85 protein-coding genes, 1 tRNA gene and 1 pseudogene (1 of these 87 only partly in view) are annotated in these 88,214 nt (G+C 67.7%); 49 read left to right on the top strand and 38 right to left on the bottom strand.

Going from position 1 to position 88,214, the window contains the following annotated elements:
- A partial coding sequence (locus tag ACZY0Y_RS05565) for a DUF222 domain-containing protein (RefSeq protein ID WP_463957040.1) occupies window positions 1-836 on the bottom strand: 836 nt, incomplete at its 3' end.
- 152 nt (window positions 837-988) lie between these two features.
- Here ACZY0Y_RS05565 and ACZY0Y_RS05560 point away from each other — a divergent pair.
- The 11 genes from ACZY0Y_RS05560 to ACZY0Y_RS05510 all read left to right on the top strand — a co-directional run bounded on the left by ACZY0Y_RS05560 (window position 989) and on the right by ACZY0Y_RS05510 (window position 11,417).
- Window positions 989-1,207, top strand: a complete 219-nt coding sequence (locus ACZY0Y_RS05560; protein WP_463881239.1) for a dihydrofolate reductase family protein — start codon at window positions 989-991, stop codon at window positions 1,205-1,207.
- A gap of 72 nt (window positions 1,208-1,279) precedes the next feature.
- Window positions 1,280-3,307 (top strand): excinuclease ABC subunit UvrC, encoded by a 2,028-nt coding sequence (uvrC, locus tag ACZY0Y_RS05555; RefSeq protein ID WP_463957039.1) that lies wholly within the window; start codon window positions 1,280-1,282, stop codon window positions 3,305-3,307.
- Between the two features lie 115 nt (window positions 3,308-3,422).
- Window positions 3,423-4,346 (top strand): RNase adapter RapZ, encoded by a 924-nt coding sequence (gene rapZ / locus ACZY0Y_RS05550; protein ID WP_463881234.1) that lies wholly within the window; start codon window positions 3,423-3,425, stop codon window positions 4,344-4,346.
- Window positions 4,346-5,365 carry a gluconeogenesis factor YvcK family protein gene (locus ACZY0Y_RS05545; RefSeq protein WP_463881231.1) on the top strand — a complete coding sequence of 340 codons (1,020 nt, stop codon included), beginning with the start codon at window positions 4,346-4,348 and terminating at the stop codon, window positions 5,363-5,365. Before rapZ ends, ACZY0Y_RS05545 begins: the two co-directional genes overlap by 1 nt.
- Window positions 5,366-5,375: 10 nt before the next feature.
- Complete coding sequence (gene whiA / locus ACZY0Y_RS05540; RefSeq protein ID WP_463881228.1) at window positions 5,376-6,356, top strand: DNA-binding protein WhiA; 981 nt, start codon at window positions 5,376-5,378, stop codon at window positions 6,354-6,356.
- A gap of 172 nt (window positions 6,357-6,528) precedes the next feature.
- Window positions 6,529-7,152, top strand: coding sequence for a superoxide dismutase (locus tag ACZY0Y_RS05535; RefSeq protein WP_160665995.1), 624 nt, complete (start codon window positions 6,529-6,531; stop codon window positions 7,150-7,152).
- A 282-nt stretch (window positions 7,153-7,434) separates the two neighbouring features.
- A complete protein-coding gene (gap, locus tag ACZY0Y_RS05530) occupies window positions 7,435-8,445 on the top strand; it encodes a type I glyceraldehyde-3-phosphate dehydrogenase (RefSeq protein WP_463881225.1) in 1,011 nt (336 codons plus the stop codon).
- Between the two features lie 10 nt (window positions 8,446-8,455).
- Window positions 8,456-9,682, top strand: coding sequence for a phosphoglycerate kinase (locus ACZY0Y_RS05525; RefSeq protein WP_463881224.1), 1,227 nt, complete (start codon window positions 8,456-8,458; stop codon window positions 9,680-9,682).
- A gap of 81 nt (window positions 9,683-9,763) precedes the next feature.
- Window positions 9,764-10,579 carry a triose-phosphate isomerase gene (gene tpiA, locus ACZY0Y_RS05520; protein ID WP_463957038.1) on the top strand — a complete coding sequence of 272 codons (816 nt, stop codon included), beginning with the start codon at window positions 9,764-9,766 and terminating at the stop codon, window positions 10,577-10,579.
- Window positions 10,580-10,628: 49 nt separating this feature from the next.
- On the top strand, window positions 10,629-10,886 hold the full coding sequence (gene secG / locus ACZY0Y_RS05515) for a preprotein translocase subunit SecG (protein WP_463881218.1): 258 nt from the start codon (window positions 10,629-10,631) through the stop codon (window positions 10,884-10,886).
- 150 nt (window positions 10,887-11,036) lie between these two features.
- A complete protein-coding gene (locus ACZY0Y_RS05510) occupies window positions 11,037-11,417 on the top strand; it encodes an RNA polymerase-binding protein RbpA (protein ID WP_463881216.1) in 381 nt (126 codons plus the stop codon).
- A 48-nt stretch (window positions 11,418-11,465) separates the two neighbouring features.
- On the opposite strand, the gene pgl is transcribed toward ACZY0Y_RS05510, so the two are convergent.
- The 6 genes from pgl to tkt form a co-directional block, all read right to left on the bottom strand.
- Window positions 11,466-12,272: a 6-phosphogluconolactonase gene (pgl, locus tag ACZY0Y_RS05505; RefSeq protein WP_463881214.1), complete on the bottom strand. Its 807-nt coding sequence runs from the start codon at window positions 12,270-12,272 to the stop codon at window positions 11,466-11,468.
- Entirely contained in the window at window positions 12,262-13,203 is a 942-nt protein-coding gene (locus ACZY0Y_RS05500) for a glucose-6-phosphate dehydrogenase assembly protein OpcA (RefSeq protein ID WP_463881212.1), read from the bottom strand. Before ACZY0Y_RS05500 ends, pgl begins: the two co-directional genes overlap by 11 nt.
- The gene (zwf, locus tag ACZY0Y_RS05495) at window positions 13,200-14,774 is read right to left on the bottom strand and encodes a glucose-6-phosphate dehydrogenase (RefSeq protein ID WP_463881210.1); all 1,575 of its coding nucleotides are present in this window, start codon (window positions 14,772-14,774) and stop codon (window positions 13,200-13,202) included. The genes ACZY0Y_RS05500 and zwf overlap by 4 nt, the downstream gene beginning before the upstream one ends.
- Window positions 14,775-14,789: 15 nt before the next feature.
- Window positions 14,790-16,424 (bottom strand): phosphoglucose isomerase-related protein, encoded by a 1,635-nt coding sequence (locus ACZY0Y_RS05490; protein WP_463957037.1) that lies wholly within the window; start codon window positions 16,422-16,424, stop codon window positions 14,790-14,792.
- A gap of 4 nt (window positions 16,425-16,428) precedes the next feature.
- On the bottom strand, window positions 16,429-17,547 hold the full coding sequence (tal, locus tag ACZY0Y_RS05485; RefSeq protein ID WP_463957036.1) for a transaldolase: 1,119 nt from the start codon (window positions 17,545-17,547) through the stop codon (window positions 16,429-16,431).
- Window positions 17,548-17,615: 68 nt separating this feature from the next.
- A complete protein-coding gene (gene tkt / locus ACZY0Y_RS05480; RefSeq protein WP_463881201.1) occupies window positions 17,616-19,733 on the bottom strand; it encodes a transketolase in 2,118 nt (705 codons plus the stop codon).
- 515 nt (window positions 19,734-20,248) lie between these two features.
- Here tkt and ACZY0Y_RS05475 point away from each other — a divergent pair.
- Window positions 20,249-21,211 (top strand): heme o synthase, encoded by a 963-nt coding sequence (locus ACZY0Y_RS05475; protein ID WP_463957035.1) that lies wholly within the window; start codon window positions 20,249-20,251, stop codon window positions 21,209-21,211.
- 131 nt (window positions 21,212-21,342) lie between these two features.
- On the opposite strand, the gene ACZY0Y_RS05470 is transcribed toward ACZY0Y_RS05475, so the two are convergent.
- The 3 genes from ACZY0Y_RS05470 to ACZY0Y_RS05460 are packed head-to-tail and all read right to left on the bottom strand — an operon-like array spanning window position 21,343 to window position 24,069.
- On the bottom strand, window positions 21,343-22,287 hold the full coding sequence (locus ACZY0Y_RS05470) for a COX15/CtaA family protein (protein ID WP_463957034.1): 945 nt from the start codon (window positions 22,285-22,287) through the stop codon (window positions 21,343-21,345).
- Between the two features lie 7 nt (window positions 22,288-22,294).
- Complete coding sequence (locus ACZY0Y_RS05465) at window positions 22,295-23,104, bottom strand: ABC transporter permease (protein WP_463957033.1); 810 nt, start codon at window positions 23,102-23,104, stop codon at window positions 22,295-22,297.
- Window positions 23,101-24,069: an ABC transporter ATP-binding protein gene (locus ACZY0Y_RS05460; RefSeq protein ID WP_160665967.1), complete on the bottom strand. Its 969-nt coding sequence runs from the start codon at window positions 24,067-24,069 to the stop codon at window positions 23,101-23,103. Before ACZY0Y_RS05460 ends, ACZY0Y_RS05465 begins: the two co-directional genes overlap by 4 nt.
- A gap of 147 nt (window positions 24,070-24,216) precedes the next feature.
- On the opposite strand from ACZY0Y_RS05460, the gene ACZY0Y_RS05455 reads away from it, so the two are divergent.
- From ACZY0Y_RS05455 to ACZY0Y_RS05430, 6 genes are all read left to right on the top strand, one after another.
- A complete protein-coding gene (locus ACZY0Y_RS05455) occupies window positions 24,217-25,086 on the top strand; it encodes a helix-turn-helix transcriptional regulator (RefSeq protein ID WP_463881193.1) in 870 nt (289 codons plus the stop codon).
- Complete coding sequence (gene sufB, locus ACZY0Y_RS05450) at window positions 25,086-26,549, top strand: Fe-S cluster assembly protein SufB (RefSeq protein ID WP_354241294.1); 1,464 nt, start codon at window positions 25,086-25,088, stop codon at window positions 26,547-26,549. Before ACZY0Y_RS05455 ends, sufB begins: the two co-directional genes overlap by 1 nt.
- Window positions 26,549-27,835, top strand: a complete 1,287-nt coding sequence (gene sufD / locus ACZY0Y_RS05445) for a Fe-S cluster assembly protein SufD (protein ID WP_463957032.1) — start codon at window positions 26,549-26,551, stop codon at window positions 27,833-27,835. The genes sufB and sufD overlap by 1 nt, the downstream gene beginning before the upstream one ends.
- A 50-nt stretch (window positions 27,836-27,885) precedes the next feature.
- Window positions 27,886-28,245, top strand: a complete 360-nt coding sequence (locus tag ACZY0Y_RS05440; RefSeq protein ID WP_463881187.1) for a non-heme iron oxygenase ferredoxin subunit — start codon at window positions 27,886-27,888, stop codon at window positions 28,243-28,245.
- Between the two features lie 100 nt (window positions 28,246-28,345).
- Window positions 28,346-29,143, top strand: coding sequence for a Fe-S cluster assembly ATPase SufC (gene sufC, locus ACZY0Y_RS05435; protein WP_463881184.1), 798 nt, complete (start codon window positions 28,346-28,348; stop codon window positions 29,141-29,143).
- A 10-nt stretch (window positions 29,144-29,153) separates the two neighbouring features.
- A complete protein-coding gene (locus ACZY0Y_RS05430) occupies window positions 29,154-29,486 on the top strand; it encodes a metal-sulfur cluster assembly factor (protein ID WP_056434018.1) in 333 nt (110 codons plus the stop codon).
- Between the two features lie 150 nt (window positions 29,487-29,636).
- Here the strand turns inward: ACZY0Y_RS05430 and ypfJ are convergent, their stop codons facing one another.
- Window positions 29,637-30,524 carry a KPN_02809 family neutral zinc metallopeptidase gene (gene ypfJ, locus ACZY0Y_RS05425; RefSeq protein ID WP_463881181.1) on the bottom strand — a complete coding sequence of 296 codons (888 nt, stop codon included), beginning with the start codon at window positions 30,522-30,524 and terminating at the stop codon, window positions 29,637-29,639.
- Window positions 30,525-30,582: 58 nt separating this feature from the next.
- Between ypfJ and ACZY0Y_RS05420 the strand changes: the two genes are divergently transcribed.
- Window positions 30,583-32,001, top strand: a complete 1,419-nt coding sequence (locus ACZY0Y_RS05420; protein ID WP_463957031.1) for an AMP-binding protein — start codon at window positions 30,583-30,585, stop codon at window positions 31,999-32,001.
- A 13-nt stretch (window positions 32,002-32,014) separates the two neighbouring features.
- Window positions 32,015-33,202, top strand: a complete 1,188-nt coding sequence (locus tag ACZY0Y_RS05415; RefSeq protein WP_463881176.1) for a thiolase family protein — start codon at window positions 32,015-32,017, stop codon at window positions 33,200-33,202.
- A 117-nt stretch (window positions 33,203-33,319) separates the two neighbouring features.
- Here ACZY0Y_RS05415 and ACZY0Y_RS05410 read toward each other — a convergent pair whose 3' ends face one another.
- From ACZY0Y_RS05410 to ACZY0Y_RS05400, 3 genes and pseudogenes are all read right to left on the bottom strand, one after another.
- The gene (locus ACZY0Y_RS05410; protein WP_463881174.1) at window positions 33,320-33,949 is read right to left on the bottom strand and encodes an energy-coupling factor transporter transmembrane component T family protein; all 630 of its coding nucleotides are present in this window, start codon (window positions 33,947-33,949) and stop codon (window positions 33,320-33,322) included.
- Window positions 33,946-34,671: pseudogene (locus tag ACZY0Y_RS05405) on the bottom strand (energy-coupling factor ABC transporter ATP-binding protein); the annotation flags it as partial. The pseudogene ACZY0Y_RS05405 and the gene ACZY0Y_RS05410, both read right to left, overlap by 4 nt.
- Window positions 34,672-34,769: 98 nt before the next feature.
- On the bottom strand, window positions 34,770-35,402 hold the full coding sequence (locus tag ACZY0Y_RS05400) for a biotin transporter BioY (protein ID WP_463957030.1): 633 nt from the start codon (window positions 35,400-35,402) through the stop codon (window positions 34,770-34,772).
- Between the two features lie 321 nt (window positions 35,403-35,723).
- Between ACZY0Y_RS05400 and ACZY0Y_RS05395 the strand changes: the two genes are divergently transcribed.
- Window positions 35,724-37,322 (top strand): ABC-F family ATP-binding cassette domain-containing protein, encoded by a 1,599-nt coding sequence (locus tag ACZY0Y_RS05395; RefSeq protein ID WP_160665947.1) that lies wholly within the window; start codon window positions 35,724-35,726, stop codon window positions 37,320-37,322.
- Between the two features lie 70 nt (window positions 37,323-37,392).
- Here the strand turns inward: ACZY0Y_RS05395 and ACZY0Y_RS05390 are convergent, their stop codons facing one another.
- The 4 genes from ACZY0Y_RS05390 to ACZY0Y_RS05375 are packed head-to-tail and all read right to left on the bottom strand — an operon-like array spanning window position 37,393 to window position 39,506.
- Window positions 37,393-37,845 carry a YbaK/EbsC family protein gene (locus tag ACZY0Y_RS05390; RefSeq protein ID WP_463957043.1) on the bottom strand — a complete coding sequence of 151 codons (453 nt, stop codon included), beginning with the start codon at window positions 37,843-37,845 and terminating at the stop codon, window positions 37,393-37,395.
- Window positions 37,846-37,872: 27 nt separating this feature from the next.
- The gene (locus tag ACZY0Y_RS05385; RefSeq protein WP_463881167.1) at window positions 37,873-38,757 is read right to left on the bottom strand and encodes an SURF1 family cytochrome oxidase biogenesis protein; all 885 of its coding nucleotides are present in this window, start codon (window positions 38,755-38,757) and stop codon (window positions 37,873-37,875) included.
- Window positions 38,758-39,006, bottom strand: a complete 249-nt coding sequence (locus tag ACZY0Y_RS05380) for a hypothetical protein (protein WP_463957029.1) — start codon at window positions 39,004-39,006, stop codon at window positions 38,758-38,760.
- Window positions 39,003-39,506, bottom strand: a complete 504-nt coding sequence (locus tag ACZY0Y_RS05375; protein ID WP_463957028.1) for a DUF3099 domain-containing protein — start codon at window positions 39,504-39,506, stop codon at window positions 39,003-39,005. The genes ACZY0Y_RS05380 and ACZY0Y_RS05375 overlap by 4 nt, the downstream gene beginning before the upstream one ends.
- Window positions 39,507-39,657: 151 nt before the next feature.
- Here ACZY0Y_RS05375 and ACZY0Y_RS05370 point away from each other — a divergent pair, with 151 nt between their 5' ends.
- Both ACZY0Y_RS05370 and ACZY0Y_RS05365 read left to right on the top strand, forming a co-directional pair.
- Window positions 39,658-40,383, top strand: coding sequence for a beta-ketoacyl-ACP reductase (locus ACZY0Y_RS05370; protein ID WP_463881161.1), 726 nt, complete (start codon window positions 39,658-39,660; stop codon window positions 40,381-40,383).
- 181 nt (window positions 40,384-40,564) lie between these two features.
- Window positions 40,565-40,984, top strand: a complete 420-nt coding sequence (locus ACZY0Y_RS05365) for an Hsp20/alpha crystallin family protein (protein WP_272927714.1) — start codon at window positions 40,565-40,567, stop codon at window positions 40,982-40,984.
- 99 nt (window positions 40,985-41,083) lie between these two features.
- On the opposite strand, the gene ACZY0Y_RS05360 is transcribed toward ACZY0Y_RS05365, so the two are convergent.
- Entirely contained in the window at window positions 41,084-41,461 is a 378-nt protein-coding gene (locus tag ACZY0Y_RS05360; protein WP_463957027.1) for a DUF5655 domain-containing protein, read from the bottom strand.
- Between the two features lie 195 nt (window positions 41,462-41,656).
- Between ACZY0Y_RS05360 and ACZY0Y_RS05355 the strand changes: the two genes are divergently transcribed.
- Complete coding sequence (locus ACZY0Y_RS05355) at window positions 41,657-42,409, top strand: SDR family oxidoreductase (protein ID WP_463881155.1); 753 nt, start codon at window positions 41,657-41,659, stop codon at window positions 42,407-42,409.
- 97 nt (window positions 42,410-42,506) lie between these two features.
- Here the strand turns inward: ACZY0Y_RS05355 and serB are convergent, their stop codons facing one another.
- Window positions 42,507-43,415: a phosphoserine phosphatase SerB gene (gene serB / locus ACZY0Y_RS05350; RefSeq protein WP_463957026.1), complete on the bottom strand. Its 909-nt coding sequence runs from the start codon at window positions 43,413-43,415 to the stop codon at window positions 42,507-42,509.
- A 144-nt stretch (window positions 43,416-43,559) separates the two neighbouring features.
- Here serB and ACZY0Y_RS05345 point away from each other — a divergent pair, with 144 nt between their 5' ends.
- The 5 genes from ACZY0Y_RS05345 (at window position 43,560) to lplAB (ending at window position 47,615) form a co-directional block, all read left to right on the top strand.
- Complete coding sequence (locus tag ACZY0Y_RS05345; RefSeq protein WP_463881150.1) at window positions 43,560-44,345, top strand: ABC transporter ATP-binding protein; 786 nt, start codon at window positions 43,560-43,562, stop codon at window positions 44,343-44,345.
- A gap of 18 nt (window positions 44,346-44,363) precedes the next feature.
- Complete coding sequence (locus ACZY0Y_RS05340; RefSeq protein ID WP_463881148.1) at window positions 44,364-45,149, top strand: sulfite exporter TauE/SafE family protein; 786 nt, start codon at window positions 44,364-44,366, stop codon at window positions 45,147-45,149.
- A 7-nt stretch (window positions 45,150-45,156) separates the two neighbouring features.
- Window positions 45,157-45,966, top strand: coding sequence for a TrmH family RNA methyltransferase (locus tag ACZY0Y_RS05335; protein WP_463881145.1), 810 nt, complete (start codon window positions 45,157-45,159; stop codon window positions 45,964-45,966).
- Between the two features lie 190 nt (window positions 45,967-46,156).
- Window positions 46,157-46,414, top strand: coding sequence for a type B 50S ribosomal protein L31 (locus tag ACZY0Y_RS05330; RefSeq protein ID WP_024365679.1), 258 nt, complete (start codon window positions 46,157-46,159; stop codon window positions 46,412-46,414).
- A 94-nt stretch (window positions 46,415-46,508) separates the two neighbouring features.
- A complete protein-coding gene (gene lplAB / locus ACZY0Y_RS05325) occupies window positions 46,509-47,615 on the top strand; it encodes a lipoate-protein ligase LplAB (RefSeq protein ID WP_463881142.1) in 1,107 nt (368 codons plus the stop codon).
- A 72-nt stretch (window positions 47,616-47,687) separates the two neighbouring features.
- Here the strand turns inward: lplAB and pepN are convergent, their stop codons facing one another.
- Both pepN and ACZY0Y_RS05315 read right to left on the bottom strand, forming a co-directional pair.
- Window positions 47,688-50,315: an aminopeptidase N gene (gene pepN, locus ACZY0Y_RS05320; protein ID WP_463957025.1), complete on the bottom strand. Its 2,628-nt coding sequence runs from the start codon at window positions 50,313-50,315 to the stop codon at window positions 47,688-47,690.
- A gap of 4 nt (window positions 50,316-50,319) precedes the next feature.
- On the bottom strand, window positions 50,320-51,351 hold the full coding sequence (locus tag ACZY0Y_RS05315; RefSeq protein WP_463881136.1) for a YeiH family protein: 1,032 nt from the start codon (window positions 51,349-51,351) through the stop codon (window positions 50,320-50,322).
- Window positions 51,352-51,515: 164 nt separating this feature from the next.
- Here ACZY0Y_RS05315 and ACZY0Y_RS05310 point away from each other — a divergent pair, with 164 nt between their 5' ends.
- From ACZY0Y_RS05310 to ACZY0Y_RS05300, 3 genes are all read left to right on the top strand, one after another.
- Entirely contained in the window at window positions 51,516-53,072 is a 1,557-nt protein-coding gene (locus ACZY0Y_RS05310; protein ID WP_463881133.1) for a circularly permuted type 2 ATP-grasp protein, read from the top strand.
- 75 nt (window positions 53,073-53,147) lie between these two features.
- Window positions 53,148-54,074, top strand: coding sequence for an alpha-E domain-containing protein (locus ACZY0Y_RS05305; protein ID WP_226762129.1), 927 nt, complete (start codon window positions 53,148-53,150; stop codon window positions 54,072-54,074).
- Window positions 54,071-54,922 (top strand): transglutaminase family protein, encoded by an 852-nt coding sequence (locus tag ACZY0Y_RS05300; protein ID WP_463881130.1) that lies wholly within the window; start codon window positions 54,071-54,073, stop codon window positions 54,920-54,922. The genes ACZY0Y_RS05305 and ACZY0Y_RS05300 overlap by 4 nt, the downstream gene beginning before the upstream one ends.
- A gap of 92 nt (window positions 54,923-55,014) precedes the next feature.
- Here the strand turns inward: ACZY0Y_RS05300 and ACZY0Y_RS05295 are convergent, their stop codons facing one another.
- The gene (locus ACZY0Y_RS05295; RefSeq protein ID WP_160665912.1) at window positions 55,015-55,503 is read right to left on the bottom strand and encodes a pyridoxamine 5'-phosphate oxidase family protein; all 489 of its coding nucleotides are present in this window, start codon (window positions 55,501-55,503) and stop codon (window positions 55,015-55,017) included.
- A 171-nt stretch (window positions 55,504-55,674) separates the two neighbouring features.
- On the opposite strand from ACZY0Y_RS05295, the gene ACZY0Y_RS05290 reads away from it, so the two are divergent.
- Window positions 55,675-57,375 carry a GAF domain-containing sensor histidine kinase gene (locus ACZY0Y_RS05290; RefSeq protein WP_463881353.1) on the top strand — a complete coding sequence of 567 codons (1,701 nt, stop codon included), beginning with the start codon at window positions 55,675-55,677 and terminating at the stop codon, window positions 57,373-57,375.
- A 12-nt stretch (window positions 57,376-57,387) separates the two neighbouring features.
- Here ACZY0Y_RS05290 and ACZY0Y_RS05285 read toward each other — a convergent pair whose 3' ends face one another.
- Complete coding sequence (locus ACZY0Y_RS05285) at window positions 57,388-58,116, bottom strand: response regulator (protein ID WP_463881127.1); 729 nt, start codon at window positions 58,114-58,116, stop codon at window positions 57,388-57,390.
- Between the two features lie 322 nt (window positions 58,117-58,438).
- Between ACZY0Y_RS05285 and ACZY0Y_RS05280 the strand changes: the two genes are divergently transcribed.
- Window positions 58,439-58,891, top strand: coding sequence for a universal stress protein (locus ACZY0Y_RS05280; RefSeq protein ID WP_463881124.1), 453 nt, complete (start codon window positions 58,439-58,441; stop codon window positions 58,889-58,891).
- Between the two features lie 13 nt (window positions 58,892-58,904).
- On the opposite strand, the gene ACZY0Y_RS05275 is transcribed toward ACZY0Y_RS05280, so the two are convergent.
- The 3 genes from ACZY0Y_RS05275 to glgC form a co-directional block, all read right to left on the bottom strand.
- Window positions 58,905-59,375, bottom strand: coding sequence for a pyridoxamine 5'-phosphate oxidase family protein (locus ACZY0Y_RS05275; RefSeq protein ID WP_463881121.1), 471 nt, complete (start codon window positions 59,373-59,375; stop codon window positions 58,905-58,907).
- 88 nt (window positions 59,376-59,463) lie between these two features.
- Complete coding sequence (locus tag ACZY0Y_RS05270; RefSeq protein WP_463881119.1) at window positions 59,464-60,927, bottom strand: SDR family NAD(P)-dependent oxidoreductase; 1,464 nt, start codon at window positions 60,925-60,927, stop codon at window positions 59,464-59,466.
- Window positions 60,928-60,999: 72 nt separating this feature from the next.
- The gene (glgC, locus tag ACZY0Y_RS05265) at window positions 61,000-62,409 is read right to left on the bottom strand and encodes a glucose-1-phosphate adenylyltransferase (RefSeq protein WP_463881116.1); all 1,410 of its coding nucleotides are present in this window, start codon (window positions 62,407-62,409) and stop codon (window positions 61,000-61,002) included.
- Between the two features lie 101 nt (window positions 62,410-62,510).
- On the opposite strand from glgC, the gene glgA reads away from it, so the two are divergent.
- On the top strand, window positions 62,511-63,716 hold the full coding sequence (glgA, locus tag ACZY0Y_RS05260) for a glycogen synthase (protein ID WP_463957024.1): 1,206 nt from the start codon (window positions 62,511-62,513) through the stop codon (window positions 63,714-63,716).
- A gap of 109 nt (window positions 63,717-63,825) precedes the next feature.
- Here glgA and ACZY0Y_RS05255 read toward each other — a convergent pair whose 3' ends face one another.
- Both ACZY0Y_RS05255 and ACZY0Y_RS05250 read right to left on the bottom strand, forming a co-directional pair.
- A complete protein-coding gene (locus ACZY0Y_RS05255) occupies window positions 63,826-65,961 on the bottom strand; it encodes an acyl-CoA dehydrogenase family protein (RefSeq protein WP_463881111.1) in 2,136 nt (711 codons plus the stop codon).
- Window positions 65,958-66,764: a TetR/AcrR family transcriptional regulator gene (locus tag ACZY0Y_RS05250; RefSeq protein ID WP_463957023.1), complete on the bottom strand. Its 807-nt coding sequence runs from the start codon at window positions 66,762-66,764 to the stop codon at window positions 65,958-65,960. The genes ACZY0Y_RS05255 and ACZY0Y_RS05250 overlap by 4 nt, the downstream gene beginning before the upstream one ends.
- A gap of 61 nt (window positions 66,765-66,825) precedes the next feature.
- Between ACZY0Y_RS05250 and ACZY0Y_RS05245 the strand changes: the two genes are divergently transcribed.
- Genes ACZY0Y_RS05245 through ACZY0Y_RS05235 form a run of 3 tightly spaced genes read left to right on the top strand, consistent with a single transcriptional unit; the run spans window position 66,826 to window position 70,520 of the window.
- Window positions 66,826-68,244: an acetyl-CoA C-acetyltransferase gene (locus tag ACZY0Y_RS05245; RefSeq protein WP_463881105.1), complete on the top strand. Its 1,419-nt coding sequence runs from the start codon at window positions 66,826-66,828 to the stop codon at window positions 68,242-68,244.
- Window positions 68,245-68,253: 9 nt separating this feature from the next.
- The gene (locus ACZY0Y_RS05240; RefSeq protein WP_463957022.1) at window positions 68,254-69,609 is read left to right on the top strand and encodes a 3-oxoacyl-ACP reductase; all 1,356 of its coding nucleotides are present in this window, start codon (window positions 68,254-68,256) and stop codon (window positions 69,607-69,609) included.
- A complete protein-coding gene (locus tag ACZY0Y_RS05235) occupies window positions 69,606-70,520 on the top strand; it encodes a MaoC family dehydratase (RefSeq protein WP_463957021.1) in 915 nt (304 codons plus the stop codon). The genes ACZY0Y_RS05240 and ACZY0Y_RS05235 overlap by 4 nt, the downstream gene beginning before the upstream one ends.
- A gap of 91 nt (window positions 70,521-70,611) precedes the next feature.
- On the opposite strand, the gene ACZY0Y_RS05230 is transcribed toward ACZY0Y_RS05235, so the two are convergent.
- From ACZY0Y_RS05230 to ACZY0Y_RS05215, 4 genes are all read right to left on the bottom strand, one after another.
- Window positions 70,612-71,742: an FUSC family protein gene (locus ACZY0Y_RS05230; RefSeq protein ID WP_463957020.1), complete on the bottom strand. Its 1,131-nt coding sequence runs from the start codon at window positions 71,740-71,742 to the stop codon at window positions 70,612-70,614.
- A 69-nt stretch (window positions 71,743-71,811) separates the two neighbouring features.
- Window positions 71,812-72,876 (bottom strand): glutathione S-transferase family protein, encoded by a 1,065-nt coding sequence (locus ACZY0Y_RS05225; protein ID WP_463881093.1) that lies wholly within the window; start codon window positions 72,874-72,876, stop codon window positions 71,812-71,814.
- A 9-nt stretch (window positions 72,877-72,885) separates the two neighbouring features.
- Window positions 72,886-73,665, bottom strand: coding sequence for a M50 family metallopeptidase (locus tag ACZY0Y_RS05220; RefSeq protein WP_463957019.1), 780 nt, complete (start codon window positions 73,663-73,665; stop codon window positions 72,886-72,888).
- The gene (locus ACZY0Y_RS05215; RefSeq protein WP_463881088.1) at window positions 73,662-74,057 is read right to left on the bottom strand and encodes a TraR/DksA family transcriptional regulator; all 396 of its coding nucleotides are present in this window, start codon (window positions 74,055-74,057) and stop codon (window positions 73,662-73,664) included. The genes ACZY0Y_RS05220 and ACZY0Y_RS05215 overlap by 4 nt, the downstream gene beginning before the upstream one ends.
- Before the next feature lie 194 nt (window positions 74,058-74,251).
- Between ACZY0Y_RS05215 and ACZY0Y_RS05210 the strand changes: the two genes are divergently transcribed.
- From ACZY0Y_RS05210 to ACZY0Y_RS05200, 3 genes are read left to right on the top strand one after another with little or no spacing between them, the layout of a single operon-like run.
- On the top strand, window positions 74,252-74,785 hold the full coding sequence (locus tag ACZY0Y_RS05210) for a hemerythrin domain-containing protein (protein ID WP_463957018.1): 534 nt from the start codon (window positions 74,252-74,254) through the stop codon (window positions 74,783-74,785).
- Between the two features lie 9 nt (window positions 74,786-74,794).
- Window positions 74,795-76,951 carry a 4-alpha-glucanotransferase gene (malQ, locus tag ACZY0Y_RS05205; RefSeq protein WP_463957017.1) on the top strand — a complete coding sequence of 719 codons (2,157 nt, stop codon included), beginning with the start codon at window positions 74,795-74,797 and terminating at the stop codon, window positions 76,949-76,951.
- A 16-nt stretch (window positions 76,952-76,967) separates the two neighbouring features.
- A complete protein-coding gene (locus ACZY0Y_RS05200; RefSeq protein WP_463957016.1) occupies window positions 76,968-77,960 on the top strand; it encodes an alkaline phosphatase family protein in 993 nt (330 codons plus the stop codon).
- 52 nt (window positions 77,961-78,012) lie between these two features.
- Here the strand turns inward: ACZY0Y_RS05200 and ACZY0Y_RS05195 are convergent, their stop codons facing one another.
- Window positions 78,013-78,681 carry a neutral zinc metallopeptidase gene (locus ACZY0Y_RS05195; RefSeq protein ID WP_463957015.1) on the bottom strand — a complete coding sequence of 223 codons (669 nt, stop codon included), beginning with the start codon at window positions 78,679-78,681 and terminating at the stop codon, window positions 78,013-78,015.
- Window positions 78,682-79,008: 327 nt separating this feature from the next.
- Here ACZY0Y_RS05195 and ACZY0Y_RS05190 point away from each other — a divergent pair, with 327 nt between their 5' ends.
- On the top strand, window positions 79,009-79,410 hold the full coding sequence (locus ACZY0Y_RS05190) for a hypothetical protein (protein ID WP_463885039.1): 402 nt from the start codon (window positions 79,009-79,011) through the stop codon (window positions 79,408-79,410).
- Window positions 79,411-79,780: 370 nt separating this feature from the next.
- On the opposite strand, the gene ACZY0Y_RS05185 is transcribed toward ACZY0Y_RS05190, so the two are convergent.
- Window positions 79,781-79,863, bottom strand: a tRNA-Leu gene (locus ACZY0Y_RS05185).
- 162 nt (window positions 79,864-80,025) lie between these two features.
- Here ACZY0Y_RS05185 and ACZY0Y_RS05180 point away from each other — a divergent pair.
- Both ACZY0Y_RS05180 and ACZY0Y_RS05175 read left to right on the top strand, forming a co-directional pair.
- Window positions 80,026-81,330 (top strand): M20/M25/M40 family metallo-hydrolase, encoded by a 1,305-nt coding sequence (locus tag ACZY0Y_RS05180; protein ID WP_463957014.1) that lies wholly within the window; start codon window positions 80,026-80,028, stop codon window positions 81,328-81,330.
- 19 nt (window positions 81,331-81,349) lie between these two features.
- Entirely contained in the window at window positions 81,350-82,513 is a 1,164-nt protein-coding gene (locus ACZY0Y_RS05175; protein ID WP_463885049.1) for an acyl-CoA dehydrogenase family protein, read from the top strand.
- Window positions 82,514-82,536: 23 nt separating this feature from the next.
- On the opposite strand, the gene ACZY0Y_RS05170 is transcribed toward ACZY0Y_RS05175, so the two are convergent.
- Window positions 82,537-82,770 carry a DUF5703 family protein gene (locus tag ACZY0Y_RS05170; RefSeq protein ID WP_463885037.1) on the bottom strand — a complete coding sequence of 78 codons (234 nt, stop codon included), beginning with the start codon at window positions 82,768-82,770 and terminating at the stop codon, window positions 82,537-82,539.
- A gap of 39 nt (window positions 82,771-82,809) precedes the next feature.
- Here ACZY0Y_RS05170 and ACZY0Y_RS05165 point away from each other — a divergent pair, with 39 nt between their 5' ends.
- Window positions 82,810-83,076, top strand: a complete 267-nt coding sequence (locus ACZY0Y_RS05165) for a hypothetical protein (RefSeq protein WP_160665871.1) — start codon at window positions 82,810-82,812, stop codon at window positions 83,074-83,076.
- Window positions 83,077-83,112: 36 nt separating this feature from the next.
- Here ACZY0Y_RS05165 and ACZY0Y_RS05160 read toward each other — a convergent pair whose 3' ends face one another.
- On the bottom strand, window positions 83,113-84,048 hold the full coding sequence (locus ACZY0Y_RS05160) for an aldo/keto reductase (RefSeq protein WP_463885035.1): 936 nt from the start codon (window positions 84,046-84,048) through the stop codon (window positions 83,113-83,115).
- A 52-nt stretch (window positions 84,049-84,100) separates the two neighbouring features.
- Here ACZY0Y_RS05160 and ACZY0Y_RS05155 point away from each other — a divergent pair, with 52 nt between their 5' ends.
- The gene (locus ACZY0Y_RS05155) at window positions 84,101-84,934 is read left to right on the top strand and encodes an undecaprenyl-diphosphate phosphatase (protein ID WP_463885033.1); all 834 of its coding nucleotides are present in this window, start codon (window positions 84,101-84,103) and stop codon (window positions 84,932-84,934) included.
- A 15-nt stretch (window positions 84,935-84,949) separates the two neighbouring features.
- Window positions 84,950-86,230, top strand: coding sequence for a cysteine--1-D-myo-inosityl 2-amino-2-deoxy-alpha-D-glucopyranoside ligase (gene mshC, locus ACZY0Y_RS05150; RefSeq protein ID WP_463885031.1), 1,281 nt, complete (start codon window positions 84,950-84,952; stop codon window positions 86,228-86,230).
- 132 nt (window positions 86,231-86,362) lie between these two features.
- On the opposite strand, the gene ACZY0Y_RS05145 is transcribed toward mshC, so the two are convergent.
- The gene (locus ACZY0Y_RS05145) at window positions 86,363-87,268 is read right to left on the bottom strand and encodes a PAC2 family protein (protein WP_160665863.1); all 906 of its coding nucleotides are present in this window, start codon (window positions 87,266-87,268) and stop codon (window positions 86,363-86,365) included.
- Between the two features lie 130 nt (window positions 87,269-87,398).
- Here ACZY0Y_RS05145 and ACZY0Y_RS05140 point away from each other — a divergent pair, with 130 nt between their 5' ends.
- Both ACZY0Y_RS05140 and ACZY0Y_RS05135 read left to right on the top strand, forming a co-directional pair.
- Window positions 87,399-88,148, top strand: a complete 750-nt coding sequence (locus tag ACZY0Y_RS05140; RefSeq protein WP_463957013.1) for an HAD family hydrolase — start codon at window positions 87,399-87,401, stop codon at window positions 88,146-88,148.
- Window positions 88,141-88,214: the 5' end (the start) of a site-2 protease family protein gene (locus ACZY0Y_RS05135; RefSeq protein ID WP_463885027.1), read on the top strand. The gene runs 1,135 nt beyond the window's last position; 74 of the gene's 1,209 nt are visible here — the first part of the coding sequence; the start codon lies at window positions 88,141-88,143; the stop codon falls past the right edge of the window. The genes ACZY0Y_RS05140 and ACZY0Y_RS05135 overlap by 8 nt, the downstream gene beginning before the upstream one ends.

Below are 88,214 nucleotides of genomic sequence, written 5' to 3'. Positions count from 1 at the left end.
TCGACGCGGAGTTGGGTCAGGTTCCTGGCCTCTCCCGGTCCTTGGAGGGCCCGGGCGGCGGCCGTGGTCCGGGCCCAGATCCCCGCGGCCGTATCGGCCGGGAGGTACGCGGAGAACCAGGCCATCCCGTCGGAGTCCGGGCGGTACTCGACCCGCCGGTCCGCAGCGCTCTTGGTGTGCCGTGTCTCGATGCTGTCCCGGTGGTGGCGTTCGCGCCAGGTGCGGGCCTTGGCCCGGAACCGGGACGGAACGAGCTCCCCGGCCGGGCAGCCCCGGGCCGGGTCGGGCGCGTCAGGGTCCAGGAAGTGCGCCTCCAGCGCCGCCGTCCCGGCCGGGTCCAGGCTGCTGGTTTCGTCCACCATGACCCTCGCGTGCGCCCACGAAATTCTCCCGGCCGCCAGTGCCGCGAGGGTCAGCGGCAAACCCCGCGTCAGCGCCACGCACTCGGACAGGAAGGCTCCCGCGGTCCGCTCGCTCACGGTCAGGACACAGGCGACCTCCGCCGTCACCGCCATCTCCTGGCACTTAGCGTCATGCGGTGCCGCCGCCGGGGCCGCCATGGCATCGGTGGCCCGCAGATAGGCCGCGCCCAGCCTGACTTTCAACGCCGCAGTCCTGGCCTCCAGCCGGGCGACCTCGGCCAGGCCGTCCAGGCAATCATCCGCCAGCTCCCGCAACGGATCGTCCCCCAACGGACCAGCCTCCCGGCCGACACCGGCCACGGACGGACCACCGCCGTCAGCGCCGGCCCCGGCGACGGGATCCAGCGCCGCAGTCAACACCGCGACAGCCGCCACAGCCGCCCTGCCATCGGCACTCCAGTCCGTGCTTTCCATACACCCAGACTATTGGGAGGCACTGACAAGAAAGGGGGCCGTAGCGGATTTGCGTCGGATACATGATGTCCTGTTCCGCCCGATCCCTCAGTGCTTCACTGGAACGTACGACGGCGGGCACCCCGCCCACAGTCGCCACCGGGGGTCCTCAAGTGCGCAAGGGCGACATCGCCCTAAGCGGCGCCACTTTGGCCTCCACTTTCATCCGGCACAACCTGATCGACGAATTTCGAAGTCTCGTCCATCCCGTCGTTCCGGGGCAGGGCCGGCCGCTGTTCGAGCCCCATGGTGTCCGGATGGACCTCAGGCTCGAGGGGACGCGGACGTTCGGCAACGGCGTGGTCCTGCTCCACTACTCGAACCGCACCTGAAAGACGGACCGGCCCGCGCCCCACCAGCCCGCACCGTCCCGGGCACGGCTGCAGGCTCAGTAGACTTGAACCGTGGCAGATCCAGCGAGTTACCGACCCCAGACGGGTGAGATTCCGACCAATCCGGGCGTGTACCGCTTCCGCGACCCGCACGGCCGGGTCATCTATGTCGGCAAGGCCAAGAACCTCCGGTCCAGGCTGAACTCGTACTTCGCCAACCCGGCAGGGCTGCTGCCCAAAACGTATGCCATGGTCCATACGGCCAGCAGCGTCGAGTGGACCGTGGTCGGCAGCGAGCTCGAGTCGCTGCAGCTCGAATACACCTGGATCAAGGAATTCAAGCCCCGGTTCAATGTGATGTTCCGGGACGACAAAAGCTACCCGTACCTCGCCGTCTCGATGGGGGAGAAGTACCCGCGCGTCCAGGTCCTGCGCGGCGAGCGGCGCAAGGGCACCCGCTACTTCGGCCCCTACACCGCCGGGGCCATCCGGGACACCATGGACACCCTGCTGCGCGTTTTTCCGGTCCGCAGCTGCAGCGCCGGGGTCCTGAAGCGGGCCGAAGCCAGCGGCAGGCCCTGCCTGCTCGGCTACATCGACAAATGCGCGGCACCGTGCGTCGGCCGCATCTCCGCCGAGGACCACCGCGCCCTGGCCGAGGACTTCTGCACGTTCATGGGCGGCGAGGCCAAGCCTTTCGTCACCCGGCTGGAGAAGGACATGGCCGCCGCCGTGGCGGAACTGGACTACGAGCGGGCCGCGCGGATCCGAGACGACATCGTCGCGCTCAAGAAGGTGTTCGAACGGAACGCCGTCGTCCTGGCCGAGGGCACCGATGCCGACGTCTTTGCCCTGCACGAGGATGAGCTCGAGGCCGCCGTGCAGGTCTTCCACGTCCGCGGCGGCCGGATCCGGGGCCAGCGCGGCTGGGTGGTCGAAAAGGTCGAGGACTCCACCACCCCGGACCTCGTCGAGCATCTGCTCCAGCAGGTCTACGGCGAGGAGGCCGGACTGCAGGGCCGGCTGCCCCGCGAGGTCCTCGTCCCGACGGAGCCGAGCAATGCGGCCGAGCTGGCGCAATGGCTCAGCGGTCTGCGCGGGGCAAGGGTCGACATCCGGGTGCCGCAGCGCGGCGACAAGGCCGCACTGCTCTCCACTGTCCGGGACAACGCCGAACATGCCCTCAAGCTGCATAAATCCCGGCGTGCAGGCGACCTGACCATGCGGTCCCAGGCGCTGCAGGAACTGCAGGAGGCCCTCGAGCTACCCGTCGCGCTGATGCGGATCGAATGCTACGACATCTCCCACGTCCAGGGCACCAACGTCGTCGGCTCCATGGTGGTGGTCGAGGACGGCCTGCCGAAGAAGTCCGACTACCGGAAGTTCTCCGTCACCGGCGCCGCCGCGACGGACGACACGGCGGCCATGCATGACGTCCTGACCCGGCGCTTCCGGAACTACCTGCAGGAGACGTCGGTCCAGGCCGACGCCGCCCGGCAGCCGGGCCACCAGGCCATGCTCAACGCCGCGGCGGACGCCGCCGTCGCGCCGTCGTCCTCCATTGCCGTCGCCGACACCACCACCCCGGCGCCGCGGACAAAATTCGCCTACCCGCCCAATCTTGTGGTGGTCGACGGCGGCAAGCCCCAGGTCAACGCGGCCGCCCGCGCCCTGGCCGGGCTGGGCATCGACGATGTGTTCGTCGTCGGGCTCGCCAAACGGCTCGAAGAGGTCTGGCTGCCGGACAGCGACTTCCCGGTGATCCTGCCGAGGGCGTCCGCCGGGCTGTACCTGCTGCAGCGCATCCGCGACGAGGCCCACCGCTTCGCGATCTCCTTCCACCGGCAGAAGCGCGGGAAGGCGATGACCGTCTCCGCGCTCGACGGTGTGCCCGGCCTTGGCGAGTCCAAGCGCAAGGCCCTGCTCGCCCAGTTCGGCTCGGTCAAAAGCATTAAGGCGGCCAGCGCCGAGGAACTCACCGGCGCCAGGGGGATCGGCCCGTCCCTGGCGGAGGCGATCGTCCGGCACTTCACTGACGACGCCGGCTCCGCCACCGTCCCCGCCATCAACATGACCACCGGCGAAATCCTGGAGACTTAGCTAGCACCGGGAAACTTAGCTAGGGTAAGGACTTGGGAATCGGCACGCGCGGTGATTCATCACACCGCGGACGCTTCCTTGCAGAACTAGAGCACAGCAGAATGGGGCTTCACTGATGGCAGAGTCGACGGCAGGATCCGGGACGGAGACGGACGGCATGACGCCGGTCAAACCCGTTGAGGCGGAACTGCTCGTAGTGACCGGCATGTCGGGAGCCGGCCGGAGTACTGCGTCGGACGCACTGGAGGACCACGGCTGGTACGTCGTGGAAAACCTTCCCCCGCAGATGCTCGGCACACTCGCGGAAATCGTGTCCCACGCCCCGGGTTCCATCTCGAAGCTCGCCGTCGTGATGGACGTCCGCAGCAAGGAACTGTTCGCGGACATCCGCACCGCCCTGCGCAACCTGGAAAGCAGTGGCATCGGATTCCGGGTGCTCTTCCTGGACGCGAACGACGACGTCCTGGTCCGCCGGTTCGAGCAGGGCCGGCGCCCCCACCCCCTGCAGGGCGGCGGCAGGATCCTCGACGGCATCGCCGCCGAACGCGAGCTGCTGCACGAACTCCGCACCTCCGCCGACATTGTGCTGGACACCTCCGCGCTGAACGTCCACGGACTCGCCACCGCGATCACCGAACTGTTCAGCGAAACGGGCCCCGTGGCCCTACGACTCAACGTGATGAGCTTCGGGTTCAAATACGGGCTGCCGGTAGACGCCAACTTCGTCGCCGACGCACGGTTCATCCCCAACCCGCACTGGGTGCCGGCACTTCGTCCGCACACCGGGCTGGACAAGGACGTCAGCGACTACGTGCTGGCGGCACAAGGCGTCAGTAACTTCGTGGAACGCTATGTGCTGGCCCTCGAGCCTGTCCTGGACGGCTACCGCCGCGAGAACAAGCACTACGCCACCATTGCCGTGGGCTGCACCGGCGGCAAGCACCGCTCCGTTGCTGTCGCCGTCGAGCTGTCCCGCCGGCTCGCGCAGTACCCGCGCGTCACCGTGACCACCACCCACCGGGACCTGGGCCGCGAATAATGGCGCTGCTCACCGGGCCGTTGCCCCTCGTCCCGGCGGCCAGCGCCGCCTTCGGCAGCCAGCAGGACAAGGGCCCCTCTGTCGTTGCGCTCGGCGGCGGCCACGGCCTCTCCGCCTCGCTGTCCGCGCTGCGCCTGCTCACGTCCGAGCTGACCGCCGTCGTCACGGTAGCGGACGACGGCGGATCCTCGGGGCGGCTGCGCGAGGAGTACGGCGTCCTGCCGCCCGGAGACCTCCGGATGGCCCTCTCCGCGCTCTGTGACGACACCGACTGGGGCCGCACCTGGCGCGACGTGATGCAGCACCGCTTCGCGCCCGGCAAAGGCCGCGGCGGCTCCCTCGACGAGCACGCCATGGGCAACCTGCTGATCGTGACGCTCTGGGAGCTCCTGGGCGACACCGTGGCGGGCCTCAAATGGGCCGGCGCGCTGCTGGGCGCCCGCGGGGAGGTCCTGCCGATGTCCAGCGTCCCGCTGACCATCGAGGGCCAGGTCCGCGTCTCCGCCCCGGACGGCAGCTCGGCGCTGCAGACCTTGACCGGCCAGGCGAAGTGCGCAGTGGCCGGCTCACTGGAACGCGTCCGGCTGCTGCCCGAGGACGCCCCCGCCTGCATCGAGGCGCTCACCGCGATCGAACTGGCCGACTGGGTCATCCTCGGCCCGGGCTCCTGGTACACGTCCGTGCTGCCGCACCTGCTACTGCCGGAGATGCGCGAGGCGCTCTGCAACACGGCCGCCCGCCGGTGCCTCACCATGAACCTCGCCACGGACACCAAAGAAACCCTCGGAATGTCCGCCGCCGACCATCTGCGGGTCCTCCGGGAGTACGCGCCGGACTTCACGATCGACGTCGTCCTGGCCGATCCGGCGTCCGTAACCGACCTCGCCGACTTCGAACAGGCGGCCGGGATGCTCGGCGCCGAGGTGGTGTTGGGTAAAGTGGGGGCGTCGAGCCGCCGGCCGATCCACGACCCGCTGCGTCTGGCAACGGCGTACCACGACATTTTCGGGAACAGGTAGGAAAGGTGCCATGGCACTGACAGCATCAGTCAAGGAAGAACTTTCCCGGCTGGACATCAAGAAGTCCTCGGTCCGCAAGGCTGAAGTGTCCGCCATGCTTCGCTTCGCCGGCGGACTCCACATCATCTCCGGCCGGATCGTGATCGAGGCCGAAGTAGACCTCGCCTCGACCGCGCGGCGGCTCCGTGCCGCCATCGCCGAGGTCTATGGGCACCAGAGCGAAATCATCGTCGTGTCCGGCGGCGGCCTGCGCCGCGGCAGCCGCTACGTCGTCCGGGTGGTGCGCGACGGCGAAGCCCTCGCCCGCCAGACCGGACTGCTGGATACCCGGGGACGGCCGGTCCGCGGGCTGCCGTCCGTGGTGGTAAACGGATCCGCCGCAGATGCCGAGGCGGTCTGGCGCGGCGCCTTCCTGGCCCATGGCTCCCTGACGGAACCCGGACGTTCCTCCGCCATGGAGGTCACCTGCCCCGGTCCCGAGTCAGCCCTGGCCCTCGTCGGCGCTGCCCGCCGGCTCGGCATCCAGGCCAAGGCCCGGGAGGTCAGGGGAGTGGACCGCGTGGTCATCCGCGACGGCGACACGATCGCCGCACTGCTGACCCGGATGGGCGCCCACGATGCGCTGATGGTCTGGGAGGAACGGCGGATGCGCAAGGAAGTCCGTGCCACCGCCAACCGGCTGGCCAACTTCGACGACGCCAACCTGCGGCGGTCGGCGCAGGCTGCCGTCGCCGCCGGGGCCCGCGTGGACCGTGCCCTGGAAATCCTCGGCGACGACGTCCCGGACCACCTCAAATACGCCGGCGAACTGCGTGTCGCGCACAAACAGGCCAGCCTGGATGAGCTCGGGCGTCTAGCGGACCCCGTCATGACCAAGGACGCCATCGCCGGCCGGATCCGCCGCCTCCTGGCGATGGCGGACAAACGCGCCCAGGACCTCGGCATCCCCGGCACGGAAGCCAATGTGACGCCGGAAATGCTGGACGAGTAGCCTCTCCCCAGAAACAACTGCAGAATCGGATCGGGCCTGCGGGAATACCTCAGGGGGACCGGAGGCTATGCCCACTGGATTCCGATCCAGAGACTTCCGGGTGCCAACACATCCGGATGCACAATCCGAGAGTTACCAAACGGACAACCAGTCCACGACATTGGAGGATTTTGTGACCGAGTACGTACTGCCCGAACTGGACTACGACTACGCAGCGTTGGAGCCCCACATCTCCGCGAAGATCATGGAGCTGCACCACAGCAAGCACCACGCCACCTACGTTGCCGGCGCCAACAACGCCCTGGCCCAGCTGGCCGAGGCACGCGACAAGGGCGACTTCGCCAACATCAACCGCCTTTCCAAGGACCTCGCGTTCCACACCGGCGGCCACATCAACCACTCCGTGTTCTGGAAGAACCTCTCCCCGGACGGCGGCGACAAGCCCGAAGGTGAGCTCGCGGCCGCCATCGATGACGCCTTTGGCTCCTTCGATGCCTTCCGCGCCCAGTTCACCGCCGCGGCCCTCGGCCTGCAGGGCTCCGGCTGGGGCTTCCTCGCCTACGAGCCGATCGGCGGCAACCTGGTCATCGAGCAGCTCTACGATCAGCAGGGCAACGTCGCGCTCGGCACCACCCCGCTGCTGATGCTGGACATGTGGGAGCACGCGTTCTACCTGGACTACGTCAATGTCAAGGCCGACTACGTCAAGGCGTTCTGGAACATCGTGAACTGGGCCGACGTCGCCAAGCGCTTTGACGCTGCCCGCAAGAACGCCACCGGCCTCATCACGCTCTAAGTGAGCAGCCGCTTTTCCTGCGTGACGCAGTTCACGCGACTGTAACAAAGTTCACAACTCGTGCCGTTCGGCTCAAATCGTGGACGGTCTGCCCCCACACTTGCGGGGGCAGACCAAGTTAAACGTAAGATGGGTCACGGAAGGCGGTTAGCCTTCAGCAATGTGGCTGGTCGCCCTCCGATCTGGTAATCATCTCTGCCCAATGGCGTGCGGGATCTGTTAGTTGGCTTGAGCGCCTTCTCAACTAGTCGTGCTTGCAAGAGCACCAAGGAGACTGAAAACGTGACCACCCGTATTGGTATCAACGGCTTTGGCCGTATTGGCCGCAACTACTTCCGCGCCGCCCTTGCCCAGGGGGCGGACCTCGAGATCGTGGCCGTGAACGACCTCACCAGCCCGGAAGCACTGGCCCACCTCTTCAAGTACGACTCCGTGGGCGGACGCCTGAAGGAGAGCATCGAGGTCAAGGACGGCAACATCGTCGTCGACGGCAAGACCGTCAAGGTCCTCGCCGAGCGCGATCCGGCCAAGCTGCCCTGGGGCGAGCTCGGCGTTGACATCGTGATCGAGTCCACTGGCTTCTTCACCAAGGCCGCCGACGCGCAGAAGCACATCGATGCCGGCGCCAGGAAGGTCCTGATCTCCGCCCCCGCCAAGGGCGAGGACATCACGATCGTGATGGGCGTCAACGAAGGGCTGTACGACCCCGCCGCGCACCACATCATCTCCAACGCCTCCTGCACCACCAACTGCCTCGGCCCGCTGGTCAAGGTTGTTAACGACGCTTTTGGCATCGAGCACGGCCTGATGACCACCATCCACGCCTACACCGCTGACCAGAACCTGCAGGACGGCCCGCACCGGGACCTCCGCCGTGCGCGTGCCGCCGCCATCAACATGGTCCCCACCTCCACTGGCGCGGCCAAGGCGATCGGCCTGGTCCTCCCGGAACTCAAGGGTAAGCTCGACGGCTACGCCATCCGCGTGCCCGTCCCCACCGGCTCCGCAACGGACCTGACCGTCGTCGTTTCCCGCGAAACCACCGTCGAGGAAGTCAACGCGGTCCTCAAGGCCGCCTCCGAATCCGCAGAGCTCAAGGGCCTGCTGACCTACACCGACGAGCCGATCGTCTCCTCGGACATCGTGGGCGACCCGGCATCCTCGATCTTCGACTCCGGCCTGACCAAGGTGATCGGCAACCAGGTCAAGGTTGTTGCCTGGTATGACAACGAATGGGGCTACTCCAACCGCCTCGTGGACCTCACGGAGCTTGTCGCAGCCAAGCTGGGCTAGGGTAAGACCCATGACATTCCACACCCTCAACGAACTGATCGCTGATGGTGTCCGCGGGCGGTACGTTCTGGTCAGAAGTGACCTGAACGTGCCGCTCGACGGCTCAACAGTGACTGACGACGGCCGCATCAAGGCCTCCCTGCCAGTGCTGGAGAAGCTCACGGACGCCGGTGCCCGCGTGCTGGTCACAGCACACCTCGGCCGCCCCAAGGGCGCGCCCGAGGACAAGTACTCGCTCAAGCCCGCCGCGGCGCGGCTGGCCGAGCTTGCCGCTTTCAAAGTCTCCCTCACGGACGACACCGTCGGGGAGTCCGCCAAGGCATCCGCCGCGGCGCTGCAGGACGGTGAAGCCCTCATCCTCGAAAATGTGCGCTTCGACGCCCGCGAGACGTCCAAGGACGACGCCGAGCGCGGCGCGTTCGCGGACGAACTGGTGGCCCTCACCGGTTCCCACGGTGCCTTCGTGGACGATGCCTTCGGTGCCGTGCACCGCAAGCATGCCAGCGTGTACGACGTCGCCACCCGGCTGCCGTCCTACCAGGGCGACCTGGTCCGCACCGAAGTCGAGGTGCTGCGCAAGCTCACCACCGACACGCAGCGCCCCTATGTCGTGGTCCTCGGCGGTTCCAAGGTCTCGGACAAGCTCGCCGTGATCGAGAACCTCATCGGCAAGGCGGACACCATCCTGGTCGGCGGCGGCATGCTGTTCACCTTCCTCGCCGCCGCGGGCCACAAGGTGGCCGGCAGCCTGCTGGAAGAGGACCAGATCCCTGTTGTGCAGGACTACCTCAATCGGGCGGCGGCCGCCGGGACAGAATTCGTGGTTCCCACGGACGTCGTCGTGGCCAGCAAGTTTGCCGCCGACGCCGGGCATGAAACGGTGCGCGCCGACGCGATTGAAGGCAGCAGCTTCGGCGCCCAGGGCATCGGCCTGGACATCGGACCGGAATCCGCCGCCGCTTTCGCGGAACGGATCAGGGGCGCCAGGACGGTGTTCTGGAACGGACCCATGGGTGTGTTCGAGTTCCCGGCGTTTGCCGCCGGCACAAGAGCCATCGCCCAGGCGTTGACAGAGACGGGCGCATTCACCGTTGTCGGAGGCGGCGACTCCGCTGCCGCCGTCCGGACGCTCGGCTTTGCCGATGACCAGTTCGGGCACATTTCCACCGGCGGAGGCGCCAGCCTGGAGTACCTTGAAGGCAAGGAACTCCCGGGCCTGAGCGTCCTGGACCGCTAGACCCTCCAGCCGGCAGGGCGCCCTGTCCCCGGACGGGGCGCCCTTCCGGCTGTTCCACTGCTACGAACTTTTGGAGACCATGTGACCACGTCAACCAACGGAAAATTCGACCGCACGCCCTTCATTGCAGGCAACTGGAAGATGAACATGGACCACGTCCAGGGCATCACCCTGCTGCAGAAGCTGGCATGGACCCTGTCCGACGCCAAGCACGACTACAGCCGGGTGGAGGTTGCTGTTTTCCCGCCGTTCACTGATCTCCGCGGAGTCCAGACCCTGGTCCAGGGCGATGAACTCAAGGTTGTCTACGGGGGCCAGGATCTCTCTCCGGCCGACTCCGGCGCCTACACCGGCGACATCTCCGGGCAGTTCCTGGCCAAGCTTGGCTGCAGCTACGTCCTGGTCGGCCACAGCGAACGCCGCACCATCCACCACGAGACCGATGAGGAGCTGAACGCCAAGACCAAGGCTGCCTTCCGTCACGGCATCACCCCCGTCCTGTGCGCCGGTGAAGGCCTCGAAATCCGGCACGCCGGAACGCATGTGGACCACACGCTCGCGCAGCTCCGCGCCGGCGTCGCGGGCCTCACGCCCGAGCAGGCCGCCGAGCTCGTCGTCGCCTACGAGCCGGTCTGGGCCATCGGCACCGGCGAAGTTGCCGGTCCCGAGGATGCGCAGGAAATGTGCGCCGCCATCCGGGCCGAACTCGCCACGCTCTTCGGTGCAGACGTCGCCAACAAAACCCGGCTCCTCTACGGCGGTTCCGTCAAGGCCAACAACGCCGCCTCGATCCTCAAGGAACGCGACGTGGACGGATTGCTTGTCGGCGGTGCCAGCCTGGATGCCGCCGAGTTTGCTAATATTGTCAGGTTCGAGAGTCACCTGCTGACGGATTAGTCCGGACACCGTAGTGGCCCCCGCAATCCAAATCTTCTGAAAGGCCGTCGTGGACGTTCTTCATGTCATCCTGCAGGTCCTCCTGGGCATCACCAGCCTTCTGCTGACCTTGCTCATCCTGCTCCACAAGGGCCGCGGTGGCGGCCTGTCCGACATGTTCGGCGGCGGCATGACCTCGGGCCTCAGTTCCTCCGGCGTGGCCGAACGGAACCTGAACCGCTTCACCATCATCCTCGGCGTCACCTGGGGCGCCGTGATCATCGGCCTGGGCCTGATCATGCGGTTCACCGGCGGCGGCGACTCCTAGGACACTGTCCAAAAAACTTCATAAAGGGTCCTGTGGCCCTCCCCGCATCGGGAATTCCGGAACTACACTGTGCCTGATCACATGCATGGCTGATTGCATGCATGGCTGATTGCATGCGCAGTCCGTCCGCCGAGTAGCCAGGAGTTCCCGATGCTGCATTCCGCCTCCGGATTCCGGGGTACCCGCGTAGGAGCCACAGAAGGGGCTTCGCCCCGCCACGAGCCGCTCGACGGCGCCGCGGCCCGGACACCCCGGATCCAAGTGATCTACGGCTGCGCCAAAGGCCACGAGACCCCCTTGGTCTTCGCCCAGCTGCCCGAGGACCAGATCCCCGGCGTCTGGGACTGCCGCCGCTGCGGCGGAACAGCCACCCGGGACGAGGCGCAGTTCGCGCTGGAGGACATCCCGGCGGAAGGCTACAAGAGCCACCTTGAATACGTTAAAGAGCGGCGCTCCAGCCAGGACGCCGAAGACGTGCTGGCCGGAGCACTGGAGAGGCTGCGCGCCCGGCGGGCCTTCCCGGAGGGATAGCACAGGGGGATAGCACAGGGCGATAGCGCAGGGCGATAGCCGCGCGGACTAGCCCTTCCGGACCAGCTGTGCCGGAACCTTGGAGGCCGCGTTTTCGTCGATCAGCCACAGCGTTTCTTTGCGGCCCCGCGGCCCGGCTGCCGGCACCTGCACCGGGTTGGCGCCGGCAAGGGCCAGGCCCACTGCCCCGGCCTTGTCCTCGCCGGCCACAACCATCCAGATTTCCGACGCCGTGTTGATGGCGGGCAGGGTCAGGGAAACCCGCAGCGGCGGCGGCTTGGGGGAATTGCGGACCCCGACCACGGTGAGTTCCTTCTCGCGGATGCCGGCCTGTTCCGGGAAGAGCGACGCAATGTGCGCGTCCGGTCCCACACCGAGGAGGACGATGTCGAAGCGGGGGAGCGCGGACGGTTTCTCCGGCCGGTCATCGGACATGTCCGCGGCGTGTTCAGCGGACGCGGCGTCCGCCAGCCGGCGGGCGTAGTCCGCGGCCGCCTCCTCGGGGCTGCCGAAGTCCCCGGTGGAACCGGGCACATGGATCCGCGCCGGGTCCGCGTTGATGTGCGAGAGCAGTGCCTCGTGGGCCTGGTGGGCGTTGCGTTCGGGATCCCCGGCGCCGACGAAGCGCTCGTCACCCCACCAGAAATTGACCTTGGACCAGTCGACGGCGGGAGCCGCCGGCGACTCGGCCACAGCCTTGAGCGAGCCGATGCCCATCGATCCCCCGGTCAGCACCACCGTCGCCTCGCCGTGCTTGTCCTGGATGTCCACCAGTTTGGTGATCAGGCGTGCCGCGATGGCGGACATCAGGACGGTCGAGTCGGGATGGATGCTTACTCTGGGGTCAGCGCTCACTGGGACGGACACTCCTTAGATTGGTACGTGGCAGTCCAATAGTAATCACTTCACCGAACACTTCGTCCGGGTCGAGACGGCGGAGCTCTTCGGCCAGGCAGTCCTTCAGGCTCCGGCGCGGCAGGGAGATGCGCTGCACCGGCTGGCCCGGCTGGCTCAGTTCCGCCACAGTGAGGCCCGGCCGGAACAGCTGCACGTCGCCGCCGGTGCGGGTGAGCCGCACGCGCCGGATCCCGGTGCCGGCGGGGTCCTCGACAATCGTCACCGGTGCATCCAGTGCAAGCGTCAGCCACGCGGCGAGCAGGATCGTGCTGGGGGAGTCCGAGGCGCCTTCGACGGCGACGGCCGTAACGGGGGAGCCGTCGAGCTGGTCCAGGACTGCGGCCAGCTGGATCCGCCAGTTGGTCAGGCGGGTCCAGGCCAGGTCCGTATCGCCGGCCTTATAGGTGCGGCGGATGTTCTCCAGCGCGCGCTGCGGGTCGGGCTCGTTGGCCGAGTCCGTGATCCTGCGGTGCGCGATCCGGCCAATGGACGTCTCGCAGGCGTTCTTCGGGGCGCCGTGCGGCCACCACGCCACGATCGGCGCATCCGGCAGCAGCAGGGCCGCGACGAGCGATTCGCTTTCCTCCGCGAGTTCGCCGTAGCCGCGGAGCAGGATGACCTCGGACGCACCGGCGTCGCCGCCCACCCGGATCTGCGCGTCAAGGTGGGTCGGTGCCTCGGCTCCGGCGTCGGCGAGGACGATGATCCGGCAGGGATGTTCCCGGCTGGCCTCGTTGGCGGCCTCGATGGCCTCCTCCTCCAGCCCGGACTTGGTGACGACCACGAGGGTCAGCACCCGGCCGAGGGCAATCACACCGCCCTGCTCGCGCAGGGCCATGATCTTCTTGGAGATCTTGGAAGTGGTGGTGTTGGGAAGATCTACGATCATGGCCTTCTCCAGGTTCGTCCGTCACGGGCCAGGAGCTCGTCGGCGGAGGCAGGTCCCCAGCTTCCGGGGGCATAGGGTTCGGGTTGTTCGTCCAGACCCGCCCAGTAGTCCTCGAAGGGATCGAGGATTTTCCAGGACAGCTCGACTTCCGCATGGCGGGGGAAGAGCGGCGGCTCGCCGAGGAGTACGTCGAGGATGAGCCGTTCGTACGCCTCCGGGCTGGACTCGGTGAAGGAGTGTCCGTAGCCGAAGTCCATCGTGACGTCGCGGACTTCCATCTGCGTGCCCGGGACCTTGGACCCGAAGCGGATGGTGGCACCCTCGTCGGGCTGGACCCGGATCACGACGGCGTTCTGGCCGAAGTCGTCCTCGCCGTGGTCCGTGAAGAGCAGGTTCGGTGCGCGTTTGAGCACGACGGCAATCTCGGTCACCCGGCGGCCCAGCCGCTTGCCGGCGCGCAGGTAGAACGGTACCCCGGCCCAGCGCCGGGTGTTGATGTCGACCCGGATCGCGGCGAACGTCTCCGTTGTGGAGTCGGCGGGAATGCCGTCTTCCGCCAGGTAGCCGACGACCTTCTCGCCGCCCTGCCAGCCGCCGGTGAACTGCCCGCGCGCGGAGTGCGAGGATAGGTCCTCGGGGAGCCGGACGGCGGCGAGGACCTTTTCCTTCTCGGCACGCAGGTCATCGGCGTTGAAGGAGATCGGTTCCTCCATCGCGGTCAGCGCCAGGAGCTGGAGCAGGTGGTTCTGGATGACGTCGCGGGCAGCGCCCACGCCGTCGTAATAGCCGGCCCGGCCGCCGGTGCCGATGTCTTCGGCCATGGTGATTTGGACGTGGTCAACATAGTTCGCGTTCCAGAGCGGCTCGAAGAGCTGGTTGGCGAAGCGCAGCGCCAGGATGTTCTGCACCGTCTCCTTGCCCAGGTAGTGGTCGATCCGGAAGACCGCGTCCGGCGGGAAGACCGACTCAACGATGTCGTTGAGCTGGCGTGCCGACTCCAGGTTGTGGCCGAAGGGCTTCTCGATGACGACCCGGCGCCACTTGTCGCCCTCGGCCTGGGCCAGGCCGTGCTTGGACAGCTGCCGGCAGACCAGTTCGAAGGCGTTCGGCGGGATGGAGAGGTAGAACGCGTGGTTGCCGCGCGTCCCGCGCTGCTCGTCGAGTTCGTCAATGGTTTCGCTGAGCCGTTTGAAGGCGTCGTCGTCGTCGAACTCGCCCTGCACGAAGCGGATGCCCTCGGAGAGTTGCGTCCACACTGTTTCGTCGAACGGGGTGCGGGCGTAGGCCTTGACAGCTTCCTTGACCTCGGCCGCGAAGTCCTCGTTATCCCACTCCCGCCGGGCGAAGCCCACCAGGGCGAAGCTCGGCGGCAGCAGCCCGCGGTTGGCCAGGTCGTACACGGCCGGCATGAGTTTCTTGCGGGCGAGGTCCCCCGTGACCCCGAACAGGACCAGCGATGACGGCCCCGCAATACGGTTCAGGCGGCGGTCCCGCGGGTCCCGGAGCGGGTTGCGGCCGGACCTTCCCGAACGCGTCGCGGAGCTGCTGCCGCCATTATGTTTTTCTGGCATGGTTGCTTGGGTGCCTTAGCTTTCGGTGGAGGGGACTGCCTGGCCGGCCAGCGTGGACACAAGGTCCTGCAGCTGGCGGACGCCGGCCGCACGGTCCGTCAAGTGGAGCCGGAGGACCGGGCGGCCATGTTCGGAGAGCACCTGCGCATCGCCGGCGGCCTGGGCCGAGATCAGCTCGCCGAAGGTGAAGGGCCGGTCCGGAATGGCCAGGTCGGTGGCGGCCGCGGCCGTCACCTGCAGGAAGACGCCGATCGCAGGCCCGCCCTTGTGGAACTGCCCGGTGGAATGCAGGAAGCGCGGGCCCCAGCCGAACGTCACGGGACGGCCGCCGACGGCTGCCAACTGGTCCCGGACACCCTCGAGGGGCGCGTAGGCGAGCCGGTCGAAGTAGGCCTGGACACTCAGGTAGCTGTCCGGGCCAAGTTCGCCGAGGAGGGCGCTGACGGCGCCTGCCGCGGTGCTTGCACCGCCCAGCCAGTCCCCGCCGCGGACCTCGATGGCGCCGTCGGTGAAGGCTGCCGGCGTCGGTTCCGGCTGGGCGTCGAGCAGTCCGCGGGCGGCCACCTTGGCGGCCTCGACGTCGGGCTGGTCATAGGGGTTGATCCCGAGGAGGCGGCCCGCCACCGCAGTGGCGAATTCCCAGGTCATCATCTGGGTGGGCAGGCCGCCGGCGATCGCGACCTCGTTGTCGCCGAGTTCGACGTCGGCGTCCGCCGCGACGAGGCGGATCACCAGGACGTCGGGGGCGCCGAGGGTGGCCTCCGGTGAGGAGGGCCCAGCGACGACGGGCAGCACGCCGGTGCCGAGCTTGCCGGTGGATTCGGCGATGAGCTGTTCGGCCCAGTCCGCGAAGCCCTTGATACCCGAGCCGTCCTCGGCGATGACGATCTTGTTGCGCAGCGGGTTGGTGCCGCCCAGCGCGGCGCCGAGGGCGAGGCCGATGTTTTCCTCGCCGTCCTCATTGAGGACCTCGGCGGCCTCTTCAGCTTCGTCCAGGAAGGCCTGGATGTCCACGCCGGCCAGGCCGCACGGCACCATCCCGAACGCGGTGAGCGCCGAGTAGCGTCCGCCGACGGTGGGGTCCGCATTGAAAACGGCGCGGTAGCCGGCCTCGCGGGAGGCCTTGTCCAGGGGCGAGCCGGGATCGGTGACGATGATGATCCGGCTCTTCGCGTCGAGCCCGGCCTCGGTGAACGCGTGCTCGAAGATCCGGCGCTGGGAATCGGTTTCCAGGGTGGAGCCGGACTTGGAGGACACCACGATCGCAGTTTCGTTCAGCCGGTCCGCGAGTGCGGCGGCGACCTGCTCCGGATCGGTGCTGTCGAGCACGGTCAGCTCGACGCCGGCGGTTCCGGCAATGACCTCGGGGGCCAACGAGGAACCGCCCATGCCGCACAGGACAATCCGGCTGACGCCCTCGGCGCGCAGGGCGTCCCGGAGGGCCAGGATGTCCGCGACGAGCTGCTGGGAGACGGTGGCCGCCTCCACCCAGCCGAGCCGGACGGACGCCTCGGCCTCGGCGTCGGGGCCCCAGAGACTGGCGTCCTTGGCGAAGATCCGGGTGGCCACCTTGTCTGCGAGCAGGGCGGGCAGGTGCTGATCGTGGGCCAGGCGGGCGGCGCCCGTGGCGTCGTAGCTGAGAGTGGTCATGGGCCTATGCGTCCTTCCGTGCAGCGGCGAGGGCGCCCTCGACGTCGGCCAGCAGTTCCTTCCAGCTGGCCACGAACTTGTCGAGGCCTTCGGACTCGAGCACCGTGACAACCTCGTTGTAGGAGATGCCGAGGGCATCGAGCGCGTTCAGGGTGGCGTTGGCGTCGTCATAGCCGCGGCTGATCGTGTTGCCCGTGACGGTGCCGTGGTCGAACGTCGCGTCGAGGGTCTTCTCCGGCATGGTGTTCACGACGCCGGGGGCGACGAGTTCCGTGACGTACAGGGTGTCCGGGTAGGCCGGGTCCTTGACGCCGGTGGAGGCCCACAGCGGACGCTGCGGGAGGGCTCCGGCGTCGGCCAGGAGGGCCCAGCGCTCGGTGGAGAAGAGCTCCTCGTAGACCTGGTAGGCGAGGCGGGCGTTCGCCAGGCCGGCTTTGCCCTTGAGGGCCCGTGCCTCGTCGGTGCCGATCGCGTCGAGGCGCTTGTCGATTTCGGAGTCCACGCGGGAGACGAAGAAGGACGCCACCGAATGGATCCTGGCGAGGTCGTGGCCGTTCTCCTTGGCCTGCTCCAGGCCGCTCTGGAAGGCGTTGATGACGGCGCGGTAGCGCTCCAGCGAGAAGATCAGGGTGACGTTGACGCTGATCCCGGCCGCCACGGTGGCGGTGATGGCTTCCAGGCCCTCGAGGGTGGCGGGGATCTTGATCAGGACGTTGTCCTTGTTGACCTTGGCGTGGAGTTCCTTGGCCTCGGTGATGGTGCCGGCGGTGTCCCAGGCGAGGCGGGGGTCAACCTCGATCGAGACGCGCCCGTCGACACCCTTGGTGGCTGCGGCCACCGGGGCGAAGAGGTCGCAGGCATCGGCGACGTCGGTCGTGGTGATGGCGAAGACAGTCTCCTCGACGCTGGCGCCGGCTGCCGCCTGGGCTGCGATGACGGCGTCGTAGTCGTGGCCGGTGGTGATGGCCGCGTGGAAGATGCTGGGGTTCGTGGTGACACCGACAACGTTCTTCTCTTCGATCAGCGTGCGCAGCGTGCCGGTGTCGAGGCGGCCACGGGACAGGTCATCGAGCCAGATGGAGACGCCGGCGTCGGACAGCTGCTGCGTGGGGGTCGTGTTCATGTGTCACTCCTGAAGTCTGGGGCCGCCGCCGTCAGATGGGCGGCGGCCCGGAAAGCGTGAAGTTGGGGTCAGGCCGTGGGGCCGGCGAGGGATTCCTTGGCTGCGGCGGCAACGGCCTCCGCGGTGATGCCGAACTCCTGGAACAGGCGCTTGTAGTCCGCCGAGGCGCCGAAGTGCTCGAGGCTGATGGAACGGCCTGCGTCGCCGACGAATTCCTTCCAGCCCAGGGCGAGGCCGGCTTCGACGGACACCCGTGCCTTGACGGCGGCCGGGAGCACCGCTTCGCGGTAAGCGGCGTCCTGCTTGTTGAACCACTCCACGCACGGCATGGAAACGACGCGGGTGGGGATGCCCTCGGCCTGAAGTGCTTCGCGGGCGTTCACGGCAAGCTGGACCTCCGAGCCGGTGCCGATCAGGATGACCTGCGCCTCGGCGGTCCGTCCGTTGGCCGACGCTTCGGCCAGGACGTAGCCGCCCTTGGCCACGCCGGCGGTGGAACCAAAGGTGTCACCTTCAGCCTCGGACGTGCCGCGGGCATAGGTGGGGATGTTCTGGCGGGTCAGCACAATGCCGGCCGGGTTCTCGTGGTTCTCGAGCATAACCTTCCAGGCGGCCGCGACCTCGTTGGCGTCGCCCGGGCGGACGACATCCAGGCCCGGGATGGCGCGGAGCGAGGCAAGCTGCTCCACCGGCTGGTGGGTCGGTCCGTCTTCGCCGAGCCCGATCGAGTCGTGCGTCCAGACGTACAGCGACGGGACCCCCATGAGCGCGCCGAGGCGGATTGCCGGGCGCTGGTAGTCGCTGAAGATCAGGAAGGTGCCGGAGAAGGCGCGGGTGCGGCCGTGCAGGCTGATGCCGTTGACGATCGACGCGGCGGCGTGTTCGCGGATGCCGAAGTGCAGCACGCGGCCGTAGGGGTTGCCCTTCCAGGCCGCCGTGGAGCGGGAGGCCGGGATGAACGACGGCGAACCCTCGATCGTGGTGTTGTTGGACTCGGCGAGGTCGGCCGAACCGCCCCACAGCTCCGGCATCACCGGGCCGATCGCGTTCAGGACCTTGCCGGAGGCAGCGCGGGTCGAAACGTCCTTGCCGGCCTCGAACACCGGAAGTGCGGCGTCGAGCTCGGCCGGCAGCTTGCGGGCTTCGACGCGTTCGAGCAGGGCCGCGGCCTCCGGATTCCCGGACTGCCAAGCCTCGAAGGATGCCTGCCATTGTGTGCGGGCGGCGGCGCCGCGGTCCACAGCCTCACGGGCGTGGGCCAGGACGTCGTCGTCGACCTGGAAGGAGCGCTCCGGGTCGAACCCGAGGACCTTCTTCAGTGCGGCGACTTCCTCGGCGCCGAGGGCGGAGCCGTGGATCTTCCCGGTGTTCATCTTCTTGGGGGCCGGGTAGCCGATGATCGTGCGCAGCGAGATGATCGAGGGCTTGCCCGTCTCGGCCTTGGCGGCGAGGAGCGCGGCGTGGAGTTCCTGGACGTCCTCCTTGTATTCGCCGGTGCGGGTCCAGTCGACGCGCTGGGTGTGCCAGCCGTAGGCTTCGTACCGCTTCAGGACATCCTCGGTGAAGGCGATGTCGGTGTCGTCCTCGATCGAGATGTGGTTCTCGTCGTAGATCACTACGAGGTTGCCGAGCTCCTGGTGCCCGGCGAGCGAGGAGGCCTCGGACGTCACGCCCTCCTGGAGGTCGCCGTCGGAGGCGATGACCCAGATGGTGTGGTCGAACGGGCTGGTGCCGGGGGCGGCGTCGGCGTCGAACAGGCCGCGTTGGCGGCGCTGGGAGTAGGCGAAACCGACAGCCGAGGCCAGGCCCTGGCCCAGCGGGCCGGTGGTGATCTCCACGCCGGCGGTGTGCTTGTACTCCGGGTGGCCCGGGGTCAGAGAACCCCAGGTGCGCAGCGCCTCAAGGTCCTTCAGTTCCAGGCCGTAGCCGGAGAGGAAGAGCTGGATGTACAGCGTCAGGGAGGTGTGGCCGGGCGAGAGGACAAAACGGTCGCGCCCCAGCCAGTCAGGGTTCTTCGGGTCGTGCCGCATCAGCTTCTGGAAGAGAAGGTAAGCGGCCGGAGCCAGGCTCATGGCGGTGCCGGGATGGCCGTTACCGACCTTCTCCACAGCGTCGGCGGCAAGGACACGGATGGTGTCCACGGCGCGCTGGTCCAAGCTGGTCCATGACAGTTCTTGCTCTTCCAAATGTGGCACGAAAACCGGGCCCCTCTCTGTGCTGACGGCGGGTGGTATGGTCAGTCCCGCCCGGGGCACAGTTCGGTGCCCGCTGCGGTACGTACCAGCCGTTCACCATCGAAACGTTGATCTATCATTCAGCCGCGCGTGCGAAGGAACATCTGCGGAAACTGCGGACAGACACTTCAAACTTTGGGACGGCCCTTTTGGCCGTGCCGGTGCGCGCTGATCTGCAGACAGCTTAGCCCCATTCCACTGGGCGGGCGCTGTATATCTCACCAAATGGACCGGATTTTCGCTTATATGAATCACCGGCGTCCGCGGCGGCTGTGAGCCCGCGTTAATCTGTTCGAATCACGGGGGACCGACGGCGGCATGCACCGGACCCGCCCGCCTGTGCCTGCACGGTATGATGGGTGGTGGCTACCAACGGGGGCGGGACACGCCTGTGCGCTGCGCGTGACCCCTCCGATATGCAACCCGCGTTGGGTCAGAAGCCGGAATGAACAGCCAGACAGAACAGAGTGACTGCCACCGTGAGCACAACAGATACGCCGCTGAACGCCCCTCCCCTCCGCGGAAGAGTCGGCTTCGCCCGCAAAGCCAAGGCCTATCTGGCGCTTACCAAACCCCGCGTCATCGAACTCCTGCTGGTCAGCACCCTGCCGACCATGATCTATGCGGAACGCGGCTTCCCGTCGATCGGCCTCATCGTGGCAACCCTCGTGGGCGGCGCCTTTGCCGCCGGCAGCGCAGGCTCCTTCAACTGCTATCTCGACCGCGACATCGACAAGCTCATGCAACGCACCGAGAACCGGCCCCTCGTCACGGGTGAGGTCACCCCGCGCGAGGCCCTGGTCTTCTCCTGGCTCCTCGGCGCGGCAGCGATCGCGATCCTCTGGTTCGGGGCCAACCCGCTCGCAGCCTGGCTGGGCGTGGGCGCAATTGTCTTCTACGTGGTCATCTACACGATGATCCTCAAGCGCCGCACGGCCCAGAACATCGTCTGGGGCGGGGCCGCCGGCTGCTTCCCCGTGCTGATTGCGTGGGCCGCCGTCACCAACACGGTGGAGTGGCCCGCCGTCGTGCTCTTTATGGTCATCTTCCTGTGGACCCCGCCGCACTACTGGCCGCTGTCCATGCGCTACGGCGAGGACTACCGCAACGCCAATGTCCCGATGCTCGGCGCGATCGCCGGGGCCAAGGTGGTCTCGGTCCAGGTGGTCCTCTACGCGTGGGCCATGGTGGTGTGCTCGCTGCTGCTGGTGCCGGCCGGCGGGGCCGGCTGGGTCTACACCGTCACCGCGGTGCTCGCCGGAGCGTGGTTCCTCTACGAATCCCACGCGCTGTACAGCCGGGCGCAGGCCGGCGACGTGTCCAACAAGGGCGCCATGAAAGTCTTCCACGGCTCCATCAGCTACCTGACCCTGCTCTTCATCGCCCTCGCCGTCGATCCGTTCGTCGGCTCGGCCATCATGGGCGGCTAGTTACATACCCCCCACTGCACTCCGCAACAACAACGCGGGGTCACCTGCCGCCCCTTCCGGTGCTCCGGATAGGCGCCAGGTGACCCCGCGTTGTTTGTTCGGGCCCTACTTCGACCCTGTCTTCAACCCCGCTACTTGACCGGGCTGCTGCGGGCGAGGTCTGCGGCATTGGTGGCCGCGCTCATCAGCAAGGCTGAGCCGAGCATGTGCGCGGCGACCAGGAGCGCCGGGATACCGTTGTAATACTGCGTGAAACCGATGACGGCCTGCAGCACGGTGACGCCCAGGAGCAGAAAGACGGCGGTGCGGAACGGGCCGGGAACCCGGTCACGGAGGACAAGGTACAGCGCGAACAGCGCCCCGGCGGTCACCAGGTAGGCCGGAACGGCGTGGATGTGCGAGAACAGGTCCCAGTCCAGGTCGTTACGCGGGGCGTCGGCGTCGCCCGCGTGCGGGCCCGCACCCGTCACCACCACACCGAGGCAGACTGCCACGGCGGAAAACAGCGCGACGGCGGTCATGAGCAGACGTGCGATGACCGGCAGGGCCGCCAGTTCAGCCGTCCGGAACCTCCCTGTCCGCCCGTAAGCGCGGTTGACCAGCAGCGTGGCCACGACCACGAGGGCCATCGAAACCAGGAAGTGCAGCCCCACCACCCAGGGGTTCAGCTGGGTCAGCACGGTGATGCCGCCGATGACGGCCTGCGCCGGGATGCTGGCGAGCAGGCCCAGGGCCAGCAGGAAGAGGTCGCGGCGTTCCTTGCGGAGATTCCACAGATACACCAGCATCGCGACGGCGACCGCCGCCAGCGCGAAGGTGAGGAGCCGGTTGCCGAATTCGATGATGCCGTGGATCCCCATTTCCGGGGTGTTCACGAGCGATGAATCCGTGCAGCGCGGCCACGTCGGGCAGCCCAGGCCCGAGGCGGTGAGGCGGACGGCGCCGCCGGTCACGATCAGGAGGGTCTGGCCGACCAGGGAGAGCACCGCCAGCCGCTGGACCGTCTTGTTGACGGTGACGGGCAGCCAGGCGATGTTCCGGGAAGCGGTCCGGGGAGGGCGGGAAGCCGTGCTCACAGTTTTCTCAATTCCATTTGAACCAACGGGTTGCTGCGCCGCCGGCGATGGCCGTCCAGAGCAGCAGGACAAGTACCGGGACGGGGTTGACGCTGCCGGACAGGAACGCTTCCCTCAGCGACTGTCCCAGGGCGCCGGAGGGGAGGTAGTGCACGATCGCCTGCAGCAGGGCGGGAAGCCGTTCAGCCGGGATCACGATCCCGCCGAGGGCACCCAGCAGGATCCAGAGCAGGTTGGTGATGGCCAGGGTCGCTTCCGGCCGCACGGTCCCCGCGACGAGCAGGCCCAGTGCGGTAAACGCCGCGGCGCCGAGCACCAGAACGGCCAGTCCGGGGACCCAGCCGAGCGGATTCGGCTGCCAGCCCAGCATCAGGGCAACAGCCGTGACCACCAGGACCTGCAGGGCGAGGACCGCGAGGACGGCAAGGACCTTTCCGGCGATCAGCCCGGTGCGGCCCAGGGGAGTGGTGGACAGGAAACGCAGGACCCCATAGCGGCGGTCAAACCCGGTGGAGATGCCCTGGCCGGTGAAGGCCGTGGACATGGCACACAGTGCGAGAATGCCCGGCACGGCAACATTGATCCGGCCCGCGCCGAAACCGTCCAGGAGGGGGGTGACCGTGAGGCCCACCATGGCCAGCAGCGGCAGCACGATCGCCAGGATCAGCTGTTCGCCGTTCCGGAGCATGGTGATGGTCTCGTACTTGCCCTGCAGCACAATGCGGCGCAGCAGCGGCGCCGGGGGGCTCCCGAGGGGGCGGGCCGGCGGGGCGCTGCCCAGCGGCGCGCTCCCCAGTGCGGCACTGTCGCGGGTCATCGGATTTCCCTTCCGGAGATGTCGAGGAAGACGTCCTCAAGGCTGCGGGCCTCAAGGCTCAGCGAGCGGGGCATGATGCCCCGGGCTGCCCACCAGGCGGTGATCGCCGCGAGGTCGGCCGCGGTGAGCGCCCCGGTGGCGGCGTAGCTGCCGGCCCGCGCTTCGGTGATGTTGACGCCGTCAGGCAGTACCCCGGTGAAATCCAGCCCGGGGTCGGTCTCGAACAGCAGGGTGCGGATGTGCTGCTCTCCGGCGTCCGGTGGCAGGGGGTGCTGCAGGAGCTGCGCGACGGTGCCCTCGGCGACATTGCGGCCGGCGTCGATGATGTAGACGTAGTCCGCGAGGCGCTGGGCGTCATCCATGAGGTGGGTGGTGAGGATGATCCCCATCCCGCGGTTCCGGAGTTCGGAAATGAGCTCGAACACGAGTTGGCGCGACTGCGGGTCCAGGCCGGCGCTGGGCTCGTCCAGGAACAGCACCTCGGGGTTGCCCACGAGCGCGGCCGCAAGCGCGAGCCGCTGTTTCTGCCCGCCGGAGAGCCGCCGGACCGAGGTCCTGCTGAAAGAGTCGATGCCGAGGCGTTCAATGAGTTCGTCAACCGGCCACGGGTCCTGGTACATGCCGGCAATATGCTTGAGCAGGGGGATGGGACGGGCCGACGGCGGCAGTCCGCCGTCCTGGAGCATCACCCCGACGCGGGCGCGCAGTCCTGCCCCCGCAGTGTCCGGGTCTTCGCCCAGGAGGCTGATGCTGCCGTGGGTGCGTTTCTGCAGTCCCTGGGCGCATTCGATGGTGGTGGTTTTGCCCGCGCCGTTGGCCCCCAGCAGGGCCGTGACCTGACCACGTTCGGCAACGAGGGAAAGCCCGCTGACCACCCGCAGCATTTTGCCGTCGAGGGTGGGCAGTGGACCAACATCCTTGACTAGCCCGCTGATGGACAGGACGGGGGATTCGGGGGATCGCACCACAGCATTCTACGGGATGTAGTACGTCCCGTTCCGGCCCGTCGCCGCCTCCGGGCCGCAGGCTGCACGTTGGGGGGGGCGTGGACGCGGCCTGAGGATAGTCATGCCTTACTGGATCAGGGGACTAAATTACGACATGATTGTGTTGTGTATTCCATGAGCCCCTCTCCTTCTGTCGCCCTCGCCGGCGGCCGCCCGCGCACGGCCCCAGCCGTTGCGTCCGGGCCGGTGGGTTCCGTGGCCGCCCAAGCAGTAGCCGCCTTCCCGGCGGTCGACGCCGAGGACCGCACCCGGGACCGCGTGCTGAACGCAGTCCTGGAACATGGCCCCATCAGTGCCTCGGAACTCGGCGACATGCTTGGTTTCACACCTGCCGCGGTCCGGCGGCACCTGGACCACCTCTCCCGCGATGGCGTGATCGAGGTGAAGCGGGCAGCCCGTGCCGGTGCCGGTGCCGGTCGTCCCGCACGCCGCTATGTCCTCAGCTCCCAGGGCCAGTCCACGCTCGGCAACGATTATCTGGACATCGCCACCCTGGCGCTGCAGCGCCTGGGCGAAATGGCCGGCCCCGACGCCGTGCGGCAGTTCGCCGTCGAGCGCTTCGGCGACATGGAACGCCGCTACGCCCCGGAGATCGACGCCGCCGGCCCGGATATCACCGCCCGGGCACAGGCGCTCTCAGAGGCGCTGAGCCGCGACGGGTTCGTGGCCTCCACGGCATCCATCGAGGCCAAGGCACCCCTGCCGGCTGCGCTCTCCAGCGTCCAGCTCTGCCAGGGACACTGCCCCATCCAGCAGCTGGCCGCGCAGTTCCCTGTGTTCTGCGACGTGGAGACCGACGTGTTCTCCCGGCTGGTCGGCGTCGACGTCCGCCGGTTGTCCACGCTGGCACGCGGCGGCCACGTCTGCACCACCCACATACCTACAGGCCGTCCGGCGGCCAGGGGGCCTCACAGCCCCGCAACGACCCCGGGCAACCTGGACGAAGAATCCAACCATCTGCAAGAAAGGCCGTGATGACGGACCAACTATCAGAGAAGAAGGTTGCTGAATCCACTGTGATTTCGGAGATCCTGGAAAAGAATCCCGAGCTCCACGGAATCGGAACCTATGAGTACGGCTGGTCCGACAAGAATGACGTCGGGGCCAACGCCCGCCGCGGCATCAACGAGGACGTCGTCCGCGACATTTCGGCGAAGAAGAACGAGCCGGAGTGGATGCTGGACCTGCGCCTGAAGGGTCTGAAGTACTTCGACCGCAAGCCGATGCCGACCTGGGGCGCTGACCTCTCCGGCATCGACTTCGACAACATCAAGTACTTCGTGCGGTCCACGGAGAAGCAGGCCAACACCTGGGAAGACCTCCCCGAGGACATCCGGAACACCTACGAGAAGCTGGGCATCCCGGAAGCCGAGCGCAGCCGCCTCGTTTCCGGTGTCGCAGCCCAGTACGAGTCCGAGGTGGTCTACCACCAGATCCGCGAGGACCTGGAACAGCAGGGCGTCATCTTCCTGGACACCGACACCGCGCTGCGCGAGCACCCGGAGATCTTCAAGGAGTACTTCGGCACCATCATCCCGGTGGGCGACAACAAGTTTGCTTCGCTGAACACGTCCGTCTGGTCCGGCGGTTCCTTCGTATACGTGCCCAAGGGCGTCCACGTGGACATTCCCCTGCAGGCCTACTTCCGCATCAACACGGAAAACATGGGCCAGTTCGAGCGCACGCTCATCATCGCGGACGAGGACTCCTACGTCCACTACATCGAAGGCTGCACCGCGCCGATCTACACCTCGGACTCGCTGCACTCCGCCGTCGTGGAAATCATCGTGAAGAAGGGCGCCCGCGTCCGCTACACGACCATCCAGAACTGGTCCACCAACGTGTACAACCTGGTCACCAAGCGCGCCATCTGCGAAGAAAACGCGACGATGGAGTGGATCGATGGGAACATCGGCTCCAAGGTCACCATGAAGTACCCGGCCGTCTACCTCGTCGGCGAGGGCGCCAAGGGCGAGACCCTGTCCATCGCGTTTGCCGGCGAAGGCCAGCACCAGGACACCGGCTCCAAGATGGTCCACATCGCGCCGAACACCAAGAGCTCGATCGTGTCCAAGTCCGTGGCCCGCGGCGGCGGCCGTGCCGCCTACCGCGGCCTCGTCCAGGTCCGCGAAGGCGCCAAGCACTCGGCCAACACGGTCCGCTGTGACGCGCTCCTGGTGGACACCATCAGCCGTTCGGACACCTACCCGTACATCGACATCCGCGAGGACGACGTGACCATGGGGCATGAGGCCACGGTTTCGCGTGTCAGCGAAGAACAGCTGTTCTACCTGATGTCCCGCGGCATGCGCGAAGACGAGGCCATGGCGATGATCGTCCGCGGCTTCATCGAGCCGATTGCCCGTGAGTTGCCGATGGAATACGCCCTCGAGCTGAACCGCCTGATTGAACTGCAGATGGAAGGATCGGTCGGTTAATGACTGACATCACTACTGAAAAGGCCCGCATTGGCGCGCCCTCAGCCCAGCCGTTCATCAACGGTTTCACTGAAGAAGGCGAAAGCCTGTCACCGCTGAACTCCGCGGAGTCCAAGTCACCGCTGGCCGGCGAGGCCGTCAAGCGACACTCGCACGGCGGCGGCGTCGGCATTCCGGACAGCTCACGCGCCGGGCGCCTGACCTCCTACAAACTGGCGGACTTCAAGCCGTTGACCGGCATGGAGGAGGACTGGCGGTTCACCCCGCTCAAGCGCCTCCGCGGCCTGCATACCGCTGTCCTCAACGGTGCCGCGCCGTCCGTCAGCGTCACCGCCCCGGACAGCGTCATCGTCGAGACCGTCGGCCGTGACGACCGCCGGATCGGCTCCGCCGCGATCCCCGAGGACCGCGTCTCGGCGAATGCCTGGGAGAACTTCACCGAAGCCACCATCATCACGGTTCCGGCTGAAGTCCAGGTGGACGGCGAGGTCAGCGTCCTGCTGACCGGCCAGGGTACCGAGGCGTCCGCGCAGCACGTTGTGATCGTCGCGGAAAAGTTCTCCAAGGCCGTCGTGGTCCTGGACCACCAGGGCACCGCCGTCGTCTCGGAGAACATCGAGATCCTCGTCGAGGACGGCGCACAGCTCACCGTCATCTCGCTCCAGGAATGGAACGACGACGCCGTGCACGCCTCCTCCCAGCAGGCGAAGCTTGGCCGCGACGCCAAGTTCAAGCACATCGTCGTCAGCCTTGGCGGGGACCTGGTGCGCGTGACGCCGTCGGCCCGCTTCACCGCCCCCGGCGCTGAAGTGGAACTGTTCGGCCTGTACTTCGCCGACGCCGGCCAGCACCTGGAACAGCGGCTCTTCGTGGACCACGCCGTCCCCAACTGCAAGTCCAACGTGCTCTACAAGGGCGCCCTGCAGGGCCGCAACGCGCACACCGTGTGGGTAGGTGACGTCCTGATCCGCAAGGAGGCCGAGGGCACCGACACCTACGAGGCCAACCGCAACCTGGTCCTCACCGACGGCGCCCGCGCCGACTCCGTGCCGAACCTTGAGATCGAGACCGGCCTGATCGCCGGCGCCGGCCACGCCAGCGCCACCGGACGGTTCGATGACCAGCACCTGTTCTACCTGATGGCCCGCGGCATTCCGGAAGAGGTGGCCCGCCGTCTGGTGGTCCGTGGCTTCCTGAACGAGATCATCCAGCAGATCAAGGTTCCGGCCATTGAGGAGCGCCTCACGGACGCCGTCGAGCGCGAACTCGCGGCAACGAACCACTAGTGCGAAGCAATGGAGAACGCAGCACTGGAGAACAGAACACGGAAACATCAATGACTGAACAGCCAAGAGGCGAGCTCGTCTGCAACGCCAGTGAGATCCAACTCAAGCAGGCGCTGCGGATCCTGGTCGACGACTATCCCGTCGCGATCGTGAAGGATTCGATGGGGGAGATCCACGCCATCGGTGACACCTGCTCCCACGCTGACATCTCCCTCTCGGAGGGCGAGGTGGAAGGCTGCAGGATCGAGTGCTGGGGCCACGGCTCCCAGTTCGACCTGCGCAGCGGTGAGCCGCTCCAGCTGCCGGCCTATGATCCTGTTCCTGTCTTTGCTGTCACCGTCCTGGACGACGAGGTCTACGTGGACTTCACCAACGTCCTGAACGGCGCCGAGGCCCCGAACTTCAGCTAGCTGCCCGCAGCCGGCACCCCGCACCACAGAATATATCGACAAGAATTCGACAAGAAACCGCATAGTGCCGGAGGGCACCGTGCAGAGGAGAACAAGGCACATGTCTACTCTTGAGATCAAGGACCTGCACGTCAGCATTGACACCGAGCAGGGCACGAAGGAAATCCTGAAGGGCGTCAGCCTGACCATCCGCACGGGCGAGACCCACGCGATCATGGGCCCGAACGGTTCCGGCAAGTCCACCCTGGCGTCCACCATCGCCGGGCACCCGCGCTACAACGTCACCTCCGGCACTATCACGCTGGACGGCGAGGACGTCCTCGCGATGACCGTCGACGAGCGCGCCCGCGCCGGCCTGTTCCTGGCCATGCAGTACCCGGTCGAGGTTCCCGGCGTCAGCATGACGAACTTCCTGCGGACCGCCAAGACGGCCATCGACGGCGAAGCACCCAAGCTGCGCACCTGGACCAAGGACGTCAAGGCTGCCATGGCGCAGCTGCGCATCGACGCCGACTTCACCCAGCGCAACGTCAACGAGGGTTTCTCCGGCGGCGAGAAGAAGCGCGTTGAGATCCTCCAGCTGGAACTCTTCAAGCCGAAGTTCGCCATCCTGGACGAGACCGACTCCGGCCTCGACGTCGACGCACTCAAGGTTGTCTCGGAGGGCGTCAACCGCGCCCACGCCGAAGGCAAAATGGGCACCCTGCTCATCACGCACTACACCCGGATCCTGCGCTACATCAAGCCGGAATTCGTGCACGTCTTTGTTGACGGCCAGGTTGTGGAAGAGGGCGGCCCGGAGCTCGCCGACCGCCTCGAAGAAGAAGGCTACGACCGCTACGCCACCGGCGCAGGGGCAGCCACCATCGCTGCCGCTTCCGCTGCAGCACAGGCCTAGTGAGGACATAATGACCGAACTCAATGTGGCCCGCACGGGCCTCGAGGATGTCGAAGAGGCACTCAAGGATGTGATCGACCCCGAACTGGGCGTGAACATCGTTGACCTGGGCCTGCTGTACGGCCTGAAGTACTCGGACGACGACGGCGCCCTGCTGATCGACATGACGCTCACCACCGCTGCCTGCCCGCTCACCGACGTGATCGAGGAGCAGGTCGGCAAGGCCCTGGACGGGGTCGTCGACGAATGGCGCCTCAACTGGGTGTGGATGCCGCCGTGGGGTCCGGAACGGATCACCGAAGACGGCCGCGACCAGATGCGCGCCCTCGGCTTCAACATCTAAGACCGCACCGCCGCCCCGGACGGCAATATACGACGACGGCGGGTCCACCTCCCAAGGTGGGCCCGCCGTCGTCGTTCCATCGATTGCTCCGTAACGGCCCTTTAGGAACCCCTAAACGGCCGTTACGGAGCAGCGGATGAGGTTAGGGGGCTACGGGGTGGCGACGCCGAATGTGTCGCACTGGTTGATGTCCCCGGTCTTGTAGCCCTGGTAGAACCATTTCTGGCGCTGGGCGCTGGAACCGTGGGTCCAGGCCTCCGGGGACACCCTGCCGGTCGCGGCTTTCTGGATCCGGTCATCGCCCACGGCCGAGGCGGCGGAGAGGGCATCCTGCAGGTCCTGTTCCTTCAGCGGCTCAAGGAACGGGACCCCGGTGCTGGGATCCTGCTGGGTCGTGGCGTAGCGGACCCACAGGCCGGCGTAGCAGTCAGCCTGCAGTTCCACCCGGACCGCCCCGGATTCGGGCCCCTGGGGGTCCTGCTGGGCGCGGTCCAGGTTCCCGAGGACGTTCTGGATATGGTGGCCGAACTCGTGGGCCACCACGTACTCCTGCGCCAGCGGCCCGCCGGAGGAGCCGAACCGGTCCACAAGTTCCTGGAAGAACCCCGGGTCAAAGTACGCGGTGGTGTCCGCGGGGCAGTAGAACGGTCCCACGTCCGACGTCGCCGCGCCGCAGCCGGTGTTGGTGGCCGCATCGAAAATCACCGTCTTCGGCTGTGGATACTTCGTGTCGTACTGGGCCAGGTAGGCGGGCCAGAAGGCGTTCAGGCTGTTGACGGTGCCGGTGATGCGGCAGTCGAGCCGGGCATCGGCGTCGGCCCCGGTCTTGCAGGCCGGTGCGGTGCTCTGGCTCTGCGAGCCGGCGTCCTGCGTGGTGCCGCCGAGGCCTTCCAGGAGGGAGGGATTGATGCCGAGCAGCGCCGCGATCAGCAGGATGATGCCGCCGCCAATCCCGCCGCCGACTTTGACGCCGCGGCCCATGCCGCGCCGGTCCTGGACCTGGGAAGGGTCCAGCTGGACGTTGTCATTGAAACTCATGGAGTCACAATATCGTGTACCGGCTGCGCGGCCGCCCGCGGCCGGTAAAGTTGATCTGATGCCTTTCCTCGACAGACTCCAGCGCTGGGCCGACGAGCGCCCCGACGGTACTGCCGTCGTCGTGGCCGGGCAGCGCCTGAGCTGGGAGCAACTGCGCGACATGGCCGCCGGGCTGGTGACCGGCCCGGCCGCGGTGACCGTGCTGTCTGAGGGGAACTCGCTGCACTTCGCCGCCGCGTTCGCCGCCGCCGTCGCGGGGGAGCGGCAATGCGCCGTGCTGGACCCGACATGGCCGCAGCATCTGCAGGACGGGATCAGGGACCGGATCCGTGAGGCAGCCCCCGGCCCGGAAGCCGCCGCGTCGGAGCTTGCCACCGCGTCGGACCTTGCCGACGGGAGCCCGGACACGCCGTTCCTGATCGGCCTGACCTCGGGCACCACGGCTGTCCCGAAAGCCTTCAGCCGCTCCCGCCGGTCCTGGCAGCTCTCCTTCGACGCGTCGGTCGAATTCTTTGGCCTGGACACGGAGGACAGGACCCTGGCGCCGGGTCCCCTCGCGGCCAGCCTGAACCTCTACGCCCTGGCCGAATGCCTGTACGCCGGCTCGGAGTTCCACACCCTGGCCCGGTTCGACGTCGGCGACGCCCACGCCGCCGTCAGCCATGACGGAATCACCCGGCTGGTCCTTGTCCCTACGATGCTCCGCATCCTCAGCGAACGGGGACTCAGCGGCGGCGTCGACGCCTCGGGCATCCGGAGCATCATCTGCGCCGGCTCAAAGCTGGACGCGCGGACCCTGGAAGCTGCCCGCCGCTGGGCACCCAACGCGACTATTTTTGAGTACTATGGCGCCTCGGAGCTCAGCTTCGTCTCCGGCGCCGGGCTCGGGCCCGGCCAGCAGCCGGACCAGGGCGGAACCGGGATCGGCACGCCGTTCCCCGGCGTCGAGGTCCGCATCCTCGACGAGCGCGGGGTTCAGCTGCCGGACGGCACTGACGGCAACATCTGTGTCCGCAGCGGAATGGTCAGCGGCGGCTACCTCTGGGGTGACGACGGCCAGGCCCTGCAGAGTTTCGATGGCTGGCACACGGTGGGGGACCAGGGCTACCTCGACGGCGGGACGCTGCACATGCTGGGCCGCCGCTCGGACATGATCATCACCGCCGGCACCAACGTCTACCCGCATGAAGTGGAGCTGGCTTTGGCCTCCGTTCCCGGCGTGGCCGCCGCCGTGGCGGCCGGTCCCACAGATGATCTCCGCGGCCAGAAGGTGGTCGCTGGCGTCGTCCCGTCGCACGGCGGAATCACGGCCACCCAACTGAAGGCGGGCATCGAGGACGTGCTGGCCCGCAACAAGCGGCCGCTGGAGTACTTCGCCCTGTCCGAGCTTCCCCTGACGGACCGCGGCAAGCTCAGCCGGGAACTGATGCTCGACTGGATCACCCGCAACGACCCCCGTATCCGGCGCCTTGCCTGAGACTCCATCGCGGATGCTTCCCGACGACCGGCAGCCCGTCATCATCGCTGCCTTGCGTACCCCGGTCTGCCGCGCCAACGGCGTCCTGAAGACCGTCCGCGCCCATGAACTGCTGGCCCCCGTGCTCCGCCGCCTGCTCAGCGACACCAACGTGGCCCCGGACATGGTGGCGGACGTTGTGATCGGCAATGCCGTGGGCGGCGGCGGGAACGTGGCCCGGCTTGCGGCCCTCGACGCCGGCCTGCCGGTCAGCGTTCCCGGCCTCACGGTGGACCGGCAGTGCGGGTCCGGGCTCGACGCGATCGTCCTCGCGTCCCGCCTCGTGGCCGCCGGCGGCGACGGCGTCTATCTGGCCGGCGGGGTGGAAAGCATCAGCACGGCACCGCTCCGTGCCCATCGGAGCCGCGACGGCGCCCCGGAGTTCTTTGCGCGGGCGCAGTTCGCACCGGGCCGCTATGGCGATCCGGACATGGGCGCTGCGGCAGAAAACGTGGCCTCGGAGTTCGGGGTCAGCCGGGACCGGCAGGACGCCGTTGCGCTGCGCAGCCACCAGCGGGCCCTGGCCTCCGCCGCGGCGGGGTTTTTTGACGCCGAGATTGTTGCGCTTCCCGGGGGTTCCGGAGGACCGGATGGGGCTATTACCGCCGGTTCCGACGACGGGCCGCGCCGCGGGTTGACCGCGGCGGTGCTGGCCCGGTTCCCGCCGGCGTTTGCCGCGGGCGGGACCGTCACCGCCGGAAATTCCTGCTTCGACGCTGACGGGGCGGCCGCCGTCGTGATCACCTCCGTGAAACGTGCCCGCGAGCTGGGAGCCGGTGACGGGCTCCTGGTGCGGGGCACGGACACGGCGGGTGTGGCCCCGCAGCTGCTCGGCATCGGGGCGGCGGTCGCGGCCGAACGCCTGCTGGAACGCAGTGGCGTCACTGCCGCGGAGCTGGGGCTGGTCGAGTTCAATGAGGCCTTCGCATCCCAGACAATTGCGTGCCTGGACCAGCTCGGCATCGCACCGGAACGCGTCAACCTCGACGGCGGAGCCCTGGCCCTGGGGCATGCCTACGGGGCGTCGGGCGCCGTGCTCATCACGCGGCTGCTGGCCCAGGCGCGCCGCAGCCCGGTCGAAGGACAACTGGCGCTGGCCCTGATCAGCATCGCCGGCGGAATGGGCACCGCCGCACTGCTGGAGTACCGGAGTCTGTCCTAACCGCTGCCCTCCGCCTCCTCGGGACATGCCCAGTCCTGGGCTCAGCCGTTGGACATAGTGGGCTTAGGTCCAGTGGCCAGCGTCAGGGGAGGGCATGTCCCGCGGAGCGGCAGCAAGTTATGCGTGGTCCCCGGCCTCGCCCAGGCCACGGGCGGCGAGGGCATCTCCGGTCTGTCTGGCGAAGGCCACGGTGGTGATGAAGACCGGGAGGATGAGGGCCCGGGGGTTGCGCTCCAGCCCGCGGGCCCGGGCGGAGTCGCGGACATCGCTGTATGCGCCCGCGATGAACGGGATGCTGCGCAGCATGATGGCGATGGTCAGCGCGAAGCGTTCCGGATCCGCGCCGAAGCGCTGGAACGGCCTCGCGAGGGACGCCACCCCGTCCAGCAGCCGCTGCACCGGGGTGGTGGCGGTGAGGATGGACGCCGCGGCAATACAGACCAGCACGTTGAGCACAATCCGCGCCGCGGTGGGGCCGCCAAGCTGCCACCACTGGAACAGCCCGATCGCCGCCAGGACCGGAAGGACCGGCCGGACCGCCCGCCACAGCCGCGGCAGACCCGCCCCGCTGATCAGGAACAGCCCGCACATCACGGCAAGCGTTGCGGCCGCGGCGGCCCAGTCGCCAACCAGGAAAGACGCCATGCCGGAGCCGACCACCAGGAGGAACTTCAGCCACAGCGGCGCGCGGTGCACCAGGGAGTTTCCGGGCGCATAGTTGGCCAGCAGGAATCCGTGGCCGCTCACGGCTGCCCCGGCCGCGGATCCCCACGGCGCGGATCCCCACGGCGCGGATCCCCACGGCGCGGATCCCCACGGCGCGGATCCCCACGGCGCGGCCGGTCCGGCCCGGGGCCGCACACGGCGAGCCCCGCCGCGCTCAGCTCCCGGTAGTGCTCGACGGCGGCGGCCGGCCCGCCATCGAACAGGACCCTGCCGGCGTCGACCACCAGGACCCGGTCGAGATCCAGCGCGAGCTCGAGGTCGTGGGTGGAGAGGATGACCTGCTGGCTGAGTCCGGCCAGGGTCCGCCGCAGCAGTTCCCGGTTGCGCAGGTCCAGCAGGGTGGACGGCTCGTCCAGGACCAGCACCTCCGGATCCACGGCAAGGACCGCCGCGAGAGCCAGAAGCTGGCGTTCCCCGCCGGACAGCTCGTAGATGCTCTGGTCCGCGAGCGGCAGCAGCCCGAAGCGGTCCAGGGTCGCTTCCGCCTGGCTTCGGCGTTCCCGGGCGTTGCGGACCGAACGCCGGAGGGACAGCTCCACGTCCTCCCGGCCGGTCGGCATCACCAGCTGGGACAGCGGGTCCGTGAAAACAAAGCCAACCCGCCGGCGGACTTCCCGCACCGAACGGACAGTATCCCAGTCATCGACCGTGACGGTGCCGCTGCTCGGTGCCACGAGGCCGTTCAGGAGCCGCAGCAGGGTGGACTTGCCGGAGCCATTGGCACCGATGACGCCGATCCGCTGCTCCGTGAACTGCAGGGTCAGCTCCTCCAGCAGGGTCTTAGGTCCGGCGCGGCCATCGACCGCCACCCGCACCGCAGCCCGGTCCAGCACGATGCTGCTCACGGCCGGGCCCGGCGGATCAGCAGATCCGGAAATGCCTTGTGCAGCGCCAGGGCAATCGTCACGGCCAGTACGTTCTTGATCACATCTCCCGGGTAGAAGACCAGGTCCGCGAGGAACGCCTTCGAGAAATCCAGCTTCGCGTTGACCATCATGCCGAGGATGCCGAGGCCGTGGACGAAGATGATGCTGCTCACCATCGCGGCAGCGAAAAGGAGGACCGCGCGAAACCTGCCGGGCCGGCCCGCCGTGCGGCGGAGCACGACGACGGTCAGCCAGCCCGCCGCTGTCGCGGCAAACACAAAGCCGATGATGTAGCCCGCCGAGGGACCGGCCAGGACCCCCAGACCGCTGCGTCCGCCGCTGAAGATCGGCAGTCCGGCGAGACCGAGGAGAACGTAAAGCCCGACGGCGGCGAACGCCCTGCCGGGGCCCAGGGCAAGGCCGGTGAGCATCACGGCGAGCGTCTGCACGGTGATCGGAACGCCCATCCCGGCCACCGGAATGGCGGCCACCAGTGCGGATCCGGCCACGAGCGCGGCGAAGACCGCGATCAGGCCAAGGTCGGTGGCGTCCCAGCGGGTGCGCTGCCGGGCGGGGGTGGCGGCAACACTGCCGTCGGTCTTCGTCATGGGAGTTCCTGTCGCGAGTGATTCGGGGCCAGCTTCTGATTTTGACTCTACGAGCACGGGGGCCGGCGTTTTTTGTAGAAGCCCTACTAACCAAACACCCGGGAGCTGGAGGGCCGCACCAACGGCTGCCGGGACGCCCGGCACCGCAAGGCCGGCACCGCCGTCGTCCGTCGTTGCCGGCCGCCGGTGGGGCTCTTGTCAACGGGCGGAGGCTGGGCCGGTAGACTTGTAGAGGCCGTGTTCTCGGCCGCACTGCCCCGGCCCCCTGCAGATTCCACCGTTGTGCCGCGGCGTTCCCTGTTGTGAAAGGCCTTAGCTGCATTGATTACCGTCCAGGATCTCGAACTGCGCGCCGGCGCCCGCCTCCTTATGGACCAGGTGAGCTTCCGGATCGACAAGGGAGACAAGATCGGCCTTGTGGGCCGTAACGGTGCAGGCAAGACCACGCTGACCCGGGTGCTCGCGGGCGAAGGCCAGCCCGCCGGGGGCAAGGTCATCCGCAGCGGCGAGATCGGCTACCTGCCGCAGGATCCCCGGACCCCGGACATGGAACAGCTGGCCCGCGACCGCATCCTGTCCGCCCGCGGCCTGGACATCGCCGTCAACAAGCTCAAGCAGACCCATGAGGACATGGCCAGCGAGGACGCCGAGGTCCAGCGCAAGGCGATGAACCGCTATGACCGGCTGGAATCCGAGTTCCTGGCCGCCGGTGGCTACGCGGCCGAGGCCGAGGCCGCCGCGATCTGCTCCAACCTGGCCCTCCCGGACCGGCTGCTGAACCAGCCGCTCAAAACCCTGTCCGGCGGCCAGCGCCGCCGTGTCGAACTCGCCCGGATCCTGTATTCGGACGCCGAAACGATGCTCCTGGACGAGCCCACCAACCACCTCGACGCGGATTCCATCACCTGGCTCCGCGAGTTCCTGAAGAACCACCAGGGCGGCCTGATCGTGATCAGCCACGACACCGAGCTGCTCGAAGCCACCGTCAACAAGGTGTTCCTGCTTGATCCCAACCGCGCCAAGGTCGACTTCTACAACATGGACTGGAAGCGCTACCTCCAGCAGCGCGAAACGGATGAGCGTGCCCGCAAGCGGGAGCGCGCCAACGCGGAGAAGAAAGCCCAGGTCCTCTTCGACCAGGCCAACAAGATGCGCGCCAAGGCCACCAAGGCCGTCGCCGCGCAGAACATGGCCAAGCGTGCCGAACGTCTGCTCGGCGGCCTTGAAGCTGTGCGCGCGACCGATCGCGTGGCAGCCCTGCGCTTCCCGGATCCGTCACCCTGCGGCAAGACCCCGCTCACCGCCGACGGCCTCAGCAAGTCCTTCGGATCGCTGGAGATCTTCACCGACGTTGACCTGGCCATCGACCGCGGCTCCAAGGTGGTCATCCTGGGCCTCAACGGTGCCGGCAAGACGACCCTGCTGCGGATGCTGGCCGGCGTTGACAAGCCCGACACCGGCGAAGTCGTTGCGGGCCACGGACTGAAGGTGGGCTACTATGCGCAGGAACATGAGACGCTCGACGTCGACCGCACGGTCCTGCAGAACATGCGCTCTTCCGCCCCGGACATGAATGACGCGGAGGTACGCAACATCCTGGGCTCGTTTCTGTTTTCGGGCGACGACGTCGACAAGCCCGCCGGTGTGCTCTCCGGCGGCGAGAAGACCCGGCTCGCCCTGGCCACCATCGTGGCCTCGAGCGCGAACGTGCTGCTCCTCGATGAGCCCACCAACAACCTCGACCCTGCCAGCCGCGCCGAAATCCTCGGGGCCCTGAGCAACTACACCGGCGCCGTGGTGCTGGTGAGCCACGACGAAGGCGCCGTCGCCGCGCTGAACCCCGAGCGCGTTGTGCTGCTGCCCGACGGCATCGAGGACCACTGGAACGAAGACTACCTGGACCTGATTACGCTGGCGTAGGGCGCCCAACTGACTCGCAGTTGTGGCCGTTTTCAGCCCTCAAAACGGCTATAAATGCGAGTCAGTTGGGCTAGCGGACGGGCATTTCCTGGGCTTCGGTGATGCGCTTGAGCTCTTCGTAGCTGATCGAGAACATGGAGTGGTGGTCGCCCGCGCCGGCCCAGAGAACCCGATGGGCCGCCAGGGACTCGTCCAGCAGTGTCCTGATTTTCTCCGGATGCCCGACCGGGGCTACGCCGCCCACTTCCTGGCCGGTGTGTTCCAGGACGAAACCGGCGGAGGCGCGGCGGATTTGTCCGCCGCCCAGTTGCCCGGCGACCTTCCGCACATCGACCCTGGCGGCTCCGCTGGCCAGGATCAGCAGCGGGGCACCCGCGACGTCGAACACGAGGCTGTTGGTGATGGCCGCAACGTCGCAGCCGAGCGCGGCGGCCGCCGCAGCAGCCGTCGGGACCTTCGAGTCGAACACCGTGACCGTGTCCTCTGCGCCGAGCGCGTTCAGCGCGCGTTTCACCCGCGCCACAGGATCCGGCAACACACCGTCCACTTCTCAGTACCCCTGGGCGTCCAGGATGGCGTCTTCCTCTTCCTCCGCGGACGCGTTCTTCCGCTTGCGGGGCGCAGGACGACGGCGGGCAGCCGGGCCGCTGGAATGCATCAAGCCGCCGTCGGTATCGGCAGCCTGGGCTTCTGCGTCCTCGGCGTCAATAGCCGCGTTGCGGGCCTGCTGCCGGGCCGCGTACCCGAAGCCGATGAACATCAGCACGCCGAACGCAAACCACTGCAGCGAGTACGACAAGTGGGTGCCCTCGTCGGTGGACGGCTTCGGGAACGGGAAGGGCATGTCCGCCGCCGACGGACTCTCTGACGCCAACTGGCCATAGGCGCCCGTCAGCAGGGGATAGCCCAGCTGCCCGGAATAGGCGGTGAGGTCGATTGACGCCAGCTGGCCGTCCGGGGCACCGCGCTGGAGGGCGGGCTCGGCAGGTTTCAGGCGGGCGACGACGGTCACGGTGCCCTGCGGGGGATCGGGAACCTGGTCGGGGCGGCCCGGGCTGTTGTTGCCGATCGGCAGCCAGCCGCGGTCGATCACAACGGTCTCGCCGGTTTCCACCCTGAAGGGCACAACCACCTCGTAGCCGGGCTGGCCGTTGAGCGGCCGGTTGCGGACGATACGCTGCCCGGCGACGTCGTAACTGCCCTTCAGTTCCACCTGGGTCCACTCCCGCTCGGCTGCCAGCGAACTGAACTGGTCCTTGACCTCAGCGAACGGGACGGGCGCCGCCGAATAGTTGGAGGTGACCCGGTTGATCCCGGCCAGCGTCTCGGCGCGGCGGTCCATCTGCCAGCGGCCCAGTCCGACGCAGGCGGCAGCAAAAATCGCGGCAAGCAACAGGTACCCCAGCCACTTGCTGGAGAAGAGAAAACGGTACATTCAGTGTGCCTTGCCTGCCGGGTCCAATACCACAGTGTCCTTCCAGAGCCCGCGGGTCTGCAGGTAGTCCTCGAGCCAGGCCCGGTGGTCTCCGCAGGCCAGCCAGATCTTGCGCCGTTCCGGGGTGTGGATTTTCGGGTTGTTCCAGAGCAGCTGCCATTCGGCGCCGCTCCGGCATGCCTTGCGGGAGCAGACGGCTTCGGCCGGACCGGCGGCTCCGCCGGTCCCGGTGAGGTCAAAAAGGTTCATGATGCTTCCCGTCCGTGGCCGCCGTCGTCACTTTCACGCCGCCCAGGGGCGCCGCTGCCGCCCTCCGGGGAGTCCCCATCGTCGACGAGTTCGCCCTGCAGGAGCGTCATTGACGGGTCCTCCGACGGCGGGACACCCGGGCCAACCGGGTCCTCAGACGTGGCGGAGGCCGGCGCATCGAGCTGGGCCAGCGGCGCGTAGTCCAGCAGCGAGTCGGAATGGAACTCCGCCTTGTCGCTGCCGTTGGCGATGATGACGGCGAACCAGGGCAGGAACACGGCCCCGATGACCGGGAGGATTTTCAACCAGCCATCCACCACAAAAATCAGGATCAGGCACACCATGCGGATACCCATCGCCACGGCGTACTTGATCATCCGCTGGCGCATCTCTTCAGAGTGTGCGGCGGAGGCGTCCGTGATGCTGTGAACCTCGGAATCACCGGACGGTGCGTCCGGGTTCCCGGGCACAGGTACACCGGGTCGGTTTTTGAGTGTCAAGGCTGTCAGATCACGCTCCCAAGGCTTATTCCAATTCTCTCACCAACAGCAGGGCCGCCCAAACGCGCGCCTGCCGGGCGCTAAGATCGGAGGCAGGAAAATCCCGCCCCCAGCGCGGCGCCGTCCCGCCGCAGAATTCCGGAGCCCCACCATGTCTGAAACAGCAACCACCGGCCGCAGTGTCCTGATCACCGGCGGAAACCGCGGAATCGGCCTCGCCATCGCCGAAGCCTTCCTCGCCAACGGTGACAAGGTGGCCGTCACGTACCGCAGCGAATCGGCGCTCCCCGCGGGCATCCTTGGCGTCAAGGCCGACGTCACGGACGAGGCCTCCGTCGACGCCGCGTTCACCGAAGTGGAAGCCGCGCACGGCCCCGTCGAGGTGCTGGTGGCGAATGCCGGCATCACCAGGGACACCCTCCTGATGCGCATGAGCGAGGACGATTTCACCTCGGTCATCGACACCAACCTCACTGGCGCCTTCCGCGTGATCAAGCGTGCCTCCAAGGGCATGATCCGGGCACGCAAGGGCCGCGTGGTCCTGATCTCCTCGGTCTCGGGCCTCTACGGCGCGCCCGGCCAGATCAACTACTCGGCCTCCAAGGCAGGTCTGGTCGGCATGGCCCGCTCGCTGACCCGCGAGCTGGGTGCCCGCGGTATCACCGCCAACGTGGTGGCCCCGGGCTTCATCAACACCGACATGACGGCGGAACTGCCCGAGGCAACCCAGAAGGATTACCTCTCCAAGGTTCCCGCCGCCCGCTTCGCCGAAGCCTCCGAGGTCGCCAACGTGGTCCGCTGGATCGCCAGCGACGAGGCAGCCTACATTTCCGGTGCCGTCATCCCCGTCGACGGCGGCCTCGGGATGGGTCACTAAGGCGGGATCCGGAAGCACACGACGACGGCAGGCGCCGCCGCCGCTGCCCAGCCACCAGATGGGCCCCTGGCGTCCGCCACGATAGGACTTTTTCCCCTTTGCGCCGTTCGCCGCCGGGTGTGTAATGGGGCTACAGCCCCTGACCGCACCATGGCAGGGGCATGGCAACAGGAGGACAATCGTGGCTGAACTTAACAAGTGGGTGCCGTCGGACGTGCTGGAACCGATCAAGCGTTTCCTGGACGGCGACCTGACGATGACCCCGTCCATCAAGGTCGAGCAGTTTGTAGACGGCACCACCTTGGTGGTGCGCGCTGAAGTTCCGGGGATTGATCCCGACAAGGACGTCGACGTCTCCGTCAGCGAAGGCATGCTGCACATCAAGGCCGAACGCGAGGAAAAGACCGAGCACAAGAGCAAAGACGGCTACCGTTCGGAGTTCCGCTACGGCTCGTTCACCCGCAGTGTCGCGCTTCCGCCCGGTGCCAGGGAAGAGGACATCACCGCGACCTACAAGGACGGCGTCCTTGAGGTGCGCGCCCCTGCCCCCGTGACAGCGCCGGACGCGACGGCCAAGAAGATCAGGATCGACCACACGTAGCCACCGGAACAGGCGGCGGGACGCGGGCGGAGACTGGATCAGTCCGCCCGCGTCCCTGTGCGCCGGATTTCCCGTACTTTGCGGACCCCAACCGTTCCGCTAGCCGGCGTAATCCCGTGCCTCGCGCAGCCAGCCCAGGACCTCTCCGTCAAGTTCGTCCACCGTATGCAGCTCCAGGTGGTGCATCCACACCCCGGGCGAGGGATTCACCACCTCCTTGAACCGGGCAGAGTCGACCCGCCACGGCAAGACAATCGAGAGCACGGCGGGCACATCGGAATTGACGTACCGGCCGGGCCACCAGAGGTACGCGAAACCGCGCCGGTCCAGGAAAGCCACCTCGCTCTTCGTTGCCCGCATGTCCGGCGGGGCTGGCACGGCCAGCATCTTCTCCACCGCATGGAACAGCTCCAGGCCGCGGGGGGAGCCGCTGAAGACCTGCTCCGGCGTCGATTCCTCCGTCACTCCCCGTGGCACCGAGGCCCCTGATCCACGGCCTGCCGGCACGTCCGGCGCAGCGATTCCATGCGCGGGATCCTACGCCTGCGGGCGTGGCCGTCACTAGGCTGCCGCGGCTTCTTTGTGGAACCCGAACAACGGAAAACACCTGCGCCGCTGGCATGATGGACTGCAGACCCACCGTTTTTGGACGTTTGGAACAAAGGAGCTCGTATGGGACTGCTGGAGAACAAGACTGCAATCGTGACCGGTTCGTCGCGGGGCATCGGCGCCGAGGTGGCCAAGTTCCTCGCCGCCGAGGGCGCCGCCGTCGTCGTGAACTACCGCCAGAAGGCGCCCCGCGCCAACAAGGTCGTTGCGGAGATCGAGGCGGCGGGCGGCCGCGCAGCCGCCGTCGGCGCAGACCTCACCACGCAGGAAGGCGTCCAGGCCCTGGCCAGTGCCGCAATGGAGAACTTCGGTTCGCTTGATGTCGTGGTCCTCAACGCCTCCGGCGGGATGGAATCCGGCATGGAGGCGGACTACGCACTCAAGCTCAACCGCGACGCCCAGGTGAACATGCTCAACGCCGCCGTCCCGCTGATGCCCGAGGGATCCCGGGTGGTCTTCGTGACCAGCCACCAGGCCCACTTCATCAACACCGTTCCCACCATGGAGAACTACGAGCCGGTGGCACGCAGCAAGCGCGCCGGTGAGGACGCCCTCCGCGAACTCATTCCGAACCTGGCCGAGAAGGGCATCTCCCTGGTTATCGTCTCCGGCGACATGATCGAGGGCACCGTCACGGCCACCCTGCTGGACCGCTCCAACCCGGGTGCCATCGAGGCCCGCCGCGCCGAGGCCGGGAAGCTGTACTCGGTGAAGGAATTCGCCGCCGAGGTCGCCAAGATGGTTACGGCCGACGTCGAAAGCGGCCACACCGAATACGTCGGCGGGGCCGACTACTTCGACAAGAGCAACAACTAGTTCCAGCCGTTTCGGGGAACACAGTGAAGGCCGGGGCGATTGCCCCGGCCTTCACTGTGTTCCCGGTTGCCCGTCCGTTTCCGGTGCCCGTCCAGCGTCAGACTCCGGCGATGTACCGCACGGCGTCGAGGTAGGGCATATTCACGGCCGCGTCCGCCACCGCGCGGACGGCCGGTTTGGCGTTGAACGCCACGCCGATCCCGGCGGCGCCGAGCATGTCCAGGTCGTTGGCGCCGTCGCCCACGGCAATCGTGTGCTCCATCGGGATGCCTTCCTTGGCGGCCCATTCCCGCAGGTACTTCTCCTTCGCCGCCCGGTCAATCACCGCACCGATCACCTTTCCGGTCAGCGCGCCGTCGGCGATTTCCAGTTCGTTGGCGACCCAGTAGTCAAGTCCAAGACCCTCCGCGATCGGGCGCAGGATCTGGTTGAAGCCCCCCGACACCACCGCCACGACGTGGCCGGCTTCCTGGAATGCAGTGACGAGCTCTGCCGCGCCGGGACTCAGTTTCACTTCGGCACGGACGGAATCGACGACGTCGGCCGGCAGCCCGGCGAGCACCGCCACGCGGGCGTGCAGACTCTGGGCGAAGTCCAGTTCGCCGCGCATGGCGGCCTCGGTCACGGCTGTCACTTCTTCGCGCTTGCCGGCGTAGGCGGCCAGGAGTTCGATCACTTCCTGCTGGATCAGGGTGGAATCCACGTCCATGATGAGGAACTTCCGCGCCGCGCTGCGGAGGGCGGCGGGAACAATGGCCGTGTCGACTCCGGCAGGGCCGTTCTCTGCCACCGCCCGGCGCAGTTCGGCCAGCGCTGTCCCACCGTGGTCCAGGGTGGAGGCCAGGTCCGGATTGACGTCCACCGTATGGACCTCGAAGCGGTCGTTTCCGGTGCGGGATTCGGCGTCCAGCGCCAGTCCCGCTGCTGCGAGGAGCGTGCGGAGCTGCTGCACCTCGGGAAGGGAAAGTTTCGGGGCATAGCTCACGGCGGTCACGTACAGGTTCATGGCTGCAATCCTAGCGATCAGGCAGATCGGGGCCCGAATCCGTTGCGCTCCAGTGACGCCGCGGAAGCCGCGCAGCCCGCCCCCGGCAGGGCCCCGGCGCACCGGTTATCAGTCGTCCGCTTTTTTGTCCTAGTGTCTACTCCTATGAGTGATGTTCTTGAAATGGCCGCCGTCAGCGTTGTACGTGGGGCAAAAACCCTCCTCGACAAGGTCGACTGGCAGGTCAAGGAAGGCGAACGCTGGGTGATCCTGGGTCCCAACGGCGCCGGCAAGACCACTCTGCTCCAGCTGGCCGCCGCACGGATCCACCCCACCAGCGGGATGGCCGGCATCCTCGAGGAAATCCTGGGCGCCGTCGACGTCTTTGAACTCCGGCCCCGGATCGGCCTGTCCTCGGCTGCGCTGGCCAACCAGATCCCGGAGCACGAGAAGGTCCTCAACGTCGTCGTGACCGCGGCCTATGGTGTCACCGGGCGGTGGCGCGAGGGTTATGAGAAGGACGACGAACGCCGCGCTTTCGCGCTCCTCAACGAGTGGGGCATGGGCCCGCTGCTCAACCGGCCGTTCGCCTCGCTTTCCGAGGGGGAGCGCAAGCGTGTCCAGATCGCCCGGGCCCTCATGACCGACCCCGAGCTGCTGCTCCTGGATGAACCCGCCGCCGGACTCGATCTGGCCGGCCGCGAGGACCTTGTGTACCGGCTCAGTGAACTCGCCCGCGACGAGGCCGCCCCGGCCATTGTCCTGGTCACGCACCACCTCGAGGAAGTCCCGCCGGGCTTCACCCATGCCATGCTGCTGCGCGACGGCGCGGTGGTGGCCCAGGGCCCGATCGAAGGCGTCCTCACGGCCGCAAACCTGAGTGAAACCTTCGGGCTGCCGTTGGACGTCAGCGTCACGGCGGGCCGGTACACGGCGACCGCCCGCCGCTGAACGGACCGCTGACCGCGCGTGGAGTTCTTCAATAGCGTCTTCATTTTCTTCGCCGGGCTGTGGGCTGGCACCATCAACAGTGTTGTCGGTTCCGGCACCCTGGTGACCTTCCCGGTGCTCATCGCCCTTGGCTACGCCCCTGTCACCGCGTCCATCAGCAACGCGATGGGCCTCGTGGCCGGGAACGCCACCGGCGCCTGGGGCTACCGCAAGGAACTGACAGGACGCGGAAGGCAGCTGCTCAAACTGCTGCCCGCGTCGCTGCTGGGCGGCATCACCGGGGCCTACCTGCTGCTCCACCTTCCCGAGAAGGTCTTCCATTACGCTGCCCCCGTCCTGATCGTGCTCGCGCTGCTGATGGTGGCATTCCAGCCCCGGCTGCAGCGGTGGGTCCGGAACCGGGAGCAGAACCCCGAACATGCCATCCGGGACCGCCGCCACGGCGTCATCCTGGTGGTCCTGGTGTACCTCGCCGGCGTGTACGGCGGATACTTTGTCGCCGCCCAGGGCATCCTGCTGGTCGGGATCCTCGGCATCTTCATGACCGGGACCATCCAGAACGCCAACGCCATGAAGAACATCCTGGTCCTCGGCGTGAACGTCGTGGCGGCAGCTTCCTACCTGCTCTTCGCCTTCGACCGGATTGACTGGACAGTCGTCGGACTGATTGCCGTGAGTTCGCTGATCGGCGGCGTGATCGGCTCCAAAGTCGGCCGCCGACTGTCCCCGGTGGTCCTGCGCGGTGTCATCTTTGTCCTGGGCCTTGTCGCCCTGGGCTTCATGATCGCGAACCTCTTCAAGTGACCCGCCTGTGACCTTCCACCGCCTTGACTCCGCCGATGACCCCCGGGTTTCGGACTACACCCAGCTCACGGACGTGCACCTGCGCAAGCTCCGGGAACCCGCCGAGGGCATGTACATCGCCGAGTCCTCCCGGGTGCTCCGCCGGGCCCTCGCCGCGGGTCACCGGCCGCGCTCCTTCTTCCTGGCCGAAAAATGGCTCGAGGACCTCGCGGACATCTTTGAGCAGTACCCGGACGTTCCCGCGTACATCGGCTCCGCAGCGCTCCTCGAGGACATCACCGGCTTCCACCTGCACCGCGGCGCCATGGCAGCCATGCAGCGGCCGGAACCTGTGCCGCTGCCCGGGCTGCTCGCCGGGGCCCGCCGGGTAGCCGTGCTGGAGGACATCGTGGACCACACCAACGTCGGTGCCATCTTCCGGTCTGCCGCGGCGCTGGGCATCGACGCTGTCCTCGTGTCGCCGCGCTGCGGGGACCCGCTGTACCGGCGCAGCGTCCGGGTCAGTATGGGGACGGTGTTCCAGGTGCCCTGGGCCCGGCTGGAGGACTGGCCGGGGGACCTGCAGGTGCTCCGCGCGGAAGGCTTCACCGTGGCCGCCATGGAACTCACCGACGACGCCGTCGACCTCGACGAACTGGCCGCCCGCCGCCCGGAGAAACTCGCCCTCGTGCTCGGCACTGAAGGCGCCGGGATGAGCGAGAAGACCCTGGCCGCCGTCGACCTCGCCGTGAAGATCCCCATGCGGGCGGGCGTGGACTCGCTCAACGTCGCGGCGGCGTCCGCTGTCGCCTTCTGGGAGTTGCGCCCACGGGACTGAACCGCGGGGCCTGAACCGTGCGCCTGAACCGTGCGCCTGAACCGTGGCACCAAAGCGCCGCCGCTGGTCAGGCGGCGAAGGCGCCGACTTTCCGCTATGATTGATAGCTGGCCGTCCGGTGCATTCCGCCAGCCATCCCATTCATACCTGGCAACTGGCAAAATCCAGTTGTGCGAACAAAGGTCCAATTATGAAGTCTGATACTCACCCGAAGTACGAAGCTGTTGTTTTCAACGACCTGGCTTCCGGCGTCAAGTTCCTGACCAAGTCCACCGTGTCTTCCAAGAAGACCATCGAGTGGGAAGACGGAAACACCTACCCGGTTATCGACGTCGAAATCTCCTCCGAGTCCCACCCGTTCTACACGGGCAAGCAGCGCATCATGGACTCTGCAGGCCGCGTCGAGCGCTTCAACGCTCGCTTCAAGGGCTTCGGCGGCAAGAAGTAACTTCTTCTCCCCAAGGTCTTTTGGAAAAGCCCGCACCGGTGACGGTGCGGGCTTTTTGCGTCTTCACCCTGAGCATCGTGGCAGGATTAGGGGCATGACAACCCTTCCCCCGGTCCCCGGTTCCAGCAGCGCTGACGACGGCGGCGCCCGCCGCCACGGGGAGTACAAGGTTCCCGGCGGCAAACTAGTCGTCGCCGATTTCGACGTCGTCGACGGCGTGCTCGCGAACGTTTCGCTCAGCGGGGACTTCTTCCTGGAGCCGGACGAGGCACTGCTGGAGATCAACAGGGCGCTCACGGGCCTCGCGGCGGACACCAATGCGGCGGACATCTCCGCCGCGGTGGCTGCGGCCCTCCCCGCCGACGCCGTCCTCTTCGGCTTTTCCGCCGACGCCGTGGCCGTCACCGTCCGGCGCGCCCTGGCGATGGCCACCGGCTGGGCTGACCACCACTGGAACATCATCGCCCCGTCCGTGCTGCCCACCCACGTCAACGTTGCGCTGGACGAGGTCCTGACCGAAGAGGTCGGCGCGGGCCGCCGCAACCCGACCCTGCGCTTCTGGGACTGGGAGGAACCGTCGGTGGTGATCGGCAGCTTCCAGTCCGTCCGCAACGAACTGGACGCCGCCGGCGTCGAACGCCACGGCATCAGCGTGGTCCGCCGGATCAGCGGCGGGGGAGCGATGTTCATGGAGGCCGGCAACTGCATCACCTACTCGCTGTACCTGCCGCAGAGCCTTGTCGACGGCATCAGCTTCGCCGAGTCTTACGCCTTCCTGGACGCCTGGGTGATGGCTGCCCTGGAGAAAATGGGGATCACCGCGTTCTACGTGCCGCTCAACGACATCGCCACCGGGCAGGGCAAGATCGGCGGCGCCGCGCAGAAGCGGCTCGCGAACGGCGGCATGCTCCACCACGTCACCATGAGCTATGACATCGACGCCGACAAGATGGTGGAGGTCCTGCGGATCGGCAAGGAGAAGCTCTCCGACAAGGGAACCCGGAGCGCCAGGAAGCGGGTGGATCCGCTGCGCCGGCAGACTGGCCTGGCCCGGGCCGAGATTGTTGCGGCCATGATGGAAGTCTTCACTGAACGCTACGCGGCGACGCCCTCGGAACTCACCGCGGCCGAGCTTGCAGCCGCGCACCACCGGGTGGACGCCAAGTTCGGCACCCCGGAGTGGCTGCACCGGGTGCCCTGAGCCCCTGCCACCCCGTCGGCTGCACCCCGTCGACTGCTCCGTAACGGCCCTTTAGAGCCGCCAAAAGGGCACTTACGGAGCAGTCGATCGGGGGTTCGCGGCCAGGGCCTGGGCCGTCAGGGCACGGTGCAGGTGGCTGCGCTGTTCGATGATGATACGGCGCAGCGCCCGCGGCGCGTCCGGGTGCCGGGCGAGCCAGTGGTCCGTCCGGACGATGACGGAGTGCGTGTCCGGAGTGCCGCCGTCCAGGTCCTGCCCGGCCGGGTAGAGCCCACGGACAATCCGGCTCGCGATTTCAATGCTGCGACCGGCCCACACGTCCTCCAGGCAGTCGAAATAGCGGTCAGTGAATCCGCGCAGCAGCGGTGCCGGGGCGGTGTTGAAGCCGGCGACGGTGGCGCTCAGCAGCTGGTTGGAGAGCGCGGTGCCGTGCACCGACTCCTGCCAGGCTGCCTCCTTAACGGCTTCTTCGGGGCGGGCCGCGAGGGCGGTGGCGTGCCCGGATTTGCCGGCAGCGGTGTTGTCGCGGGCCAATTCCCCGTCGAGCTGGGGCACGGTGGCTTCCCCGTTGGCAGCCAGGGCGTGCCAGAAGTTCCAGCGGAGCTCCGCGTCCACAGACAGGCCGTCGAGGACCGTGCTGCCGTCGAGGATGCCGCGGAGCAGGTCCAGCCGGCTGTTGTCGAAGCGGCTGGTGGCGGCGACCGTGCGGGCCCAGGCCAGCTGCTGGTCGGAGCCCGGCGCGGCCCGCTGGAGCTCGTCCGCGGCGAGGGTCAGGAAGCCGCGGCGGACGGCAGCGCGGCCGGCCGCGGGGACATAGCGTTCGATCGCGGTGGCGGCGTTGCCCAGGACGTTCAGCAGCACGCCGATCCCGGTTTCCGCGGGCCCGAAGCGCTTGACGGCATCTACGTAGAGGGCTGCCGGGGTGACGGCGTCGCGGGCCGAGTCCCAGATCGCGGTCCAGCACAGGGCGCGGGCCATCGGATCGCTGAGCGCGCTGAGGGAGGTCCGCACGGTGGCCTCGGAGCGCGCGTCCAGCCGGACCTTGGCGTAGCTGAGGTCCCCGTCGTTGACCAGCAGCAGGGCCGGCCGGGCTTTGCCGGACAGGGCCGCCACCTCGGTCCGGGCGCCGCTGACGTCGGTCTCGACGCTGTCGGTGCGGACCAGGGCGCCGGCGTCGTCCATCCCGTACAAGCCGATCCGCAGCCGGTGCGGGCGCGGCTCCTGCCGTCCCGTCGACGGGTCCACCGCGTCCTGGAGGACTGCCACGGTGCCGAGGACGCTGTCGTGCTCCTCGATCTCACTGGTGAGGGTTGAAATGCCGGAGGTCTGCAGCCATTGGCGGGCCCAGTCCGCGAGGTCCCGGCCGGAGGCGGTGCTGAGCGCGGCCAGCAGGTCGGCCAGGGTGGTGTTGCCGTAGGCATGGTCCTTGAAGTACTGGCGCGAGCCGGCGATAAAGGCGTCAAACCCCACGTACGCGACGAGCTGCTTAAGCACCGAGGCGCCCTTGGCGTAGGTGATGCCGTCGAAGTTCTGCTTGGCGGCCTCAAGGTCGGGGATGTCCGCGACGATCGGGTGCGTGGTCGGCAGCTGGTCCTGCATGTAGGCCCAGGCCTTGCGGTTGTTGGCGAAGTTCACCCAGGCCGTGGCCCAGTCCGTGGTGCTGTCCACGCCGAGGGTGCCCATGTAGTCCGCGAAGGACTCCTTGAGCCACAGGTCGTCCCACCACTGCATCGTGACGAGGTCCCCGAACCACATGTGGGCCATTTCGTGCAGCAGGGTGTTGGCGCGGGCCTGGTGCTGCGAATCGGCGGCCCGTGAGGTGAAGACGTAGCTTTCCGTGAAGGTCACCAGCCCGGGGTTCTCCATGGCGCCGAGGTTGTATTCAGGCACAAACGCCTGGTCATACTTCCCCCACGGGTACGGGAAGTCGAACAGCCCGTTGAAGAAGTCAAGGCCGTTCCGGGTGAGGGTGAACAGCGCCTCGGCGTCGAACGACGGTGCCATCGAGGCGCGGCAGTAGAGGGCGAGGGGGACATCCAGGCGGGTGCCGTCGTCGAGGGTCGTGCGCCAGGAGTCCTCCGCCTTGAAGTACGGGCCGGCGAGCACCGTTGTGATGTAGGTGGACATCGGCTTCGTGGGGGCGAAGTCCCAGCGGCTGGTGTCCGGGTCGCTGGTCAGGAGCGTGCGCTGGGTTTCGACGCCGTTGGAGGCCACCTGCCAGGCCGACGGTGCCATCACGTGGAAGGTGAACTCCGCCTTGAGGTCGGGCTGTTCGAAGTTGGCGAACACCCGGCGGGCGTCGGCGGGTTCGTACTGTGTGTAGAGGTAGCACTGGCCGTCGGCCGGGTCGACGAAGCGGTGCATGCCTTCCCCGGAGGTGCTGTAGAGCGCGGTGCCGGTGACGGTGACCTGGTTTTCCGCCTGGAGGTTGTCGAGCCGGATCCGGGAGCCGTCGACGACGTCAGCGACGGGGAGACCCTTGCCGTTGAGGAAGACGCTGTGCACCTCGCTGCTGATGAAGTCCAGGAACGTCGAGGCTCCGGGTTCACTGGCGGAGAAGTTGATGACGCTGCGGCTCGTGTAGCCGGCCACGTCCGGGTCCGCAGCCTGCCGGACGTCCAGGGAGACGTCGTAGCTGCGGGTGGTGATCAGGGCTGAGCGGGCAGCGGCTTCATCGCGGCGCAGGTTCTGGTTCGACACCCCGCTATCTAATCATGAGGAACGCGGCCCCCAGCCCCAGCGCGGCAATCAGCAGCCAGGACGCCAGCGCCGCCAGCAGGGCCCGCGCTCCGGTGTGCAGCAGCTGGCCCACCCGAACCGCCGACCCGAGGCCGAACAGCGCCATCCCCAGCACGATGTCCTGCAGCACCGCGGCGGCGTCGAGGACGGCGGGGGAGAGCCAGCCCGTGGTGCGCAGGGCCGCCATCCCGACGAACCCGAGCACGAAGAGCGGGACGATGGGTGGCCGCTTCAGCCCGTCGCCGGCGCCGGCGCTGCTTCGGTGGTGCAGCCCCGCGACGGCGACCATGGGCGCCAGCAGGATCACCCGGGTGAGTTTTACGACGACGGCGACGGCCAGCGCCGCCGCCCCGGCGGTCTGCGCCGTGGCCACCACCTGTCCCACGTCGTGCACCGAGGCGCCGGTCCAGGCGCCAAAGACTTCCGGGCTGAGGGCCAGCGGCTGAATGAGCAGCGGCAGCACGCCGATGGCGAGGGTGCCGCAGAGTGTCACGAGGGCCACAGGGAGCACGGTGTCGTGCTGCCGGATCCGGCGCACCGCCGCCATCGCCCCGATGGCCGAGGCCCCGCAAATGGCAAACCCGGTGGCAATGAGCAGCGATACCTGCGGCGGCAGCCGGAAGAGCCTGCTGATGGCGTAGGTTCCGGCGAAGGCGGCCAGGACGACGCCCGTGATCAGCAGCAGCGCGGCCCAGCCGAGCCCGAGCACATCCACGAGGCTGACCTTCAGGCCCAGGATGACAATCCCGGCGCGCATCAGGTGCCTGCCGGCAAAATCGAGCCCCGGCCGGCCGGTTCCCGCGGTCCAGCCGGCCAGCCCCGGGAAGTTCGCGGCCAGGAGCCCGAACGCCACGGCCAGTGTCATGGCCGGGAGTACAGGAACCAGGGTATGGACGGCGAGGGCAAGCGCGACGGCGGCTGCCGCGGCCAGCAGGCCCGGCAGCAGCCCGGGCACCGACCCGGCGCCGGGCAGCGGTTTGCGAGTAAACGGAGGCACCTCTCCACCTTGCCGTAAGGGCCCGGAAATGCCGTCACCGCCACGGCGGACCTCACCGGCGCGCCCGGCTGCAGGCACGCAGACGGCCCGCTCCCGCCCTCGGGCGCCGCGCCCCGGCGGGCGCCGAAATGATTTCGCAACAAAAAGGTGATTGTCTAGTCACCATGTCTGACCTATTCCAGGATTACTCCGTGGCCGCCGAACGCACCGGCGCCTACGACGAGATGTTTACCCCCGGGCAACAGGCCCGGAAGTCGTACGGACAGGTTGCGGATGCGCTGCGTGAACTCTCGCTTGCCGATGTCACGGCGCGCGCCGATTCCATGGCCCGGACTTTCCTGGACCGCGGTGTCACGTTCGACTTCGCCGGCGAGGAGCGGCCCTTCCCGCTCGACATCGTCCCCCGGGTCATCCCCGCCGATGAGTGGACGGTACTGGAGAAGGGCGTGGCGCAGCGCGTCCGCGCCCTTGAGGCATTCCTCAATGACGTCTACGACAAGATGACCGTCGTGGCCGACGGCGTCATCCCGCGCCAGCTCGTCACAACCAGCGCCCACTTCCACCGCCAGGTGCACGGCTTCGAGCCGGCCGGCGGCGTCCGCGTCCATATTTCCGGCATCGACGTCGTCCGCGACGCCGCAGGGACGTTCCGTGTCCTTGAGGACAACGTCCGCGTCCCCTCCGGCGTCAGCTACGTCCTGGAAAACCGCCGCGCCATGGCCAAGGGGCTGCCGGAGGCCTTTGGCCAGCAGCTCATCCGCCCGGTCGAGGAGTACCCCCGCCGGCTGCTGTCCGCGCTGCGCAAGACGGCACCGTCCGGCGTCGACGACCCCACCGTGGTGGTCCTGACCCCCGGTGTTTTCAACAGCGCCTACTTTGAGCACACCCTGCTTGCCGGCCTGATGGGTGTGGAACTCGTTGAAGGGCGCGACCTCATCTGCCGCGGCAACCGCGTCTACATGCGCACCACCGCCGGTGAGCAGCGCGTCGACGTGATCTACAAGCGCATCGATGACGAGTTCCTGGATCCGCTGCAGTTCCGCGCCGACTCCATGCTCGGCTGCCCGGGCCTGGTCAACGCGGCCCGCGCCGGCGGCGTCACCATCGCGAACGCCGTGGGCAACGGCGTCGCGGATGACAAGCTGGTCTACAGCTATGTCCCGGACCTGATCCGCTATTACCTCAACGAGGAACCCGTGATCGCCAACGTGGACACCTTCCGGCTGGAGGAAAAGGAAGCCAGGGAGGAGGTCCTGGACCGCCTGGCTGAACTCGTGGTCAAACCCGTGGACGGTTCCGGCGGCAAGGGCCTCGTGATCGGCCCGGATGCCTCCAAGGACGAGCTCGAGGCCCTCCGCAAGCGCGTCATCGCGGACCCCCGCGGCTGGATCGCGCAGCCGGTCCTGCAGCTGTCCACCGTTCCCACGCTCAGCGGCGACAAGTTCGGCCCGCGGCACGTGGACCTGCGCCCCTTCGCCGTCAACGACGGCGACGACGTGTGGGTGCTGCCCGGCGGCCTGACCCGCGTGGCGCTCAAGGAAGGCTCCCTGATCGTCAACTCCAGCCAGGGCGGCGGTTCCAAGGACACCTGGGTCCTGGCTGATTCGCCGGAGGTGCCGGTGGAGACCCTGCCGCGCCCGGCCATCACGGTCCGCGAACGGGTCTCGGTCTGGCCCGTGGAGAGCAACTGGCGCGACAGCCAGAAGGAGCAGCAGCAATGACACGCGGCACCATGTCGTCCCTTTTTCCGCTGACCTGCCCTTTTCTGATTTTCGATGCGCTGGAGGTAACCGCGAATGCTTAGCCGTATCGCCGAGTCATTGTTTTGGATCGGCCGCTATGTGGAACGGGCTGATGGAACCGCCCGGATCCTCGACGTCCACCTGGAGCGGCTGAACCACCTGCCGATGGAGGAACAGCGCAGCGTGGCTCAGGAACTCCTCGCCGTCATGGGCGCCCGGGCGCAGAGCGAGGACTTCGGCCTGCCCGAACTGCTCAACGCCCTCGCCTACGACAAGCAGAGTGCCACGTCCATTGCCGGCTCCCTCGGTGCTGCGCGTGAGAACGCCCGCCGGGCCCGGGAAACGGTGTCTTCCGGACTCTGGGAAAGCCTCAACACGACGTACTACGGACTCAACCAGCACCGCAAGGACGTCGTGGGCACCTACCGGTTCTGCAACTGGGTGCTGGAACGCACAGCCATGGTCAGCGGCCTCGCGGACACGACCGTCAGCCACGACGAGAGCTGGCAGTTCCTGGTCCTGGGCCGCTCGCTGGAACGCGCCGACATGACCGCCCGGATGCTCTCCACGCGTGACGTGCTCTCCGCCGGCATGTCCTGGGTGAACATGCTCCGCTGCGCCGGCGCCTACGAATCGTTCCTGCGGACCCGCCGCGCGGCCTTCGGCGACCAGCACGCGGCCGAGTTCCTGCTCCTGGACCGGCTGTTCCCCCGGTCCATCGTCTACGCGCTGCGGGACGCCGACGAGTGCCTAGCCATGCTGGACCCCTCGGCCCAGCGCGTCGGCTTCATCAACGACGCCCGCCGGATCGTGGGGCAGGCCCGGACCTTCCTGGAGTTCCACCGCACCGACGACCTCATGTCCGAGCTTCCCGAGCACATGGAGCGCGTGCAGAAAGCCGTCTCGCAGGCCTCGGACGCCATTTCCCGTAAGTACTTCAATCAGGCAGACGAACTGGCCTGGGTGGGAGAAGTTTCATGACCCGGCTGAGCATCATCCACACGACGGCGTACAAGTACAACAAACGCGTCACACTGTCCTACAACGAGGCCCGCATGACGCCGCTGACGGATCCGCAGCAGGTGGTGCTGGAGTCCTCACTGAAGGTCTCGCCGTCCCAGGCGGCCCTGAGCAGCTACCGCGACTACTGGGGCACCCGCGTGACGGCATTCGACATGCAGATGCCGCACGAGCACCTTGAGGTCCTCTCCACCACCACCGTCGAGGTGCACCGGGCGGAACGGATACCGGCGGAGGCGGACATCGTCGGCTGGGACGTCCTGGCCGCTCCTGAGACCCTGAACAAGTTCAGCGACTGGATTCCGCAGTCGCAGCTCACCGGACCGGGCGCCGAAGTCCTCGGGATCATTCCCGGCGTCGTCGAGGGCCGCAACCCGCACGAGGCGGCCATGGCGGTCTTTGAATGGATGCGCGGCGAGATGACCTACATGAAGGGCTCCACCGGCGTCACCACCAGCGCCGAGGAAGCCTGGACCCAGCGCCAGGGCGTCTGCCAGGACCTGGCGCACCTTGCCATCGGCGCCCTGCGCAGCCGGGGCATTCCCGCCCGGTACGTCTCCGGCTACCTGCACCCGCGGTCGACGGCGGAACTCGGTGAGACTGTGGCCGGGCAGTCGCACGCCTGGCTGGAATGGTGGGACGGCGAATGGCGCAGCTGGGACCCCACCAACCACAAATCCGCCGGCGACTTCCACGTGACCGTGGCAAGGGGCCGCGACTACCGCGACGTGCCTCCGCTCAAGGGAATCCTGTCGGGCGGCGGCGGCTCGGCCCTCAGCGTGAGCGTGGAGATCACCCGGCTGGCCTGACCGTTCGCCTCCGCCCTGCGATGCGCTATCAGTTGCAGCCGTTCTGCGGCCTCAGAGCAGCGTTATCTGATAGCGCATCGGGTTTTCGCGGGCTATTCGAGTCCGGAGCGGGTGGCGTCATCCAGGGGAGTCCACCAGGTCAGCGGCGGGACCACCTTGAACCGGCGCCCGGTCACTGTCTCCGGAGTGATCCTGACGAAGTGCTCCTTCTTGCCGGCCTGCCACGGGAACAACAAAAGACCCACGGTGTCCAGGACCTCCTGCTGGTTCTGCACCGGCGCGGCCTGCCCCTTGATCACGACACTCCAGGCAATGCCGCTGTCGGCGTCCACGCCGTCGGCTTCTACCGCCACAGCGGTGTCGCCGGTGGCCGCCTGAAGCTTGGTGCCGTCTGCCGTGCGGAACACGAGGGTACCGTGGTCCACCTTGTAATTGATCGGGAAGATGTCGGGATGGTCGTCTACCCAGACCGCGAGCCTGCCCACGGTGACGCTGCGTAACAGGCGCCAGCATTCGTGGTGGTCAAGGTTCTCAACTTCATGTGCCTGCTGGTGTTTTCCCGGATTCGGATCAGTACTCATGTCAGCGAGCCTACGCCACGCAAGGGGCGGTGGTGTAGGGCAAAAAGTCACAATCAACAGCATCGCCGGCCGACTCCTGGGGTTTTTGCGCCCGCTTCGGGGTATTCTGGCATCACCATCGTCAGCGCGGACGATTGTTATGTTTCGTCGTATCGAATTGGGGCCATGAGCATGCATTCAATGGGGGACCATCCGGACCAGACCACCACTGAGCCACAGCCCATGATTGACGGGGTGCTCCAGGATTTTGTGTCCAGGGCCGAGGAACTGCTCCAGTCCCAGGAGCGGATGGCCGGGCTGCTGGAGGCCGTGGTCGCAGTAGCCGAGGACCTCAGCCTCGATGCCGTGCTGGAACGCGTTGTGCAGTCCGCCTGCCGGTTGCTTCATGCCCGATACGGGGCCCTGGGCGTCATCGGCGACGACCGCGCCCTCAGCCACTTCATCACAGTGGGCATCGACGAGGAACTGGCCCACCGGATCGGGCCGCTTCCCACCGGCCACGGCGTCCTGGGCCTGCTGATTTCCGAACCCCGCTCCCTTCGGCTCCATGACCTGCGCGGCCATCCGGAATCCTACGGCTTCCCGGCAAACCATCCACCCATGAAGTCCTTCCTCGGTGTCCCGGTGCGGGTCCGGGACGTGGTCTTCGGCAACCTGTATCTGACCGGGAAGGAAGACGGCAGCGACTTCACGGCCGAGGATGAAGGCCTGGCTGTCGCCCTGGCCGCCGCCGCCGGGGTCGCCATTGAGAATGCCCGGCTCTACGATGACGCCCGGCGCCGCGCCCGCTGGCTGGAAGCCTGCATGGACGTCTCCGGGCTGATGCTCAGCAGCGACCGGGACTACACGTCCGGGGGGCTGGATCCCATCGCCAACCGGGCACTGCAGGAGTCCGGCTCCCAACTGGCACTCCTGGTGGCGCCCGCGGCGGACGGCCGCGGCCATATTGTCGCCGGCGCCGCCGGCAAGACCAGCCCGCAGTTCTCCGGCCGTTCACTGGTTCTCGATTCGCCCTTACTGGAAAGCGTCCTGGATGGCGGCGAGCCCGTGGTGCTTGATGACGCGTCCACCCTGTTCGGGGAGATCGACCGTGGGATCACCGGCCCGCTGCTGGCAGTGGCACTAAGCACCCAGGGAGCACATCACGGGCTCCTCCTGCTGGTCCGGGACCGCGACGCGCTGCGCTTCGCCCGGACGGACATCGAGATGGGGGCCGTCTTTGGGTCCCATGTCGCCCTCGCCCTCGAACTCGCCCGCGTCCACCGGCTCCGCGAGGAACTGCTGGTCTTCACCGACCGGGACCGGATCGCCCGCGACCTCCACGATCTCGTGATCCAGCGGCTGTTCGCAGCCGGGCTGAGCGTCCAAAGCCTGACCCGCTTCACGAAAGATGAGCTCGCCACCGAACGGATCCGCACCATCACCGGAGAGCTTGACGAAGCGATCCGGAGCCTGCGGGACACCATCTACTCGCTCAAGAGCAGCAGCGGCGAAACGGAACTGCTCAGCGGACGGATCCGGCGGGTGACCCGCAGCTCGGCGAAGTCCATGCCCTTCCAGCCCCGCCTGACCATCACCGGGCCGGTGGACGCCGTCACTCCGGACAAGGCCGACAACGTCGTGGCCGTGGTGTCGGAGGGCCTCAGCAACGCCATCAGGCACTCCGGCGCGGACACCATCTCCGTGTCGGTGGGCGTGGTTAAGGGAAAGGTGACGGTGGTGATCACGGACAACGGAGCCGGCTTCGCAGAACCTGGAAACCGCCGTGGACTCGCCAACCTGGAAGACCGGGCGCGGATGCTGGACGGCGAATACACCATCACCAGCGCCCCCGACGCCGGCACGAGCCTCGAGTGGTCGGTGCCGCTCTAGCGGACTCAGCTACTAGTGGACACTGTGCGGGCGCGTGGCGTCGGCGTGGCTGCCGGGCGATACCGGTGACGCGGGCCCGGCGATGAAGACAGCGGCCTGGGTGCGCCGTTCGAAGCCCAGCTTGGCCAACAGCGAGGAGACGTAGTTCTTGACGGTCTTCTCCGCGAGGAACATTTCCGCGGCGATCTGGCGGTTCGTGAGGCCGCCACCCACCAGTTCCAGTACCCGCCGCTCCTGGGGTGTGAGGGAGGACGTCCGGGGGTCGACGTCGTCGGCCTCGACCAGGCTGTCCACAATGCCTGCGGCGACGCCCTCTGCGAAGAGAGACTCACCCGCGGCCGCCCGGCGCAGTGCCCCGATCAGGTCAGTGCCGCCGATCTCCTTGAGGACATAGCCGCTCGCGCCCGCCAGTACAGCCCCGCGCAGGGCCTGTTCGTCGTCGAAACTTGTCAGGATAATGCAGTTCAATGACGGGTCCACCGAACGGACATCGCGGCAGACCTCAATCCCGGTCCCGTCCGGGAGGCGCGCATCGAGGACACAGACATCCGGATGAAGGGCGGGTATGCGGCGGGTCGCCTCGACGGCGGAAGCCGAGCTTCCGACCACCAGGAAACCCTCACCTTCGAGGAGCTCCTGCAGGCCGCGCCTGACGAGTTCGTGGTCATCCAGGATAAAGACGCGGATGACGGCCGGTGCCCCGTCGGCTGCAGTGAGACCTGCATCTGCCCAGGCAATCATGATTCTCCTGTCCGGCGGCTTGCGCTGCCATGGGTGGTACGTTGCTCCCCAGCCTGCTCCGCAGACCGTGCCTGCGGGTCGTTCGTGCGGCCGCCAGTGTCGCTGACTCACATGCCGCCGTTGTTCCCATTGTCCGCTCCGGACGCCGTTTCCGTTCCCGACGACTGCAATTCTTCTCCGTGTAGGGAACCGCGACAAGGGTCCTAGGTCCTGCCGGGACGCCGCCGGCCTCCTGTCCCCATGACTTTTGGCCCTTGCCGCACCCCTTGCCGGCACGTCACTGTAGGCTGGACGCGCCAGCTGTTTGACGAAGGGATCTGCCATGACCGAAGCCAGGGACATCCGGACGATTGTGGTGGGGGTTGACGGTTCCGATGCCTCGGTCGAGGCACTGCGCCAGGCCCAGAGCCTCGCCGTACCGCTCGCCGCGAAACTGGTGGCGCTGGCCAGCTGGGACGTCCCTCCGGTCTACGACGGTTATGTCGCGATGGGAATTGACGACTTCGACGTCCGCGCCAGTGAAATCCTGAACGAGACGGTCGAAAAGGCCTTCGGGGCGGAAACCCCGGCCAACGTCGAAACCCGCCTCGTGCAGGGACACCCCCGGCACACCCTGATGGAGGCCAGCCGGGATGCCGACATGGTGGTGGTCGGACGCCGCGGACACGGAGGCTTCGGCGGAATGCTGATCGGGTCCGTGAGCTCGGCCCTCGTGGCCCACGCCCATTGCCCTGTGCTGGTGGTCCATTCCCCGGACACCAAGGCGGCCAAGTAGGGCCTGGGAGTCTCTATTCGAACGAAGCCCGGCGGGGATCGGAGAGCCGCGTGCGCCACAGGTCCGGATTGTTGACCTTGAACCGGCGGCCGGTCAGGGCCTTGGGGGAGAGCCGCACGTAGTAGTCCTTGCCTCCGGGCTGCCACGGTTCAAGCAGAAGGGCGTCGACCGCGTCCTTCTCTTCCTTAAGCTCAATCAACTGTGCCTCACCGCGGGCAACAACACTCCAGGCCTGCTGTTCGTGGGCGTCATAGCCGTCGATTTCGAAGGCAATGGGTTTGGCCGTCATCGCCGCCCACAGTTTGGTGCCGCCGGCCGTCCGGAAGACGATCGAGCGGCGCTCCAGGGCGAAGTTCACCGGAAAGACCTCCGGATGCCCGTCCACAATCAGGGCGATTCTTCCCACGACTTCCGTGTCCAGCAGCACCCAGCACTGGTCAATGGACAGTCCGAATTCTGGCGCAGGCGTCGTCTCTGTGTTCATGTGGACCCACGTTACGTACTGCGCCGGGCCCTCATTAGGGCCATAAGGCCCATGGACCCCGCTGGCCGGATTTGTTACAAGGCAGGACTCACCAGGGGCTCGGCTTGTAATCCTTCAGGAAGACCCCGAACTGGTCCTCGCCCGACTCGCCCATGACGATCGGATCGTAGACGCGGGCGGCGCCGTCGACGAGGTCCAGCGGGGCGTGGAAGCCCTCCTCCATCAGGCGCACCTTGGTGTAGTGCGGGCGCTCGTCCGTGATCCAGCCGGTGTCGACGGCGGTCATCAGGATGCCGTCGGCGTCCACCATCTCCTGGGCGCTCGTCCGGGTCATCATGTTCAGCGCCGCCTTGGCCATATTGGTGTGCGGGTGGCCGGGGCCCTTGTAGGCGCGGGAGAACTGGCCCTCCATGGCACTGACATTAACGATGTACTTCCGCCGCGCGGTGGAGCGCTTCATCGCCCCCCGGAGCCGGCTGACCAGCAGGAACGGCGCGGTCACGTTGCACAGCTGGACTTCGAGCATTTCCAGGGGATCCACCTCGTCAACCACCTGGGTCCAGCTGTTGACGCTGGCCACGTCCGGGACCAGGCCGCCGGCGTCGATGGCTGTGCCCGAAGCGATGCGCTCCAGCGACGCGGAACCGGTGGACAGTGCCAGCGAGGTCACCGCGTCCCCGGCCAGCACCGGGTGCTCCAGGACTGTGCTCGCGAGGGCCAGCGGGTGCTTGTCGTGGGCGTGGCCGAACGTCACGAGTTCCGGGCCTCCGTTGGCAGCCTGGAGGGCCGCGGGAAGGGGCTCGTCCTCGGCGTCGACCAGCGGCTTGTAGGCGTTGCCGGAGCGGCGCACGGTTTGGGCCGCATTGTTGATGATGATGTCAAGCGGGCCCGCGGCGTCCAGGGAATCGGTCAGGGCCATCACTTGCGAGGGGTCGCGCAGGTCAATGCCGACGATCCGCAGCCGGTGCAGCCACTCGCCGCTGTCTTCCATGGCGGCAAACCGGCGGGCGGCGTCCTTGGGGAAGCGGGTGGTGATGGTGGTGTGGGCGCCGTCGCGGAGCAGCCGCAGCGCGATGTACATGCCGATCTTGGCCCGGCCGCCGGTCAGGAGGGCACGCCGTCCGGACAGGTCCGTCCGGGCGTCCCGCTTGCTGTGGCTGAACGTAGCGCACTCCGGGCACAGCTGGTGGTAGAACGCGTCAACCTGGGTGTAGTGCTGCTTGCAGATGTAGCATGGCCTGGACTTGATCAGGTGTCCTGCGATCTCGCCGGTGGCGGACGGCGCGAGTTTGTTGCCGCGGGTTTCGTCGTCGATCCGGTCCGGGGCCGCCGTCGCGGTCTGGGCGATCACGGCCCGGTCGGCTTCGGCGATCAGGTCCCGCTTGCTGACCCGGCGGTGGCGCTTGACGGCCTTGAACATCTTCCCGGTGGCACGGCGCACTGACACGTAGTCCGGGTGCTCCTCGTCGTAGACGTGGATGCTGTTCAGGACCTTCAGGCAGGCCTGGATGTCCTCGGCGGTGAGATCGGACGGCAGATCGGGGGAGCTCATTGCCCCAATTTTACAGCCTGCGCAGGGCCCGGCCCGACGCCGGTGCCGGGCTCCCGCTGCAGCCGCCCCGGATCAGGGGGTGTCGTTGGACCGCGGAACCCTGACGCCGACGGCGGCGGCCTGCACTTCGGCCACCTTGTCCACGGAATCCCGCAGGGCGGGCCAGTTCTCCGTGGCAGCCCGGACCGCATCCGGGACCAGGATCAGGTTGGCAGCCGACAGCGCCCGCTCGGCGTCCCCGGGTTCGGGGACCAACTGTCCCTTCGACAGGACGGTGATGCCGGACTCGGTGACCTTGAAACCGCGGGACCGGTCCAGTCCATGGTCGAGGCCGATCGCGGCGCCCGCAGGGACCCTGACGTTCTTGTCGATGATGGCGCGCTTGACGACGGCGCCTTCCCCAATGTTGACCTTGTCCATCAGCACAGAGTCCAGCACCCGGCTGGACGTGCCGACGTAGACGTCGTTGGACAGCACGGAGCCTTCCACAATGCCACCGGAAATCACGGTTCCGCTGGCAACGATCGAATCGAGCGCGCTGCCGACCGTGTTCTTCGGGCCGCGGACGAACTTGGCCGGCGGCGAAATGCTCTGCCGCGTGTAGATCGGCCACTCCGAGTTGTACAGGTTGAACACCGGCACGGGCGAGATGAGGTCCATGTGCGCGTCGTAGAACGAGTCGATGGTGCCGACGTCGCGCCAGTAGGTGCGGTCGCGTTCGGTGGAGCCGGGGATCTGGTTCAGGGTGAAGTCGTAGACGCCGGCCTCACCCTTGTCGACGAAGTAGGGAATGATGTCCCCGCCCATGTCGTGCTTGGTGTCCAGCCGTTCGGCGTCGACGTGCAGGGCGTCGACAAGGGCGTCGGCGTTGAAAACGTAGTTGCCCATGGAGGCGAGGAACTGGGTGGGGTCAGCGGCGAGCCCCGGGGTGGAAGACGGCTTCTCGACGAAGGCGGCGATCTTCTCCGGGTTGTCCTGGTCCACTTCGATCACACCGAACTGGTCGGCCATGTGCAGCGGCTGCCGGACGGCCGCCACGGTGGCCTTGGCGCCGCTGGCGACGTGCTGGTCAACCATCTGGGCGAAGTCCATCCGGTAGACGTGGTCCGCGCCGACGACGACGACGATGTCCGGGTTCGCGTCGTGGATGAGGTTCAGGGACTGGTAGATGGCGTTGGCGCTGCCAAGGAACCAGCTCTTGCCGACCCGCTGCTGCGCGGGGACCGAGGCGATGTAGTTGCCCAGCTGGGTGGACATCCGCCAGGTTTCGGAAATATGGCGGTCCAGGCTGTGCGACTTGTACTGCGTCAGGACGACAATCTGCAGGTAACGGGAATTGACCAGGTTGGACAACGCAAAGTCAATGAGCCGGTAACTTCCAGCGAAAGGCACACCCGGTTTGGCCCGGTCCGCCGTCAGTGGCATGAGCCGGTTTCCCTCGCCACCTGCGAGGACAATGGCCAAAACTTTCCTATTCGGCATGGTGAGAGCTCCTGAACGCCTTTGTACTTCCCCAAACAGTCCGGCACGCCCGAACGTCTTCACACTAGATCAGTTACACCGTAACGACTACCTTGGGGTTTGTGCGTATAGACATTGTGACCAAAGAATTCCCGCCCGAAATCTATGGCGGCGCCGGGGTCCACGTGGCCGAACTCAGCCGGGTGCTGGCCCAGCATGTGGACCTGCAGGTGCGTGCCTTCGGCGCGCCCCGTGAACCCGGGTACCACGGAGCGACGGTCACGTCCTACGCCGTGCCCGAGGATCTCGGCGGCGCGAACGCCGCGCTGCAGACCCTGGGGGTGGATTTGCGGATCGTCCCGGACATCGCCGGGGCGGACCTCGTGCATTCGCACACCTGGTACGCGAATATGGCGGGGCACATCGCCTCGCTGCTGCACGGCATCCCGCACGTGCTCAGCGCCCACAGCCTGGAGCCGCTGCGCCCGTGGAAGGCCGAGCAGCTCGGCGGCGGCTACGCCGTGTCCTCCTGGGTGGAAAAGACCGCATACGAAGCCGCCGCGGCCATCATCGCCGTGTCCGAGGGCATGCGCCAGGACATCCTTCGCAGCTACCCCGAGGTGGACCCGGCCAAGGTCAAGGTGGTGCACAACGGCATCGATGTGAGCCTTTGGAACCGGGACGAAGGTGATGACGTCATCCGTGGCCTGGGGATTGACCCGGAGCGGCCGAGTGTGGTCTTCGTGGGCCGCAACACCCGGCAGAAGGGTGTGCCCTACCTGCTGCGGGCGGCCGCCAGGCTGCCGGCCGACGTCCAGCTGGTGCTGTGCCTCGGCGCCGCCGACACCCCCGAGCTTGCGGCCGAGACGGCCCGCCTGATCGAGCAGCTGCAGACCCAGCGCAGCGGTGTGATCCTGGTGGAGCGGATGCTGCCGCGCAACGAACTCATCCAGGTCCTCAGCCACGCCACCGCGTTTGCCTGCCCGTCCATCTACGAGCCACTCGGCATCGTGAACCTGGAGGCCATGGCCTGCGGCGCCGCCGTGGTGGCCAGCGCCACCGGCGGGATCCCGGAGGTCGTCCAGCATGGCAAGACCGGACTGCTGGTGGACATTGAGCAGGTCACGGACGGGACCGGCACTCCGCTGGATCCGGAGAAGTTCGTCACCGAATTTGCCGCCGCGCTGACCGAGGTCGTGTCCGATCCTGCCCGGGCCCGGGCCATGGGCCAGGCCGGCCGGCGCCGGGCTGAGGAACACTTCTCGTGGGAATCCATCACGGAAACCACCCTTGAGGTCTACCGCTCGGTGCTGCCCAAGGGTTCCTGACCCCGGCACCCCCCAAAGGGCAAGAGAACTAAGAGCAAGAGGACATAGGAACAGACGACGACGGCGCCGCCCCGGCAAGGGACGGCGCCGTCGTCGTGTCAGGGCCGGGTCAGGCGCCGGACTGCCTGGTCCCGTGGCCCTTGCGGGCCAGCAGGATTTTCTCGTCCACCGGAGCATCGCCGCTGGCGCGCTGCGTGCGGAAGTAGTCGCGGGCCTCGTCCTGGCGGACCTTCTCGGCGCCCGTGGCGATCTCGGCGCGGAGGTGTTCCGGGCCGAACCCGAAGGCGTCGACCAGGTCCAGGGCGTGCGGGCGGATCTTCACGAGCAGGCGGTTGATGTAATCGCCCACCGTCCGGGCGCGCTGCATGGAGAGCCGGCCGTTCATCAGGTACCAGGACAGGTTGTCCTCGATCAGGGACAAGCCGAAGAGGTCGCGCAGCCAGGTCAGGACCTTCCTGGTCCCCGGGTCGGTGACCTTGCCCAGCGCATCGGTGAACGCCTCCCATTGCAGCAGCTCGGCGTGCGCCTGGGCCGCCTCGATGAGTTCGTTCTGGTGGCTGTTGAACAACGCCGCCCCCTGTTGCTGCGGCAGCTTGTTGGCGCCCTTGAGGGCCGAGCCGACCTCGGCGACCATGGTCTGCACCCGGTCGGTCAGCAGTGCGCGCTGGCTCGCTTCGTCCTTGATCGCGATGGCAGCCTTCTGCACCGACCCGGAATCCGCCATGAACTGCGCCACGCCGCGCAGGCCGGTCCGGTGGATGGCGGCACCGGTGGCCTGGCCGACCACGTAGCGGGCCAGCACACCGAAGTTCACCGTGCGGAATTCCTTGGCGTAGTCGGCCAGCAGCCGCTTGGCGACGAGCTGGAGCAGCACGGTGTTGTCACCTTCGAAGGTGGCATAGACGTCGAGGTCGGCGCGCAGCGAGGCAAAGCGGTTCTCGATCAGGAAGCCGGCACCGCCGCACGCTTCACGGCATTCCTGCAGGGTGTCCAGCGCGTGCCAGGTGCTCAGTGGCTTGAGGGCCGCCGCGAGGGTTTCCAGGTCCTGGCGGTCCTCGTCCGTGTCGGCGCGGCCGGAGAAGACGTCGTCGAACTTCTGCAGCAGCTGCTCACTGGCGAAGCCCGCGGCGTACGTGGTGGCCAGCCGGGTGAACAGCCGGCGCTGGTGGCGCTGGTAGTCCAGCAGCACTTCCTCGTCGGTCGGCGATGACGCGTTGAACTGGCGGCGTTCCGTGGCGTACTGGATCGCCGTCTTCAACGCCAGCTTCGACGCGGTGACGGCGGCGCCGTCGAGCGAGACCCGGCCCTGGACCAGGGTGCCAAGCATGGTGAAGAACCGGCGGCCCGGGCTGGCGATGGGGGAGCTGTAGCTGCCATCGGCGTCGACGTTGCCATAGCGGTTCAGCAGGTGGGTGCGCGGGATCCTGACGTGCGTGAAGTGCAGCCGGCCGTTGTCGATGCCGTTGAGTCCGCCCTTGACGCCGTCGTCCTCGCCTCCGATGCCCGGCAGGAATTCCTTGGATTCGGGATCGCGGAGGTCCATATAGAAGGCATGGACGCCGTGGTTCACGCCCTGCGTCACCAGCTGGGCGAAGACAACGGCGGCGAGGCCGTCCATGGCGGCGTTCCCGATGTAGTCCTTCCACGCGGCTCGGAAGGGTGTGTGGACCACGAATTCCTCGGTCGCCGGGTCGTAGGTGGCGGTGGTGGCGATGCTGGCGACGTCGGAGCCGTGCCCGGTCTCCGTCATGGCGAAGCAGCCCGGGATGTCCAGGTTCATGATGCCGGGCAGCCACTTGGTGTGGTGCTCCCCGGTGCCCAGGTGGTTCACGGCGGAACCGAACAGTCCCCACTGGACGCCGGCCTTGATCTGCAGCGACGGGTCGGCGATGACGAGCTCCTGGAAGCCGGCGACGTTGCCGCCGTGCTCGTCGGCACCGCCGACGGCCGCGGGGAAGGCGCGGTGCACCGCGCCGTTCTCCACCAGGATCTTGAGCTGGCCGAACACGCGACGGCGGTGCTCGGTGTGGGTGAGGCCCTCGGTCTTGTGGAGTTCCGGTCGGCCTGCGAGCGCCCGCGCGGTGCGGCGGGTGTCGGCCCACTTGCCCAGAAGCAGCTCACCCAGCACTGCAACGTCGACGACGGGAGCCGCAGCGCCGGTTGTTGTCACCGGGCGTGAGGACGCCCGCGCCGGGACACGATTGGTCTTGGTGGAGCCCGCGGGGCGGTCGGCTAGTTCGGTCATGTCGATTCCTTCGTTGGTTCTGACAAGGTCGGTGCTGTTTGGGTCGGTGGCGTTTGGGTCGGCGCTGTTTGCGTCGGTGGCGTTTGGGTCGGTGGCGCCGTGCGGAGCTCGGGCGCGATGCCCAGGCACAGCCAGTCGGTGATCTGCCGTGCCATTGCCTCCTGGCCGGGCTTGGCGGGGGAGGCCGGGCTGGCGAGCCATTGTTCGCCGGCGTTCCGGACCAGGCCGATCGCAGCGTTCGGCCAGTATCCGATCACGGCCTCCCGTCCGGCGGAGTCGGCGAGGTGGTTGCGCATGGGCCGGGCGATCATGTCGCTGATCGCCGCGAAGAAGTGGCCCAGGGCCCCGGCGGTGGCGATATTGCCGCCGGCGGCTTCCGCCTCGCCGGGTGTGTAGCGCGTGACGAAGGTATAGACATTGGGGCTGGTTTCCGCCATCTGCAGGTAGGCGGAGACCATGGCGAACAGTCCCTCGCGGGGAGTCTGCGCGCTTTGGGCGGCTTCCTGGATGCGTCGCTGCATCTGGCTCAGCACCACTTCGCCCACGGCCTGCTGCAGCCCGGCCTTGTCCCCGAAGTAGCGGTAGAACACGGACTTGGACGTCCCCGCTGCGGCGGCAATGTCCTCCATCGACGCATCACTGCCGAGGCTGTGGACGGCCTTGCGGGCTGACTTAATCAGCTCGCGGCGGCGCTCTTCACGATGCGACTGCCAGCGCGAGGCGCGCCCGTCCACACTGCCGGCACCGGGCGCAGCGGAGCGGGCCGCACTGCCGCCGGGAAGATCAGGCTGGGGGATGTTCACGATACCCAGCGTATCAGGTACGCTGGGTATCGGTAACCCGCTTGAGCAAAGGAGACAGCCCATGTCCGTCAACGGACAGTCCGCACCCGGACCAAAGGAATCGACCACCGCAGTGGCTGCGCCAGCAGAAAACACAGCCGTAGATGCAGCAGAAAACGCAGCCGCCACCGGATTGGGAGCGCCGCAGCTCCGCAAGGCGGTCATCGTGGGCGGCAACCGCATTCCCTTTGCCCGGACCGGGGGCGCCTACACCAAGTCCTCCAACCAGGACATGCTGACCGCGGCCCTCGACGGGCTCATCGCCCGCTTCGGCCTGCAGGACGAACGCATCGGCGAGGTCGCGGCCGGCGCCGTGCTGAAGCACTCCCGTGACTTCAACCTGACGCGTGAAGCCGTGCTCGGCTCCGCACTTTCCGCGGAGACCCCGGCGTATGACCTGCAGCAGGCCTGCGCCACCGGGCTGGAAACGGTCCTGGGCCTGGCCAACAAGATCAAGCTGGGCCAAATCGACTCGGCCATAGCCGGCGGCGTCGACTCCGCCTCGGATGCCCCCATCGCCGTGAGCGAGGGGCTGCGCGAGGTGCTCCTTGACCTCAACCGGGCCAAGACGCTGCCGCAGCGGCTGCAGGTCCTCAGCCGCCTGCGGCCCAAGGACTTCGCCCCGGACGCTCCCAACACGGGGGAACCGCGTACCGGCCTGTCCATGGGGGAACACCAGGCGCTCACCACGGCGCAGTGGAAGATCACCCGGGAAGCGCAGGACGAACTGGCTTTCAACAGCCACCGCAACCTCGCCGCGGCCTACGACGCCGGGTTCTTCGATGACCTGCTCACTCCGTACCGCGGCCTCACCCGGGACTCCAACCTGCGCGCCGACACCAGCCTGGCGAAGCTGGCCACGCTCAAGCCGGTCTTCGGCAAAACCCTGGGTGCCGCGGCGACCATGACGGCCGGCAACTCCACCCCGCTCACCGACGGCGCCTCCACCGTGCTGCTCGCCGCCGAGGAGTGGGCCGACGCCCATGATCTGCCCAAGCTGGCCACCGTGGTCGACGGCGAGGCGGCGGCAGTCGACTTCGTGCACGGCAAGGACGGCCTCCTCATGGCGCCGGCTTTCGCTGTGCCGCGCCTGCTGGCCCGCAACGGGCTCAGCCTCGACGACATCGACGTCTTCGAAATCCATGAGGCCTTCGCCGGTACCGTGCTCAGCACCCTGGCCGCCTGGGAGGACGAGGACTTCGGCCGCACCCGGCTGGGACTGGACGGGGCCTTCGGCAGCATCGACCGGTCAAAGCTCAACGTCAACGGCTCCTCCCTCGCAGCCGGCCACCCTTTCGCCGCCACCGGCGGACGCATTGTCGCCTCGCTCGCGAAAATGCTGCACGCCAGGGGCCAGGTCAACGGCCGCCCGGCCCGCGGTCTCATTTCCATCTGCGCCGCCGGCGGCCAGGGCGTCGTCGCTATTCTTGAAGCCCACTAGGGGGATGCCATGACTGACAAATACACCGCACTGGTGAGCCGGGGACCCGGCAGGGACATCGCCAGGAAGCTCGGGCTGCCCCAGCCGGTGGTGCTGCGGCGCCACAAGCCCGGCCAGCCGCTCGTGAGCGGGCCCGTCCTGGTCCAGGGTGCCGGCAGCGGCGCCGACGAGCTGGCCGCGACCCTGCTGGCCTGGAACCTCGATGTGCGCCGCCATGCGGTGCCCAAGGAGAAGCTCGGCGCCATCATCCTTGTGCTGGATGAGCTGGCCCGCCCGGAGGACCTGGAAAAACCGGTCCTCACCGCGGCCACCTCGCTCCGGGACCTGGCCCCGAACTCCCGCGTCATCACCGTCTCCCGCACGGCGGCGGATGCTGCAAATCCGGACACTGCGGACCCGGCCGTCGCAGCCGCCCGCCAGGGTGTGGACGGGCTCCTCCGCTCGCTCGCGAAGGAGCTCCGTGCCGGCGCCACGGCCAACGGCATCCTGCTTTCCGACGGCGCCGGTACCACCAGCCCCAGCACCCTCGGCGCGCTCAGGTTCTTCCTCTCCGGCCGGTCTGCGTTCATCGACGGGCAGTTCCTCACCGTCAGCTCCACCGAAGGGCAGCTGCCGGCCGACGCCGGGAAACCGCTGGCGGGCAAAGTCGCCGTCGTGACCGGGGCGGCACGCGGCATCGGCGCTGCAATTGCACGCACCCTCCACCGGGATGGCGCCACGGTGGTCGTCGTCGACATCCCGGCGGCCGGGGACCACCTCGCGACCGTGGCCAACGAGGTGCACGGCACGGCCTTGCAGCTGGACATCAGCCGCGAGGACGCCGGGCAGCGGATCATCGACCACGCCGTGGAACGCCACGGTCGCCTGGACATCGTGATCCACAACGCCGGCATCACCCGCGACAAGCTGCTGGCCAACATGGACGCGGGCCGCTGGACCTCCGTCATCGCGGTCAACATCGCCGCGCAGCTGCGGATCAACGCGGCCCTGCTGGCCTCCGAGCATTTCCGCAGCTCGCCGCGGATTGTCTCCGTCGCCTCCACCAGCGGGATTGCCGGGAACCGCGGCCAGACCAACTATGCCGCCTCGAAGGGCGGCGTGATGGGCATGGTCCGGGCCACGGCTCCGCTGATCGGCACGCACGGCGGGTCCATCAACGCCGTCGCTCCGGGCTTCATCGAAACGGAGATGACCGCGAAGATCCCCTTCGCCACCCGCGAGGTCGCCCGCAGGCTGAACTCCCTCCAGCAGGGCGGCCAGCCGGGCGACGTCGCCGAGGCCATCGCGTTCCTGGCCAGTGACGCGGCCGGAGGCATCTCCGGCGAGGTCCTGCGCGTCTGCGGGCAGAACCTGGTGGGAGCATGACCCCATCACAGCCCGTCATCCTGGGGGAGATGCCGTCGCTGTCGAAACTGTATGTCAACGCGGCAGCCACCGCCGCCCGCCGCCGGGTCCTGGGCACCCATGCCGGTGCCGGGCTCCCGGAAACACGGCATGAGGTCCGCGGCGTCAAGGCGGCGGTCGAAAACCTCACGGCATACCAGCACCTGATCGGCGAGACCGCGAGCGATGTCCTGCCCGCCGGTTTCATCCATGCGCTGGCGTTCCCGCTGGCCATGAGCGTGATGAACCGCGATGATTTCCCGCTCCCGCTGCTGGGGATGATCCATCTGGAAAACCGCGTGGTGCAGTCCGCGCCCCTGCGGTTCAGCGAAGCCCTGGACATCCGGGCGTGGGCGGAGAACCTGCGCGGGCACCGGTCGGGCACCCAGCTGGACCTAGTCACCGAGGTGCGCCGCCCGGGGGAGGACGCTGTCAGCTGGCGGGGCGTAGCCAGTTACCTGGCGAAAGGTGTGTTCCTGCCCGGAATCGACAAGCCCACGGCCGCGCCGGTTCCGGCGGGTTTTTCCGCGCCGGATCCGACCGCGCTGTGGCAGCTGGGCGTGGACACGGGGCGCGCCTACGCCGCCGTGTCCGGCGACTTCAACCCGATCCACCTGAGCGTCCTCTCCGCCAAGGCCCTGGGGCTGCGCCGGTCGATAGCGCACGGCATGTATTTGGCGTCGAGGGCCCTGGCGGACGTGGGGGCCGCCAAGGGCGAGACTTTCAGCTGGGATGTGGCCTTCGAGGCGCCGGTGTTCCTGCCGGCCCGCGTGGCCCTGGACATCAGTACGGTAAAGGACGCTGACGGGGCGTGGCAGCGCTCGGACTATGTCGCCTGGAACTCACGTTCAGGGCGCAAGCACTTCAGCGGATCGGTTGCCGCCCTCCAGTAGTGCCGGCAGCAACAATCGACGGCGGCGTCCGCCCCGGAATGGGGCTGGCACCGCCGTCGCTGTTGGGGTACTTGGCCTGGTCCTTCCTCAGCTAGCTCCGGTCCGCGGCGGACGTCGCGACGCGCAGCATCCGGTGCAGGCTCAACAGGATCGATTCGACGGCGCTCGGGTCGTCGGTTGCGGCTTCCTCGGCACCGACGCGTGCGGTCAGGGCCTTGACGGCGGCGTCGGCTGTTTCGCTCAGTTCCGACTGCCGGTCCGGGCTCCCCTCCTGGATGGAGCGCAGGACGTCGCCCACCGCAGACATGGCGTCGGCCAGTGGTGCGGCGTATTCATCCGGCACCACAAAGGGCATGTCCTTGGCCCAGATGACATCCGAGAGCACCTGCGTCACGTCCTGGACATGGAAGGTCACCTGTTCCAGGTCCCGCAGGTTGCGGTAGTCCAGTTCGATGTCCCGCGGATGGAGCCTGCGGCGCGGGTTCGCCCGCCGGCTGGCGTCAGCCTTTTCCACGGCCAGGCGCACCGAGCGGGCGGACGCTGCGAGCGCGTCGGACCGCCTGGACCAGTCTTCGTGTTCCGGCGGCCAGCTTTCCTTCAGCGCCTTGGCCATGTCCCGGAGCTGCTGGGCAAGTGCCAGGCGCAGTTCGGCGATGCTGAGCTCAGCGGCGCGGAAGTGCAGCGGCGGGAAGACCAGCAGATTCACGAGGATGCCCACCGTGACCCCGGCACCCATCTGGAGGAGATAGCCGAAGGAGAACTGGTCAGGGTTGTGGCCGCCCACCAGCAGGACCAGCAGTGCCGCCGTCGGGATCCAGTCCCGGCCGGCGCCGATCTTCGGAAGTCCGGCCAGGATCACGCCGAAAGCCATCACCACGCCGACCGTCAGCGGCGTCGGACTGCCGAGGATGAACAGCACGAAGGCCAGCCCAACCCCGATCGCCAGCCCCGCCAGCGTCTGCACACCCTGCCGCATCGACCCGGCGACATTCTCGTACATCACCACCAGGGCGCCCAGCGGCGCGTAATAGGGGTAGTCGGCCGCGGAACCCGGCATGAACGGGGCGATCGCGAACGCAATTCCCGCGGCCAGTCCAGCCTTCAGCGCCAGCTGCAGCCGTGGCCAGAGCAGCGCCGATGTGACGTTGGCGGCCACTATCCGCCAGAGCCGCCGAAACAATGACGGGCCCCCGGTGTGTGTTGCCTCGTCTGTAGTAGTCATCCCGGCTAACCCTAGGGTGGGGGGGTTGCTGCGACAAGTGGACGAACCGCGGCCGGGCACCGCCAGGGTTCAGGCCGCCCCGTGCCCCGGAGCAACTTCTTCCCCGGCCCGGACCGGGCCGGGCGGTGTTCCGGCGCCGAAGGGGCGTCCGCCGAGGGCTTCCCTGCCGTGCGCGCTCAGCCAGTTCCCGAGTCCGGGCCCGGCCGGAACGATCCCGGTGGGGTTGATGTCCTCATGGACGATGTAGTAGTGCTGCTTGATCTGCACGAAGTCGGTCGTGTCGCCGAACCCTGGGGTCTGGAACAGGTCGCGGGCGTAGGCCCACAGTGCGGGCATCTCGCTGAGTTTCTGCCGGTTGCACTTGAAGTGTCCGTGGTAGACGGCGTCGAACCGTGCCAGCGTTGTGAAGAGCCGGACGTCGGCCTCGGTGATGGTGTCTCCCACCAGGTAGCGCTGGCCGGTGAGGCGCTCCTCCAGCCAGTCCAGGGCAGTCCACAGCCGGTCGTAGGCGGCGTCGTACGCTTCCTGGGAGCCTGCGAAGCCGCAGCGGTACACGCCGTTGTTGATTTCGGTGAAGACCCGCTTGTTGACGGCGTCGATCTCCCCGCGCAGGGCCTCCGGGTACAGCTCCGGAGCGCCCGCCCGGTGGTAGGCGGCCCACTCCGTGGCGAAGTCCAGGGTGATCTGCGGGAAGTTGTTGGTCACCACCTGGCCGGTGGTCACGTCCACGATGGCCGGGACGGTGATGCCGCGGGGATAGTCCGGGAAGCGGCGGAAGTACCCCTCCTGGATGCGCTCGATGCCGAGCACGGGATCCCTGCCGCCGGGATCAAGGTCAAACGTCCAGGAGCGCGCATCGTGGGTAGGTCCGGGCTGGCCGAGGGAAATGGCGTCCTCAAGGCCAAGGAGCCGCCGCACGATCACGGTCCGGTTGGCCCAAGGGCAGGCACGGGCCGCGATCAGCCGGTAGCGTCCCGGCTCCACCGGCCAGCCGGGCTCGCCATTGACGCCAGGGGCGCCGTCGCGGGTGATCCGGTCCTCGATGTAGTTGGTGTCGCGGGTGAATTCCTCGCCGCCGGTGACATAAGCACCCTTGGTGCTGAACCCTGGGTCGTCGGTGTGTGGTGGGCGCATGATCCCAGCCTATGCCGGGGTGTCGCCGGGTCCGGGCAATGTTGCGCCCGGCAGGGTCACGAACACCTGTGACATAGGCTGCCAGGCAACCCACCAGGCGGCACCGACGACAGCGGCGAACAGCACGATCCACACCGCGGCGGGGATGCGGGTGGCCCGGGCGAGCAGGTAGGCGTCCGACGTCGCCAGCCGGTCCCGGCGCCGCAGGTGCACGTTGGCCAGCTTGCCGAGGTCGCGGATGGCAGCGACCAGCAGGGCCAGGCCGAGCACGATCATGACGTGGCCGTTGAGTTCAGGCGGGACGAAGAGCACGAGCAGGACGGCGGCGAGGACCGCGGCGGCGGTGATGAGCAGTCCGATGCCGTTGCGGATGAACAGGAACGACGCCAGCAGGATGAGGGTTCCGAGCGACATCGCCGCCGGGCCCCAGCCGTTGAAGCCGCTCCAGACCATGGCGGCGCCGACGACGGCCGGGACCGGGTAGCCCCAGAAGGTGGACCAGACGGCCGCGAGGGGACGCCGGCTGTACGTGGTGGTGGTGCCCGAGTGGTCCAGGCTCAGGCGGATGCCGCCGAGGCGCTGTCCGGTCATCAGCGCGGCGAAGGCGTGGCCGAGTTCGTGGGTCACCGTGGCCAGCAGTCCGAAATACCGCCACGTCACACGGGGCAGGGAGAGCGCGACGGCGAGGAGGACCACCAGCACGAGTTCGGTGCCGGTGACGTGCGGGAGAGGGGAGTGGGTGAATCCGGCGACAATCCGGCTCCACCAGGTTTCGGCAGCGTCGGTCATGCCGTTGTCCGTCCTGTTCGTCCTGGTGCTCCGACGCTGCCGAAAGGGCCGGCACTGTGCCGGATGCAGTACGGTGTCCACGGCCTGGCCTCCAGCCGGCCTTCCGCGATCTGCTCCCCGCACACGGCACAGACGCCGTAGGTCCCGGCATCGATCCGTTCCAGGGCCGCATCGATCTGCGCAAGGCCCTGCCGGCTCTGTTCCAGCAGGGCCGAGGCCTGGGAGAGCTCAAACGCGATGGTCGCTCCCTCGGGATCGTGTTCGTCGTCGACGTTGGAGTCCTGCCGGGCGGCGTTCACCGAGGTGATGTCCCGGCTGAGCGCGGGAAGGAGGGCATGTTTCCGGCGGCGCTCCTCCTGGAGGAGAATCCGGAACCGTTCGACGTCGACCATAGGCTGCAAGGCTAGCGCGGAGGTTGGGGCGCCGCCTAAAGCTGGCCAGGGGCCCTGGTTGGGGCCGAAAGGCCCGGTGCCCGGCGGGAAGCCCGGGCCTACAGTGGGGAAGGGAGCCTGTGCGCCCGTATCGGCGCGCCCCCTATCCCGCCGAACCCCGGATCCAGCACAAACCAGCACAAACAGGAGACGTCATGGATCAGCCCGCGGAGAACACGAAGAATGCCGAGGAGGAAGCCGGGGCCCTGGCGGCGGTGGAGCACCACCACGCCGGCATGCTCAAGCGCCTCAATGCGCTGACGGAAACGCTCACCCATGCCGTCCAGACAGGGGACACCGTGGCTGAGTATGATGCGCACGAGGTCCTGGTGGAATGGTGCGAGACCGATCTCGTCCCGCACGCGCTGGCTGAGGAGGAGCCACTCTATAGCCCGCCCCGGAACACGCCGCAGGCAAAGCTCCTGGTGGAGGGGATGCTGGCCGAGCACCAGGTGATCGTGGGCCTGGTCGAGGACCTGCGGGGATCCTCCGGAGTGGACTCCGCCGTGGCTGCCGGTTCCATCCGGAATATCTTCGCCCTGCACCTGGATAAGGAAAACAGGCTCCTGATGCCGTTCATCGTTGCTTCCCCTGAACTGTCACTCGCGCGCGCCGTCGAGGGCCTGCACGAACTGGTCGGAGAAGCCCACGTCCATCAACACGGGACGGGGCAAGCGGGCAGCGTCTAGAGTTGCCCCATGGCGGATGGAATGCACCACAACAGCTCTCCCGGCACAGACTCTTTGTTGCAGGAACTCGCGGCGGCCCACGGCGTGGGTACCTCCTATTGGGGCTGGGACGGCGTTGAACGCTCCGTGTCGGACCATACCCTGCGCGGTGTACTGGCCGCCCTGGGCGTCCCGGCCGGGGAACCCGACGAGATGGAACGGTCCCTGGCGGAGGCGGGACTGGCGCCGTGGCGGCGCCTGCTGCCTCCGGTCGCCGTCGCCCGCGAAGGGCAGGAGTTGTCGGTTAACGTCCATGTACCGCACGGCAGCCCCGCGAAAGTCTGGATTGCCGCGGAAGACGGCACCAGGTACGAGGTGGCCCAGCGGGACAACTGGGACGCCCCTGTCGACGTCGACGGCGTCCTCACCGGCCGGGCGACCTTCGTGGTCCCGGACCGGGTTCCCCTCGGGTGGCACACCCTGCTGGCGGACAACGAAGGCACGCTGGCCCAGTGCCCGCTCATCGTCACACCGCGCAGGCTTGGCACGACCGGGGCGCTCGCCGGACGGCGGAACTGGGGACTGACCGCGCAGCTCTATTCCGTGCGGTCCTCCCGTTCGTGGGGTATTGGTGACTTCGCGGACCTTGCGGACCTCGCCACGATGACAGGCCAGGAGGGTGCCGGTTTCCTGCTCGTCAACCCCCTGCACGCCGCCGAGCCCCGGCCCCCGGTCGAGGATTCGCCCTACCTTCCCACGACGCGGCGCTTCTTCAACCCCCTCTACCTGCGCGTGGAGGAGATCCCCGAATACGGCTATCTCGACCCGAAGGGCAGGGCGGAGGTGGAGCGGCTGGCCAGCCGGCAGCGCGCCGCCAACCATACGACCGCCCTGCTGGACCGGAACGGCAGTTTCGGTGCAAAACTGGCGGCCCTCGAGCTGCTGTTCGCTGTCCCGCGCGACCCCGCCCGGGCCCTCGCGTTCGCGGAATTCTGCACCGGGCAGGGGCAGGGACTCGACGACTATGCCCTCTGGTGCGCCCTGGCCGAGAAGCTGCCCCCGGGCGCGCCGCAGTGGGCAGCGCAGGCAACCGCACCGGACACCGCCTACTGCCGGGAGCAGCGGGCCCTGCTCGCCGGCCGGATCGAATTCCACCGCTGGCTGCAGTGGCTCTGCGACCAGCAGCTGGAAGCCGCCCAACGCTCGGCCCGGCGGTCCGGCATGGAAATCGGCGTCGTCCACGATCTTGCGGTCGGGGTGAAACCGGGTGGCTCGGACGACTGGTCCCTGGCCGGCGTGCTGGCCCGGGACGTCACGGTCGGGGCGCCCCCGGACATGTTCAACCAGCAGGGACAGAACTGGACCCAGCCGCCCTGGCACCCGGGCCGGCTCGCCGAGTCGGGCTATGCCGCGTACCGGGACATGCTCAGGACCGTGCTGCGCCATGCCGGCGGGATCCGGGTGGACCACATCCTGGGCCTGTTCCGGCTGTGGTGGATCCCGGCGGGGGCCGGGCCGGAGGACGGCACTTACGTCTACTACGACCACGAGGCCCTGATCGGCATTCTGGCCCTGGAGGCGCAGCGGGCCGGGGCGGTCGTGATAGGCGAGGACCTGGGGGTGTTTGAGCCCTGGGTCCGGGACTATCTGGCCGAACGCGGGATCTTCGGCACCTCGATCCTCTGGTTCGAGCACGACGCCGATGGCCCAATTCCGCCGGAACGGTACCGGCAGCAGTGCCTGACCAGTGTCAACACCCACGACCTTCCCCCTACGGCCGGCTACCTGGCCGGCGAGCACGTCACCCTTCGCGAATCCCTGGGCCTCCTGCAGCGCCCGGTGGAAGAGGAACGGGCGGAGGCGGCCGCCGAGCAGCAGGCGGTGCTCAGCCTGCTGCGGGAACGTGGCCTGCTGCCTGAACCGGGCCACGTGGACGTACAGGGCACTGTTGAGGCGCTGTACGCGTTCACCACCCTGACGCCCTCGTCCCTGCTCGGCGTCGCACTCGTTGACGCGGTGGGCGAAACCCGGACCCAGAACCAGCCCGGCACCAGCACGGAGTATCCCAACTGGCGCATACCGCTGGCCGGGCCGCGCGGGCCCGTCCTGCTGGACGCGCTGCAGGCCGATCCCGGTTTCCGCTCCCTGGTCGGCACCATCCGGGCCGCACTGCCTCTTCACGACTAGGGGCGGTGGGGGTGCAGTGAGGCGCTTTGGCGGTCCCGTCCCGGCCGCTCTCCTTGCGCTGGGCCTGCTTCTTGCCGGGTGCACCGGTCCCGGGCCGGCACCCTCCCCGGCACCGTCGACGTCGACGCCGGGTACCGGGCCGTCCTCCCGGCCGGCCACGGGTACCGCGTCACCGTCCGGTCCTGCCCGGCGCGCGGTGGACCATGTGGTCATCATCGTGATGGAGAACAAGGCCGCCGAGCGGATTCTGGGAGCCGATGACGCGCCGTACCTGAACAGCCTGGCGAAGGACTACGCCCTGGCAGCCAACTATCACGGGATCACCCGGCCCAGCCTGCCGAACTACATCGCCCTGACCAGCGGAACCACGGCCGGTATCACGAGCAACTGCGACCCCGAGGCAAACAGCTGCCAGGCAGATGTGCGCACCATTGCCGACGAAATCAGCGGGTCGGGCCGGGACTGGCGGATGTACGCAGAAGGCATGCCGGAGCCGTGCCTGGCCGAGGACTCCGGACGATACGCGGTGAAGCACAACCCGTTTATGTACTATCCGTCCGTGACGGATGACCGGGATTTCTGCTCCAACCACGTGGTACCCCTTGACCGGCTGGACGAGGACCTGAAGACTGCCCGGGGCCTGCCGGACTACGTCTTCATCACTCCCGACATGTGCAGCGACACCCATGACTGCCCGGTCCGGACCGGCGACGACTGGCTGTCCCGGCAGGTTCCCAAAATCCTCGCCTCGCCGGCGTTCACCACACAGAACTCACTTCTGGCCGTCACCTATGACGAGGGGAGCGGTGCCAGCAACCAGGTGGTCACCGTCCTCGCCGGTCCTGCGGCGCGGAAAGGCTTCACGTCAGACACCCGGTACACGCACTACTCCTTGCTGCGCACGATTGAAGACGTGTGGGGCCTGGCCCCGTTGACGGACAATGACCGGAATGCCGCGTCCATGGTCGAGTTGCTGAACCAGTGCACCGGGAACGGCGCGGGGTGTTGATTGCCAACGGACTCGGCCGGGCGCCCGGCCGGCCGCAGCGCCGGCCGCGGCGTCATCCTGAAGATATGGGCGTCTCGGAGAAGTACGAATTGCAGCCCGGAAGCCCGTTCGCATACCCTTGCATGAAGGCGTCCGCCCGGTCCTGGATAGGGCTCGCCGCCTCACCCTGACCCGGCGGTGCAATGGCCGCCAGCAGGGTGTTGACGTCGCCCAGGTCGCCGGGATATGCCAGATTGCCGGCCTGCGCCGCGTGAGCCACCCAGGCGCCGGAAATACAGTCCGCCTGGTTCTCAAGCAGTATGTTCTCCTCTTCGGTCTCCGGGGCCGGGACACCCTTGATGCTTTGGATGTGATGCCCCCATTCATGGGCGTAGCCGACGGCGGGCGCCGCACCCCCGACGCCGTTGTAAAGCTGCCACAGGGCGTCCTGGCCGGCGTAGATTGCCTTGTCTGCCGTGCAGTACGAGTAGTCCTGGCTGGTGTATTCTTCTGGGCTGCCATCGTCCTTGACGCACGCCGTGGCGCCGGTCAGGCCAGCCGCCACGAAGTAGAACGACGTCGGCCGGTTCTCCACCCCGTATTTCTCGTCGAACATCGGCGCTGTCACCGCGATGACGTGGCCAAGGAAGCCGGGCATGTCGGCATAGCTGTGGCAGCCTTCCGGTGACCCCTTCGGGCAGTAGAGCCGGCCCTTGCTCGCGGCGAACTCCGGGGCGGCCACCGGCGTGGCGGCCTCCAGCGCGGCGGGTGCCGGACGGGAAGCGAGCGGGGCATCGGTCGGTCCGGGGGTGGGGGACGGGGTTGTGCTGGCCTCGCCGCCGGGTGCGGAACTTGCATGCGGTGAGAATCAACAGGGAAGCGGGCAGCTCGATCGCTGCGGCTGTACGACGGTTCATGGTACTCCTCGGTCGCCGGTGAGACCCCAGGTGCTGCCAGTTCCGACACGACTCGGTGAGTGTTCCCCCCCCGGGCACAAGGATAGGGTTGCCGGTACGCCGTGTCCACGCCAAACTGGCAGCATGGGCGCACAGCCGATACTAAGGACCCCGTGAGCCCCCTCGACGACCTCAATCAGCGCCTGGCCGACCGGCTCGACGAATTCGTCTACAACATCGACAACCGGCCCGACAATGCGTGGCTGCGGTTCATGGTGCTGCTTCAGGGCGCGTTCTGCGCGGCCGTCGCGGGTGGCGTCACCTTCGTGGTGGGTGCCTGCGCCCGCGTCGAGGACGGGTATGCGCTCACGGGCCTCACAGCATTGGGCGGGCTGGCGGGCCTGTGGTGGTGTGTCGCCGCGATGCAGCGCCTCGGGCGCAGGGCCAAAGCCGAATACGTCCGGCACGGCGGCAACCCCGCCGGAACCAGCGACCTTCTCTTCGGCGCCGTGGTCTACACGGTCATGCCTGACGGCCGGTGGAAGTGGCCGGAACCGGGCTCCAGCGGCGAATGACCTGCTGCGGCTCAGGGTTGTGGGATAAAAGGTGTGTACGGATTGTGCATACTTCCCAGTGGCGGCGCCGTTCGCCATCCGGGGCGTCTTTGAACACGTTTTCCGGCCCTTGGGTCCTGTGTTTGCGGCGTGTCCGTGTCAAAGTGCCCCCGGACCGCCTACGACGGGCGAAGCCCCGGGGCGCGCCCGGGTCCGCTTGCTCAGGGTCCAGGCAGGACGCGCCGGCACGCCGGGGATATAAACACGTTTTTGTCCTAATTACCCGCGGCTCAGGCTGCTAACCCGCTAACCCCTAACCCCCAGGCTGGAGCCCTCGTGGGGACACAAAAAGGCCCCGGAATCCATGGGGTTCCAGGGCCTTTTCCTGTTGTGCGCGGAGGGGGACTTGAACCCCCACCCCCTTTCGAGGACTAGCACCTCAAGCTAGCGCGTCTGCCATTCCGCCACCCGCGCAGGTGGTATTCGGTGAACCTTTTCGCCTTTCAGCGTTTCGGTTTTCTCCGAAGCAGCGAGAAAGACTCTAGCATGAAGTTTCCCGAAACAAATAATCGGGGCCTTCAGGGGCATGTGGGTAGGCTGAAGCGAGCAACCGCGCCGACGCCACGAGGAGTGACCATGACTGAAATCAGGCCCGAGGACGAAGTCGTCAGAATCTGCCAGGAACTGATCCGGATCGATACGTCCAACTACGGTGACGGCTCCGGCCCGGGGGAGCGGGCCGCCGCCGAATACACCGCGGGGCTGATGACCGAGGTGGGGCTGGATGCCGAAATCTTCGAGGCTGCACCGGGCCGCGCCAGCGTGGTGACCAGGCTTGCCGGGGAGGACCCGTCCGCCAGCGCCCTCGTGGTCCACGGACACCTGGATGTTGTCCCTGCACTCCGCGAACAGTGGTCGGTGGATCCCTTCGGCGCCGAACTCAGGGACGGCATGATCTGGGGCCGGGGCGCCGTGGACATGAAGGACATGGACGCCATGATCCTCGCCGTCCTGCGGAACTTTGCCCGCACCGGACGCAAGCCCAAGCGGGACCTGATCTTCGCTTTCTTCGCTGACGAGGAAGCCGGCGGCACCTACGGGGCCCGTTACGCGATCGAGAAGCGGCCCGAACTCTTTGACGGCGCCACCGAGGCCATCTCCGAGGTCGGCGGCTTCTCCGCCACCATCGGCGGGCAGCGCACCTACCTGCTCCAGACCGCCGAGAAAGGCCTGTCCTGGCTCCGTCTCGTCGCCCACGGCCGTGCGGGCCACGGCTCCCAGATCAACACCGACAACGCCGTCACGCGGCTGGCCAGCGCGGTGTCCCGGATCGGCGAGTACCGGTGGCCGGTGGAACTGACCCCCACCACCCGGCAGTTCCTTGACGGCGTGACGGAACTCACGGGGGTGGAGTTCGACCCCGACGACCCGGACAAGATCCTCAAGGAACTCGGCACCGTGGCCCGCTTCGTCGGCGCCACCCTGCAGAACACCACCAACCCCACCCTGCTCAAGGGCGGTTACAAGCACAACGTGATCCCCGAATCAGCCGAGGCACTCATCGACTGCCGCACCCTGCCCGGCCAGGAGCAGCACGTCCTCGAAGTCGTGCGCGAGCTTGCCGGCAAGGGTGTGGACGTGAGCTACGTCCACAACGACGTCTCCCTGGAGGTTCCGTTCGCCGGCAACCTCGTGGACTCCATGATCGACGCGCTGCACGCGGAAGACCCGGGCGCCAAGGTTCTGCCGTACACCCTCTCCGGCGGCACGGACAACAAGTCCCTCAGCCGGCTCGGCATCACCGGCTACGGCTTCGCCCCGCTCCAGCTCCCGGACGAACTGGACTTCACCGGGATGTTCCACGGCGTGGACGAGCGCGTCCCCACCGATTCCCTGAAATTTGGCGCACGGGTCCTGGATACCCTGCTCACCAACTACTGAGGCCGGAATGACGACGCCATTGAACCCTGAAGACGTCCTGCCCGACGCCCTGCTGGAACTGATCCGCGGCCGCGCCGCCGGCTACGACCGGGACAACGCCTTTTTCCACGAGGACCTGGAGGAGCTGGCGGCGGCCGGCTACCTGAAGATTTTCGTCCCGGCCTCCGACGGCGGACTGGGACTCGGGCTCGCGGCGGCGGCGCAGCTGCAGCGGCGGCTTGCGACGGCGGCGCCCGCCACCGCACTGGCCATCAACATGCATCTGGTGTGGACCGGCGTCGCGCACGTCCTGGCCGCCCGTGGCGACGCCTCGCTCGACTTTGTCCTCCGGGAGGCCGGGCAGGGGGAGATTTTCGCGTTCGGGAACTCGGAGGCGGGGAACGATGCGGTGCTGTTCGATTCCCGCACCTCCGCCGTCCCGCAGCCCGGTGGCGGCTACGCCTTCACCGGCCGCAAGATCTTCACGAGTCTCTCGCCGGCCTGGACCCGGCTGGGGATCTTCGGCAAGGATGCCTCGGCCGGGGACGGCGCCGGACAATTGGTCCACGGCTTCATCGCCAGGGACACCCCCGGTTACGAAATCCTGGCCGACTGGGACACCCTGGGCATGCGGGCCAGCCAGTCGAACACCACGGTCCTGGCTGGTGCGGTGGTGCCGGCGGAGCGCATCTTCCGGAAACTGCCGGTGGGCCCGACCGCGGACCCGCTGATCTTCGCCATATTCGCCTGCTTCGAGACACTGCTCGCGGCCGTCTACACGGGCATCGGCGAGCGGGCCCTCACCCTGGGGGTCGAGGCCGTGAAGCGACGGACGTCGTTCAAGAACGAAGGGCGCAGCTACGCCCAGGATCCTGACATCCGCTGGAAGGTCGCCGACGCGGCGATGGCGATGGACGCGCTGTACCCCCAGCTGTCCAGCGTGGCCGCGGACGTCGACGCGCTGGCCGATCATGGCGGCCAGTGGTTCCCGAAGCTGGTGGGACTGAAAGTCAGTGCGACGGAGACAGCCCGCACCGTTGTGGACCTGGCCATCAGGGTCTCCGGGGGATCGAGTTACTTCCGCGGTTCCGAACTGGAACGGCTGTACCGTGACGTGCTGGCGGGAATGTTCCACCCCTCGGACGACGAATCGGCGCACAACACCGTGGCGAACGCGTGGCTGGGACCGCTGGAGACGCCCTAGACGGTCCGCCGGACCCCGGAACCCTAAACGGTCCGCTGGACCTGCGTCACCCGGCGGCGGAGCCAGAAGCGGCGGCTGCCGCCTAAATACAGCACACTGCGTTCGAGTTCCCACTTGCCGTACTCGGAATGCTCGACCAGGCGGCGGCGCGCTTCGGGCAGGGAATCTTCAGGGCTGACGGTCAGTACGAGGTACTCGTACTGCCTCACGTAGTCCCGTTCCCGCCGGACCGAGCTGCTGAGAAAATGTTCTTTCATTGCTCTCCATTTTCTCCTTTTTCCGGCTAACGTGAAGTCATGAGCATCGATCCGCGTGTCGCGCTTGAAGCCCTGACGAATGCCCTGGCAGAACACCTCGCCGCTGCCTCGTCACGCCGGGGAGCCGGGGACCCCGCGGTCGAGGCGGCATTTTTCGCACTTGCCGAGGCCTTTGAAGTCTACGACGACTCACTCTATGAAGCGTATGGCGAAGTGACGGGGCTTGAAGTCATGGATGACGGCATCGATGAGGACGAAGACGAAGACATCGACGACGAGGAAGACCTCGAAATCCTCCAGGACTAACCCGGCTGTTAAGCCAGGGGCCAGGCGAGCCGGCCGCTAGGCGGGATTGGAAACGTCCTCGAGAGCCTGGGCGATCTGGGGCGGAAGCGGCGCCAGCGTCGAATCCAGGATCTCCTTGAGCTGCACCGGCGTGCGGGGACCCACAACCGCCGTCGCAACACCGTGCTGGGACAGCAGCCAGCTCAGTGAGACGTCCAGGGCTGTCCGCCCCAGTCCCTTCGCCGCCATCGCTACAGCCTCCACCACGCTGGACGCGGAACCCTCAAGATACGGTTCCACATAGCCGGCCAGCCGCGCATGGGCCGCCCGCGAATCCGCCGGAATGTGCCCGCGGTACTTACCGGTCAACACCCCGCGACCCATCGGACCCCACGCCATCAGTCCCAGTCCGGCGTCCTCAATGGCAGGAATGAGTTCGGCCTCGGGGGAGCGCCGCAGCAAGGAGTATTCCGACTGGTTCGCGACCAGCGGGAAGCCCGCCACCGCCGCAGCCTTTGCCGTCTGCCAGCCGTTGAAGTTGGATACTCCTACGTAGCGTGCGCGGCCCGAGCGCACGGCGAATTCGAGCGCGGACAGGGTTTCCTCCAGCGGGACGTTGACGTCCCAGGCCTGGGCGAGCCAAAGGTCCACGTAGTCGGTACCCAGCCGGGCCAGGCTCGCGTCCAGGCCCGAGAGCATGCCGTTCCGGGAAGTGTCGACGCTGCGCCGGCCGTCCGGCGTCGACACCCCGGCTTTCGTGGAGATGACCACTTCGGAGCGGGCAACAACGTCGCCCAGCATGCCGCCCAGCATCGCCTCGGCCTGGCCGTCGCCGTAGGACGCCGCCGTGTCGATCAGGGTCCCGCCGCCGTCCGCGAAGGTGCGCAGCAGCGCCGAAGCATCCTGCTCATCGGTTTCCCGGGCCCAGGACATGGTGCCGAGGGAAAGGGCGGACACGCGCAACCCACTGTTGCCGACATAACGCTGCTGCATGTCAGCTAGCTTACGGGGATTCGGAAAGCTTCATGACGTAGGGTCTATAAACGTGAACTGGTTTGAAGCGGCCTTTCTGGGCCTTGTGCAGGGACTGACAGAATTCCTCCCGATTTCCTCAAGCGCCCATCTGCGGATCGTTGGCTCCTTCCTTCCCAACGCCGCCGATCCCGGCGCCGCGTTTACGGCCATCACCCAGCTCGGCACGGAAACCGCGGTCATTGTCTATTTCTGGCGCGACATTGTGCGGATCGTCAAGGCGTGGGCCGGTTCCCTGGCCGGCAAAGTCTCCCGGCAGGACCCGGACGCCCGGATGGGCTGGCTGGTGATCCTGGGCAGCCTGCCGATCATCGTCCTCGGCCTGCTGTTCCAGGACCAGATCGAGTCGGTCCTCCGCAGCCTCTGGATCGTCGCCACGATGCTGATTGTCTTCGGCATGATCCTCGCCGTTGCCGACGCCGTCGGCCGCCAGGAACGCGACCTGACCCGGCTGACCTACAAACACGGCATCCTCTTCGGCCTCGCCCAGGCCATGGCCCTGATCCCCGGGGTCTCCCGCTCCGGCGGCACAATCACCGCCGGACTGCTGATGGGCTACACCCGCGAAGCGGCGGCCCGGTACTCCTTCCTGCTGGCCATCCCGGCCGTCTTCGGCAGCGGCCTCTACCAGCTCTACAAAGTCGTCTCCAAGGACGGCATCACCGGGCCCTACAGCCTCCCGGAAACAGCCCTCGCCACGGCTGTCGCCTTTGTGGTGGGCTATGTGATCATCGGCTGGTTCCTGAAGTACGTCTCCACCCACACCTATCGGCTCTTCGTCTGGTACCGGATTCTCCTGGGCCTGGCGCTGTACCTGCTGCTCGGTTTCAACGTCATCAGCGCCTAGCACTAGGCTTGGGCTGTGAAGTCTTGGATCTCCCGCCCCGTTCCCCAGCTCCCCGGCAGCATGGCTGCCCTCCGCCTCTTCGACACCACCAAGGGCAGCGTCGTCACCCTCGGGGCAGCGGGGGAACAGTCCATGTATGTCTGCGGAATCACCCCGTATGACGCCACCCACATGGGCCACGCGGCCAGCTACGTCGCGTTCGACCTGCTCAACCGCGCCTGGCGGGACGGCCGCCAGCAGGTCTCCTACGTGCAGAACGTCACCGACGTCGACGACCCCCTGCTGGAGCGCGCGACGGCGACCGGCGTGGACTGGCGTGACCTCGCCGCCAGCCAGATCCAGCTCTTCCAGACGGACATGGAAGCCCTCAACGTGCTGGCCCCGGACCACTACGTGGGCGCTGTCGAATCCATCCCCGTGATCGTGCCCGCCATCGAGCGGCTGGTGCAGCGCGGACTGGCGTACCGGGTGGCCGGCGCTGCCGGCGAGCCTGACGGGGACGTTTACTACGACGTCGAGGCCGCCAGCAAGCACTCCGCCGAGGCCACGGATGCCTGGACCCTCGGCGCCGTGTCCGGGTTGTCCGACGCCGAGATGCTGGAGCTCTTTGCCGAACGCGGCGGCGACCCCGGCCGGGCCGGCAAGCACCAGGCCCTGGACCCGCTGCTCTGGCGGGTTGCCCGCCAGGGCGAACCGAGCTGGCCGGGCGGCGACCTCGGCGAAGGCCGGCCCGGATGGCACATCGAATGCACCGTCATCGCCCAGAAGTACCTGCCGGCCCCGTTCACCGTGCAGGGTGGCGGCTCGGACCTGATCTTCCCGCACCACGAAATGGGCGCCGGGCATGCCTACTCCTTGACCGGCGTTCCGCTGGCACAACACTTCGCACACGCCGGCATGGTGGGACTGGACGGCGAGAAGATGAGCAAGTCCAAGGGAAACCTGGTCCTGGTGTCCAAGCTCCGCGCCGCCGGCGAGGAACCGGCCGCGATCCGGCTGGCCATCCTGGCCCACCACTACCGCAGCGACTGGTCCTGGACCGAGGCGGGGTTCGCCGAAGCCAAGGACAGGCTCCGCACCTGGCGGGCCGCCGCCGCGGCCGCGCCCGAGGGATCGGCCGCCGCGCTGGTGTCCCGCCTGCGGGCGGAGCTCTCCAACGACCTGAACGCCCCCGGAGCCGTCGCCGCCATGGATGACTGGGCAAAATCGGCCCTCGAGGCCGGCCACGCAGGATCCCCGTCGGATGCCGCCCTGGTGGGAGACGCCGTCAACGCGCTGCTCGGCGTCGAACTCTAAGCACGGCCCGGCGACCCGCCAATCGGCTGGCGACGCGCAAAAGCGCTGGGGACCCCCGCTTCCGGGGGTCTCCAGCGCTTTTGCGTAGCGCCAGGCAACATGCGCGTCCGCGGGTGCCGGCCAGGTCGAACCCTAGGGCTTGTCCTTGCCGCGGCGCTTGAGGTAGCGCTCGAATTCCCGGGCGATCGACTCGCCGCTGGCCTCCGGGAGGTCGGCGGTGTCCTTCGCTTCCTCCAGCTGGCGCACGTACGCCGCAATTTCCGGGTCTTCGGTGGCCAGCTCATCAACGCCGCGTTCCCAGGCGTCCGACTCCTCGACGAGGTCCGCGGTATCGAGCGGAACCTGCAGCAGCTCCTCGATGCGGTGCAGCAGCGCGAGCTGGGCCTTGGGGGAGGGCGCCTGCGCCACGTAGTGCGGCACGGCGGCCCAGAGCGAGACCGTGGGCAGCCCGGCCAGCAGCGACACCTCCGCGAGGACCCCGACGATCCCGACGGGACCCTCGTACTGCGAGGCCTCGAGGTCCATCCGCTCCCGCAGCGCCGGGTCGTCCGTGGACGTGCTCACGGGAATCGGCCGGCTGTGCGGCACATCGGCGAGGAGGGCACCGACCAGGATCACGTAGTCGACATGGAGCGCCTCGGCATGGACCAGCAGTTCGGCGGTGTACGCGCGCCACTTGTAGGACGGCTCCGTGCCCTGGACAAAAATGACGTCCACGTTGGAGCCGGGAACACTGGCCTTGAAAATGCGGGTGGATGGCCACTTGATTTTCCGCTCCCCGGAAGCCGTGCGGCGGATCGTGGGCCGGGTGAACTGGAAGTCGTAATACTCGTCGGCATCGACCGAACCGACCTTCTTGCCGCCCCAGAGCTTGTTGAGGTAGCGCAAGGCATCGCTCGCAGCCTCCCCGGCGTCGTTCCAGCCTTCGAAGGCCGCGAGCATCACCGTGATGCGCCGGCCCTCAGGGACGGGCTGCAGCAGCCGTTCCGGCTCGGGCACATCGCCCGTTTCCGCGGGGTCTACCTCGAAGCTATTCATCTCTTCACCCTACGTCCAAGGACCCGGCCCCCGCATGGAATGAAGCGCCGGGAATGGCTGCCCGGCAGGCGATATTCGCCGAAGGCGTAGTATCAGGGCCCTCACAGGGCCGCACCGTAGACTTGAAACCATGCAATCCTCAGCTTCCCAGCCCCTTCTCAAAGCCGCGCTCTGGGACATGGACGGCACCATCGTTGACACCGAGCCGTACTGGATTGAGGCCGAACACGCCCTGGTTGAAGCGCACGGCGGGCAGTGGTCCCATGAGAAGGCCATGCAGCTGGTTGGCCAGTCGCTGGTCTTCTCCGCGGGCATTCTGCAGGACGCCGGCGTGACGCTGGAACGCCGGGAGATTATCGACATCCTCACGGCCCGTGTCATCAGCCAGGTGCGCACGTCCGTGCCCTGGCGGCCCGGCGCCCGCGAACTGCTCGACGAACTGCACACCGCGGGCGTCCGCTGCGTCCTCGTGACGATGTCCGAGGCACCGCTGGCCCGGGAGATCGTGGCCAGCCTGCCCAAGCCGTACTTCGACTTCCTGGTCACCGGCGACACCGTCACGCAGGGCAAGCCGCACCCCGAGGCCTACCTCAAGGCTGTCGAACTGCTGCAGGGGCAGGACCCGGAACTCGGCCTGCATCACTGCATCGCGCTGGAGGACTCCGAACCGGGCGTGGCGGCCGCCGTCTCCTCCGGCGTGCTGACCGTCGCCATTCCGCACATCATGCCCCTGCCGCATGATCCGCGCCACGCCGTGTGGGACACCCTGGCGGGCCGGACCGTGTCCGACCTCGAAGAACTCGTGGCCCTGCGCCACGAGTTCCCGGACGCGACCTTCGGCCTGGAACGCGGCACGGCGAAGGTGCCCGTCCATGACTGACACCGACACCCGCGGCCGCAGCGGGCAGGAACCCCGGAAACAGGGCCGCAAAGAGGGAATCCCGCT

This window comes from Pseudarthrobacter kochi (genome assembly GCF_055412805.1).
Note: the sequence above shows the minus strand (reverse complement) of the source record. Positions and strands in the feature narration are given on the sequence as shown.

Coding starts and splice junctions, on each gene's coding strand:
- ACZY0Y_RS05230 (WP_463957020.1), bottom strand. CDS start 71,742: ATGACTACTACAGACGAGGCAACACACACCGGGGGCCCGTCATTGTTT.
- ACZY0Y_RS05385 (WP_463881167.1), bottom strand. CDS start 38,757: ATGTACCGTTTTCTCTTCTCCAGCAAGTGGCTGGGGTACCTGTTGCTT.
- ACZY0Y_RS05490 (WP_463957037.1), bottom strand. CDS start 16,424: ATGACCACTCTCAGCTACGACGCCACGGGCGCCGCCCGCCTGGCCCAC.
- ACZY0Y_RS05285 (WP_463881127.1), bottom strand. CDS start 58,116: ATGATTGCCTGGGCAGATGCAGGTCTCACTGCAGCCGACGGGGCACCG.
- sufD (WP_463957032.1), top strand. CDS start 26,549: ATGACTGACATCACTACTGAAAAGGCCCGCATTGGCGCGCCCTCAGCC.
- ACZY0Y_RS05310 (WP_463881133.1), top strand. CDS start 51,516: ATGTCTGACCTATTCCAGGATTACTCCGTGGCCGCCGAACGCACCGGC.
- tal (WP_463957036.1), bottom strand. CDS start 17,547: ATGAACACGACCCCCACGCAGCAGCTGTCCGACGCCGGCGTCTCCATC.
- ACZY0Y_RS05270 (WP_463881119.1), bottom strand. CDS start 60,927: ATGAGCTCCCCCGATCTGCCGTCCGATCTCACCGCCGAGGACATCCAG.
- ACZY0Y_RS05345 (WP_463881150.1), top strand. CDS start 43,560: ATGAGTGATGTTCTTGAAATGGCCGCCGTCAGCGTTGTACGTGGGGCA.
- ACZY0Y_RS05525 (WP_463881224.1), top strand. CDS start 8,456: ATGACATTCCACACCCTCAACGAACTGATCGCTGATGGTGTCCGCGGG.
- ACZY0Y_RS05240 (WP_463957022.1), top strand. CDS start 68,254: ATGACTGACAAATACACCGCACTGGTGAGCCGGGGACCCGGCAGGGAC.
- ACZY0Y_RS05510 (WP_463881216.1), top strand. CDS start 11,037: ATGCTGCATTCCGCCTCCGGATTCCGGGGTACCCGCGTAGGAGCCACA.
- glgC (WP_463881116.1), bottom strand. CDS start 62,409: ATGCCGAATAGGAAAGTTTTGGCCATTGTCCTCGCAGGTGGCGAGGGA.
- ACZY0Y_RS05165 (WP_160665871.1), top strand. CDS start 82,810: ATGAGCATCGATCCGCGTGTCGCGCTTGAAGCCCTGACGAATGCCCTG.
- ACZY0Y_RS05275 (WP_463881121.1), bottom strand. CDS start 59,375: ATGAACACAGAGACGACGCCTGCGCCAGAATTCGGACTGTCCATTGAC.
- ACZY0Y_RS05220 (WP_463957019.1), bottom strand. CDS start 73,665: ATGACCGACGCTGCCGAAACCTGGTGGAGCCGGATTGTCGCCGGATTC.
- ACZY0Y_RS05145 (WP_160665863.1), bottom strand. CDS start 87,268: ATGAATAGCTTCGAGGTAGACCCCGCGGAAACGGGCGATGTGCCCGAG.
- ACZY0Y_RS05305 (WP_226762129.1), top strand. CDS start 53,148: ATGCTTAGCCGTATCGCCGAGTCATTGTTTTGGATCGGCCGCTATGTG.
- sufC (WP_463881184.1), top strand. CDS start 28,346: ATGTCTACTCTTGAGATCAAGGACCTGCACGTCAGCATTGACACCGAG.
- lplAB (WP_463881142.1), top strand. CDS start 46,509: ATGACAACCCTTCCCCCGGTCCCCGGTTCCAGCAGCGCTGACGACGGC.
- ACZY0Y_RS05180 (WP_463957014.1), top strand. CDS start 80,026: ATGACTGAAATCAGGCCCGAGGACGAAGTCGTCAGAATCTGCCAGGAA.
- ACZY0Y_RS05160 (WP_463885035.1), bottom strand. CDS start 84,048: ATGCAGCAGCGTTATGTCGGCAACAGTGGGTTGCGCGTGTCCGCCCTT.
- ACZY0Y_RS05545 (WP_463881231.1), top strand. CDS start 4,346: ATGGCGCTGCTCACCGGGCCGTTGCCCCTCGTCCCGGCGGCCAGCGCC.
- ypfJ (WP_463881181.1), bottom strand. CDS start 30,524: ATGAGTTTCAATGACAACGTCCAGCTGGACCCTTCCCAGGTCCAGGAC.
- ACZY0Y_RS05465 (WP_463957033.1), bottom strand. CDS start 23,104: ATGACCCGCGACAGTGCCGCACTGGGGAGCGCGCCGCTGGGCAGCGCC.
- ACZY0Y_RS05415 (WP_463881176.1), top strand. CDS start 32,015: ATGCTTCCCGACGACCGGCAGCCCGTCATCATCGCTGCCTTGCGTACC.
- ACZY0Y_RS05140 (WP_463957013.1), top strand. CDS start 87,399: ATGCAATCCTCAGCTTCCCAGCCCCTTCTCAAAGCCGCGCTCTGGGAC.
- ACZY0Y_RS05225 (WP_463881093.1), bottom strand. CDS start 72,876: ATGCGCCCACCACACACCGACGACCCAGGGTTCAGCACCAAGGGTGCT.
- ACZY0Y_RS05295 (WP_160665912.1), bottom strand. CDS start 55,503: ATGAGTACTGATCCGAATCCGGGAAAACACCAGCAGGCACATGAAGTT.
- ACZY0Y_RS05400 (WP_463957030.1), bottom strand. CDS start 35,402: ATGACGAAGACCGACGGCAGTGTTGCCGCCACCCCCGCCCGGCAGCGC.
- ACZY0Y_RS05210 (WP_463957018.1), top strand. CDS start 74,252: ATGGATCAGCCCGCGGAGAACACGAAGAATGCCGAGGAGGAAGCCGGG.
- malQ (WP_463957017.1), top strand. CDS start 74,795: ATGGCGGATGGAATGCACCACAACAGCTCTCCCGGCACAGACTCTTTG.
- ACZY0Y_RS05255 (WP_463881111.1), bottom strand. CDS start 65,961: ATGACCGAACTAGCCGACCGCCCCGCGGGCTCCACCAAGACCAATCGT.
- rapZ (WP_463881234.1), top strand. CDS start 3,423: ATGGCAGAGTCGACGGCAGGATCCGGGACGGAGACGGACGGCATGACG.
- ACZY0Y_RS05215 (WP_463881088.1), bottom strand. CDS start 74,057: ATGGTCGACGTCGAACGGTTCCGGATTCTCCTCCAGGAGGAGCGCCGC.
- ACZY0Y_RS05300 (WP_463881130.1), top strand. CDS start 54,071: ATGACCCGGCTGAGCATCATCCACACGACGGCGTACAAGTACAACAAA.
- ACZY0Y_RS05330 (WP_024365679.1), top strand. CDS start 46,157: ATGAAGTCTGATACTCACCCGAAGTACGAAGCTGTTGTTTTCAACGAC.
- zwf (WP_463881210.1), bottom strand. CDS start 14,774: ATGCCAGAAAAACATAATGGCGGCAGCAGCTCCGCGACGCGTTCGGGA.
- ACZY0Y_RS05440 (WP_463881187.1), top strand. CDS start 27,886: ATGACTGAACAGCCAAGAGGCGAGCTCGTCTGCAACGCCAGTGAGATC.
- ACZY0Y_RS05380 (WP_463957029.1), bottom strand. CDS start 39,006: ATGAACCTTTTTGACCTCACCGGGACCGGCGGAGCCGCCGGTCCGGCC.
- whiA (WP_463881228.1), top strand. CDS start 5,376: ATGGCACTGACAGCATCAGTCAAGGAAGAACTTTCCCGGCTGGACATC.
- ACZY0Y_RS05420 (WP_463957031.1), top strand. CDS start 30,583: ATGCCTTTCCTCGACAGACTCCAGCGCTGGGCCGACGAGCGCCCCGAC.
- ACZY0Y_RS05355 (WP_463881155.1), top strand. CDS start 41,657: ATGGGACTGCTGGAGAACAAGACTGCAATCGTGACCGGTTCGTCGCGG.
- ACZY0Y_RS05170 (WP_463885037.1), bottom strand. CDS start 82,770: ATGAAAGAACATTTTCTCAGCAGCTCGGTCCGGCGGGAACGGGACTAC.
- sufB (WP_354241294.1), top strand. CDS start 25,086: ATGACGGACCAACTATCAGAGAAGAAGGTTGCTGAATCCACTGTGATT.
- ACZY0Y_RS05500 (WP_463881212.1), bottom strand. CDS start 13,203: ATGATCGTAGATCTTCCCAACACCACCACTTCCAAGATCTCCAAGAAG.
- serB (WP_463957026.1), bottom strand. CDS start 43,415: ATGAACCTGTACGTGACCGCCGTGAGCTATGCCCCGAAACTTTCCCTT.
- ACZY0Y_RS05370 (WP_463881161.1), top strand. CDS start 39,658: ATGTCTGAAACAGCAACCACCGGCCGCAGTGTCCTGATCACCGGCGGA.
- ACZY0Y_RS05430 (WP_056434018.1), top strand. CDS start 29,154: ATGACCGAACTCAATGTGGCCCGCACGGGCCTCGAGGATGTCGAAGAG.
- ACZY0Y_RS05245 (WP_463881105.1), top strand. CDS start 66,826: ATGTCCGTCAACGGACAGTCCGCACCCGGACCAAAGGAATCGACCACC.
- ACZY0Y_RS05290 (WP_463881353.1), top strand. CDS start 55,675: ATGCATTCAATGGGGGACCATCCGGACCAGACCACCACTGAGCCACAG.
- ACZY0Y_RS05235 (WP_463957021.1), top strand. CDS start 69,606: ATGACCCCATCACAGCCCGTCATCCTGGGGGAGATGCCGTCGCTGTCG.
- ACZY0Y_RS05280 (WP_463881124.1), top strand. CDS start 58,439: ATGACCGAAGCCAGGGACATCCGGACGATTGTGGTGGGGGTTGACGGT.